Raw genomic sequence first — 112,306 nt, forward strand, 5'->3', positions numbered from 1 at the left:
GCGTGAAGTTGCAAGCCGGCAGGCCTCGACCCAGCTATACGATCAACCGCACGTCTAAGGAGCGCTCATGGCGTACATGGAGCAACTGCAATCATCGCTGAAATGGCTGGTTGCTGCTGGTGAGGCCGGGCGGCAGAGCATGGACGGCATGCTGGCCCCGCTCGCGGGGGCGGTGAGTGACATCACCGGCGCCGCGTCGGAGCTGGAAAACATACCGTTCGTGGGGCCACTGATCGGCGGCAAGCTGGGCCGGGTGACGCGTGCCATCGGCCTGGCTCAGTCAAAAGTGGGGCAGGTGGCCTCAACCTACAGCTCGGCCGTCTCGTCGGCCTGGCAGGTTCAGGAGCGCTTGGGGGCGTTCAAGGAGCAGGCCGCCCGGGTGACCTCGGAAGTCGGGCGGGTGACTGGGCAGGTCAACCCCTCTATGACCACGGTCGTTCCGACGACCAGCCTGGCGGCGCAGGCAACGCCGCAACCCGAGGCGGTTACGCCTTTCCCGCACCTGCTGATCATCCAGTCACACAACCCCAATGTGCAGCCGTATTACTTCAACCTGGATACGGCCGCGTTCGACGAGCTGCACCGGCAGACGTCATTCAAGTGGGCGGGCCAGGAGCGTTTGCGGCGCAGTGTTGCGCAACAGGCGGTCGGGCTTGGTGAAGACAAGATCAGCATCAAGGGCGTGATCTTTCCCGGCTACAAGGGCGGGATCGGCCAGCTCAACACCCTGCGCAGCATTGGTCGCAACCTGCAGCCGCTCAACCTGGTGACAGGTTACGGCGAAGTGCTGGGCGACTGGTGTTTGCTCAGTGTCGATGAGGAACAGAGCAACCTGCTGGCCGGCGGGATTCCCCGCAAACAAGGCTTTTCTCTGGAGTTTGTAAGCTATGGCAACGATCTGCAGAACATCTGATGGGGATCTGCTCGATGTCATCTGTCAGCAGCATTACGGGCACCTCAACGGCACCGTGGAAGCGGTGCTGGAGGCCAACCCGGATCTGGCCCGGCAGGCGCAGCCGTATCGCGCCGGCCTGGTGATTCACCTGCCGGATCTGTCGGCGCCGGCGGTGGAGCTGCTGCAACTGTTCGGCTGACCCGCGTTACGCGTAACGAGCCCCGCCCTGTGCGGGGCTTTCTCATTTCTGGAGTCCTATGAAACCGACGTACCGGATCATTGCCGACGGCAATGACATCACTGTGCTGATCAACGACCGACTGTTGATGCTACGCGTATCGGACAAGCCCGGCATGGAGTCGGACGAGTTCGAATTGCGCATTGATGACCGCGATCAGGCCGTGGCGCTGCCTCAGCGCGGCAGCAAGGTCGAAGTGCTGATGGGCTATGAAGGCCATCCGCTCACGCGCATGGGCTCATACACGGTCGATCAGATCAAGGTATCCGGCCCGCCCGATACGATGACGATCAGCGGCAAGGCCGCCGACATGCGTGGCAGCGGCAAGACCACGCGCAGCGGGAGCTGGGAAGGTGTGCCGCTGTCGCAGATCGTCACGGAAATTGCGACCCGCAACGGCTGGGAGCCGGTGTGCCCGGTACAGACCAAGGTCGAGCGGATCGATCAGCGCGGCGAGTCGGATTTTAACTTCATCACGCGGCTGGCCAGGCTGCACGACTGCACCGCAAAACTGGCCGATGGCAAGCTGCTGGTCATGCCTCGGCAGTCCGAGCTGAGCACCACCGGCAAGGCGCTGGGGGTCGTGGTGCTGGCAAAAACGGATGTGCTTCGCTACGACTTCAACCTGGGTGACCGGACGACTCAAAAGGCAGTCAAGACCCAGCACAAAGACCCCAAGACCGGCGATTTGAAGGTGGTCGAGCTGGGCAACAGCGAGGCCCCGGAAGGCCTGCCGCCCGTGCACACCGACCGGCACATCTACCCGAACGAAACCGCTGCTACAGCGGCCGCCAAGGCGCGTCTGGCGGCATTCAATCGCAGCACCGCCACGGTGCGGCTGGAAATGGAAGGGCGCACCGATCTGTTTGCCGAGCGCGTCATTGATGCGCAGGGGTTCAAGCCCGGGCTTGACGGTCAGTACCTGATCGACAGCGTTGAACAGACGCTCACGCAAGGCGGCTGGTCTACAACGGTCGAGTGCAACGGCGGCAAGGACGGCAAGGCCAAGGTCAAAGGCAAAAAAGAGAAGAAGGAAGACAAGCCGCTGCGCGTAGTGCAGTTGTAACCCCCAATCAGATTTAACGAATCTATCCATAACCCGCGTTTGCGGGTTTTTTGCATCTGGAGAAACCCTATGCCCATCACTGAACAGCAACTGCTGCAGATCCTGCCGAACTGTCGGCCCGTCGTCGGTATCTTCGTGCCGGCGCTCAATCGGGCCATGCCCCGTTTCAAGATCGATAACCGCCTGCGCATCGCGGCGTTCATCGCCCAGGTCGGGCACGAGTCCGGGCAGTTGCGCCGGCTGATCGAAAACCTCAATTACAGCGCGGCGGGCCTCGTGGCAACGTGGCCCACCCGCTTTGACAAGAACACAGCGGCGCAGTACGCCCGACAACCGGAACGAATCGCGGCCGTGGTCTACGGCTCGCGAATGGGCAACATCCAGCCCGGTGATGGCTGGCGGTTCCGTGGCCGTGGCCTGTTGCAGATCACTGGCCGGTCGAACTACCGCACGGCCGGTGCCGACCTGAATCTGCCGCTGGAGCAGGAACCGCAATTGCTGGAGCAACCGGAGCAAGCGGCGCTGTGTTCCGCCTGGTGGTGGAATCAACACGGCCTCAATGAGCTGGCTGACGCCGGTCGCTTTCAGGACATCGGCAGCCTGATCAACACCGGCAAAGTGGGGCGTGTGCCGCACGGAACCCCGGCACGCAAGGCGCTGTATGACACCGCCCTCAAGGTGTTGAATTGATCGCGCTGATACCTGCCGGCACCGGCCGGCTCTGGCTCATGCTGGCCGGCGTGCTGCTGGTCCTCGGGCTGATCGGCGGCAGCCTGTACCTAGCGTATGATCAGGGGCGCACCGTCAAGAACGCCGAGTGGCAATCCCGCTGGAATGCACGCGATGCTGGCGATCAGCAAGCGTGGGCACTGGCCCAGGTGGGCGAGCGTGAGAAAGAACAGGCCCGACAACACTCAATCAACAAGGCGATTCAGGATGGACAACAACTCATTGATCAGGCGCTGGCTGATGCTGCTGCCGCTCGCGCTACTGCTGGCAGCCTGCGCGACACCGCCGACGACCTTGCCCGCCGTCTCGCCAGTCAAACCGGCAGCCATTCCTGCACTGCCGCTGCAAGCTCGGCAGCAAGCCGCGCCGTCCTGGTGCTTGCCGACGTGCTCAAGCGCGCTGACGAAAGAGCGGGCGATCTGGCGGAATATGCTGATCAAGGGCGGAGCAGGGGGCTGACGTGCGAGCAGGCCTATGGCGCGCTCGACTGATGACCTGACTTTTCTTCGCGGTCGGCAGGCCATGGCTTGTTGGCCACCGCAATACTGAAAGAAATTCGTAGTAAAGGAGCGGCCGACACTGGATGCGTCAACATCCGGTATCGGTCACCGAACCCGCAGTCCCTTCCTGCAAGTCCAGCCAAGGCCCCCGCTTCGTGCACAAAGCGAACGGGAGCCTATCACCTGTCTATTCATACAGTAAAGGCTTGCAATCAATGTCCTCTCCCATCGTCCCCTGGATGGGCGGCAAACGCCGCCTGGCCGACCGCCTCATCCCGCTGTTCCCACCCCACGAATGCTACGTCGAAGTATTCGCCGGCGGTGCGGCCCTCTACTTTTTGCGTCCCCAGCAAGCCCCCGTTGAGGTCTTGAACGACATCAACGGTGACCTGGTCACCCTATACAGGGTCGTGCAGAACCACCTTGAAGAGTTCGTGCGCCAGTTCAAATGGGCGCTTAGTTCCCGCCAGATATTCGAATGGCAAAAGATGACCCGCCCTGAAACCCTGACCGATATTCAGCGCGCTGCAAGGTTCTTCTACTTGCAACAGCATGCGTTCGGTGGAAAAGTATCGGGTCAGACGTTCGGTACCGCCACAACTGGCCCGGCCATAAATCTGCTGCGTATCGAGGAAAACCTGTCTGTGGCCTGGCAGCGGCTTGCAGGCACCTACATCGAGAATCTGCCTTGGTTGGAGTGCGCCGAGCGTTACGACCGGGTGCATTCCTTCCTGTATATGGATCCGCCTTATTGGCAAACTTCTGGATATGGTGTGGGCTTTGGATTCGATCAGTATCAGGGCATGGCCGACTTCATGCGGCGGTGCAAAGGCAGGGTGATGGTCAGCATTAATGACCATCCCGACATGCGGCAGGTGTTCGAGGGGTTTCATTTTGAGACCTTGGACATCCGTTACACAACCGTCAATCAGCGCACCAGCCAGGCCGGAGTGAGCGGAGAGTTGGTGATCATGAACTGGGAGCCTGCCGCGTTGGGTGGGCTTTTTTGAGTATCCAGTCTAAGGCACGCTAAGCCAAAGCGCTGGCCAGTATTTCTGATTAAAGGTAGGAAGGGCGGGGGTAGTGGATTAGGCATACCCCCGATCCAAAACTGCCCCTTATTAAAGGCTGCTGTCGGCTAAAAGTAGACTTTTGAAGGGGAACAGAAATTGAGGATGATTCAGACAGCTATGTTAGCTGTTCTTCAAAAATAAGGTGGTCTGCTTCATCACAAAGACCGAGGCAACACCGGCAAGGTGGTTCACCGTCTGCGCCAGTTCAGGAGGATTTGATACATAATCGTCATCCTTTCCATGTGAAGTTTCATTGCGTAGGGTACCGATTCCGTGAAACACCGTGCCTACGCCCTGGAGCATTTCCGAAGCAGCTGGGCCAATGGTGGATGAGTCTCGAAGAATACCTAGCAATCGCTTCAGCAATTTCTCGATTGAGTAGCTATCATAACCTTCTTCCCCCAGTGCTTTTAAGCAACTTTTTAGCACGGTTTCAATGTGCGTGCAGCTGAGGGAAATCGATTGATCAGGATCTGGAAAAACTAATTTCCGAGCTTTCAACCACGAATCCAGTAACTTAGAACTATTACTGAACAGGCTATCAAGGTCTGCATCAATTATAGCTTTTTCGACAGTCATGAATTGAGCAAGGGACTGAGCCGCGGCGGCGGTTTTTAGAAACTCTTTATCGAGGTTCTGGAGTAAATCGGCTACCAGCGAGTTCAACACCTTGGTATCACTGACGCGTCTCTGCATATCAGTTCCAGCCTCTTCTAATGAACAAAGAGTCCAGTAGTCCAATTCGCTGGGACGAGGCACCTCTTTCCATCCGATTTTTAACTCCCGGCCAGTGAATGCTAGATAGCAAGTTGTATGCCCAATTGGATCTTCTTCTTGGTCAACAATCTCATCAAAAGTGATGGTTTTACTATTGCCGCCACACCCAAGACCTTCGACCAACTCCAAAAGTTTTTGCTCGAAAGCTTTTAATCCATATAATAACTGTAGGTTCTCATTTTTTACCATTAATGATCGAGCAGCCAGCGCTGCAAATCCATCTTCACTCATTTTCTGAACTCATCTATTCTTTCAGCTTTTCTAAAATGTAGGTCGCGACCGCACCAGAAATTGAATTGCCCTGTGGCTTTTAGAGACACGATGTAACCCTGGACGATAGCTACCCCTGACTCATTTGGAGCGTCGCAGCTCAGTTTGTTCTGAAATCTGCGATACCGCGCATCAGATTCACAATGAATAACCCCTGATTTTTTAAGCTCTGAACGGGTGCATTCGCCCGCAGCAGCCACTCATGGATGACCACATCCGAAACAGAGCTGAAATTCCCGATCTAGTCCTTCTATACTAAGGGGATTGCACGAAAAGTCATCATTGCCGTGACCTAATTCTAATGAGGCGCCAGTAGTCCTGCTGAACACCTTTACGAATATAGCGTGCAGACATCACTTGTACCATTCAGCTTTGATCGCCGCGAAGTCCATGTCCTTCCATTCCTCCTTCCACAGTTGCCAGTAAGGGATATCGTTCGAGGAGGGGGCGTCGGCGCAAGGCTCAATCTGAACGATTGAGGGAAGAATAATGGATTCACCTACCAATAAAGCTTCCCCTTGCCGGAACGATGTCATTTTGTCAATCAATGAACCAAGCGAGTCCGGAAGTAGCTTTTTAACGTAGCCTTGATCCGTTGGGTTGGTCAGACGCATCGCAATGAAGTTGCTGCATTGAGAAAAAATCGTTTCTGATATTTCTGATGGTCGTTGGCTCGCTAACAATAGCGTGACACCATACTTTCGTCCTTCCTTGGCAATCCGTTCAATAGAGGCTTTGGACGACCGGTATTTGGAAAGCTCGCTATTAGGGACATATTTATGCGCCTCCTCGTAGACAAGCAGGATTGGTACGTCGTTGTTCACCTTCTCGCTAGGGTTCTTGGCGCAGCGTATGCGTTTGTAGATGTACCCGTACTCGAAAACGAGCCTCGATATGAGTGATACTGTGATGCTCAATACTTCGAACGGAACTCCGCTAAGGTCAATGACGGTCACGTTTGATCTGCTTTGCAAGGGGTATCCGAGCAACTGCTGAAGTGTTTCTTCGAACGTGATGTTATTGGATTTTTCGCCTAGGAAGAATTCCAGCCTAGTGTCGTTCACCTTGTTCTCGAGTCGGCTGACGAAGTTTGTCAGCTTTCCGTAAAGGCTTCCCTGCGTGTATTTAGGCTGTCCAGCCTTTTCTTTGTTACTGGATGCATAGACTTCTCCGCTATCGACCAACTCTTCATTCTTAGCGATTGCGTACGCCAGCACCTCTTTGATATCGAATAGGATAGGCGTATCGAGGTGAATCTTTTGCTTTTCGGTTTCGGAACCGCTGTATTTTGCGCGTCGGTCCCTAATGATCGCTTCTTTGAAAATGTTCCTCTGATTGTGATCGTTTGCTTCAGTGTCGAGGAAAAACTCCTCCAGCTCTTCGCTGTTTAGCATCCAGTATGGTAAAACTAAGTTTGAAATGTCAATGTGGTTTGCGGAAGGGAATGCCGACTTGTACTCTGCGTGGATGTCGAAAATTATCACATGCGAATTGTTAAGGGAGAAGTCGCCGTCTTTTCCCGATACTGCCTTCTGGATGATGGTAGCCAAGGTGTGTGATTTACCGGAGCCGGTCGAGCCGACCACTGCGATGTGCTTGTTGAAGAACTTGTTTCCGTTGACAGGCACAGGGACGTTCCCATTTGAAGCCAGCGTCGAAAACAGGAATCTCTCGCCTTGGGGAACTGAGTCGTCGTAAATTTTTTTAATATCGGCGATGGTCGCGGGTTGGACTTCTTTCGGTGGGATGGCTAGCGAATCACCGCCGCGTTCGAACTTACCTTGCCTCAAAATGCCTATTGGGAATGCTTCGATGATGTAATCCCGCTTTCCATTTGTGCTGACGGCAATCTGGAAGTTCTCGATAATTGCTATGAGAACCGCATTTTCGTTATCCGCAATCTTCACGTATGAGCCGACCCTCAGCGACTCTTCCGCTGTTTTAAAGTCTTCGAGGTCATCCACAACAATGCGCACCTTGTCGGGAAAAACCGCGATTACCTGGGCATTTATTTTATCTTCTTCCTGTTTATGTACCATGCTAAATTCCTTGCGTTTAGATGATTGATTTGACGTCCGATAGCCGCTCAACCTGAATCTTGACGTGCCGGACCGCTGGCTTGTCGTATTGGAAGTAGCAGTTGCCTAAATGGAATTGGTAGATGCGCCGTGTCTTGGCAATCATGTCTACGGTTTGCTCGACGTTGGAAAGCGTGTTTAGGACCTTTATCCTTATACCGTTACCGTGCGTGGCTGTCTGCGTGATCGATTGGTGGCTAAAATCCGCCCCTTGGAAGTCGTGGCCATCTATGAGCTTAAAGCCCTCGTTGCTGAGCTCTTTCTTAAGGTCGAGAAACTCACTGTCTGTTACCCCGTGAACATAAATGTACGGACAGAAAGGTGACGGCTCACGAGCGGACAGTTTGGCCCATTTCCTTGAAAGATCGTGGAATAGGTCCTTTAGGTCGCCTCGCTTATATGAGTCAGAGTCTACTTCTACCATGAAGAAGCGTTCGTATGGCGGCACGTTTAGTTCTGTAAAATACTCCTTGCGAAGCGCTGCCAAGTGAGCCTTTTTACCCTTTCTCTCGACGAACCACTCATTGAATAGAATGCTCGAGGTATTGATCCTAGCAAGGAATTGCTTCTTCGTAATTGCCCGGTCCGTTGGCGAAGCCTTGATCGATAAATCGCGGATAACCGCTAGCGCATTGCTGTAGAAAAAGTATTCGGCACAGAATAACGATCCTCCCAGCGCAACTTGGAGCGCCGTCACCACCTCTCGGAACTGTTGCTCAAACTCTTTCGCTCTGATGTCTATAGTCAGGCGCTGTAAAAACTCCTTGAGTTCAGTGTCGGAAAGCTCTAAGTCCAAGTGGTGATAATAGATTGCTTTGTCTTTCGTATAGGTCAGAAAGTGCTTCTTTAGGAAATCGACGTCTACACCGCCATCCAGTTTTTCTTGGCCGGATGCATAGTGCCCCTTTATGGAGTACGCAACCTTCGGTTTCGTTCCGCCCAAGCTTTCCTTGAAGTGGGACACCATGTGCTTAATCGCATCTTTGATCACGGAGTGATTATATTCGGTCTTCGCGTAGTACTTGCACTGCGTGGCGGTAATTTCGCTTGCGGTGCGGATATCGATGTCCTCAATGCACTCGATCTCAATAGAATCGTCCGGCGAAGCCAGTTGCAAAATGCTAAAGATAGACAGATCGAACTGGTAAAAATAACCTCGGATAGTGTCAACGGCGCTTCTGTCAGTCATGGCACGTCCATCTGCTATGTCTCTATCAGTAATTACTTGCACTTAGCATTGTAAGTCGGTGCAAGTATTCCAACGTATCATTCCGTAGATGCTGGCGAGTACTCGTCGTACACCAAGCACGCGTTACCATCATTTGTGCGATGACAGATTTTGCTGGCATGCACTGTAGAGATATAAAGGAATATTAACCGATTGTGTATCAGCACAGCTAATCACTATAGCTCAGCTTCTGAGACGGTGTGAGCGAACGATGGCTTGATTTTCTGATAGACCGCTTTTGGCTGATGGCTGCCTGTCACGAAAGGCTGCAGTCGACTGCGGATCACGGTCATTCCGGCGTTATCATCATCTTGATGAATTCTTCATTGCGGTCGATCGCCGCTAGGGCGCCGCGAACATTGCTGGCTATTTCGGCTGAACCGTGCTGCTCGCCCCAAAGCGTAAGCCCCATTATGGCGACCTCCAGGGCGAGTTGGCTTTCATTGACTTTGTATAGCAGGGAAGGGAGAAGGTCAGAATTTGCCATCGCGAATCCTCCGTGAAACAGTCAGCTTAGCAGTCGAATTTTTCGAGAAGATGCTTCACTGCTGCCTTTATTCCAAGCAGGATGCGTGCCACTAGACAAGCCAGTCTGGCTGGTGTGATGTGGGGTAATGCGTCCAATCCATCATCTGGCGGATGACGGATTTATGGTCAGTATGTAAATATCGTCAGCATAAGCTAGTCGCGCTCATAGCAACTAAACAAATTGATTCCTTTGATGTCTCGAAAATCTTTATCATCAGTAATGATATTTAGCACTTGGTTTTCATTCATGAAGTGATAGTAGAGCGCATCGTAACCGTCTACGAGATGGTTTTCCACGGTGTGCATTAATGAGTCCGCGACCCCCGGTGCCAGATTGGCTGGGAGTTCTTTAGCCATACTTTGGATTTGGTCCCAGGCGGACTTAAGTTCTCCGACCACGGCTTTTCGTTCGGTGGCCTTTTTTCTGAAGGATTTTAAGGAAACGTCAGGTGTGTTTTTATATGCTTTAAATATTTCAAACTCTGATCTTTCAATTAGTCTTGTTAGTTCGACCAATGTTAGTGGGGAGTAGTAGAGCGTGCCTTCATTGTCCAGCGCTTTTTCAATGAATTCGGGATAGAATTCAGTCTGATATCCTTTTGGGCCGTTACCAGTAAAGCTTTTCGATGCTGCGTAGGTAATCCAGTACCAAACATTCGTATCTACGAAGAAGTTTTCACCTTTAGAAGGTGGCTGTGTTTTTATATCGAAAAACATTTCACATATCCTTCTGTGCTTGGTCTAGGCCTGTGTTCGTTTTATCGCCACCATCAGCGAAAAATTTTATTGCGTTAGCAATCACTAAGTTGAGAAGTCTCTTCCCGTGATCAGAAATTCCTTCAAACACGAGGGTGTTTTGGAGTTCCTCGATGGTTTTATCCTTGAGGAGAGCGCCTATGCTCGCATTGAGAAAGGGGGATGCGAAGACGTCAATTCCGGAGAAGTCTAGAATGACTTTGCCGCTTCTCCATTCTTTTAAAATTACTTTTCTAAGCTTTATGCCAGAGTTCATCGATATTGCGTTGGTGCCAACAATATCTTTAACGTTGATTACTTTCATTTCATGCCTCTCAAAAATAAGCCGGCGCCAGGTCTTCGCTTTCTGACTTGAGCTTGTAATGTTTGTCGTCGCAGTTAACAGTTATGCTAACTAGCGTTCCTAATAGTCTTCCCGGCACGCTCTGTGTGATATATATACCATGCGGGTTTACTATTGCCATGTAGGAATCGCTGCATACGCGGAGTACACCTCCGTTTATCATTACAAAATCTTTTAAGATGCCGAAACCTAGACCTCTCGGTAAGTCGGGGGCGCTGTCTGTTCTTGTGGAGTTACCCACCTCAAGAGCCCAGTTAAAGGCAGCTTCTTTACCTAAATTAGGAATGTGTTTTTGTACGGAGTTCACTATGCCACCACCCAAATCTAGAACTGATAAAGAAAGTCTTTTTTCTTTCGGCTCATAATATCCGCAGGAGATGACACTTTGTTGATTGTGGTTGTCTTTGAGGCCGTGACCATATGCATTGATAAATATTTCGTAAATGCTGCTTACGATTTCTGCTTTTAGCGATTCTGAAACTGAGAGTTTTTCATTGGTTAACCAGCTGTCTTTAAGATGATCTACGATTTGGGAATCATTCAGAACTGTATCGTGCTGCCTATAGCCGATATAGTCGCTAGATCCGACAATTCCATAATCAGGGTGAACGTAATTCCAGAAACCAAGTTCTTGCAAGCGTTCCAGTAGACGAGAGTTTATTTTTTCAATGCTGAATTGAATTTTTCTAGTGCGGATAAGGTTTCTTAGCCCAAAGCCATTAAACATTTGCCGGCTTTTTTCATGCTGCTTTAAGTAGTTGCATAGGCCACCTATTACAACTAACCCGTTATGGCTTATTATTGAGCATTTTGAAAAATCAAAAATATAGATATTATTTGGTGAGGAGATAATAAAATCAGCAAGCTTGCTCAGATATTTATATCCGGACTCATCATCCCTGATGGGTGGTAGAGGTATTCTGACTGTTTCTGTTTCCATTGCTATCTTTCACCTGATCCTTTGTAGATGAATCTGAATGTAAACGACAAAATATCCGTTTCGGCGTGGCCGCTTTTAGACCTTGGCCATCCGAGGGCGTTTCTACCGCTCATCTGAGCGTACTTGAAAAGTGTCCTGTTTTCTAGGATGTGCGGTTCCCTGACGTGAATTAAATGCCACGTAACCGTTCCCCCGTGATTGTCCGCCTTGAACCGCATCGACAGTGCTTGGGATTGGAGCCGAAAACGGTTACTTAAAATTTGCTGCGGGGATGAGGGATAAGGTGGCGTTTCGTTGTGTTCGACCGGCAGCAGTCGACCTATAGCGGCAATCATCTCAACCTCTACTGAAATTGATAAGCAAAGCTATGAAAGCCGCGAATGGAGCGATCAGCACCAAGCCACCAACAGCGATTGCCCAGCCCTAGGCAAAGCCGCTTTCTCCCTCGAAATGGCCGCCAAAAAACAAGCCTAGTATGTAAACGCCAATCCGATGAGCCAACAGGTTGAGTAAGGCTTCAGAGATTAAATCGATGTTCACCTTGGATGAAACGCTTCATGGGCGATCCTTTCGATGAAATCCTCAGAAATCATAGCAAGGGTTTGCGAAGGCGTTTTTACACACTCTGGGCCGATAGCGGTCATAAAACAATGGTTGCTTTGTATTAGAATCGGCTACTGGATGGCTTCGGATTGTTGGAGACTCGTACCACTTTTTGTACCAATCACTGTTCCTAGAAAGGATTCTCAAGGTGTTCAAGACGCGCGTTTAGCCCTTCTGAGACACCGTGCGCATTCGCCTGCTATTCCGCACAAATGTGGTTAGCGTGTGGTGCTGTTCCTTAAGGAATCTATGGGCGGGCGGAGCTTGGGCAATGGCTTGGGATTGGGCTTTACACAGGCATGGATTGGATTGTCGCTGGTGTCGCTGGTGTTTGGATTGTGTTGGCAGAACACCGTAGGTAACGGAAAAACCAAGGTGTTGCGAAGCAAGGCGTCTTGTTTCGCGGCAAGCGTGCAAGCAATAGGTGCAAATATGCGCTGTCATGGCTTGAGATTTTGGAGGGGAGGGGTGGCAAGATCTTGCCGCTGGGTGCCTGTTGACTACAGGTTAAAGTGCTAAACAGACACCTTAACAGACACCTTGCTAAAGGCTGCTAGGCTGCAACCCTTGAAAAATATGGAGCGGGTGAAGGGAATCGAACCCTCGTTATCAGCTTGGGAAGCTGGAGTAATGCCATTATACGACACCCGCGCAAAGCGACTGACGTTGTACCAGATAGTGGCATTCAATTGAAGCCCTGATTTCAATCGGTTGGCCTGGATCATTCGCCGAGAGGCATCGGATTGGCGTCGGCGAATGGATCCGCAGGTCGGGTACGTCGGCTTCAGAAAGCAAATGCATGGTGGCTCGAAGTCGGGTGGATGGAATAACGGGGGCTGCTGGAGGCCGAGGGTTCGGGCTTCAGGAACTCCGTCAGTGCACGTTTCGAATCGCGGCAGGCGGCCTTGTTTTCCATGTCCAGAAAGTGGCCGGCATCCTGGAGGATGCTGAAACGGCTGTGCTCGACATAGTTGGCGAACAGCGGCGCGTCGCAGGCGCTGGTGTATTCATCGAGCGCGCCGTTGAGGAACAGCACCGGTACGTTGATGTTCTGCGCGGCCGTCAGGTAGTTCTGCGGGTCGATTTCCAGTACCTGGCTGATGTGGTAGTGCATCTGGTCGTATTCATGCAGGTCCAGGCTGCTGACGTGCCGGTAGTTGAAGCGCTTGAACAGCGACGGCAGGTGCTTGCCGATGGTGCCGTTGATCAGTTGCCCGACTTCATGACGGTCGTGCGCACCCAGGTGCGTGATGCCGCGCAACAGGTAGTCGCGCATGGCGTCGTTGATGCGTGGCGAGAACGAGCTGATCACGGCTTTTTCGATGCGCCGTGGCCGGTGCGCCAGGGCCACCAGCGTGGCCGCGCCGCCCCATGAAAAGGACATCACGTGTTCAGCCTGGAAATGGTCGATCAGCTCCAGCAGGATCTGGCCTTCCATTTCGCGGGTCAGCGGTTTTTCATGCCGGTTGTGGGGTTTGGATTTGCCGGCATAGGGTTGGTCGTAGAGCACGATATTGAATTGTGGGTACAGGTTGCGAACGGTCTGGGCAAAGGATGCCGTGGTGGCCAGTGAGCCGTTGACCATCACGATGGTCTTTTCTGCGGTGTCCGAGCGGTAGAACTCGGTGTACACCCTGAACAATCCTTGTATATCAAGCACAGCGGTTTCTGGCCTCATATGTCTTCTCCTGGCGTAGACAAGTGTGCGCGCAAATGAATTTGCACGAGTTTCGTGACAGGTAGGCATACGCCTGAAAGGCCCATGTCGATCCGAACGATCTGTCCGACAGGTGTTGTTATTAGGCGGGCGTTTTGTCGTGGGGCCGGGGCCCGGTACGGCAAAAGGTTTCTTAGAATGCGGGTATGACTTGTCGGTCACATGCAGACCGACGATTGGATTCAAGCAGTCGATCCCGGAACCCGCAAGTGCCGTTCGTACGTTGTTACACGCCTGGAGGGAGGCGTCCGACTGACGGTCAGACGGCGAGGATTTCCGTGGCGCTCAGGGGGCGGTACTGGCCCGGTGACAGGTCCGCGTCCAGCAAGAGCGGCCCCATGCTTTCTCTGTGCAGAATCAATACCTTGTTGTCGAAATGGCCGAACATGCGCTTCACCTGGTGATAGCGGCCTTCGACAATGCTCAGGCGCGCCTGGCGCGGGCCGAGCAGGGTCAGGTGGGCGGGCTGGGTGGTGATGTTTTCGAAGGCGAAGTAAAAGCCGTCGGCAAAACGGGCCACATACCGTTCGTCGATCAGTTGCTCGGTTTCGACGTAATACACTTTTGGTAGCTTGGTCTGCGGCTGGGTCAGGCGCCTGGACCATTGCCCGTCGTTGGTCAGCAACATTAACCCTGTGGTGTTGAAATCCAGGCGCCCGGCAATGTGCAGTTCATGCTTGTCGGGGACGTCCAGCAGGTCGAGCACGGTGCGGTGCTGCGGGTCGGTCGTGGCGCTGACGCAGCCGGCGGGCTTGTGCAGCATGAAGTAGCGTGCCGGCTTGCCGGCCTGCAGTACCTCACCGTCAACCTGCACGCAACTGAACTCACGCACCTCATGCAGCGGATCACGCGCCACCTGTCCGTCGACCTGAACGCGGCCGGCGACCAGCGCCAGACGCACTTGCTGGCGGTTGAAACGTGGCAGGTTGCCAAGAAAGCGGTCCAGGCGCATGGCGTCAGTCGTCTTGTACGGGGGTGGCAAGTTCGATGCCGGCGCAGCGAGGGCACAGGCAGGTCTTGTCGCGCAGTTCGGGCGCCAGGGCGTCGAGGCGCTCAGGCGCGATGCTGACACTGAAGCACCAGCACGGCCGGGTGGCGGTGCGCGGGTCGGCCAGGGTGCAGCGATTGCTCTGCCCGCAGGCCGGGCACAGGGTCGGGTCGGGTGTGTTCATGCCGGCACCGCCTGCTCGATGCACACCTGGTTGCGACCGCTCAGCTTGGCCCGGTACAGCGCCCGGTCGGCACGGGCGATCAGGTCTTGCAGGTTGTCGGCGCCCTGGCGCTCGGTCAGGCCTACGCTGACGGTGACCTGCAAGGTGACACCCGAGAATGAATAGTCGTGGCCTTCGGCAAGCAGGCGGATCTGTTCGGCGACTCGCTGGGCGCCGGCCAGGTCGCTGTCGCGCAGCAGGATGATGAACTCTTCGCCGCCCCAGCGGCAGATGACATCCGACTGGCGCAGGCAACTGCGGAGGTCTTCGGCAAAGCCGGCCAGCACCGTGTCACCGGCCAGGTGGCCGTGGGTGTCGTTGAGGTGCTTGAAGTGGTCCAGGTCCAGCAGCAGCACCGTCAACGGGCTCTGACTGTCGAGGGTATTGCCGGCCAGCAGGTTGAAGCCGCGGCGGTTGGGCAGGCCGGTCAGGCTGTCGAGGGTGGCCTGGGTTTCCAGGCGCTGCTGGTAGCGCCGCAGGATCCTGTGCAGCAGCAACATCACGACCAGGGTGACCACCAGGCAGATCACCAGGTTGATGTAGAGCGACTGGCGCACATCGCTCAGGGCGCTGTTCTCCTGCTTGTCGACGAACAGGTACCAGTTCAGTTCGGGAATGAAGCGCACGTTGAGAAAGTGGCCTTCGCCTTCGGCCTTGTACTCGTAAGTGCCGCTGTGCGGCTTGGGCAGTTTGTCCTGCAGGTCGCGCAGGTTCGGCAGATCCTTGAGCGACTGGCCGATTTTCGCACCCTGTGGTCCGCCACTGGCCCCGGTCAGCACGATGCGCCCGGTGGTGTCGACGAAGTACACGCTGCGGTCATAGCGCTGCTGGTAGCGGTCGATCAGCTTGATCACCGCATCGACCGTCAGGCCTACGCCGGCGGCGCCGATAAAGCGGTTCTCGTAGTCGAAGACCTTGTAGTTGATGAAAAACGTCATGCTGTCCTGGTTGGCCATGTCCGGGTCGACGCTGATCTCGTAGGGCTCGCTCATGTCGCGCACGCGGTAATACCAGGCGTCGCGCACTTCACCCGGCCTGATCTTTTTCAGCACGCCCTTGGCCTGGTAGTAGGTCAGCGTGGCATCGGAAATGAAAAATGCCGTGTAGGCCCCGTAGTGGTCCATGACCTCGCGCAGGTAGCGGGTCATCTGCCCGGTGTTGCGCTCGCCGCCCACCACCCAGTCACGCATGAAGGTGTCACGCGACATCATCGAGGAAATCAGCACCGGCCGGACCAGGTCTTTCTGGATTTCCGAATACACCGTGTCGGATGTCAGCGGCAGTTCGGTGTTGATGATGCTGTCGCGGATCGAAGTCCGCGACGCGTAATAGCTCAGCAGCGATGTGGCCAGGAACCCGCTTGCAAGCAGCACCACCAGGGTCAGTAACAAGGGGCGCTGCGAGGTGACGGTGTTGGGAAAAGGCATGACGAGTCCGGACGGCTGGATAAACCTGAGGGCTGGCATAGTAGACGAAACACCCTGCGGCACTCTATTGGACGATCATTTTGCATTTATCGCGCCATAGGGTCAGGGCGTGATCGGTACGTCCTGGCTCAGTCCTGGGGCACTCCACACCGGCGCCCGGCGCAACAGCCCGGCAAGGGCGGCGCAGCGGCAATGCAGCAGCAGGATCCGGTCGTAATGAATGCCTTGGGCGGCCAGGGTATCGAACAGGTCTTCCAGCGTGGGCGGCAGGCGGCCGAAGCGGTTGCGCACGGTCAAGACATCCATGGGCGCAGGCGGTCGTTGATCGCCGAACGGCCGGGCATTGCTGTTGCGCACGACCTGGGTGATTTCCTGATAGCTCTCGCCGCCCTGGCCCTGGTACTTGGACAGCGTGTAGTTTTTCAGACGGCCGGTCTGCACTGTGCCAGCCATGAGTTTATCGGTCAGGGTCAGCGGCGGCAGCGACGCGCCAGGCGGCACCGCAGTGTTGCCGGCTGCACTGGAAATGCCAAACGGACTGGCGCGCTGATTGACCACACGGTGCAGCGCCGGGTCGATCAGTACATACCCGTGCGGGGCATAGGTATGGATGTGGGTGCCATTGGGGATCGCAACGGTCTTGCTCCAGGGCAGGTGATAGCCGTGGGTGCTGACCACCAGCGTCCGGGCCTGGCCTCGGTCGCAGGTCCACAGCAGAAACTTGCGCCCCACTTTCCAGGCGTGCACGGCCATGCCGCCGAAATGCGGGTGGGGTGCAATCGTCCAGCGCTTGAGCAGGCTGTCGGTGTGGAAGAACTTCTCCAGCCGTGTCTGGCGCCGGCCCGGCGAGCGCCCCAGCCAGGTGCCAAACGTGTGCAAGGAGCGCACCGGTGCCTTGGCTGCGTGCACCCCCGCCTTGCCGACAGTGCCAAGCCTGTTCAGCGCGCCGTACAGGCGAGGCGTCAGGGGAGCCAGGCCGAGCAGTCCCAGGGTCAGCGTCGACAGCAGCGCCTGGCGTTTTTCGGCCTGGCGCTGGCCGGGCAGGTTGGCCTGGGCAATGTCCACGCCCACCAGCCCGGCTTGCGTGGCCAGTGAGGCGAGCATGGCCGGAGTCAGCAGCAGCGACATCGGCGCCAGCAGCCATTGCAGATGCTGCAGGCGTGCGCGCCAGTACTGCAGCGAGGCCTGGCGCGACGTCACGATCAACTGACGGGCGTCCTCCAGTGCATTGGCCTTGAGCGTCTGGCGCATGAAGGGCATGGGCGGGCCGGCTGGCAAGGCATGTTCATGCAAGGCATCGGCGAGGGTGCGGTGCACATCGGGGTTGTAGATCAGGTCGGTCCAGGGCCGCAGTAACGAGGCTGGCGAGGCCTGTTCAAGCCCGCTCCAGTACTTGAACAGGTAGGCAAGCCGTTCGCGATGACGGGCCGGAACATAATTCAGCACCGCATGGCGCCAGCGCTCGTCAGCACTGGCCTTGCAAAGGTAGGCGCTCAGGGCGGTGGCATCGGCAAACTCGATGAACGCCTTGTGCTGCCCGGCCTGGTACAGCACGCGCCGCGCTGTATTGTCCGGACACAGGATCAGCAGGCTGGCACAGGGCTGGCGTGACAGGCCTTCGAGCGGGTTGCTCTGCACGTCAAAACCCAGGGCCTTCCAGCAGGGCGCCGGGCTGTGAAAACTGGCGACGATGGCGGCAAAGCCGCTGCGTTGCAATGCGCCGGTCTTGAGGCTGATCACCGCCTGAGTGACCAGCAGCGCGCACAAGGCGCGTTCGATGCTGTCTTGCTGGCCATCCCAGAACGCAACGATGCGCCGGGTCATGACGGCCAGGAAGTCGGTCTGCTCGATGTACGCACACACGGCAGCGGCCTCGATGGGCAGCACCCGGTCCCGGGCCCATTCGCCCTTGCCGCCGGGGTCGTGATAGACCACGGTCTGGGCGCCATGATCGATATAGCCGCTGGGCGACTCGATCTGGTAATGGCCGATCAGGGCCTTGGCCAGGTTCAGCGGCGTCTCGTCGGGCACGTGGAACCAGGTGTTGGCCTGGCTGACATGGCCCAGCAATGTACGGAATTCGCCAGGCCGGTAGGCGATGAATACCTGGCGTGGGTCAAGGTCCAGGCCATGGTGTTCATGCAGCCAGCTTTTCATCAGTTCGTTTGCGACCTGGTCGGGCCTGGGCAAGGCGTCGAGGATGGCCGGTTGTGCCTGCCAGAGATCGACAGCACAGGCGAGGCTCATGCTGCGGGCGATAAAACGGTGCAGCAGGTCGTCGTTGTGCGGGGTGGGCGAGTCCTCGGCGCACTCGCGGGCAACCTGTAGCAGCGTGCGAAAGACATCGCCTTGCAGGGGGCGCGATTCAAGGCGTGGCGGCTTGTCGTGTGCGGCCGGCTGCTGCTCCAGCCACTGGCGATGCCAGTTCGAGGCGTTCAGGGCCCCGAGCAGGCGAGCAGTCATGACTTCGGGGTCGTCGCTGATGTATTCGATGGGCGCTTGCGCGGTGCCGGGCCGGTGAATGAAACAATGTGCATTGAGCCTGGAGCGGACCTGGAACAGGCCGGGCACCGGCTCATCGTCGATATACAGCAGGCGCACCTCGGCCTTGTCGCCGATACGTCCAGCGGCCAGGGTCTGGCTGTCGGTGGGAAATGAGGCGTAGCCCAGGGCGTCCAGGGTCAGGTAGTAGCCGGCCTGGCTCAGCGTGCCACGCTTGCGCTGGTGTGCCAGCTCATCGATGAACGCCAGCCGGGCCAGGCTCAGCCAGGTATTGGTGTGGCGCTGCCAGAAGGTGTTGAGGCCTTGCAGATAATCATCGAACCAGCGCTGATCGATCACACGACGCAGCACGTCACTGGCGCTCATGTGTTCCAGCCCTGGCAGCGGGCGGTCATCGACTGGCGTGGTACGGGCCAGCGCTGCCAGCTGTTGCAGGTCGGCACTGGCGACGGCCAGTTCGGTCAGGCTGCAATCGAGCAGGTGGTGTTCATCACCATGCTCATCGACCCAGCCCTGGGCATGGCTCAAGCGCAGCCGCAGGTGGTCGGGATCAAGTGGCTGGCCAGCCATGACTTGCAAATGCCCGATCAGGCGTTCGCGTGCATAGACAGGCCAGGGCACGGGGTAGTCCAGGTCCAGTTGCACCGCTTGCAGCAGCAGCGGCGAGTCGCCGATCAAGGCAAAGCCCGGGCTTTTGCGCAAGCGGCTCAGCTGTTTGAGGGTGAGTGGGTCGGCCAGGGGGGAGGGCGTTTCCAGCCCGGGCAGGCGCTGATCGACGGTCGAATAATAGAAAGGTGACAGGGCGAAGGCATTGCCGGCCGGCAGTTGGTCGGCGCGCTCCTGGTCCTGGCCGGGCAAGAAGGCCGGTTCCGGAAATACCGGGGCATTGCTGAAGGTGTCGTGCATGGTGAGGTTCGCAAGTGGAGGGCGACTCACTATGTCGCGACCTGGCCAATGCCTGGGGCTAACTATGTAGCGCGCATCGCTGCGGCTGCTGAAGGGTCGCCCTTTGCTATGAAATTTCTTGTTGCATATTTGTAAAGGGCTGGTCTTGACCTTGAAACCCTTATTTAACGTGGCTTACAGCCTGAAAAACGACAGGTGTCGCTGAAAATGACGCACCAGCGTCGTCGCACTTGCGGCTCGTTTTCCAGTCTGATCTATCGTCCCCCAGTGTATGGATGGACGCCGGCCAGCGTCGCTGGTTGGACCACCTGCGGTCCAGGAGGCCGCCATGTATCGACAATCCTTGTTTGTCTTGCTGCTGTCTCTGTTCATCGCCGGCTGTTACGCAGGCCCTGGCTACTATGAATCGGATGTGTACTCCCGACCCGACACCGAGGTAAGGCGTTACTACGACACCGGTTACAGCCCCACTTATTATCAGGAGCGCCGTATCTACGTCGCTCCCCAGCCACGTTATTACAACCCGCCACCGAGGGTTTACTACCGCGCGCCGCCATCACCGCGTTACTACGCACCGGGCCGTCCGCCCGGTCATGGCTGGGATAACAGGTGGCGTGGAGGGGATCGCGACCGGTATGACCGTCGCCATGACCGGGGTGATCGCGGTGACTACCGGCGTGGGGACCGTGACCAGCGGTCCGGTCACTGGGACCGTCGTTGACCGGGAGTTTCAACCTTCACACACGGCGCTCATCGTAGCGCCGTTTTTCATGCAGGCGTGTGCCCGACGCAGAGCATTTGACTTTGTCGCCCGGCTTTCCTAGTGTCCGCCCATTGTTTTAGTGGGTACTGCCATGACGAATGAAGACCGGATCAAACTCGAACCAAGCTGGAAAGAGGCGTTGCGCGCCGAGTTCGAGAAACCCTACATGAGTGAACTGCGCGAGTTCCTGCGCCAGGAGCATGCCGCCGGCAAGGAGATCTACCCGCCAGGGCCCTTGATCTTCAATGCCTTGAATTCCACGCCACTGGATAACGTGAAAGTGGTGATCATCGGCCAGGACCCTTACCACGGGCCCGGTCAGGCGCATGGCCTGTGCTTTTCGGTGCAGCCCGGCGTGCCGACGCCGCCGTCGCTGATGAACATTTATAAAGAGCTGCACCGCGACCTGAATATCGATATTCCCAACCACGGCTACCTGCAATCCTGGGCCGATCAGGGCGTACTCTTGCTTAATACCACCCTTACAGTGGAGCGCGCCAACGCTGCCTCACACGCCGGGAAAGGTTGGCAGCATTTTACCGACAAGGTCATCGAGGCGGTAAGCGCCCATCAGCCGCACCTGGTGTTCCTGCTCTGGGGCGCCCATGCGCAAAGCAAACGCAAACTGATCGATGCCACCAAGCACCTGGTGCTGACCTCGGTGCACCCGTCGCCGCTGTCGGCTTACAAGGGCTTCCTGGGCAACGGGCACTTCAGCCGCGCCAACAAGTACCTGGAGCAGAACGGCCTGACACCGATCGACTGGCGCCTGCCGGAAACAGTCCAGGCTTGAGACAGGTTGATCGCCGTCGCGCAGCAAACGCCCCCCCTGTAGGAGTAATGCCGGTCAGTTAAGCTGAGTTTCGTCGAACGCAACCTGTGGGAGGGGCTCTGCTCCGGGCGGCGATCCGACGATGAGGCCAGGACAGTCGACAGACAGGCAGCGCTTGTAAACCCGTCATTTCCAGACAGTTGCTGCCTCCCACGGGAACAGGATGGGGTTCAATGGCGAAGCTCAGGCCGCCTTGCGCGCCCAGAGGCGGTATAGCGGTTCGGCCAGAAACAGCACGAACAGCAGGCGCATGACCTGCATGGCCGTGACCAGGGGCACGGACAATTGCAGCACCTCGGCAGTCAGGCTCATCTCGGCGATGCCGCCGGGCATCATGCCCAGGGTCAGCGAGCGCACATCCAGGTGCGTGAGGGCGCCCAGACCCAGGGCGGCCAGCGCCGCAACCAGCATCATCAGCGAGGTGCCCAGCAGGGTGCGTGCCAGAAACGACGGTGCACGCCGAAAGAACGCCCGGTTGAAGTGACAGCCCAGCCCGCTGCCGATCAGCAACTGGCCCAACTGGCTGGCGCCGTTGGGCAGGCCCAGGTTCAGGTCACAGCCGATGCTCAGCACCGAGGTCAACAGCAGCGGGCCGAACAGCCAGGGGTTGGGTTGCCTGAGGCGTTGCCAGAGCACAGCCACCACCGCCCCGCCCAGGCTCAGGCCGACCAGCCAGCGCCAATCGACGCTGACGGCATGCATCACGGCTGCGCCATCGCCCAGCAGGTACTTGAAGATCGCCGGAATGCACAACACCACCGCCAGCACCCGCAGGCTCTGGGCGGCGGCAACGTTGCTGAGCATGGCACCGTTGCGACTCCCCAGGTTGACCATCTCTTGCGAGCCGCCCGGCATGCTGGAGAAAAACGCCGTGGGGCGGTCTTCACCGGTGCGCAGCATCAGCCAGACGCCGATCAGGCTGGACAGCCCGGTGATCAGTGCGCCGAAGAAGATCAGGCCGAAATGCGCCATGACCTGTTCGATGATTTCGGTGTTGAAGTGCAGGCCGATGCCCACGCCGATGATCAGTTGCCCGACCTTGCGCCCGCCCGGAATCGGCTGTACCTGCCAGGGCGTAAGGCAGCGCACCAGGATGATCGCCAGCAACGAGCCGACCATCCAGGGCAATGGCCAGCCCACCAGGCTGGCCAGGAAGCCGCCCAGCAGGCCGATCAGGGGTGTTGGCCACCAGGTGCGCCAGGTACTGTCAGGCATCGGCCAGGGCATTGCGTTGCTTGGCGCGCTTGCGCCAGATGCGGTACATCGGGAACAGCAGCATGAACACGGTCAATACCCAGGCACCCAGGGTGATCGGGCTGTTCCACAGAATGCCCAGGTCACCGTTGGAGATCGACAGCGCGCGGCGCAGGTTCTGCTCCATCAGACCGCCCAGGATGAAACCGAGCAGGATCGGCGACAGCGGGAAGTCCATCTTGCGCAGGATGTAGCCGAAGATGCCGATACCGACCATCAGGAACAGGTCAAACGTGGTGGCATGCACGGCATAAACGCCAATCGCGGTGATGATCGCGATCACCGGTACCAGCGCCCAGTTTGGCACGGCCAGGATACGGGTGAAGATGCGGATCATCGGGATGTTCAGGATCACCAGCATGACGTTGGCGATGAACAACGAGGCGATCAGGCCCCAGACCAGGTCCGGCTGTTGCTGGAACAGCAGCGGGCCGGGGGTGATGTTGTACAGCGACAAGGCGCCGATCATCACGGCCGTGGTGCCCGAGCCCGGTACGCCCAGGGTCAGCATCGGCACCAGGGCGCCACAGGCTGCACCGCCAATGGCGGTTTCCGGTGCGGCCAGGCCGCGCATGTCGCCCTGGCCGAACGTGCCGGTGTTGCCGGCGATGCGTTTTTCGGTCATGTAGGCCACGGCACTCGCCAAGGTGGCGCCGGCGCCCGGCAGTACGCCAAGAATGAAGCCCATCAGTCCGCAGCGCACGTTCACAGCGAATACAGCGGCGGCTTCCTTGACGTTGAACATCATGCGCCCGGTCGCCTTGACCGCTTCCTGGCCACGGTGGGTCTTTTCCAGCAGCAGCAGGATTTCGCTGATCGAGAACAGGCCCAGCACCAGCACCACGAACTGGATGCCGTCGGTGAGGTGGATGTTGTCACCGGTAAAACGGTACACGCCGCTGTTGGCGTCGATACCGACCGCCGACAGAAACAGGCCGATCAGCGCGGCAATGAAGGTCTTCACCGGCCGGTCACCCGCCATGCCGCCCAGGCAGACAATGGCAAAAACCATCAACACGAAGTATTCGGCCGGTCCAAAGGCAATCGCCCATTTGGCCAGCAGCGGGGCGAACAGCACCATGCCGCAGGTGGCGATGAACGCACCGATGAACGAACTCCAGGCCGACAGCGACAGGGCCACGCCCGCCAGGCCCTTGCGTGCCATCGGGTAGCCGTCCAGCGTGGTCATGACTGTGGAGGCTTCGCCGGGGATGTTCAGCAGGATGGAACTGATGCGCCCGCCGTATTCGCAGCCCAGGTACACCGCGGCCAGCAGGATCAGCGCCGATTCCGGCGGCAGGCCCAGGGCAAAGGCGATCGGGATCAGCAGGGCCACGCCGTTGATCGGTCCCAGGCCCGGCAGCAGGCCGACGATGGTGCCGATCAGGGTGCCGGACAGTGCCGTGATCAGGTTGTAAGGGGTGAGGGCCACGCCAAAGCCATGACCCAGGTAGCTGAAAGTATCCACATTAATTCTCCAGAACGCTGAGCAGGCCCAAAGGCAGGGGAACGTCCATGGCTTTATCGAACAGCAGGTAAAGGCCGACGCTCATCAAGGTCACCACCACGATACTGGGCACCCAGCGACCGCCGTACAGGCGCGCCATGGGGATGCCGATCAGGATGCTGGCGAGGATGAAGCCCAGCGGTTCGAACAGGCCGGCAAACACCAGCAGCAAAACGACGCAAAGACCGATCTTGACCAGGGTCTCGCGGTCCAGGGGCGGATCTTCTTCAGTGTGCACGACCGGTGTCGGGCGAAAGGCCGTGTACAAAAGGGCCGCACCCATCAACCCCAGCATCAGCAGGGGGAAGGCGCGGGGGCCGACCGGTTCATAGGAAAACGGGGCCTGGTAAGGCCAGGCCATGACGGCCAGGGCGGCGCATACCAACAGCAGTACGACCGCGAAAATACGTTGCAGGACCATAGGGAACTCCTGAGCCACACCCGCCGGGCAGGTGTGGCCGTCAATGGCAGGTGATTACTGGATCAGGCCGAATTCCTTGGCCAGCACTTTGTAATCGGCAACCTGTTTCTTGACGTAGGTGTCCAGTTCAGCACCGGTCATGGCGAACGGGAACAGCTCGCGCTGGTCACGCAGCTTGGCGAAGTCTTCCGAGGCCAGCACTTTGTCGAACGAGGCTTTCCACCAGTTGTAGTCTTCGTCGCTGACCTTTGGCCCCAGGTAGAAGCCGCGCACCACCGGCCAGACGATGTCGTAGCCTTGTTCCTTGGCGGTCGGGATGTCTTTCATTTCCGGCTCGTCGATGCGCTTGTCAGCGAATACGGCCAGCAGGCGCATGTCGCCGCTGAGGATGTGCGGCATGGAGTCGGAAATGTCGGTACTGCCGACCTGGATGTGACCGCCGAGCAGGGCGGTGGCGATTTCGCCGCCGCCTTCGAGGGCGACATAGCGCAGGTCGCGCGGGTTGATACCGGCGGCCTTGGCGATCAGCGCGGTCTGCATCCAGTCCTGGCTGCCCACGGTGCCGCCGGAGCCGATCACCACCTTGCTCGGGTCAGCCTTCAGGGCCTTGACCAGATCGTCGAGGTTCTTGTACGGCGAGTCGCTTTTCACCGCGATGGCGCCATAGCTGGTGCCAACCGCTGCAAGCCAGCGCACGGCGTTTTCATCGAACCGACCGAACTTGCCTTGCGCCAGGTTGAGCAGCGAACCGCTGGACCAGGCCACGAGGGTGCCGGCATCGGCCGGCCGCTGGGCCACCACCGCGTTATAGGCCACCGCACCCACGCCGCCTGGCATGTAGGTCACGCGCATCGGCGAGGTCAGGATCTTCTCGTTGATCAGTGCGCTCTGCACCAGCTTGCAGGTCAGGTCGAAGCCACCGCCGGGCGAGGCCGGGGCGATGCATTCGGGGCGCTTGGGCTCGGCGGCGAACAGTTGGCTGGCAACCAGCAGGCTGCCGGCGGCGAGGGCCAGATGACGAAGGGACAGGTTCATGGTCAGTCTCCTGAAGCGTTTCTTGTTTTTAGAGGGGGGAAACGGTTGGCGGCGGCCTGGAATTCAGACAGCGAGCATCATCAACGCAGTGGGCTGCATCGAAGTATTGGAAACAGGGGGGTGTGAAGCGATGGCTGCGCGTGGGCAGCGCAAGGGTAAACAAGACGTCCGGCCGCAATAGGCTTGGTCATGGTCAACTCCGTGTACTTATTGTTGTTATTGTTTCAGGTGCACCCTGGCATCCTGACCGACCTCGGTGCCGGGCCTCTGGTGGGCGCGGTATTCGGGCGTTTTGCGGATGCTAAACGACCAACCTTTCACAAACCTTTCAGCTGCCTTTCTGGCAAGCGTTCAATGGCTTCGATTTGTTTCGATGCTTCACAGGCCCCGGCGCGCCTGTAAACTCTGTGTCCACAAGCCATCATGGCAAGCCCCCTCATTCTGGAGACATTGATGCGCGTTCTTCTTGTCGAAGACCATCTGCAACTGGCTGAAAGTGTCGCCCAGGCGCTCAAGGGCGCCGGTCTGACCGTCGATGTGCTGCATGACGGCGTCGCAGCCGACCTCGCCTTGAGCAGCGAGGAGTACGCCATGGCCATTCTCGATGTGGGCCTGCCACGCATGGACGGCTTCGAAGTGCTGGGCCGGCTGCGGGCGCGGGGCAAGAACCTGCCGGTGCTGATGCTGACCGCGCGCAGTGACGTCAAGGACCGGGTGCTGGGGCTCAACCTGGGCGCCGACGATTACCTGGCCAAGCCGTTCGAGCTGTCGGAGCTTGAAGCACGGGTCAAGGCCTTGCTGCGTCGCAGTGTGCTGGGCGGCGAGCGTCAGCAACAGTGCGGTGCGCTGACCTATGATCTCGATACCCGGCGTTTCAGCCTGGCCGGCGAGCTGCTCAACCTGACCTCGCGCGAGCAGGCCGTGCTCGAGGTGCTGATTGCCCGCCCCGGGCGGGTGATGAGCAAGGAGCAACTGGCCTCGCAGGTCTTTGGCCTGGACGAGGAGGCCAGCCCCGACGCCATCGAGATCTACATCCACCGCCTGCGCAAGAAGCTCGACGGGCAGTCGGTGGCCATCGTCACCTTCCGTGGCCTGGGCTACCTGCTGGAAAGCCGCGATGCGTAACAACAGCCTGCGCTGGCGGCTGCTGTGGAACCTGGCCTTGCTGTTGATCGTACTGATGCTGGCCAGCGTCATGAGCGCCTACTGGAACGGCCGTGAAGTGGCCGACACCGCCTATGACCGTACCCTGCTGGCCTCGGCCCGGACCATCGCGGCCGGCCTGACCCAGCGTGACGGCACTCTGAGTGCCGAAATTCCCTACGTGGCGCTCGACACCTTCGCCTACGACAGCGAGGGCCGTATCTACTATCAGGTCAACGACATCAACAAGAAGCTGATTTCCGGCTTCGAGAACTTGCCCTCGCCGCCGCCGGGCACCTTGCGCACCGATGACTACCCGGCACTGGCCAGTTTCTATAATGGCGTGTACCTGGGGCAGGACGTGCGCGTGGTCAGCCTGCTCAAGCCGGTCAGCGAGCCGGGCATGAACGGCATCGCGGAAATCCGTGTGGCCGAGACCCAGGAAGCCCGGGTTGGCATGGCCCGCAGCCTGATGGCCGATACCTTGTTGCGCCTGGGGATGCTCGGCGGTGGTGCGCTGCTGCTGGTGTGGTTCACGGTCAGTGCTGCGTTGCGCCCGCTGGAGCGTCTGCGCAGCGCCGTGGAGGAGCGCCAGCCCGACGACCTGCGGCCCTTGCCGATGGTCGAGGTGCAGCACGAATTGCGCCCGCTGGTCGGTGCGTTGAATCACTTTACCGAGCGCTTGCGCCGGCAGTTCGAACGGCAGGGGCAGTTCATTGCCGATGCCGCCCATGAACTGCGCACCCCGCTGGCCGCGCTCAAGGCCCGGGTCGAGCTGGGGCTGCGCGAACAGGACCCGGTGCAGTGGCGCAATACGCTGGAGCTGGCCGCGCAAAGCACTGATCGGCTGACGCACCTGGCCAACCAGCTGTTGTCGCTGGCGCGCATCGAAAATGGCGCCCAGGCGATTGCCGAAGGCGGTGCCCAGCGGCTCGACCTCAGCCAGCTGGCGCGGGAGTTGGGCCTGGCCATGGCGCCCCTGGCGCACGCTCGTGGCGTGGCCTTGGCTCTTGAGGCCGATGAGCCGGTCTGGCTGAATGGCGAGCCAACGTTGCTCAACGAGTTGCTCAGCAACCTGATCGACAACGCCCTGGCGCATACGCCGTCAGGCGGCAATGTAGTGCTGCGCGTGCACGCACCAGGCATCCTTGAGGTCGAGGATGATGGTTCGGGCATTCCCGAGGCAGAGCGGGAGCGGGTCTTCGAGCGCTTCTACCGGCGCAGCCAGCAGGGTTCCGGCACGGGGCTGGGCCTGGCAATCGTCGGCGAAATCTGCCGCGCCCACCTGGCCCAGATTTCCCTGCACGACGGCGCCGAGCGCGGGCTCAAGGTGCGGGTGAGTTTTGGCTAGCGCTATCCCTGTCGGCTATGCCCTGTAGGAGCGCGCTCTGCCCGCGACCGAGTGCGCAGCGCTCGCAAAATTGTATAGACGCTGAAAATTTACGACTGCTACGCAGCCGGTCGCGGGCAGAGCGCGCTCCTACAAGCCTTGTGACAGCGCTGTGCTCAGTAAAGCATCCTGCTGGCCTCGTCCATCTCGACGCTCAACTGCCCGCCGGCCGGGTCGAGCCCGAGCCGGTGAAACGCCGGCAGGTCGGGCAGGTCGACCTGGCCGAACGGGTGATTGCTGCCTTTGTACAGATGCACGCTCGCCACTTGCACCAGGTCGATGTAGTCAGCCTTGGCAGAGACGCGTGTCAGGTCCTGGAACTGGCCGGGCAGGCTGGCCAGCGGCTCGGGGAAATCCCATGAGCGCAGCAGCCGTTCGCCGATGGTGGGGTGAATGTTGTCGATCACATGATTGAGGCTGACGGGGTCGGCGAGCAGTTCGAAGTGGTCCTCGGCATAGGTCAGGATCGGCAGGACGCCGATCAGGTGCACCAGGCCTGCAAGGGTCGCCTGGTCGGGCTTGAGCCCGGTATAGCGCTGGCACAAGGTGTAGCCGATGCCGGCGACCTGCAGGCTCCGTTGCCAGATTTCGCGCATCTTGTGTTCGATTACCGGCGATTTGGCATGGAACATCTGTTCGACCACCAGGCCGATCGCCAGGTTGCTGGTGTAATTCACGCCCAGGCGCAGGATGGCAGTGTTCACGTCGCTGACTTCGACGCTGCCGCGCAGCATCGGGCTGTTGGCCACCTTGATCAGGCGCGCCGACAAGGCCGTATCGCTGCCAATCACCCGGCTTAGCGCGACGACGCTGATTTCGGTGTTTTCGGCAGCCTGGCGGATTTTCAGGGCAACTTCGGGCAAGGTCGGCAGGAACAAGGCATCGCGGTCGATGGCCTTGATCAGATCTTTCTGTACCTCATCAGCCATCTTGCTCATGCTAAGTCTCGTAGCTGTGGGTTTCTTGTATAGCCGACAGACGCGTTGCCTGCCGGTTCAGTTCAGCGTTGGGTTTCCAGCTTGCTGTCCAGGGTGTAAGGCAGGTCGTGCAGGTGCAGAACAGGGCCTTCGGCGGTGCCCAGGTGAATCTCGCCGGCCTCGGCTGCATCGTTCTGCAGCACCGCCAGCAGTTCGCTGCCGTTGGCCGTGCGGGCCGCCAGCACCACATTGCCCACGGCACTCTTGTGCGTGGGTGAAAACAGCGGTGTGTTGGGCTCGGGCGCCTCGGCGCTGTCCAGGCTCAGGCGGTACAGATGGCGCTTGAGCTTGCCCAGGTACTGCATGCGCGCCACGATCTCCTGGCCGGTGTAGCAGCCTTTCTTGAAACTCACGCCCCCTACGGCCTGCAGGTTGATCATCTGCGGGATGAATTCTTCGCGGGTCGCTGGCATGACCTGGCCGATGCCGGCGCGGATCTGGCCCAGCAGCCAGTCATTGAGCGAGCCCTCGGGCAGCAGGGCGACCAGGCGGGCCTTGATGGCTTCAGCGTCGCCAGCACGTACCCAGAGTTCGATCCTGTTCGGGCTGACGCGGGTGGCAATCAACTGTTCGTTGCGCACCAGGCTGTCGGTCTCGCCGGGCAGTTCCAGGCCCAGGCCGGCCAGTGCGGCGTCGCCGTCCTGCAGGCCGAAACGTACCCAGGCGGCGCTTTCATCGGTGAGTTTCGACTTGGAAAACACCGCGTACTTGCGCAGGTCGAGCAGTTGCGGCTCGATCAGTTCGCCGGCCATGGCCAACAGGCAGCCATCGGCCTCCAACAGGATGCGGAAGCTCGACTGCATGCGGCCTTTTTGCGTGCAGCGCGCGCCCAGGCCCGAGCGGTTTTCATTCAAGTAGTTGATATTGCAGGTCAATTGACCCTGCAGGAATTTGCCGGCGTCCACGCCGCGAACGGCCAGGACACCTTCGTGAGACAACGTGCAGAAGAAAGCTGATTCGGCCATGGTCATCGCAAAGTCTGAAAAAGAATGACGCACATCATAGTGGTGCAACCTCAATAAGGGTATACGCAAACCGCCCTGTGCCTTGTGCGATTCGCGCCCGGGCCGTGGGGCTGTATACTCAGCGGCTACTTTGAGGAGCGATCCATGGTCGAAGATGTAGAACTCAACCGTCTTTTCTGGCACAGCCGTCGCGGCATGCTGGAGCTGGACGTGCTGCTGGTGCCGTTTGTGCGGGAGGTGTATGCCCACCTCAACGAGGTCGACCGGGCGCTTTATCGTCGCCTGCTCGAATGTGAAGACCAGGATATGTTCGGCTGGTTCATGCAGCGCGGTGAGTCCGAGGACCCCGAGTTGCAGCGTATGGTTCGCATGATTCTGGACCGTGTCCAGCCCAAGTGAGTCGTTCGAATGCCGCTGGCAGGCCTCCAGGGGCCTGCTGGCAGCGTATGGGCTGACGCAGGCGCTGGCGTGGCTGGCCCTGTGGCTGCTGGCTATTCCCTCATGGGGCAGTCTGGGTGGCCTGCTGCTGTGCCTGGTCCATGCCGCCTGCGTGCTGCCGCGCGCCATCCTGCTCAGCCATCCGCGAGCGTTCAAGGCGCTGCGTCACGGGCGTGAAGGCTGGCAAGTGTGGAGCGGGCAGGGAGGGTGGCAGGCGGTCGAGGTCGCCCCTGACAGCCTGGTGCTGCCATTGATGGTGGTGTTACGTGTACATCTGTTGCACGGCGAGCGGCCCGACTGGCGGACGCGCTCGGTGTGCATCGCCCGTGATGCGCTGGCGCCGGATGTTCATCGTCGCCTGCGCGTGCGGCTCAGGTTTGCCCGGCGCGGCTGATTCAGGCCTTGAAGTTGTTCGGCACCAGCACGGTGTCCAGGGCCTCTGCCAGCATGTCAGGGTAGTCCAGCGTGTAGTGCAGGCCGCGGGATTCCTTGCGTTCCATGGCCGAGCGGATCATCAGCTCCGCCACCTGGGCCAGGTTGCGCAGCTCGATCAGGTCGCGGCTGACCTTGTAGTTGCTGTAGAACTCGTCGATCTCATCCAGCAACAGGCGCACCCGGTGCTGGGCGCGCTGCAGGCGCTTGCTGGTGCGCACGATGCCCACGTAGTCCCACATGAAGCGCCGCAGCTCGTCCCAGTTGTGCGCGATGATCACGTCTTCGTCCGAATCGGTGACCTGGCTGGCGTCCCAGCCGGGCAGGGCGCTGGGCATGCCGATCTCGGTCAGTTGCTCGACGATGTCGGCGGCTGCCGAGCGGGCATAGACAAAGCATTCGAGCAGCGAATTGCTGGCCATGCGGTTGGCGCCGTGCAGGCCGGTGCAACTGGTTTCGCCGATCGCGTACAGGCCCGGCACGTCGGTGCGCCCCTTGCTGTCGACCACGACGCCGCCGCAGGTGTAGTGCGCGGCGGGCACCACCGGGATGGGTTCGCGGGTGATGTCGATGGAAAACGCCAGGCAGCGTTCATAAACGGTCGGAAAGTGCGACTTGATGAAGGCTTCGGGCTTGTGGCTGATGTCCAGGTAGACGCAGTCGATGCCCAGGCGTTTCATTTCATGATCAATGGCCCGGGCCACGATGTCGCGTGGCGCCAGTTCGGCGCGTTCATCGAAGCGCGGCATGAAGCGCTCGCCGTTGGGCAGCTTGAGGTACGCACCTTCCCCGCGCAGGGCTTCGGTTACCAGGAAGCTCTTGGCCTGCGGGTGGTACAGGCATGTGGGGTGGAACTGGTTGAACTCCAGGTTGGCGACCCTGCAGCCCGAGCGCCAGGCCATGGCAATGCCGTCGCCCGAAGCGCTGTCCGGGTTGCTGGTATAGAGGTAGACCTTGGCCGCGCCACCGCAGGCCAGGATTGTGAAGCGCGCGCCGTGGGTGTCGACTTCGCCGGTGTTGCGATCGAGCACGTAGGCACCCAGGCAACGCTGGCCGGGCAGGCCCAGGCGAGGTTCGGTGATCAGGTCCACCGCAACGCGCTGCTCCAGCAATTCGATGTTGTCGCGCTTGCGTGCCTGCTCCAGCAGGGTCCTGAAGATCGCCGCACCCGTGGCATCGGCCGCATGAATGATGCGCCGGTGGCTGTGACCACCCTCGCGGGTCAGGTGGAATTCGAAACTGTGCGCCTGCTCGTCGCCTTCATCGTCACGGGTAAAGGGCACGCCTTGCCCGATCAGCCACTCGATGGCCTCGCGGCTGTGCTCGACGGTGAAGCGCACGGCCTCTTCGTTGCACAGGCCGCCGCCGGCATTGAGCGTGTCCTCGACATGCGACTCGACGGTGTCGGTGTCGTCCAGCACGGCGGCCACGCCGCCCTGGGCCCAGAATGTCGAGCCGTCGGCCAGGTCACCCTTGCTCAGGATGGCAATGCGCAGATGGGCGGGCAGGGTCAGGGCCAGGCTCAACCCCGCCGCACCACTGCCGATAACCAGAACGTCATGCTGAAAATGTTGGCTCATCTATCAACTCCGCGTCGAGCGGCCACTAGTATAAGTATAGGGGGACCGGCACAATAGCCTCGCTTTACATGGCAATGTGAGACCACAGGCGGGGGGCGGATTGTGCGCCAGTCGCCGACGCCATGCCTACCGTTTTCGATGCAATCGCTCGTTGAGGTCCGACAGCGGCAGTACGAGGCAGCGATCAGGGTGGGCAGGGTGGGGCTTGAGCCTGCAATTACGGGGTGCGGGAACTTTTCAGCCCGCGCCACGCTCAATAGCAGGTTGCCTGTATAAGGAACAGCGTCGGCTATGCCGAAAAGGATCATCGGCAGCGAAATCGACGACAAGACTATTCACGCAGCCGGGCCTTGCCCGCGCTGCGTTTTTCGTGCGGGCCAGTTCGGTGCCGGCAGGAAACTTGCCTGAAGGGGGAGAACTTTTGTCAAAAGCCCGAGTCTATGTTTGCAAGCCTGAACGATGGCTGATGCAACACTCCTTCAGGCTCAATGAGGAGTGTTCATGCTAACCCAGGAAGAGGATCAGCAGCTGGTCGAGCGCGTTCAGCGTGGCGATCGGCGAGCATTTGATCTGTTGGTGCTGAAATACCAGCACAAGATTCTCGGGTTGATCGTGCGATTCGTGCACGACACCCATGAAGCTCAAGACGTGGCGCAAGAAGCCTTTATCAAGGCGTACCGCGCACTCGGCAATTTCCGCGGCGACAGTGCTTTTTATACCTGGCTGTACCGCATCGCTATCAACACAGCGAAAAACTACCTGGTGTCGCGCGGTCGGCGACCACCGGACAGCGATGTCAAGTCCGAAGACGCAGAATTCTACGACGGCGATCATGGCCTCAAGGATATCGAGTCACCGGAGCGGTCATTGTTGAGGGATGAGATCGAAAGCACTGTGCATCGAACCATCCAGCTTCTCCCTGAAGATTTGCGTACAGCCCTAACTTTGCGCGAATTCGATGGTCTGAGTTATGAGGACATTGCGAGCGTCATGCAGTGTCCGGTGGGTACCGTGCGCTCTCGGATCTTCCGCGCTCGGGAAGCCATCGACAAAGCCCTGCAGCCGTTGTTGCAGGAATCCTGAGACAGCGGCGATAGCCAAGAGAGGAACCGCCATGAGTCGTGAAGCCCTGCAGGAATCGCTGTCCGCAGTGATGGATAACGAAGCGGACGAACTGGAATTACGTCGTGTGCTGAGTGCCATCGACGATGCGGATACACGTGCCACCTGGTCGCGTTATCAGGTTGCCCGTGCAGCGATGCACAAGGAACTGCTCGTACCCCACCTGGACATCTCGGCCGCTGTATCGGCTGCGATTGCCGACGAAGCTTCGCCGTTGAAGCCGGGTCGCGGTCCATGGCGGACCCTGGGTCGTCTGGCGGTAGCCGCCTCGGTGACCGTTGCGGTACTGGCAGGCGTACGCCTGTACAACCAGGACGAAATCACCGGTGCACAGCTGGCGCAACAGAACCAGCAACCTGCCAACCTGTCGGTCGCTCAGCCCCAGGGGCCTGCGGTACTGGCCGGTTATACCGAAGAAGTTGCCGGCCCTGCCAACGGCGCTGTACAGGCCCAGGCCGGTGCAGACGACCAGCGTGTGCCAGGCTACCTGCGTCAGCATGCCCAGCAGGCGGCCCTGAAGGAGACTGAAAGCGCTCTGCCTTACGCACGCGCTGCCAGCCTGGAAAACCGCTAAGGAAGAGTATGCGAGCCACTCCTCTATTGCCTTTGTTGTTCAGTGGATGGCTAGCCGCTCCTGCGTATGCCGATGATGCGCAAGACCTCTTGAAGCGTCTTGCGCAAGCCGAGCAGCAACAAAGCTTTCAAGGGACTTTTGTCTACGAGCGTAACGGTGGTTTTTCCACCCACCGCATCTGGCACAGCGTCGAGCAGGGCAAGGTGCGTGAGCGTCTTCTGCAACTCGACGGCTCGGCTCAGGAGATCCTGCGTGTCGATGGCCTGACGCAATGCGTCAGCGGCACGCTGGTGACGGGGCTGGCCAATCTGCCCGATCCTTCCGGGCGCGTCCTGGATGTCAGAAAGCTGTCCGCCTGGTATGACATGCAAGTGGCTGGCAAGTCCCGCGTGGCGGGTCGTGCCGCGACCATTCTGGTCATGTCGCCCAAGGACCAGCACCGATACGGTGTCGAGCTGCACCTGGACGATGAGACCGGCATGACCCTCAAGTCGCTGTTGCTCAGCGAAAAGGGCCAGTTGCTCGAAAGGTTCCAGTTCACCGAATACGATCCTTCGCAGTCTCTCGATGAGCGATCACTCCAAGCCAGTGCCGACTGCAAGTCGTTGCCGTCTCCCAGAAACAAGCCTGCTACCCAGGTGCCGTCCAAGCCCGTTGCCTGGCATGCAGAATGGCTGCCGCCGGGGTTCGAGCTGGGGAATGAGTCCGTACGCAAGGATACCGGGTCCAGTGGTCAGGTCATCAGCCTGCTGTATGGCGACGGTCTGACGCGCTTTTCGGTCTTCATTGAGCCGGTCGCGGCCAAGGTGGCACCCGACATCCGTACCCAGTTCGGGCCCACGGCTGTGGTGTCGCGTCACCTGAGTTCAGCCCAAGGCGAAAATATGGTGACTGTGGTCGGCGAGATACCGGTCGGCACGGCTGAGCGGATTGCCCTGTCCATGCGCCATGGCGATGCGGCGGGTGCCCGTTAGTCGGTGAACGCCGCTGACGGTGCATCGACGGCAGATGTAAAAGGTTTCACTTCGGCTGCTGCGGGCATACAGCCTATAGTCTGTCGGGTCTGGAGCGGTTCGACGGAAATATCTGGTGAGCTTTGCACGTTGCAAAAAGCCTGAATTTTTTCTATAGGTCACAGCCTCACAGCTGTGACCTTTGTCGTTATGAGGCCTGAAAACGCTGACCACCGTGCAGCCTGCTGCCAGGGTCGCAAGGCCCGGGCTGATGGATCAGTCGCTCTGTCGCTTAATTTTGCTCGTATCCACGGGAGCCGTATGTCGATACCACGTTTGAAGTCTTGTTTCTCATTGATGGCTGCAGTGCTGATGCTCGGCCAGATCGCTGCGGTCCAGGCAGAAGACCTGCCGGATTTCACGGGGTTGGTCGAACAGGCCTCGCCTGCCGTTGTAAACATCAGCACCCGCCAGAAAATGCCCGAGCGTGCCCTGGCCGGCCAGGGCGCGGACCTTGAAGGCCTGCCGCCGATGCTGCGCGAGTTTCTCGAGCGCAGCGTGCCGCCGGGCTCACGCTCGCCCGGTCGCGGGGATCGCCAGCGCGAGGCCCAGTCGCTGGGCTCGGGTTTCATCATTTCCGATGACGGCTATGTCCTGACCAACAACCATGTGGTCGATGGCGCTGACGAAATCCTCGTTCGTCTGTCCGATCGCAGCGAGCTCAAGGCCAAGCTGGTCGGCACTGACCCGCGCACTGATGTCGCAGTCCTGAAAATCGAAGGCAAGAACCTGCCAACGGCCAAACTGGGTAACTCCAATACCCTCAAGGTGGGGGAGTGGGTACTGGCCATCGGCTCGCCGTTCGGCTTCGACCATTCGGTGACCAAGGGCATTGTCAGTGCCAAGGGCCGCAGCCTGCCGAATGACACCTATGTGCCGTTCATCCAGACCGACGTGGCGATCAACCCGGGTAACTCCGGTGGCCCGCTGTTCAACATGAAAGGCGAGGTGGTGGGCATCAACTCGCAGATCTTTACCCGCTCCGGTGGCTTCATGGGCCTGTCGTTCGCCATCCCGATCGATGTGGCGATGGACGTGGCCAACCAGCTCAAGTCCAGCGGCAAGGTCAATCGTGGCTGGCTGGGCGTGGTCATCCAGGAAGTGAACAAGGACCTGGCTGAGTCCTTCGGCCTGGAGCGGCCGGCCGGTGCCCTGGTGGCGCAGGTGCTCGAAGACAGCCCGGCGGCCAAGGGTGGCCTGCGTGTCGGTGACGTGATCCTCACCGCCAACGGCCAGCCGATTGTCATGTCCGCCGATCTGCCGCACCTGATCGGCAACCTCAAGGATGGCAGCAAGGCCGAGCTGGAAGTGATCCGCGACGGCAAGCGCCAGACGGTCAACGTTACCGTCGGCGCCCTGCCGGACGAAGGCCAGGAGATGGGGGTGCCGGGCGCCGGTGTCGAGCGCAGCAGCAATCGCCTGGGCGTTTCGGTGATCGAGCTGACCGCTGAACAGAAGAAGAGCCTGGAACTCAAGGGTGGCGTGGTCATCAAGGAAGTCCAGGGCGGCCCGGCGGCGCTGATCGGCCTGCAGAGTGGTGATGTGCTCACCCATCTGAACAATCAGGAGATCGTGTCGGCCAAGCAGTTTGCCGAAGTGGCCAAGAGCCTGCCCAAGAACCGCTCGGTGTCCATGCGCGTCCTGCGCCAGGGCCGCGCCAGCTTCATCACCTTCAAGCTGGCCGAATAGCCAGCGTGACAGGCACACCAGAAGGGCGGCGCAAGCCGCCCTTCTGCATCACGGTGCAGGCTTGCCTTGCAGCAAGCGTGACGCCCCGGCGTTCCTTCAGGTACAATTCCCGGCTATTTTTCAGCGGGCGATTTGCCTGTGCCCCTTTTTGAGTGTTGATCCGTGAGTGATTTGAGCCACATTCGTAATTTCTCCATCATCGCCCACATCGACCATGGCAAGTCGACCCTGGCCGACCGCTTCATTCAAATGTGCGGTGGCCTGTCCGAGCGCGAAATGGAAGCGCAGGTCCTCGATTCCATGGACCTCGAGCGTGAGCGCGGCATCACCATCAAGGCCCACAGCGTTACCCTGTACTACAAGGCCCGCGACGGCATCACCTACCAGCTGAACTTCATTGACACCCCGGGCCACGTCGACTTCACCTATGAAGTCAGCCGGTCACTGGCGGCCTGTGAAGGTGCCTTGCTGGTGGTCGATGCCGGGCAGGGCGTTGAAGCCCAGTCGGTCGCCAACTGCTACACCGCCATCGAGCAGGGCCTGGAAGTCATGCCGGTCCTGAACAAGATGGACCTGCCGCAGGCCGACCCGGACCGGGTCAAGGACGAGATCGAGAAGATCATCGGCATCGACGCCACTGACGCGGTGGCGTGCAGCGCCAAGAGCGGCATGGGCGTCGACGAGGTCCTCGAGCGCCTGGTCGCGACCATCCCGCCACCGGTAGGTGAAATCGACGCACCCCTGCAGGCGCTGATCATCGACTCCTGGTTCGACAACTACCTGGGCGTCGTGTCCTTGGTGCGCGTGCGCCAGGGCCGGGTCAAGAAAGGCGACAAGATCCTCGTCAAGTCCACCGGCAAGGTGCACCTGGTCGACAGCGTCGGCGTGTTCAACCCCAAGCACTCCGCCACCGTCGACCTCAAGGCCGGTGAAGTGGGCTTCATCATCGCCGGCATCAAGGAGATCCTTGGCGCGCCGGTGGGTGACACCCTGACCCTCAACACGACACCTGATGTCGAGATGCTGCCAGGTTTCAAGCGTATCCAGCCTCAGGTGTATGCCGGCCTGTTCCCGGTCAGCTCCGATGACTTCGAAGACTTCCGCGATGCCTTGCAGAAGCTGACCCTCAACGACTCGTCGCTGCAGTACATGCCGGAAAGCTCCGACGCCCTGGGCTTCGGTTTCCGCTGTGGCTTCCTGGGCATGCTGCACATGGAGATCATTCAGGAGCGCCTGGAGCGCGAGTACGACCTGGACCTGATCACCACCGCCCCGAGCGTGATCTACGAGATCAAGCTCAAGACTGGCGAAACCGTGTACGTCGACAACCCGTCGCGCCTGCCGGATGCCTCGGCCGTGGAAGACTTCCGCGAGCCGATCGTGCAGGCCACCATCCTGGTGCCGCAAGAGCACCTGGGCAACGTCATCACCCTGTGCATCGAGAAGCGTGGCGTGCAGCGCGACATGCAGTTCCTCGGCACCCAGGTGCAGGTGCGCTACGACCTGCCGATGAACGAAGTGGTGCTGGACTTCTTTGACCGCCTGAAGTCGACCAGCCGCGGCTACGCGTCGCTGGACTACCATTTCGACCGCTATCAGTCGGCCAACCTGGTCAAGCTCGACGTGCTGATCAACGGCGACAAGGTCGATGCCCTGGCGCTGATCGTGCACCGCGATAACGCGAACTATAAAGGCCGCGCGCTGACTGAGAAGATGAAGGAACTGATTCCAAGACAGATGTTCGACGTTGCCATCCAGGCCGCCATTGGCGGGCAGGTGATCGCGCGGACCACTGTCAAGGCGCTCAGAAAGAACGTATTGGCCAAATGTTATGGCGGTGACGTCAGCCGTAAGCGCAAGCTGCTCGAGAAGCAAAAGGCCGGTAAGAAACGCATGAAGCAGGTCGGCAACGTGGAAATTCCACAAGAAGCCTTCCTTGCAGTGCTCAGGTTGGAATAGCAGGTCATATGTCACTAAATTTCCCGCTGTTGTTGGTCATCGCTGTATTCGTCTGCGGCCTGCTGGCCTTGATCGACCTGGTTTTCCTGGCGCCCAGGCGCCGTGCGGCCATTTCGAATTATCAGGTCAGTGTCGGGCAGCCGGACATGGCGGTCGTCGAGCGCCTGAGCAAGGAACCGATCCTGGTCGAGTACGGCAAGTCGTTCTTTCCGGTACTGTTCATCGTGCTGGTGCTGCGCTCGTTTCTGGTCGAACCGTTCCAGATTCCGTCAGGCTCGATGAAGCCGACTCTCGACGTGGGCGATTTCATTCTGGTCAACAAGTTCTCGTATGGCATCCGCCTGCCGGTGCTGGACCAGAAGGTGATCCAGATCGGTGATCCCAAGCGCGGCGATGTCATGGTGTTCCGCTACCCGAGCGACCCGAGCGTCAACTACATCAAGCGTGTAGTGGGCCTGCCGGGCGACCGGATCCGCTACACCAGCGACAAGCGGCTGTTCATCAATGACCAGCTGGTGGCCAAGACCCTGATCGGCAGCGAACCGGGTACGCTGGGCAGTGCCGAGCTGTATTCGGAGAAGCTGGGCGAGGTCGAGCACCAGATCCGCCAGGAAATGACCCGCTACCGCGCGCCGCCGGATACCCAGTGGACCGTGCCGGCCGAGCACTATTTCATGATGGGCGACAACCGCGACAACTCCAACGACAGCCGTTACTGGGATGACCCCAATATTCCCAAGGACGAGCTGGGCATGGTCCCGGATCGCAACATCGTGGGCAAGGCCTTCGCGGTCTGGATGAGCTGGCCCGAGCCCAAGCTCAGTCACTTCCCGACCTTTTCACGGGTCGGGCTGATCAAGTAATCGATGCGGCGCTGTTCGAACAGCGCCGTATGTCATTTGGAACGCTCGAAACCCTGACTTGAACACCCCAGGTCGAAAAGCAGGCAGGTCGAGCTACGCTTGGACATGAACATGACGTTTGCTGGTAAGCAAAGGGGATTGTCGCTGATCGGGCTGCTATTGCTGCTGGGGTTCATCGCATTTGCGCTGAGCACAGCCTTCAAGGTGGTGCCGCACTACATCGACTACTTTTCCCTGCGCAAGGTCATCGAAACGGCCGTAGACAACCCGTCACTGGGCATCGAGTCGGTCGACGACTTTTACAGTTACGTCGGTAAGAACATGCAGGTCAACACTATCCGGGATGTAGATTTGAAACAGGCTTTAAGACTGAAGGTGGAGAACAACAGGTTCGTGGCCCACCTCGATTATGAACAACGTGAACCCCTGATCTTCAATGTCGACCTGGTCATGAAGTTCGACAAGCAATTCAGCGTGGCCAAACCGTGAGTGCATCTCTGAGTCGTCTCGAGCGTCAGCTCGGCTATACCTTCCGTGACCAGGAACTGATGATCCTGGCACTGACCCATCGCAGCTTTGCCGGTCGCAACAACGAACGCCTTGAGTTCCTGGGCGACGCGATCCTCAACTTCGTGGCCGGCGAGGCGCTGTTCGAGCGTTTCCCGCAGGCCCGTGAAGGGCAGCTGTCGCGGCTGCGTGCCCGCCTGGTCAAGGGTGAAACCCTGGCGCTGCTGGCCCGTGGCTTTGCGCTGGGCGAGTACCTGCGCCTGGGCTCGGGTGAATTGAAAAGCGGCGGTTTCCGTCGCGAGTCGATTCTGGCCGATGCCCTGGAAGCCCTGATCGGTGCGATCTACCTGGATTCTGACATGGCCACTGCGCGCGAACGCGTGCTGGCCTGGCTGACCAATGAGTTCGACAGCCTGACCCTGGTCGACACCAACAAGGACCCGAAAACCCGCCTGCAGGAGTTTCTGCAGTCGCGCGCGTGCGATCTGCCGCGCTACGAGGTGGTGGACATCCAGGGCGAGCCGCACTGCCGGACCTTCTTTGTCGAGTGCGAAATCAGCCTGTTGAACGAAAAAAGCCGCGGCCAGGGTGTCAGCCGGCGTATTGCAGAGCAGGTCGCCGCTGCCGCGGCCCTTATCGCCCTGGGCGTGGAGAATGGCAATGACTGATACAAACGTAACCCGCTGCGGCTATGTCGCGATTGTCGGCAGGCCCAACGTGGGCAAGTCCACGCTGCTCAACCACATTCTCGGCCAGAAGCTGGCGATCACCTCGCGCAAGCCGCAGACCACCCGGCACAACATGCTGGGGATCAAGACCGAGGGCGATGTGCAGGCGATCTACGTCGACACCCCCGGCATGCACAAGAACAGCGACAAGGCCCTGAACCGCTACATGAACAAGACCGCCTCGGCGGCGTTGAAAGACGTCGACGTGGTGATCTTCGTGGTGGACCGCACCCGCTGGACCGACGAAGACCAGATGGTCCTCGAACGCATCCAGTACGTCGAGGGCCCGGTGATCCTGGCGATCAACAAGACCGACCGCCTCGAAGACAAGGGCGAGCTGATGCCGCACCTGGAGTGGCTGCAGGGTCAGTTGCCGAAGGCCTCGATCGTGCCGATCTCGGCCCAGCACGGGCACAACCTGGAAGCGCTCGAAGGGCTGATCGCCTCGCACCTGCCCGAGAACGACCACTTCTTCCCGGAAGACCAGATCACCGACCGCAGCAGCCGTTTCCTGGCTGCTGAACTGGTGCGCGAGAAGATCATGCGTCAGCTGGGCGCCGAGCTGCCGTACCAGATCACCGTCGAGATTGAAGAGTTCAAGCAGCAGGGGCGTGTGTTGCACATCCATGCGCTGATCCTGGTCGAGCGCGACGGGCAGAAGAAAATCATCATTGGCGACAAGGGTGAGCGCATCAAGCGCATCGGCAGCGATGCACGCCGCGACATGGAAGTGCTGTTCGACTCCAAGGTCATGCTCAACCTGTGGGTCAAGGTCAAGGGCGGCTGGTCCGACGATGAACGCGCCCTGCGTTCGCTGGGCTACAACGACCTGTAAGCCCCCTGGCGACCGGGCCACGCCACGTGCGTGGCCGGTCGCCGTTTTCCCTTCTGCGAGCCCTGCCCGATGAGCACGCCCATCGCTCAACCTGCCTTCGTGTTGCACAGCCGGGCGTATCGCGAAAACAGTGCGCTGGTCGATTTCCTGACGCCCCAGGGCCGGCTGCGTGCCGTGCTGCGCAATGCGCGTGGCAAGGCCGGTACGCTGGCACGGCCGTTCGTGCCCCTGGAGGCCGAGTTTCGCGGCCGCGGCGAGCTCAAGAACGTCGGGCGCATGGAAGGCGCCGGCATTGCCCGCTGGCTGGTGGGCGAAGCGCTGTTCAGTGGCATGTACCTCAATGAACTGCTGATTCGCCTGTTGCCCACCGAAGACCCGCACCCGGCGGTCTTCGATCATTACGCCGCCACCCTGGTGGCCCTGGCCGAAGGCCGGCCGCTGGAGCCGTTGCTGCGCTCGTTCGAATGGCGGCTGCTCGATGATCTGGGCTATGGCTTTGCGCTGGACACCGATGTCGAAGGCCAGCCGCTGGACGCCACGGGCCTGTATCGCCTGCGGGTCGATGCCGGGCTGGAGCGGGTGTGGCTGTTGCAACCGGGGCTGTTCCAGGGCATCGAGCTGCTGGCCATGGCCGAAGCCGACTGGAGCGTGCCTGGCGCCCTGGCGGCCGCCAAGCGCCTGATGCGCCAGGCGCTGGCGGTGCACCTGGGCGGGCGGCCACTGGTCAGTCGCGAACTGTTTCGCAAGCCGTGAACAGGCTTTATGCTCTGCGGCCTGTCTTCCATAGATAACCCCCTGACTTGCAGGAGATCCTCGTGACCCATAGCCCTCGTATCCTTCTTGGCGTGAACATCGACCACGTCGCCACCCTGCGCCAGGCTCGCGGCACCCGCTACCCGGACCCGATCAAGGCGGCGCTGGATGCCGAAGAGGCGGGGGCCGACGGCATTACCGTGCACTTGCGTGAAGATCGCCGGCACATCCAGGACCGCGACATCCTGTTGCTCAAGGACGTGCTGCAGACCCGCATGAACTTCGAAATGGGCGTGACCGAAGACATGCTCGCGTTCGCCGAACGCCTGCGTCCCGCCCACGTATGCCTGGTGCCCGAAACCCGCCAGGAGCTGACCACCGAAGGCGGGCTGGACGTGGCCGGCCAGGAAGAGCGCATCAGAGCGGCGGTCGAGCGCCTGACGAAGGTCGGCAGCGAGGTGTCATTGTTCATCGACGCCGACCCTCGACAGATCGAAGCCGCCAAACGCGTCGGCGCGCCGGCCATCGAACTGCACACCGGCCGCTACGCCGATGCCGAGACACCGGCCGAGGTCGCCGTTGAGTTGCAGCGCATCGCCGACGGTGTGGCGCTGGGCGTGGCTCAGGGACTGATCGTCAACGCCGGTCATGGCCTGCATTACCACAACGTCGAAGCCGTGGCGGCGATCAAGGGCATCAACGAACTGAACATCGGCCACGCCCTGGTGGCGCATGCACTGTTTGTCGGCTTCAAGGCGGCGGTGGCAGAGATGAAAGCGCTGATTACCGCCGCTGCCCGATGACAGGGTTATAGCAATGATTGTCTCGTAGGAGCCCGCTTGCCGGCGACCGAGTGCGCAGCGCTCGCAAAATTGTCGAAACGCTGAAAATCTGCAGCGAATGACTGAAAAATTTATGAAACGCTGCAAATTTACGACTGCTAACGCAGCCGGTCGCGGGCAAGCGCGCTCCTACCACGGCAGCGCGGCGGATTATCGGTTACCGCCCAGGCGCACCTGAACGCCGCCTTCGAAACACCTGGTGCGCTACCTGCAAATGATCTTCAACAAGGTGACCGTCAGCTGAATCGGCCTTGTAGGAGCGACCCACGGTCGCGAAAAGGCCGGCACCTCCAGCGCCTGACCGTCAGCATTCGCGACCGTTGGTCGCTCCTGCCTGCCATTCAGTGACATGTCAGGGCTTGCGGCCGATCACCACGGCGCGCATCGGGGCCGGCAGGCCTTCGACGGTGCGGCTGTGGTCATCGGGGTCGAGGAAGTCGCCCAGCGACTGATAGCGCATCCAGTCGGTGCTGCGCTGCTCCTGGACGCTGGTGATGCTGACGTCCACGCAACGCACGTCGACGAAGCCTGCCCGGCGCATCCACAGTTCCAGCGCCGCCACCGAGGGCAGGAACCAGACGTTGCGCATCTGCGCGTAGCGGTCTTCCGGCACCAGCACCTGCTGGACATCGCCCGGTACCACCAGGGTTTCCAGTACCAGTTCGCCACCCTTGAGCAGGCAGTCCTTCAGGGCCAGCAAATGGTCGATGGGCGATTTGCGGTGGTAGAGCACGCCCATGGAAAACACGGTGTCGAAGCCTTCCAGCCCCGCCGGCAGATCTTCCAGGGCAAAGGGCAAGTGCCAGGCCGGCAGATCCGGCAGGTAGCGCTGCATGGCCTGGAACTGGCAGAAGAACAGCCAGTTGGGGTCGATGCCGATCACGCTGTCAGCCCCGGCACCCAGCATGCGCCACTGGTAATAGCCATTGCCGCAGCCGACATCCAGCACGCGTTTGCCGGCCAGGTTCAGGTGGGGCGCCACGCGCGACCACTTCCAGTCCGAGCGCCATTCGGTGTCGATGTGCACACCGAACACATCGAACGGTCCCTTGCGCCATGGCGACAGCCCCATCAAGGCGCTGTGCACCTGGGCGCGGGTCTGTTCATCGCAGTCCACGTCCAGGGTAAAGCCGTCGAGCAGGTCGACATGGCTGGGCATCAGCGCCGGCAGCGCCTGCAAGGCTGCACTCCAGCGCTCAAGGTCGCCATGCCCCTTGGCCATCTTGGTGTCGAGCTGGACTTGCAGGCTGTCGGCCCATGTGGCCAGGGGAGTGTTCGCCAGGCGGCGAACCAGTGGAGCGAGATCGATCATGGCAGGGCTATCAACGAGGCAAAGTTAATGCATTGGAACCACAGCACCACGCGTGAAAAACCGGCTTCGCGCAGGCGCTGGCGGTGTTCTTCGAGGCTGTCGGGTTTCATGACGTTTTCGATGGCACTGCGCTTCTGGGCAATTTCCAGTTCGCTGTAGCCGTTGGCGCGCTTGAAGTCCAGGTGCAGCTCGGTCAACAGCGCCTGCTCATCGGGGTCGTTGAAACGCAGCTTTTCCGACAGGATCAACGCGCCACCGGGCACCAGGGCCTGGCGGATGCGGCTCAGCAGCGCCAGGCGCTGCTCGGGGGCGATGAACTGCAAGGTGAAGTTGAGCGCCACCACCGAGGCCGGCTGCCAGGGCAACTGAAGAATATCGGCTTCGATGACCTCGACCGGCAGCAGCTCCTGGAACATCGAATTCTGGGCATTCAGGTACTCGCGGCAACGCCCGACCATCGCCGAAGAGTTGTCCACGGCAATCACCCGACAGCCATCCTGGCGCACATGACGGCGCAAGGCCTGGGTCACGGCCCCCAGCGAACAGCCGAGGTCGTAGAGTACGCTGTCGGGGCGGGCGAAATGCGCGGCGATCACGCCAAGGTTTTCAACGATGGCCGGATAGCCGGGCACCGAGCGTTTGATCATGTCCGGGAAGACCCGTACCACGTCTTCGTTGAAGGCGAAGTCGGGCACCTGGGGCAGGGGCTGGGAAAAGAGGCGATCGGGTGGCTGGTTCACGGCGATTCCGGCGCAAGGTGTGCAAAGGCCGGCATTCTAGCCAAGTTGCGGGCCGGATGCATGGGCCTGTGCCATCAGGCTGACCAGTCGCCTGCCTAAGCTCTGTACGAAAAGTCGGTGAGCGAAGGTCAGGCAAGGCAAAAAGCGGCGAGTAAGCGCAGTTGACACGTGTCAATGAGCATTGCGAGTCGATTTTTAACGCCGCATGGCCGAGCGCAGCCACTTTACGTACAGAGCCTAGATCACCCTGACCAGGCATTCGAAGGTGCCCTGGGGCGCCGCTTCAGGCTCCCAGGGTTGCTTGTACTCAAGCCGCAGGCGCGCGGTGCCGGCCTCTGTCGCCTTGTAGCGCCACACCGATTGACCGCCGCTGCCGACCACCACCTCTGCACCCTTGTCGGCGTTGTACACCTCCGGTCCCAGGCTGCGCAGGATACCGGCTGCCGGTTCGCGCACCTGCCAGCGAAAGCCGGTGCTGGGGTTGCTGGGCAACGACAGGATCAGCGTCTGCCCGCGGGTCAGCGCCAGCGGGCAGTCGCCTTGATCGTCCAGCGAGACGATGGCGTCCGGGGTGTGTGCGCACGCGGTCAACAAGACAAGGCTGATGGGCGCGAGCAGTCGGGCTGAGGTCATGGCAAGGTCCGTTTTGGGCAAGACAAGGCGGCAGGATAACCGATCTTGCCCGCACGGATCAGAACAACACTTTGGCTACATCACTGAAGCGCTTGGCGAAGTGCACGGTCAGGCCCTCCTTGAGGTATTCCGGCAGTTCCTCGAAATTGCCCCGGTTCGGTTCCGGCAGGATCAGCTCATTGATTTTCTGCCGGCGCGCGGCAATGACCTTTTCCCGCACCCCGCCAATGGGCAGCACATGCCCGGTCAGGGTCAGTTCGCCGGTCATGGCCACGCCTTTTTTCGGCGCCTGGTTACGCGCCAGCGACAACAAGGCGCTGGCCATGGTGATGCCGGCGCTCGGGCCGTCCTTGGGCGTGGCGCCCTCAGGCACATGCAGGTGCACGAAGGCCTCATCGAAGAAACTGGCATCGCCGCCAAACTTCGACAGGTTGGAGCTGACATAGCTGTAGGCGATTTCGGCCGATTCCTTCATGACCTCACCCAACTGGCCGGTGAGCTTGAAGCCGCGGTTCTGGGTATGGATACGCGTGGCCTCGATCGGCAGGGTCGCACCGCCCATGCTGGTCCAGGCCAGGCCGGTGATGACACCGGTGCCAGACAGCACCTGCTCGCTGCGAAACACCGGCATGCCGAGCAAGGCTTCGAGGTCCTTGGGACCGATCTTGATGACCGCGTCCGGCGTCTCCAGCAACTTGACCACCGATTTGCGCACCACCTTGCCCAGTTGCTTTTCCAGTTGCCGCACGCCGGACTCACGGGCATACCCTTCGATCACCGCGCGCAGGGCGGCATCGCTGATCGACAGGCTGCTCTTGGCCACGCCGGCCTTCTGCAGTTGCTTGGGCCACAGATGACGCTTGGCGATGGCCAGTTTTTCTTCGGTGATGTAGCCGGCCAGGCGGATCACTTCCATCCGGTCGATCAACGGACCCGGGATCGAGTCCAGGGTGTTGGCCGTGCAGATGAACAACACCTTGGACAGGTCCAGGCGCAGGTCCAGATAGTGGTCGAGAAATTCGACGTTCTGTTCCGGATCCAGGGTTTCCAGCAGCGCCGAGGCCGGGTCGCCCTGGTAGCTCTGGCCCATCTTGTCGATCTCGTCGAGCATGATCACCGGGTTCATCACCTCGACGTCCTTGAGCGCCTGCACCAGCTTGCCTGGCTGGGCGCCGATGTAGGTGCGGCGGTGACCCTTGATCTCGGCTTCATCGCGCATGCCACCGACACTGAAGCGATAGAACGGCCGGCCCAGCGATTCGGCGATGGAACGGCCGATGCTGGTCTTGCCCACGCCCGGCGGGCCGACCAGCAGCACGATGGAACCGGCGATCTCGCCCTTGTAGGCGCCGATGGCGAGGAATTCGAGGATGCGCGACTTGATGTCGTCAAGCCCTGCGTGATGCTGGTCGAGCACCTTGCGGGCATGCTTGAGGTCAAGCTTGTCGGCGCCAGTGACGCCCCACGGGATCGAGCTGGCCCAGTCCAGGTAATTGCGGGTCACGGCGTACTCGGGTGAGCCGGTTTCCAGGATCTTGAGCTTGTTCAGTTCTTCATCGATTTTCTTTTGTGCCTGGGCGGGCAGGGTCTTGCCTTCCAGGCGCTGCTCGAACTGCTCGATGTCGGCGCTGCGATCATCCTTGCTCAGGCCCAGCTCCTGCTGAATGACCTTGAGCTGTTCCTTGAGAAAGAACTGGCGCTGGTGCTCGCCGATCTTGCGGTTGACCTCGGCCGAAATCTCTTTCTGCAAGCGCGCGACTTCAACTTCCTTGCGCAACATGGGCAGGACTTTTTCCATGCGTCGCAGGATCGGCACGCAATCGAGCACGCCTTGCAGGTCCACGCCGCTGGCCGAGGTCAGTGCGGCGGCAAAGTCGGTCAGGGGTGAGGGGTCGTTGGGGCTGAAGCGGTTGAGATAGTTTTTCAGCTCTTCGGTGTACAGCGGGTTGAGCGGCAGCAGCTCCTTGATCGCATTGATCAGGGCCATGCCGTAGGCCTTGACCTCGTCGGTCGGGTCATTGGAAGTCTGCGGATACTCGACTTCGACCATGTAAGGCGGGCGGTGATGCTTGAGCCAGGTCTTGATCCGCACCCGCGACAAGCCTTGGGCCACGAACTGCAAGCGACCGTTTTCACGGCTGGCGTGGTGGACTTTTACCAGCGTGCCATACTCCGGCAGGGCCTTGGTATTGAAGTGGCGCGGGTCTTCCTGCGGGGTGTCCATGAAAAACAGCGCCAGCGAATGATGGTCCGACTTGCTGACCAGCTCCAGGGTCTCGGCCCAGGGCTCTTCATTGACGATGACCGGCAGCACTTGCGCCGGAAAAAACGGGCGATTGTGAATCGGGATGATGTAGACCTTGTCCGGCAGGTTCTGTCCGGGCAGTGTCAGCGAGGTGCCTGAGCCGAGGTTGACTTCGTATTCGGTGGCGTCGTCGTGTGAATCGTTCGGCTGGTCGCTCATGGTGCACCTGGGAAATTGAACATGCAGCTTAGATGGGGCAAGCGCGCTCAGGTTTCAATGGCTGCAGTCGATAGCGTGTCATAGGGATGAAACAGGCCGGCTGCGCCGCACAGGCAAATGCCATTCGTCGGTCAGGATCAAATGATGGCAAAATGCCTTGCTTGACGCATTCCCTTGCCCAGGTTGCAGCGTTAACCTGCAGGCCAGACACATCGTGCCAGGGTTGGCTTAACTTTCCGGCATTGGCCGTTGTGGATACGTTCAGTATGACCAACGTTTTTTCTCGTGCGCTCCTGGCGGGGCTGTACGCTTTGTTTACGGCAAGCGCAGGCGCTGCGAGCCTGAATGCCCAGCTGTTCGATCAGCAGGGCCAGCCACTGGCCAATGCCGTGCTGACCCTCAAGGGCGGCGGGGCAGTGCCGGCCGGCACGCTCAAGGCCGACATGGACCAGCGCAACCAGGAATTCGTGCCACAGGTACTGGCCGTGCGCACCGGCACGCAGGTGTATTTCCCCAACAGCGACGACATTCGCCATCAGGTCTATTCCTTTTCGCAGCCCAAGCGTTTCGAGTTGCGGCTTTATGAAAAGACGCCGTCGGAGCCGGTGCAGTTCGACAAGCCGGGCCTGGTGGTGCTGGGATGCAACATCCATGACTGGATGGTGGGCTATATCTATGTCACCGACGATCCCTGGTTCGGCGTGACCGACGCCAACGGTCAGCTCAAGCTCGATCATTTGCCGCCCGGGCGCTACACCGCCACCCTCTGGTCCCCGCAAAGCGAAGACATGCAACCGGTCGCCGGTGGCGATCTCGAGATTGCGGCCGGCGGCCTGAGCAAGCGTTTCGACCTGGCCGTCGAGGCCCGGCCTGAAGACCCGCCCTCACGCCCGGCCCCGAGTGCCTTTGGCGATGCCTTTCACAAGGCTGCCCATTGATGAAACTTCGACTGAGCTTTCAGTCCCGGATTGCCGGCGTGCTGATCGCCTTGCTGGTGGTGGTGATCGGCGCGGTGTTCGTTGCGGTCAAGTTCGCTACCAGCGACGCGGTGCGCAGCCAGGCCCAGGCCCAGCTTGAGGTCGGCAGCCGTGTGTTCGAACGCCTGATCGACCTGCGCGGCCGGCGGCTGCGTGATGCGGTGCAATTGTTGTCAGCCGACTTCGGTTTTCGCGATGCGGTGGCCAGTGCCGAGGCCTCGACCATCCGCTCGGTGCTGCTCAACCATGGCGGGCGTATCAATGCCAGCGACATGTTTCTGCTGGGCATGGATGGCAAGGTGATCGCCAGCACCGAGCCCGAAGTGCCCGAAGGCTCGCGCTTCATCTATGACCAGGCGCTGCGCAATGCCAAGCGCAATAACCAGTCAATGCTGATCGTGCCCGGTGGCGGGATTCCGCACCTGCTGGTCGAAAGCACGGTGCTGGCACCCCTGCCGCTGGCACGGGTGGTGATGGGCTTCACCATCGACAGTGACATCGCCGAAGAGCTGCACGCGCTCAGCGGCCTGGAAGTGTCGTTCCTGACCATCGAGAACGGCCGCCCCGGCAAGCTGATCAGCACCCAGCCCGAGGCCATGCATGCCGGGTTGGTGGCCTTGATGCTAGAGTCTGCCGGCGGCCAGATGAACATGACCGAACATGCCGACCTCAAATACCTCAGCCAGACCCTGACCTTGGCCAATGCCGGCGAAGGGCAGGTACTGGCGCTGTTGCAAAGCCCGCTGGACAAGGCGCTGCAAGCCTTCGTGCCGCTCGACCAGAAGATTTTCTGGATCTCGCTGGCCGCCTTGCTGGCTTCGCTGATCGGCACCCTGGCACTGGCGCGCAGCGTGTCGCTGCCGGTACGGGCCCTGGCGCTGGCGGCCAAGCGCATTGGCGATGGTGATTACCAGACCCCGGTGAGCATGGCGCGCAAGGATGAACTGGGCATGCTGGCCGATGCGATCAACAGCATGCAGCACGGCATTGCCGTGCGTGAGGAGCAACTGGCGCACAACGCCTTGCACGACACGGTCACCGGCCTGCCCAACCGGGCACTGGTCATGGAGCGCCTGGGCAGCTCGATCGCTGCGCAGCGGCCAGTGGCGCTGATGTACCTGGGCATCGACAACTTCAGGTCCATCCACGACAGCGTGGGTGTCGAAGCGGTGGACCTGCTGCTGCGCGAGTTGGGCCAGCGCCTGCAGTCGGGCCTGAATGCCGGTGACACCGTAGCACGCCTGACCGCCAACGAATTTCTCCTGTTGCTGGACCACACCGGCAGCGACAGTGCCGTGGGTCGTGGCGATCAATTGCAGCGGCTGCTCAGCGAGCCGCAACATGTCGAGGGTCATGACATTACCCTGGAAAGCTGCATCGGCATTGCCGTCTATCCCGACCACGGTGATGCTGCGCAAGAGCTGCTCAACCGCGCGCAGATTGCACGCAAGGACGCCGCTGATCAGCCGGGACGCCTGCACATCTATCAAGACGGCCGCGACCTGGCCCACCAGCGCCAGATCAGCCTGATCCGCGACTTGCGCAAGGCGCCAGGCAACGGCGAACTGCACCTGCATTACCAGCCCAAGCTGGACCTTCGCCAAGGCCATGTGCGCCAGGCCGAAGCCTTGCTGCGCTGGAACCATCCGCAATTTGGCAACGTCTCGCCGGCTGAATTCATTGTCCTGGCCGAGCGCACCGGCAGCATCCAGTTGCTGACCACCTGGGTGATCGGTGAAGCGGTGCGCCAGTTGGCTGAGTGGCGCCAGCGCAGCCTGCTGGTGCAAGTGTCGGTCAACGTCTCGGCCGATGACCTGCTCGGCGGCGACCTGGTCGGGCACGTCACCCGGATGCTGCGCCTGCATCAGGTGCCGGCCGAGCAATTGATTTTCGAAATCACCGAAAGCGCAATCATGAGCGAGCCTGCGCGCGCGCTGGTGGTGCTCAACCGGCTGCGCGAATGCGGCATCAGCCTGTCGGTCGACGATTTCGGTACCGGGTATTCCTCACTGGCGCACCTCAAGCGCCTGCCGGTCCAGGAGTTGAAGATCGACCAGTCATTCGTGCGCAACCTGGATGAAACCAGCGAGGACGCGGTGATTGTCCGTTCGACCATCGAAATGAGCCACAACCTGGGACTCAAGGTAGTCGCCGAAGGCGTCGAGTACGAACACAGCCTGCGACTGCTCGAACGCTGGCACTGCGATACGGCTCAAGGCTACCTCATCAGCCGCCCGCTCGCCGCGGCCGCGTTCGAGGCCTGGATGACCCGCAGCCCTACCTCCACTGGCCAGATGGTTCATTGATATGCGCTACCCGATTGCCTGTTTTTCAAGTTGCCTGCTGGGGTGCCTGCTCGGGACCGTCACGCCTCAGGTCGTGGCCGATAATGGTCGTCTGGTCGCCACAGGCGGGGCCGGCAGCATCGAGGGCAGTGCCGGCGGCGGGATCATCCCGTGGGCGGTCATCAGTGGCTATGGCGAGGAGGGCGAGTGGGGCGCGACGGCCTCGGCCACCCACGTCACCTTGCCCGACTACACCCTTGATGTCGCCGGGGTGACGGTGTCGTATGGCAACCGCATCGAGTTTTCCTACGCGCATCAGCGCCTTGACCTCGGCACCTTGCAGCGCGACCTGAGCCTGCCCGAAGACAACCTGACCCAGGACGTCCTTGGCGTGAAGGTGCGATTGTTCGGTGACCTGATCTTCGACGATCTGCCGCAGGTCTCGCTGGGTGTGCAGTACAAGCACCAGAACGACTTTCTGATTCCCAGCCTCATCGGCGCCAAACGTGATGCCGATGTCGAAGGCTACCTGACGGCCAGCCGCTTGTTCATGGGCGCGGCGTTTGGCTACAACCTGCTGCTCAACGGCGGGGTGCGTTACAGCCGGGCCAACGAAACCGGCCTGCTGGGCTTTGGTGGCGACCGCCGTGACCGTCGTAGCCTGCTCAAGGAGGGCTCGGTGGCCGTGCTGCTCAATCCGAACTGGGCGGTGGGCGTGGAGTACCGTGAAAAGCCCGACAACCTGTCATTTGCCGGTGAAAGCGACTGGGCGGATGTGTTTGTCGGCTGGTTCCCCAACAAGCATTTCTCCGTGGTCGCGGCCTACGCGCGTCTGGGCGATATCGCGACGCTGAAAGACCAGAACGGCGTCTATCTGTCTCTGCAGGGAGGATTCTGATGAAGCGTCTGCTCGGGTGCCTGATGTTCCTGCTGCTGGTCGGGTGCGCCCAGCCCCACAAGCCCGCCAGTGACGACAGCCTGTACCAGGACCTGGGCCAGCGCGCCGGGATCCAGCGCATTGTCGAAGGCATGCTGCTCAATGCCGCGCAGGACGAACGCATCGTCGATCGCTTTCGGCGGGTCCATATCGAGTTGCTGCGTGACCGGTTGGTGGAATATTTCTGTGTCGAGGCCGGTGGGCCGTGCACCTATGGCGGTGACAGCCTGCCTGAGTCGCACAAGGGCCAGAACCTGACGCGCAGCGACTTCAATGCACTGGTCGAAAGCCTGATCAAGTCGATGGACACCCAGCACGTTCCGGTGCCGGTGCAGAACCGCCTGATCGCCCGCCTGGCGGTGCTGCGTGGCGAGGTAATCGGCAAGTAACTGCACCATGATCAACGTGGTCAATCACAAACCCCCGACAGGTAGGAGCGCGCTTGCCGGAATGCCGGACCACCGCGACCGGCTGCGTTAGCAGTCGTAAAATCTGCGAAACGCCATTACGGCTGTGAATACTTCAAAATCTGCGAAACGCCACAGATTTACGGCTGTGAATACTTCAAAATCTGCGAAACGCCACAGATTTACGGCTGTGAAYACTTTCAAAATCTGCGAAACGCCACAATTTTACGACTGCTAACGCAGCCGGTCGCGGGCAAGCGCGCTCCTACAAGGGCATACGGTATTAGGTTTCTGGTCATGTGACCGGATACGCAGCCGCCAACTGGCCGGCCACGGGCCGCGCGCGTATGATCAAGCCTTCATTTCAAGCTGGACCCGGCCGCCATGAGCGCAACAGAGTTTTCCAGCGACATCGGGGCTGTCAACCGCATTGATGCGGTGCCGATCATCCTGCGCATGGTGAAGCAGATGACCGGCATGCGTTTCGCGGCCGTTGCACGGGTCACGGAGAGCCACTGGGTGGCTTGCGCTGTCGACGACGCACTTGAGTTCGGTCTCAAGCCCGGCGGGCAACTGGTGGTCGATTCCACCATCTGCCACGGAATACGCCAGCACCGTCAGCCGGTGGTGTTCGGCCACGCCAGCCAGCATCCTGTCTACTCCAGGCACCCCACGCCACATGGCTACAAGCTGGAGAGCTACATCTCGATCCCCATCATCCAGGCCGACGGGCATTTCTTTGGCACACTGTGCGCCATCGACCCGGCCCCGGCCGAGATCGAGGACCCCGGTTTGCTCGACACCCTGAACCTGTTCGCTCAACTGATCGCCACCAACCTGGACCTGCAGCGCAGTCTTGATCTCAAGACCCACGCCCTGTCGGATGCCGAAGAGGCCGGGCGTTTACGCGAGCAGTTCATTGCCGTGCTTGGCCATGACCTGCGCACGCCCTTGAGTGCCATCCGCATGAGCGCCGACCTGCTGCAGACCCAGGTGGTCGGGCAGCGTCAGCAGCGGCTGGTGCATGCCATTGGCCAGAGTTCACAGCGCATGAGCGCGCTGATCGAAGATGTGCTGGATTTCGCCCGTGGGCGCCTGGGCGATGGCATCACCGTGCGACGTGTCTGGGTCGAGGACCTGCAGGGCTATCTCAGGACCGTGGTCGACGAGGTGCTGGCCTCGCATCCGGGCTGCCGCATCAATGTCGACCTGCAATTGGGGACGGGCATTTATTGCGACCCCGCTCGCATGGGGCAGTTGCTGTCCAACCTGTTGGGCAATGCGGTGACCCACGGTGCACAGCAAGCGCCTGTCGAACTGGTCGTGCGGATCGAGGAGGGGGACGTCATGCTGGCGGTCGCCAACCAGGGCGAACCGATTCCGGAGTCTCTGCTGCCCTTGCTGTTCCAGCCGTTTACCCGGTGCGAGGCCGGTGCTCGTGGTGAAGGGCTGGGGTTGGGGCTGTATATCGCAGCGCAAATCATGCAGGGCCATGAAGGGACACTGAGTGTCAGCTCCGATGCCCGGCATGGCACCTGCTTTGTCGCACGCTTTCCGGTCAGGCAGACCCCGGCAGCGATCATGTGAACCCGCACAAGGTGGCCGACCGGCCACCTTGTGCCGCAGGTCATTTGGGCAACTTGTAGGCCACCACGTAATCCCCTTGTTTTGTACCCAGCGACCCATGCCCCCCGGCCATGACCAGCACGTACTGCTGGCCGTCCTTGCCGGTGTAGGTCATGGGCGTGGTCTGTGCACCGGCCGGCAGGCGGCCTTCCCACAGCTGCTTGCCGTTACGCAGGTCGTAGGCGCGCAGGTACTGGTCCAGCGTCCCGCTCAGAAAACCCAGGCCGCTGGCCGTGGTGATGGTGCCACCCAGGCTGGGCACGCCCATGGTCAGCGGGATTGGCACCGGCGAGCTGTCGCGCACCGTGCCGTTCTTGTGCTTCCACAGGGTCTTGTGGGTGGTCAGGTCCACGGCGGCCACGTAACCCCAGGCCGGTGCCTGGCAAGGCAGGCCCATGGGCGACAGCAAGGCTTCGAGGATCACGCCGTACGGCGCGCCCTTGTTAGGCTGCACGCCCTCTGTTTCGCTCTTGCGACCAGGACCGGCCTCGACTTCGGCGGCCGGCACCAGCTTGGACCGGAACGCCATGTAGCTGGGGTTGACGAAGGCGATCTGGCGCACCGGATCGACCGAAATACCGCCCCAGTCGAACACGCCGAAGTTGCCAGGGTACACCAGCGTGCCTTGCAGCGACGGCGGGGTGAACGGACCCTCGTAGCGCAAAGACTTGAAGTCGATGCGGCACAGCAACTGATCGAACGGCGTCACACCCCACATGTCGCGCTCGCGCAGCGGCGGCGGCATGAAGTTCAGCTCCGACTTGGGCTGGGTCGGTGAGGTGCGATCACCTTCGACCGCGCCTTGCGGCACCGGCACTTCATGGATCGGCACGATGGGCTGACCGTTGCGGCGGTCCAGCACGTAGATGCTGCCCTGTTTGGTCGAGGCCAGCACCGCAGGCTTGAGACCGTCAGCGGTCTTCATGTCCATCAGCGTCGGCTGGCCACCGACGTCCATGTCCCAGAGGTCATGGTGGGTGAACTGGTAATGCCAGCGCACCTTGCCGCTGGCAATGTCCAGCGCGACCAGGCCGGCGCTGTATTTTTCGGAGTCCTCGGTGCGGTTGCCGCCCCACTGGTCGGGCATCTGGTTGCCCATCGGCAGGTACAGCAGGCCGAGGTTCTCGTCGACGCTGAACATCGACCACATGTTCGGCGAGTTGCGGGTGTAGGTCTGGCCGGGCGCAATAGGCTCGGTCTGTTCCGGGTTGCCGCTGTCCCAGTTCCACACCAGGCGTCCGGTGCGCACGTCATAGGCCCGGATGACGCCGGAAGGCTCGTCGACCGAGACGTTGTCGGTGACATGCCCGCCGATCACCACCAGGTCTTTGGTCACGGCCGGCGGCGAGGTGGAGTAGTAACCACCCGGTGCGAAGCTGCCGATGTGGGTGGTCAGGTCCACGGCGCCCTGATTGCCGAAGCCTTCGCAGACCTTGCCGGTGTCGGCGTTGAGCGCGATCAGGCGGGTGTCGGCGGTGGGCAGAAAGATCCGTCGCGGGCAGGCATTGGCACTGGCGCTTGTGGCATCTGTGGTGTCCGGTGTCGCCGGGCTGGTGCTGTAGGCGGCTTCATCATGGTAGGCCACGCCACGGCAGGTCATGTGCGCCCAGCCCTTGAAGTCCTTGGCACTCTGGGTGCTGATCTTCGGGTCGTAGCGCCAGATTTCCTTGCCGCTGTCCGGGTCCAGGGCAATCACCTGGCTGTGCGGGGTGCAGACATAAAGCATGCCGTTGACCTTCAGCGGCGTGTTTTCCGCTGTGGTCTCGCCGGGATCGCCCGGGCCCGGAATATCGCCGGTGCGGAAGGTCCAGGCCGGTTCGAGCTTGTGCACGTTTTCAGGCGTGATCTGCGTCAGGGGCGAATAACGGTCGCCATAGGCGGTGCGACCATAGGACTGCCAGTCACCGTCGGGCATGGCCGGGGCGGTGTTGGTGGTGCCGGCGGTCTCGCGGTCGAGCTGGCCTTCGATGCGCCCCGGATGGGTGAACTGGCTGGCAATCGCCGCAAGGCCCGCCAGTGCCACGGCGATGCCCAGGCCACCGGTGTGCAGGCGCGCCGGTCCGTTGACCAGCAGCGGGCGTCGTACCCAGGGCAGCAGCATGACCAGGCCCAGGGCAAACCACAGGGCCAGGCGTGGCACCAGTTGCCACCAGTCCAGGCCCACCTCCCATAACGACCAGACCGTGCTGGCAAACAGGATCAAGGCATACAGACCCAGCGCTGCGCGATGGCCCTTGAACAGCAGGATCGCGGTCACCACCAGGCCCAGGCCGGTCAGAATGTAATAGGTCGAGCCGCCCAGTTGCAGCAGCCGGACCCCGTAGGCCAGCAGGAACAGCCCCATCAGCAGGACAACCACCCCGAGCAGCCTCGGCAGCAGGCGGTGGCTGCGAACAGCACCTTCAGTGCTCATATTGCGAATCTCCGTGAAGGTTAAGTGAACGACGCCGTCTTCATCATTGTTGAACCGTCTGGCGTCATGCCCTTGAACGCTAGCTGCCCAAGCGTGTGACTGACTGCCATTGGTCAGGCAGTCCGCCCGGTGCGAGCGTCCAGAGGGCGTGCCGGCGCCACTCTTGGCCCGCAGGCCGGCGCGTGCACACTGTGCAGACGTCGCCAGTAACAAAACGTTTCGGCGGGGCGGAAAAAACAGGATGGATGGCCGATTCAGATGCCTCAGGGGCCGGCCTTGCGTTCTACACTCAGGACCGCTACGGCCGGATGTGCGTCTGGCACAGGGCAATACGGGCTTCACGCCGCGCACCGGCTCAGCTAAGGTGCGCTCCTTTTGCGGCCGTCTTTCCAAGGCTGCCCCACGCCAAGGTGAGACATGACGACACCCTCCAACGACCCGCTGCACGGCGTCACGCTGCAAGGCATCCTCGAAGCGCTGGTGGCGCACTATGAATGGTCGGGCCTGGCCGAGCGCATCGATATCCGCTGCTTCAAGAGCGACCCCAGCATCAAGTCGAGCCTGACCTTCCTGCGCAAGACCCCCTGGGCCCGTGAAAAGGTCGAAGCCTTGTACATCAAGCTGCAGCGCAGCAAGCGCCCGGTCTAGGCGGATTTCGGGTCATGAACCTTACGCTTTCTTCGCCGCCTCCTGTGGCGCGTCGCCTGATAGTGCTTGCGGCCTGCCTGGGCTGGTTTGGCCTGGCCGTGCAGCAGTACCTGATCTTTTATGGCCGCTGGGCCGATCACGCCAGCCTGCTGGGCGGACTGGTGCGGTTCTTCAGCTTCTTTACGGTCTGGACCAATACGCTGGTGGCCGTGGCCTTGACGTGCGCCCTGAGTCGGCGTGACGGGCCGGGCTGGCGCTTCTTTCGTCATCCGGTGGTGTGCAGCGGCATTGCCGTCAGCATCGCGCTGGTGGGCATCGCCTATAACCTGCTGCTGCGGCATTTGTGGCAACCGCAGGGCTGGCAGTGGATTGCCGACGAACTGTTGCACGACATCATGCCGCTGGCGTTCGTGATCTATTGGGGGCTGTGCGTGCCCAGGGCGAAGCTGGACCTGCGCCATGTGCTCTTGTGGATGCTGTACCCCATCGGCTACTTCGGCTATGTGTTGTGGCGCGGCCATGTCGTCGGCGACTACCTGTACCCCTTCATTGATGTCGGCACGATCGGTTTCATGCCGGCATTGATCAATGCCGGTGGGGTACTGGCCGGTTTTGTGCTGATCGCGCTGCTGGTGCTGGCGGCAGACCGGCTGTTGAAGCACGCCTGAACAGTCCGGCGATCACGCGATCATGCTCAATGCGCTTCGGCTTCTGACTCATCCAGGCGCCAGTAGCCGGCGGCCTTGACGAATTCGTCGTCCAGCCCCAGTTCGTCAAGCAGCACGCGCCGTGCCTTGCGCGACAGCGCAGCTTCTGTAGCCACCCAAGCGTAGAGCTTGCCGGCGGGCACCTGCACGTTGCGGATGGCATCGAGCAGGTCCTGCTCACCGCGCACCACCCAACTGACCTCTACCTGGGCCTGGCTGGCCAGCGGTTGTTGTTCCTGCAGGCTGGCGACCTCGATCAGCACCCGCGCACTGCGACCGGCCGGCAGTTCTTCCAGGCGCCGGGCAATGGCCGGGATGGCGGTTTCGTCGCCGATCAGCAGATAGCTGTCGAACATGTCCGGCACCACCAGCGAGCCCCGGGGGCCGGCAATGTACAGCCACTGTCCCGGCTCGACCTGGGCCGCCCAACTGGCCGCCGGGCCATCGCCGTGCAGCACAAAGTCGATGTCCAGTTCGTTGCTGTGCGCATCGAAGCGCCGCGGGGTGTAGTCGCGCATGGCCGGACGCGGGCCTTCGCTGTCGCGGCCCAGTCCCGGATTGTCCAGCGCGGCCTGTTCTTCAGGCGTGCGCGGGAACAGCAGCTTGACGTGATCGTCGGTGCCCAGGCTGATAAAACCGGCCAGGTCTTCGCCGTGCAGGGTGACGCGGCGCATCAGCGGGGTCAGGTCGGTCACGCGCAGCACTTCAAGCTTGCGGCGTTTGATTTCATGCATGACGCGATGGATCGATTGCGGTGAATTCATCAAGGTTTCTCCGAGAGGGAAAAGGAGCCGTCGACAATGGCTTTGGCGGTGTCATTGAGCAGGTTGCGCACCCGCAGGATTTCCTCGGGGGTCCAGCGGCCGTGATGCATGTGCATGGCATGGCGCAGGTTATGCACCGCCTCGTGGATTTCCGGGGGCCGGTCATGACCGCGCAGCGAGCGCTTGCTGACTTCGATGCGCATGCGCACTCCGTCAATGGCCACCGCCTGTTCGGCCAGCCAGGTGCGGCCGGTGTCGGTCAGGGCATAGCGCTTCTTGCCGGCGGCGGCATCGCCCTGGATCAGCTCGCTTTCTTCGAGAAAGGTCAGGGTCGGGTAGATCACGCCAGGGCTTGGGGTGTAGGCGCCGTCGAACATGCTTTCGATCTGGCGGATCAGGTCATAGCCGTGGCAGGGCTGCCCGGCGATCAGGTCCAGCAACAGCAGTTTCAGATCGCCCGGCGCAAACACCCGGGGGCCGCGCCCGCCGCGTTCACGGCCACCGCGTTTGTCGGCAAAAGGTTCGGAAGTGGGACATTCATCGCCCATCAGGAGCTTCTCTTGGTTACGTTTAGATATACCTTAAGATATATCTTTACGTATTCGCAAGCGTTTTGTTGCAAGTTGTTCTCGTTTGAGAATAACGCCTTGATTCGTTTGTAGATTTAAATGGTTGCCGGCGAGCCGCACAGGGCCTGCCCATGATTCTCCAGGTACGGCGTCAGGATCGGTGCCATGCCCTTGAGCACTTGCACGGGCAAGGCGGAGGTAAAGCGGTAGCCTTCGGCGGCACGCCCGGGGACGTAGGCGGTGAGGGTGCCGAAGTGATGGTCGCCCAGATAGAACACGAAGGTGGCCGTGCGGTTGATGGCCCTTGATTGCAGGATGCGTCCGCCGGCGCCGACGCTCTGGATGCGGTTATCGCCTGTACCGGTCTTGCCGCCCATGGCCAGGACACTGCCGTCCTCCAGCTTGAAGGTGCCTTGCACGCGTTTGGCGGTGCCGCCATCGACCACTTCCGACAAGGCCTCGCGCATGGCGCTTGCCACTTCCGAGGGCAGCACGCGCTTGCCCAGGTCGGGGTTGATGATCAGGCGGGTCTCATACGGTGTATCGGCGGCAAAGTGCAGGTTGTCGATGCGCACCGTGGGCAGGCGGATGCCGTCGTTCTGGATGATCCCGATCAGTTCGGCCAGCGCCGCCGGGCGGTCGCCGGAGCTGCCGATGGCCGTGGCCAGTGATGGCACCAGATGGTCGAACGGATACCCCAGGCGTTGCCAGCGCTGTTCGATGTCCAGGAACGCCTCGACTTCCATCATGCTGCGGATACGGCTGTCGCGGGCGCCCTTGTGCCGGCTCTTGAACAGCCAGCTGTAGACTTCCTGGCGCTCGTGGACACTGGCCGCCACCGCGTCCTTGAACTGCGCCTGTGGGTTGTTCAGCAAAAAGCCGATCAGCCACAGGTCCAGCGGGTGGACCCGGGCAATGTAGCCCTGGTCCGGCAGGTCGTAGGCACCGGGGCCGTAATTCTTGTACAGCTCGGCCAGGCGCTTGCTCGTGACCTTGGCCGCCTCGCCATCGGCCAGGTGGTTGCGCACAAAGGTATTGAACGTGGCCTGGTCGGCATTGGGCATCAGGTAGCGATGCACCGCCGCCAGGCGTGAGGCGGTGGGGCGCATGCCGTCCAGGAAGGTCTCCAGGCGCGCCTGGGAAGGCTTGTCCTTGTAGCGTTTCCAGAAGCGCAGCAGGAACACCCGGCCTTCACGGTCGGCAAACTCGCTCAGGTATTGCTGGCGGCGCGGGTCGCTGTCGTCCTTGAGCAGTTCGGCACTGTTGCCAGGCGCCTGGTAGGTGCTGTAGCGCACCACATCGCGCATCAGGCGAATGAACGGCAGGTTGATCGACTCGCGCAGCGATTCACGCAGGGTCGGCAGCCGACCGTTGTCCTGGCTGCGAAAGTTGTTGAAGCGGTGCAGGCCGCCACCGGTGAAGAAACTTTCGCCGGGGCTGGCCGAGTAACGCCGGTCCAGGGCGGCGGCGAGCATGGCCGACAGGTTGCGATCCTGATGCTGGATCAGGTAATCGACCGCCCAGCGGGTCAGCCGGTCGGGTTCTTCGACCGGCACCTTGCGCAGTTCGCTGGCACTCATGTCGCCATAGCGCTGGTGCAGTTCGGCAATCATTTCCAGGTAGGTGGTCAGCACCCGCAGCTTGGCGGTGGAGCCCAGTTCCAGTTTGCTGCCTTCGTTGATGTCGAAGGGCTGGTCGGTGCTGTCAGTCTGTACCCGCACGCGAAAGCCGTCCGGGGTGCCTTCGAACAGCGTGAAGCTGTAGCGCACCTGGGCGGTGCTGGCCGGGCTCAGCAGGCGGTCGCCAATCAGCCCGATACTGGCCGCGAAGGCCGGATCCGCCAGGTCGTGCAGGTAGCGGGTGACCTTGTCCTGCAGTTCGCCCTGCAACGTGGTGCTGGCCGACAGATCAAGACGGTCCAGGTCATAGAACGGACGATCAAGCATGTTCGACAACCGGCTGCGGGCCACACTGATGCCCTTGTTGCCTTCGATAGGCTGCCAGGTGGGTTGCTGCTCCCAGTCGCGGTAGGTCAGTTGCCGGGCCAGGGCGGCATCGGCCAGTGGCTGTTCAAGAATGCCGGCACCGGCCAGCACGCGGATATGGCTGTCGATCAGGTCGGCCAGTTCGGCACGGCCCTTGGCCAGATAGTGCGACGGGCGCCGTTGGGCGATCACCAGCGCCAGCACTTCTCGCAGGGCCAGGGCTTTTTCGTCGAGGGCCTGGGGCGTGTCGGCGCTGCCCGACAGCACCTGGTTGGTGCGGGCGAAATCGGCGCCGAACCAGACCCGCAAACCTTCGGCCAGGCCGTGCACTTCGCCGTGGCCGGGCACCGCCGACAGCGGCACGCTGTTGAGGTAATCGCGCACCACCCGCTGGCGCGCCGGCAGTGTCTGCTCGCCGTTCTGGTAGACCCGCACACTGGCGGAAAACATCTGCCGCAGTTTCTCGGCGCCAGTCTGGGTCAGGCCGTCGGGCGAATGCCGGTACTTTTCCAGTTGCGTGGCCAGGGTACTGCCGCCCGCCGACTGGCCGGGCAAGGACAAACGCTTGGCCACCTGCGACCAGGCCGCCTTGACAAAGCGTGGCCAGTCCACGGCCGGGTTGGCCAGCGGTTGTTCGGGGTCGAGCAGGTTGCGGTTCTCGATGAACAACAGGCTTTGCACCACCAACGGGGGAATGCCGGCAAAGTCGGCATAGAACTGTTGCGGGTAGCTGAACTGGTAGAGCGGCGCGGCACGGCAGTCCGTGATGGTCAGCCCGGTCTGGATCTTTTCCTGGTAGGGCACGAAAAAGCCCATGCGGCCGTAACGCATCAACCCGGGCGAAAAACGTGTCTGTTCCTTGATCAGGTAGTCGCGCTTGAGCAACCGCTGGGTAAAGGTTTCAAGGGCCGAATACCCCAGGCGTTTGTCGAACGGGCCTTCGCCTGGATAAATGAGCCGGTCGCTGGGCCCTGGTTGCAGTGTCCAGGTCAGCTCGGCCGCCAGGCGCGAAATCTCTTGCGCCTGCAGGCGCGAACTGCGGGCCTCCATGGCGATGGCCACACCCAGTCCCACGCCGCCCATGACCACCAGCACCCAGAACACCCGCCAGCCATAGTGCTTGCCTGGCGGCGGTTGTCGAGGAGGTTGCTGATGATCGGCAAGCGCCACCGCTTGCCCGGTTTCTGAATGCCGTAATACGCCCATAGTCGATTGGCCCCGGTCATCCTGTTGAACCCACTTCAGACAAGCGTAGACCCTGACCGGGGAGGGCAGTGGAAATTGTCAGGCAATCTGCCGCTACGCCAGTTGATGCAGGTTGTAGACCAGCCCTGCCACGGCAATCAGCAGCAACGCCACGCCCGAGCAGCGGCTTATCCAGCGGCTGCCCGCGCGCCTGGCCAGCAGTCCGGCGAACAGGATCCAGATGCCCAGCACCCACAGATCGATGATCACCCACATCAGCGACAACACCGCCAGGCTGGCCTGCAGGGATGAAGTGATGTGCAGAAACTGCGGGAAAAACGCCACGAAGAACACGATGTCCTTGGGGTTGCACACCCCGACCATGAAGCCGCGCCGCCAGCCGCCACGGCCTGTGCCCCGAGCGAGCGCGACGGATGCATGCTCGAGCAACAGCACCCACGCCATCCTGGCAATGTACAGGCAGCCAAGCAGGCTGAGTGCCGTCAGCAGGCGCGGATCCAGAGTGACACTGCCGACGATCAGCCAGGCCGCCACGCCGATCAGCACCAGCGAGCCGGCATTACTGCCCAGTGCGGTGGCTGCGGCCTGGCGGTTGCCGGCGTGGCTGGCGGTATTGACCACCAGCGCCACCACCGGCCCGGGCGTGGCGATCAGCAGCAATACGGTGATGGCATAGGTCAGGGTCAGGGCGGTATTCAAGGCGCAGCGTCCGTGATCAGGGTCGGTAAGGGCGCTGATTCTTGCCTTGGGCCGGTGCGTTGTAAAACGGGTTAAGTTCTGCCCTACTATGAGCTTTACTCATCATTGGCAGGCTCATGACTGAACGGATCCCTGCGCTGTATTCATTGCGCGCCTTTGAAGTGGCGGCCCGGCACGGCTCATTCAGCAAGGCGGCGCAGGAGTTGTCGGTGACGCAAAGTGCGGTCAGCCATCACATCAAGAACCTTGAATCGCTGTTTGATTGCGCGCTGTTCGAGCGTCATGGCCCGCGCCTGAGCCTGACCGTGCCGGGTCGGCACCTGGCCGCCGAACTCAAGACCGGCTTCAAGATCATCGAAAACGCCTGCGCCTTGCTCAAGACCGATCGCCACAGCCTGCGCCTGAAAGCACCCTCGACCCTGACCATGCGCTGGCTGCTCAAGGCCCTCGACCGTTTTCGCCAGATCGATCCTCATTGCCATGTGCAGCTTTCCAGTGTGTGGATGGACATCGACAGCGTCGATCTTTATACCGAGCCCTATGACTGCGCCATCCTGCTGGGCCCCGGTCATTTCGGGTCAGACCTCGACAGCTGCAAGCTCTTCGATGAATGGCTGATCCCGGTCTGCCACCCGCAGTACCTGTCCGACGCCCCGGACCTGTCTGTCCTCAATGACGTCGAGCTGCTGCACCCCAGTGCCGACCGGCGTGACTGGCGCCGCTGGCTGACAGGCGTACGCGGCCGTCATGAAGTCAACCTGGAGCGCGGCCAGTTGTTCGACACCCTTGACCAGGGCATTGGCGCCGCTCTGCAAGGTCTGGGTGTGTCGGTGGCCGACCAGCTGCTGGTGAGTGCCGAGTTGCGCAACGGCCAATTGCGCCTGCCATTCAAGCAGGCTGTGGCCACGGGCGATGGGTACTATCTGGTCTGGCTCAAGAGCAGCCTGAAGGCAAGGCAGATAGGCACGTTACGTGATTATCTGCTGGGGGCGGTGCCGGCAGTCGAGGAGGAAGAAACGATGAAATCAGGCCAGGTTCGTTAAAGCTGGCCTGTGGTTGTCCTCACTATTGCGAAGCCGGCCTCAACGTCGTGGACTCGACCACCCCCTTGCCGGCGCCCAGTCGCTTGTTGAGTTCCAGTCCGTTGGCCATCAGCATCATCAGTCCGAGACCGGCGAGGGCCGTGGAGACCTGCATCGGCCAGGTGTCGCCGGCCAGGGCGTTGGCGGCGTCGGCCAGTGGGGCCAGCAGCACGCCCAGGCAGAAGATTTCCAGCGAGTAGCGGCCCATCAGGCACGCCTGGCGGGCCGGCCAGTTGTCCAGCCAGCGGGCGTGAACGGGCAGCAGCCTGGCGGTGACGTACACCAGCGCCACAAAGTGCAGCAGGCGCACCGGTGCCAGGTCGGTCTTGCTGATCGGGTAGAGCGGTTCCAGATGCAGGCTGGCCACCAGCGCAGCGTGCAGGGACGGCCATTTTTCGCTGAAGGTCAGGATGCCGGCGATCAAGACGTAGACGGCCGCCAGGGCGAACAGTGGCTGCTGGCTCAAGGGGCGGGTATCGGCCACCCGCGGGCGCTCGTTGTACAGGGCGCAGGCGCCGCCCAAAATGAACACCAGCTGCCAGGCCACCGGATTGAAGTACCAGACGCCGCCCCCTTCGTACGCGCGCAGGTTCCAGCCGTACAGCGGCACCATCATGTACAGCGCGATCGACAGGGCCACGGCCAGTTCGACCTTGCGCAGCATCAACGGCAGGATCAGCGGCAGGGCCAGCAGCAACAGGATGTACAGCGGCAGCGGATCGGTGAGGTTGGGCTTGAAGCGCAACAGCAGCTCATCGGCCAGGGCCTGTTGCGGATTGCCGACAAAATGCTCCAGGCCCATCTGCTGGATCATGTCGCGGGTCTCGACGTAGTTGTTGGCGACAAACACGATGCCCATCAGCAGGGTCAGCAGGAAAATGTGCACCACGTACAGCACCCAGGTGCGCCTGAGGATGCGCACGCTGGCGACCAGCCAGCCGTCACGACGAGAGATGCGACCATAGGCCAGGATCGAGGCGTAGCCGGCCAGGAAGACGAAGATTTCCGCCGCGTCGCTGAAGCCGAAGTTGCGCACGGTCGATTGCGCCAGGGGGTTGTCCGGCACGTGATCCCAGAAAATGAAGATCAGCGCCAGGCCTCGAAAGAAGTCGATTCGATAATCGCGGCCGTTAGTCATAACGGTGGGCTCTTGAAGTAAGTCGGTGAAATAAAGACCGGCGCGTGATGGCCTTGGTTGCCTACCGTCAGTCAGTGTCGCTGCGGCGCGGCAGGGTGGCCGGATTCTACGGCAAATGCAAAAAATGCCCTATTACAGAATGTCTCTGCGCAGGCGTCTGGCCCGGCCTCCAGGCCCTGTGCAAGCGATCGATCCCGCTCAGTTCTCCCTGACCCAGGGTTTGATCTGGCGGATGCGCTCGACCATGCTGTAGACATCCTCGCGCCCCTGCGGGCTGGTCCAGCGCAGGTGCCGGAGCAGCTCACGCTCCTTGGGGTTCAGGGCGGCGAAACCGGGCTCGTCGGCCTTGCGCGTGAAGCCCTCTGACGGCTCGGCCGGGGTGCTGGCCGCAATGACCTCCTGCAACGCGCTTTGCAGCGTGGCCACATAGCCCACCAGCATCGACGGGTTGCACAGCACATCGGTCTTGTTCACGTAGCTGTCGAGCAGGCGCAGCGAGTCGCGCGCCTCGATCAGACGGGCATAGGCGTGCTGGGGAAGGTCATAGTGGCTAGGGGTGTCGGGCATGAACAATCCTGATGATGAAGGTGATGTTGCGCGCCGCGACCCGATACCCCCGGGTGAGCGCAGCCAGATGGCTGGCCGCTATCTGATAGCAGGCGAAACCTTAGCGGCAAGTGTCGGCTCGATCAAGCCGCGTCATGACAGGTGAAGGCAGATTGATAATGGGCTGGAATAACTGATATGTTACTGTATAACATGTCAAATCATCTTCTATCCGGAGCCATCATGAGACCCGACATTCACCCCGCCTACCGCACCGTGCTGTTTCACGACACGGCCGCCGACGTGTTCTTCCTGATCGGCTCGACGGTCGATACGACGCGTACACACGCACACAGTGACGGCCAGACTTATCCGTATGTGGCGCTCGATGTGTCCAGCGCCTCGCACCCGATCTACACCGGCCAGCAGCGCAAGACCACCACCGAAGGTCGCATTGCGGGCTTCAACAAGCGTTTTGCCGGTTTTGGTTCGGCCGTGCTCAAGGATACCCCAGTGGCGCAGTAATCACCGCGCCTCGCTCGTGTGGTCATGCTTGCACCAGGTGACCGCCCGGCGTCTTTTTTCCGGCATTTGCCGGCTGCGACAGCCCGCCCTCTGGACTCCCTTCGGTATTGCTCTTATCTTCGCGGCCTGAAAAACAGGAGTACCGCGCTTTGAAAAAATCAGTCGCCATCGTCTTCGGCGGGCAATCGAGCGAGCACGAAGTGTCGCTGCAGTCGGCACGCAACGTCATCAATGCCATCGACCGTGCCCGTTACGCGTTGACCCTGATCGGTGTCGACAAGCTGGGGCGCTGGCTGCGCTTCGATGAACGCGATTATCTGCTCAATGCCAGCGACCCTTCGCGCATCAGCCTGAGCGGCTCGGGACGTCAACTGGCGTTGTTGCCGGGCAGTACCGGCGGGCAGTTCATCGAAGTCGAGTCCGGCCAGACCCTGCCGCGCATCGAAGTGGTCTTTCCATTGATTCATGGTGCCTTCGGGGAAGACGGCGCCTTGCAGGGCCTGCTGCGCTTGCTGGCCATTCCTTTTGTGGGCCCGGATGTACTGGGTTCTGCCGCCTGCATGGACAAGGACGTGACCAAGCGCCTGTTGCGCGATGCCGGTATCGCCGTGGCGCCGTTCGTGGTGCTCGAGCGCGGCCAGACCCTGGACTTTGACCAGGCGGCGGCACAATTGGGCGTGCCGATGTTCGTCAAGCCCGCCAGCCAGGGGTCTTCGGTCGGGGTCAGCAAGGTCACCGACCTGGCCGGCTGGCAGGCCGCGCTGGCGCTGGCGTTCGAATACGATCACAAAGTGTTGATCGAGCAGGGCATGGTCGGCCGTGAGGTGGAGTGCGCGGTGCTGGGCAATCGCCAGCCGCAGGCCAGTGTGTGTGGCGAGGTGATCGCCAACGACGATTTCTATGCCTACGACACCAAGTACCTCAACGATGGCCAGGCACGCACCGTGATCCCGGCTGAACTGTCGCCCGAGCGTGCCTTGCAGGTGCGCGAGGTGGCCTTGCAGGCCTATCGGGTGCTGGGCTGTGCAGGACTGTCACGGGTGGATTTCTTTGTCAGCGAGCAGTCGATCGTCATCAACGAGATCAACACCATTCCCGGTTTCACCTCCATCAGCATGTACCCCAAGCTCTGGCAGGCCGACGGCCTGACCTACGCCGGGCTGATCGACCGCTTGATCGAACTGGCCCTGGAGCGCGGTGAAGAAGCCCTGCTGCTGAAACGGGAAGTCACGCTGTGAAGGTGATCGACATCGCCGCCGCCTTGTTGGTGGGTGCAGACGACAAGACATTGCTGGTGCGCAAGCGCGGTACGCGGGCCTTCATGCAACCGGGCGGCAAGATCGAAGCCGGTGAGCCTGCCGTGCAGGCGCTGGCGCGTGAGCTGGAAGAGGAGCTGGGTTTGCGCATTGATCCGGCCCAGGCAGTGTTTCTGGGCGAATTCAAGGCGCCAGCCGCCAACGAGCCGGGCTTTGAGGTGCGCTGCCAGCTGTTCCGCGTTGCCTGTCATGACCCGGTGCAGCCGGCCGCCGAGATTGAAGAGGTGGTCTGGGTCGACGCCCGGGCCTGCAGCGCGCTGGAGTTGGCGCCATTGACCGGCGCTGTGATCCTGCCGGCCTACTGGCAGAGCCTGCCTAGCGCACCGCGCTGACCCCGTCCAGGGTCGCAAAGGAGGTGTCCTTGGCGGTCAGCAGAAAATCACGCATGTACGGCGCATCGAGCATATCGGTGCGCACGGCCGCGTGCAGGGTCGCAAACAGGCCTTTTTCGCCCAGGCGCTTGCCTTTCACGTACCCGCGCGAGCTGTATTCGTGCAAGGCCCAGTGCGGCAGGCCACACACCCCGCGACCGCTGGCCACCAGTTGCATCATCATCACCGTCAGCTCGGAGGTGCGCACCTGCGCCGGCTCCACATCGGCCGGTTCCAGAAAGCGGGTAAACACGTCCAGGCGATCTCGTTCCACCGGGTAGGTGATCAGCGTTTCGGTCAGCAGGTCTTCCGGCACGATGTAGGGCCGGCTGGCCAGCGCATGCTGGTTGGCCACCGCCAGCATGGCCTCGTAGGTGAACAGCGGCACGTAGGTGATCCCCGGCAGGTCCAGCGGGTCTGAAGTCACCACCAGGTCGAGGTCGCCACGGGCCAGGGCCGGCAGCGGCGCGAAGGAAAACCCCGAGGACAGGTCCAGTTCGACTTCCGGCCAGGCATCGCGGAACTGGTCGATGGTCGGCATCAACCACTGAAAACAACTGTGGCACTCGATTGCCATGTGCAGGCGTCCGGCCGTGCCGCCGGCCAGGCGCGCCATGTCACGCTCGGCACTGCGCAACTGTGGCAGCAGCGAGTCGGCCAGTTGCAGCAGGCGCAGGCCGGCACTGGTGAAGCGTACCGGCTTGGTCTTGCGCACGAACAGCGTCATGCCCAGGCGTTCTTCCAGTTCCTTGAACTGATGCGACAGCGCCGACTGAGTCAGATGCAGCCGCTCGGCAGCCTCCACCAGGCTGTCGGCCTCGCGCAAGGCATGCAAAGTCTTGAGATGACGTATTTCCAGCACGGCAAAGGCCCCATGAGCAGAACTTGTGATTTATCCAATGCAGGTGAGTCTGTCTCATGTTCGACGGGCTGTCGACTTCTACGCAGAACGGAAGTGCACCTCACGCCTGCTTGCTGCTGCCTTACCGCCGATCCCGATTCATCAAAACGTCACGAAAGTGTGGCAGCGCGAACGGCAAAACATCATCAGACTGGGCGCCAACTGGGGATCTGTTTTTTGGTGTTTCTGCAATGCGTGTCTTTCTCTTTCTGGCTGCACTTTTATGCGGCCTGCCGTCTTTCGCTGCCGAAAAATGCGCTGTCGATGTGCCCGTGCAGACGGCTGCACTCGATGACGTACGGATTGCCTATCAGGCCGTGGGCGACGCCTCGGACCCTGCCTTGCTGCTGGTCATGGGCCTGGGTGGGCAATTGATCCACTGGCCCGATGAGGTGGTGGTTGCGCTGTGCAGGCAGGGCTTCCAGGTGATTCGCTATGACAATCGCGATGTCGGCCTGTCGAGCTGGGTACAGCCGGTGGCCGAGGTCAACCTGACGTTCGAAGTGCTGCGCTTCAAGCTTGGCCTGCCGGTGTCGGCGCCGTACTCGCTCAGCGACATGGCCGATGATGCGCTGGGGCTGATGGATCATCTCGGTATTCGCCGTTTTCATGTCCTGGGCGCGAGCATGGGCGGCATGATTGCCCAGCACCTGGCCGACCAGGCGCCCCAGCGGGTCGAGAGCCTGACCCTGATCATGAGCAGTTCCGGCGCCGAAGGCTTGCCGATGCCCAATGCCGCCTTGCTGCAATTGCTCGCCCGGCGCGGTGCGCCCAACCGTGAGCAGGCCCTGGAGCAGCAGGCCGACCTGTTGGCCGCGTTGGGCAGCCCGCGGGTCGAGGATGACCGGCAAGCCTTGTTGCAGCAGGCGGCGATTGCCTATGACCGGGCGTTCAACCCTGAAGGCGTCAAGCGCCAGATCACCGCGATCCTGGCCGAGTCCAGCCGCGTCGAACTGCTCAACCGCCTGCGCGTGCCGACGCTGGTGGTGCATGGCACCGCCGACCCCTTGCTGCCGGTGATGCATGGTGTGCACCTGGCCGCGCATATACGTGGCAGCCAGCTGCGGCTGATCCCGGGATTCGCCCACCGCTTTCAGGAGGCTTTCAAGGCGCCGTTGCTGGCGGCCGTACTGCCTTATCTGAAAGCCCACCACGACGATGAAAAGCGGCAGATGGCGCAGTTGTAAAAACACCCGCAGGGAGACTGCCGCCCCATCAAGGGCAGCCATCACCTGTAGGAGCGCGCTTGCCCGCGACCGAGTGCGTAGCGCTCGCAGAAATAGATGAAACGCCACAATTTTACGACTGCTAACGCAGCCGATCGCGGCTGAAGCCGCTCCTACCGGCCCATGTTTGTTGCGCGACAGCGCGGCGGGCGGGCTACGATCCTGATTGCAGCCCGTATTTCTTGACCTTGTCGAACAGCGTGGTCTTGGCCATGCCCAGTTCCTGGCTGGCCTGGCTGAGGTTGCCGCCGCTACGCTGCAAGGCTTCGTTGAGCAGGTTTCTTTCAAAGGCTTCCACGGCCTCGGCAAAGCTCAGTGCGGGGCTTTCCACGCCGCCGGTGACGCCCTTGAACGCCGGCAGGCCCAGGGCGTAGCGCTCGGCGACATTGCGCAGTTCACGCACGTTGCCCGGCCAGTCGTGGCTGTTGAGGCTGGCCAGGGTCTGGCGGTCGATGTCGCGCGGCTCGCGGTCGAAACGCAGCGCCGACAACTGCAGGAAGTGCTCGAACAGTTGCAGGATGTCTTCACGGCGTTCGCGCAGCGGCGGCAGTTCCAGGGTCACCACATTGAGCCGGTAATACAGGTCGCTGCGAAACTGCCCGGCCTTGCTCTCGGCATTCAGGTCCGACTTGGTGGCGGCGATCACCCGGCAATCGACCTCGACGTGCTGGTTGGAGCCCAGTCGTTCCAGGGTGCGCTCCTGCAACACACGCAGCAGTTTGATCTGCAAGGGGATGGGCATGCTTTCGACTTCGTCGAGAAACAGCGTGCCCTTGTGCGCATGCTCGATCTTGCCGATCCGGCGTTTGCCGGCGCCGGTAAAGGCATTGGCTTCATGGCCGAAGATTTCCGACTCGAACAGGCTTTCGGCCAGGCCGCCACAGTTCAGCGCCACAAACGGATGGCTGCTGCGCCGGCTGAAGTCATGCAGGCAACGGGCAACCAGTTCCTTGCCGGTGCCGGTTTCGCCTTCGATCAGGACGTTGGCCGAAGTGTCGGCCACGTTGGCAATCAGCTCGCGCAGATTCTGCATGGCCGGGGAGCGGCCGATGATCTTGCCTTCCAGGCTGTCACGCTCGGCCAGTTGCCGGCGCAAGGCCCAGACCTCACGCGCCAGGCCGCGTTGCTCCAGGGCCCGGCGGGTCACGTCCACCAGCTTCTCGGGCGAGAAGGGCTTTTCCATGAAGTCGTAGGCGCCGTCGCGCATGGCGTTGACCGCCATGGAAATATCACCGTGGCCGGTGATCAGCACCACCGGCAGGCTGGCATCACGGGCCTTGAGGCGGCTGAGCAGCTCCAGGCCGTCGATGCCCGGCAGGCGGATATCGCTGATGACGATGCCGGCGAACTGCTCGCCCACCCGCTTGAGCGCTTCTTCGGCACTGCCTACGCCTTCGCTGACGATGTCTTCCAGCGCCAGCGCCTGCTGGCAGCCGAGCAAAACGTGGGGGTCGTCTTCGACGATCAGGACCGTCAGGTCATGGTTGATGTTCATGGCGTTGGCCTCATGCAGGCGTGTCCGTACCGGGTGGGTGAGCGCCGACCAGCGGCAGGCTGAGCACAAAGACTGTGCCGGTCCCTTCGGGTTGCTCGGCGCTCAGGCTGCCACCGGCGGCGGCTGCGAGGCTGGCCGACAGGGTCAGCCCCAGCCCCAGGCCCTGTTCGCCCGGCTTGGTGGTGAAGAAAGGTTCGAACAGGTGCTTGCGCGCCTGGTCGTCGAGACCGTGGCCATTGTCGCGCACCCGCAGTTGGTAGCGGTCTTCGCTGTAGCCGCCCACCAGCCACAGCTCCGGCAGCGGTTGCGCCTGCATGGCGTCCAGGGCGTTGCCGATCAGGTTGACCAGGATCTGCTCCAGGCGCGTCTGGTCGATGCCCAGCAAGGTGTCGGTGTACTCATGGTGCAGGGTCAGCGCGCTGCTTTCGACGCGCCCGGCCAGCAATTGCAGCGCGGCCTCGACGGCCTTGCCCAGTTGTGCCTGGCCACGATCATCGCCGCGCCTGGCGAACGCGCGCAGGCTGGCGGTGATACGGCCCATGCGATCGACCAGGTCATTGATGGTGCGCAGGTTGGTGGTGGCAATGTCCAGCGAGCCACGTTCGATAAACCGAACGGTATTGCCCGACAGCGTGCGCAGCGCTGCCAGCGGCTGGTTCAGCTCATGCGCGATGCTGGTCGACATCTGGCCGATGGCTGCCAGCTTGCCGGCCTGCACCAGTTCGTCCTGGGCCTTGCGCAGGGTTTCTTCGGCCTGGCGCCGCTCGCGAATCTGTGCCTTGAGCCGTTCGTTGCTGGCGCGCAGGTGTTCGGTGCGCTCGGCGATCTTGCGTTCCAGTTCGTCGTTGGCCGCCTGCAAGGCCTCGCGGGCGGCCAGCCGGGTCGAGATCACCTTGCGCCGCTCGTTCCAGGCAATCAGCAGGAAAGTCACCAGCGCACAGACCACGGCCACCAGCATGCCCTGATTGGCCGCTTCACGGCGCAGGTCTTCCAGCGGGGTCAGCAGGGTCAGGTGCCAGGGCGTGTCGTTCAGGGGCCGGGTCTGCGCCAGGTAACTGACCTGGGTGTGCTCCTGATCGACGCTGGCATTGGCCGGGAAGGTCAGTTCCTCGGCGCCCTCGGTCAGGCTCTGGCGCTCGAGCGGTACCAGCTCATTGAGCGGCCACCAGTAGTATTGCAGGCTGCGCGCCAGACGTTCCTTGATGGTCGGGGTCAGCGGACGTACCGATTTCAGCCGCCGGGCCGGGTCGCTGGACAAAATGATGATGCCATTCTCGTCGCTGACAAAGGCTTCCAGGCGCGCGCGTTGCCAGCGCGCCTCCAGGGTGTCCAGGCGCACCTTGACCACGGCTACGCCGATGATCCGGCCTTTTTCTTCCAGGCCATGGGCCAGGTAATAGCCCGACTCGCCCGTGGTGGTGCCGATGCCGTAGAAGCGGCCGGGGGTGCCGCGCACGGCGTCCTGGAAATAGGCGCGGAATGAAAGGTCCTCGCCCTGGTAACTGTCGGCATCGCGCCAGTTGCTGGTGGCCATGACCCGGCCGGTGGTGTCCAGCACATAGATGACCCGGCTCAGGCTGCGCCGGTTGAGGCCTTCCAGATAGCGATTGACCTGCTGCTGGAGTTCGGGATTCGGGCTGTTGAGCAGTTGCCCGACGCTGTCTTCCAGCTCCAGGATGCTCGGCAGGTAGGTGTATTTGCTGATTTCGCTTTCGACGGTGCGGGCGTGCAGCTCAAGCTGGCGTGCGCCGCTCTCGCTCAAGTCGCGAATGCCGTAGTGTTCGCTGATGCGATAGGCACCAAAGCCCAGCGCGATCACCAGGATCAGGAGCAGGGGAGGCAGGAACAGGTGGCGGATCAGGCGAGGTTTCACGGCAAGTGATGGCGGTGCGGCGCGAGACAGGGTGGGGTCGCATTTCATCACAGTCTTTCCGGAGCGAACAGCTGCCCGTGCGCTGGCACGGGCAGCCGGTCGACTTAGTGCTGCAGGATCTTGGCGAGGAACTGCTGGGCGCGTTCGGAGCGCGCCGTGACGTCGTCGAAGAACTCTTCCTTGGCGCAGTCTTCGATGATCTGCCCCTTGTCCATGAAGATGACGCGGTTGGCCACTTTGCGGGCAAAGCCCATTTCGTGGGTCACGCACATCATGGTCATGCCTTCATGGGCCAGTTGCACCATGACGTCGAGCACTTCGTTGACCATCTCCGGGTCCAGTGCCGAGGTCGGTTCGTCGAACAGCATGACGATCGGGTCCATGGCCAGGGCGCGGGCGATGGCCACGCGTTGCTGCTGACCGCCGGAAAGCTGGCCGGGATGCTTGTTGGCATGTGCCGACAGGCCGACACGTTCCAGCAGTTGCAGGCCCTTTTCGGTGGCTTCGGCCTTGCTGCGGCCCAGCACCTTGATCTGGGCGATGGTCAGGTTCTCGACGATCGACAGGTGCGGGAACAGCTCGAAGTGCTGGAACACCATGCCCACGCGCGAACGCAGCTTGGGCAGGTTGGTCTTGGGGTCGGAGATCGAGGTGCCGTCGACGACGATGTCGCCCTTCTGGAACGGTTCCAGGGCGTTGACGCACTTGATCAGCGTCGACTTGCCCGAGCCGGACGGACCGCAGACCACGACCACTTCGCCCTTGCTGACCTCGGTGGTGCAATCGGTCAGTACCTGGAAGTCCCCATACCACTTGTTGACGTTTTTAATGGAAATCATACGGCGAACCTTTTTTGCAGGTGCTTCACCAGGCGCGAGGCGGCGAAGCTGATCGTGAAGTACACAAGACCGGCGAAGATCAGGAATTCATTGGAACGGCCAATGATGTCGCCGCTGGCACGCGAGGCATTGAGGAAGTCGACCAGGCCCACGGTGTAGACCAGCGAAGTGTCCTGGAACAGGATGATGCTTTGCTGCAACAGCAGGGGCGTCATCTTGCGAAAGGCCTGGGGCAGGATGATCAGGCGCATCATCTGACCGTAGGTCATGCCCAGGGCCTTGGCAGCGCCCATCTGGCCCTTGGAAATCGACTGCACACCGGCACGGACGATTTCACAGAAGTACGCCGCCTCGAACATCATGAACGCCACGACACAGGAGGTGAACGCCCCGATCGGCGTGTCTTCGCCGGTGATCCAGCGCAGCACGAACGGCACCGCCAGGTAGAACCAGGTGATCACCAGCAGCAGCGGGATGGAGCGGAAGTAGTTGACGTAGGCACCGGCGATGTTGGCCAGCAGCTTGCTCGGCGACAGGCGCATCAGCGCCAGTATCGTGCCCAGCACGATACCGCCGACCACGCCCATGACCATCAGCTTCAGGGTCATGACCATGCCGTTCCACAGGCCCGGCAGGGCAGGGATGATTCCAGTGAAGTCGAAGTCCATCATTTACCCCCTACGGAGATCAGGCCGGGCACCGCCACCTTCTTCTCGATGACACGCATGAGCAGCATCAGGCCCATGTTCAGGGTGAAGTAGATCAGTGTTGCCAAGGTAAAGGCCTCGAACAGGTTCGCCGAGAACTCGGCTGTCTGCTTGGTCTGCGCCAGCAGCTCCATCAGGCCGATCAGGGACGCCACCGAGGAGTTCTTGAACACGTTCAGAAATTCCGAGGTCAGCGGCGGAATGATGATCCGGTAGGCTTGCGGCAGCAGCACGTTCCAGTAGATCTGCGACAGGCTGAAACCCATGGCGCGGGCCGCCGATTCCTGGCCGCGTGGCAAGGCTTCGATACCGGTACGCACCTGCTCGCAGACTCGCGCCGCGGTGAACAGGCCCAGGCATACCACCACGCTGAGAAACGCCGAGGTGGTCGGGTTCAGGTCCTGCTTGTACCACTCCTGCAGGCCTTCGGGCAGCAGGTCGGGCACCAGGAAGTACCAGAGGAACAATTGCACCAGCAGCGGCACGTTACGGAAGATTTCCACGTAGGCGGTGGCGATGCCCGACACCACACGGTTGGGCACCGTGCGCATGATGCCCAGCAGCGAGCCCAGCACCAGTGCCACCAGCCAGGCCACCAGGGCGATGGCGATGGTCCAGCCCAGCCCGGAAATGTACCAGTCCAGGTAGGTCTCGTCGCCGACACCGGTGGACTTGAAGAACACAGTCCAGTCCCAGTTGTAATTCATCAGGGTCTACCCCTCTTGTTCGGTATCGATCGAAATGCACGCCTGCGCATGGCTCGAATCCTTTCAGGCTTGCGTCTACGTCAAACCCGCCAGGGGCTCCGCCCGGGCGTTGGATCGTTTGCCAGACGCTTTACGAAAAGTGACATCGCCACTTTTCGTAAAGCATCTGTTGCGTGTGGGTCAAATGCGCCCGGGACACCGTGCAGGCACCCCGGGCAGACCGTTGCGGATCAGCCCTGCTTGGCTTCAGCCGGCTTGTCGGTCGGTTCTGCGATCAGCTTTTTCAGCTCGTCGCTCATCGGGAAGTTCAGGTTCAGGTCTTTAGGCGGGATCGGCGACTGGAACCACTTGTTGTAGATCTTGTTGATCTCGCCGGACTTGTACACCGCGACGATGGCGTCATCGACGGCTTTCTTGAAGGACTCATCGCCCTTGCGCACCATGCAGCCGTAGATTTCATAGGACTGTGGTGTGCCGGTCACGACCCAGTCGGCAGGCTTCTTGGCCTTGGCCATTTCACCGGCCAGCAGGGCGTCGTCCATCATGAACGCAACGGCACGACCCGATTCGAGCATCTGGAAGGACTCGCCGTGGTCCTTGGCCGAGATGATGTTCATGCCCATCTGCTTGTCGGCGTTCATGGCCTTCAGGATGCGCTCGGAGGTGGTGCCGGCGGTGGTCACCACGTTCTTGCCCTTGAGGTCTTCAAAGTCCTTGTAGGCTGGCTGGCCATCCTTGACCTTGGTCAGCAGGCGCGTACCGATCTCGAAGATACCCACCGAGAAATCGACCTGTTGGCCGCGTTCGGCGTTGTTGGTGGTCGAGCCGCACTCCAGGTCCACGGTGCCGTTCTGCACCAGCGGGATACGGGTCTGGGAGGTGACCAGGTTGTAGCGAGCGGTCAGGCCCGGCGCGTCCAGTTGCTTCTTGAGCGCCTCGACGACGGCCACCTGGATGTCATGGGAATAGCCGACCGGCTTGCCGGAAGCGTCAGCAATGTACGAGAACGGAATCGACGCGTCACGGTGGCCGAGGGTAATGGTGCCGGAGTCCTTGATTTTCTTCAGTGTGCCGGTCAGTTCGGCAGCGAAGGCCGGAGTGCTGATCAGAGCGGCAGCGATGGCTGCGCCTAACAACTTGGGAACGATACGCATCGGTGAATCCTCGACTTCATTTTTATTCGGGTGGCCAATCTGTTGTCAGCCCACAAGTGACGAATGCTTCAACGGCGCCTTTGCCAGACACACGCCTTGGGTGTTGAAGCGGTCGGTCATGAGTGTAGAGCATGACTCGTGCCACATCGGTCGTTATGGTTATGTCGTTGATTTAAAAGGGATTAAATTATTATTTCAGCGTCGGGACGCGGACCTGGCGTCCGGTAAGCCGAATCTGGAGCGCACAGGCGTTCGGAAATCCGAATGCTTCAGCCTGCGCGTGAAGGGGCCAGGGGCGTGAGGAGGTCCACAGGGGGGTCAGGCTTTTGCAAGCGCCGGGCGCAGGCGCATGACGTTTTCGATTACATCCTGTGCGCGTGCACTGCGATCCCGCAGCCAGGCCTGCAACGCCTCCTGTTGCTCAGTGCTGGTAAACAGCCCCAGCTTGGTCCGCCGCCAGAGAATGTCCTGGGCTTGTACGGCCCATTCGTGCTCGCACAGGTACTCCACTTCTCGCGCATACAGGCCGGCACCGAAATGCATGCCAAGATCTGCCAGGCTCTGGGCGCCATCGAGCAATTGCCAGCTGCGTGTGCCGTAGGTGCGCACCCAGCGGCCGGCCACCTGGGCAGGCAGCCAGTTGTAGCGGGCGATCAGTTCGTGGGCCTCTACAGTGCCTTCGCCACCAGGTAACGGCGCAAGGGCCGTCCAGGCCGGTTTCATGGCTGGAAACTGCACGGCCAGCAAGTCCATCGCGGACTCGGCCAGTTTGCGATAGGTCGTCAGCTTGCCGCCGAACACCGAGAGAATCGGCGCCTCATCACGTTCGCCATTGAGTGACAACGTGTAGTCGCGGGTGATGGCCGAAGGGTTGTCAGACTCGTCATTGCACAGCGGACGCACGCCCGAATAGGTGTGCAGGATGTCGTCAGGCGTCAGTTGCCGGTTGAAGTGGTCATTGGCCACCTTGAGGATGTAGTCCCGCTCGCGTTCCGTGATCTTCACGTCAGCGCGGTCGCCCTGGTACTCCTGATCGGTGGTGCCGACCAGGGTGAACTGTTCCAGGTAGGGAATGGTAAAGACGATGCGTTTGTCTTCGTTCTGCAGGATAAAGGCGTTATCGCCTTCGTAGAGTTTCGGCACGATCAAATGGCTGCCCTGGATCAGGCGAATGCCGTAGGGCGAAGTCTGCTTGAAGTCATCGCGCAGCAAGGTGGCCACCCATGGCCCTGCGGCATTGACCAGTGCTCTGGTGCGAACCGAGAACACCTGGCCGTTGGGACCTTGCAGGTCGACTTGCCACAGACCTTCGATCCGCCTGGCATTCAGGCACCGCGTACGGGTATGGATATGCGCGCCGTTGTCCCGGGCCGCCATGGCGTTGAGCACGACCAGCCGGGCGTCATCGACCCAGCAGTCCGAGTATTCGAAACCTTCGGTGATGGCTGGCTTGAGCGGGCTGCCTGCACCGAAGCGGACCCGGCGCGAGGCCGGCAGTTTTTCGCGTTTGCCCAGATGATCGTAAAGAAACATCCCGGCGCGGATCATCCACGCCGGTCGCAGGTGAGGGCGATGAGGCAGCACGAAGCGCATCGGTTTGACGATATGCGGCGCCTTGGCCAGCAACACTTCACGCTCGGCCAGCGCTTCGCGCACCAGGCGGAACTCGTAATGCTCCAGATAGCGCAAGCCGCCGTGGATCAGCTTGCTGCTGGCCGATGAGGTATGGCTGGCCAGGTCGTCCTGCTCGCACAGCAACACCGACAAGCCACGGCCACTGGCGTCGGCGGCAATCCCGGTGCCGTTGATGCCACCACCGATGACCACCAGATCGTAGATGCCGGATGAAACCGGTGCATGCGTCGTCGACATCGAAGAATCCCCTGCCCAAGCCCATGGCGCCTCATGAATGTTCATATGAACATTAAATGTTCACTTTCGAAAATAATAGACCACAGTCTGATGGAAAACCAATGACGGTTGTATGAACCGCCAGACGGGGCTGATCAATGGCGGCTGTCATGTGTTGTATGCGTGAAGTGTGAACGGCGGGCAGGCCTCTGTTCAGGCGATTTCGAGGCGGATTTTCTTCTGGGCCAGCAAGTGTTGCAGCGCAGGCAAAGGCGTCTGGTCGGTGACCAGGCAGTCGATCAGGCTGATCGGTCCCAGGCGAACCATGGCATTGCGTCCGAACTTGCTGGAGTCAGCCGCGAGGATGACCTGGCGTGCGTTGCTGATGATGGCCTGCGAGGCACGCACTTCCTGGTAGTCGAAATCGAGCAGGCTGCCGTCTTCGTCGATGCCGCTGATGCCGACCAAGGCAAAGTCGACCTTGAACTGGCTGATGAAGTCCACACAGGCCTGGCCCACCACGCCCCCGTCGCGGCGTACGTTGCCGCCGGCCAGCAGCACGTCGAAGTCCTCCCTGGTGCTGAGCGTTGACGCCACATGCAGGTTGTTGGTGATGATCTTCAGGTTGCTGTGCCCCAGCAGGGCATGCGCGATGGCCTCCGTGGTGGTGCCGATATTGATGAACAGCGAGGCGTTGTCCGGTACCTGTGCGGCGACCACGGCGGCGATACGCTGCTTTTCTTCGCGCATCTGGTCGGCGCGCATCGTGTAGGCGGTATTCTCGACACTTGAATCATGGGCGGCGCCACCGTGATAGCGGCGCAGCAGGTTCATCTGTGCCAGCTGATTGATGTCGCGGCGGATCGTCTGGGGCGTTACGTCAAACCAGATGGCCATTTCCTCGATGCTGACATAGCCGCGTTCACGGACCCGCTCCAGGAGCTGTTTCTGACGAGGTGGCAGGTTCATGGGGTTCCTTGGGACGCCTGTGATAAATGGCGTCCATCATGACCCAGCCCTGCCTCGCCTGTCATGCCACGGTTCAGGGCACCTCGTCGTGGGGTGCCCAGTCGCGGGTACGTTCTACGGCTTTCTGCCAGCCGGCGTAGTGATGTTCCCTTTGTGCCGTGTCCAGGTGTGGCTCGAACACCCGCTCGATACCGCTCTTGTCGCGCAACTCGTCCAGGCTGCTCCAGAAACCGGTGGCCAGGCCGGCCAGGAATGCAGCCCCCAGCGCGGTGGTTTCACGCATGTGTGGGCGTTCGACGCGTGTGCCGAGAATGTCAGCCTGGAACTGCATGAGAAAATTGTTGGCCACAGCACCGCCGTCGACCCGCAGTGAGGTCAGGCGATGGCCGGCATCCTTTTGCATGGCGTCGAGCACGTCGCGGGTCTGGAAGGCGATCGATTCCAGGGTCGCGCGGATGATGTGGTCGATCTTCACGCCGCGGGTCAGGCCGAACAGCGCGCCCCTGGCATACGGGTCCCAATAGGGGGCGCCCAGGCCGGTGAAGGCGGGGACCAGATACACCCCGTTGCTGTCCTTCACCTTGCTGGCGAAGTACTCGGTGTCCAGTGCGTCATTGACCACTTTCAGTTCGTCGCGCAGCCACTGCACCGTGGCGCCACCATTGAACACCGCGCCCTCCAGGGCATAGGCCACCTCGCCCCGGGGGCCGCAGGCGAGGGTGGTCAGCAGGCCGTGGACTGACTGGACAGGCTGGCTGCCGGTGTTCATCAGCAAAAAACAGCCGGTGCCGTAGGTGTTCTTGGCCTGGCCCGGTTCGACGCACATCTGGCCGAACAGCGCCGCCTGCTGGTCGCCGGCGATACCGGCAATCGGGATACCGCTTTCGCTGTGGCCATACACTTCGCTGGAGCTTCTGACCTCGGGCAGCATCTGGCGCGGAATGTCCAGCACCTCAAGCATGCGCGCGTCCCACTGCAGGTCATGAATATTGAACAGCAGGGTGCGCGAGGCATTGGTGTAGTCGGTGACATGCACACGGCCTGCGGTGAGTTTCCAGATCAGCCAGGTGTCGACGGTGCCGAACAGCAGTTCGCCCTTTTGTGCGCGCTCGCGGCTGCCTGGCACATTGTCCAGGATCCACTTGAGCTTGGTACCGGAAAAGTAAGGGTCGATGACCAGCCCGGTGGTCTGCCGGATGTAATCTTCCAGGCCTTGCTGCTTGAGTTGCTGGCAGATGGGCGTACTGCGCCGGCATTGCCAGACGATGGCGTTGTGAATGGGGCGGCCGCTGCTCTTTTCCCAGACCAGCGTCGTTTCGCGCTGGTTGGTGATCCCGATCGCGGCAATCTGGTCGTGGTGCAGGTTGGCCTGGGCCAGGGCCTGGGTCATGCAGGCACTCTGGGTGGCAAAGATTTCCATGGGGTCATGTTCGACCCAGCCGGCTTGCGGGTAATGCTGGGTGAATTCGCTCTGGGCGGTACTGATCACATTGGCATCACGGTCGAAAACGATGGCGCGTGAGCTGGTCGTGCCCTGGTCCAGGGCAAGGATGTAGTGCTTGTCGTGTACGTCGGTCATGTCGAGGGGCCTGGAGGTCGGATGTCAGGAACAGGACTGGGTGTTGCTGCCCGGTTTTTCACGGCCTGCCGGTGCGTGGCCGCCGGGCAGGTGACGGGCAATGAGCAGACGATACCCGGCAGCGCCCAGGCAGGCACCGAGAATCGGTGCGAGCAGCGGTACCAGGAAGTACGGCAGGTCACGTCCGCCGCTGAAGACGCCATTGCCCCAGCCAGCCAGAAACGTCATCAGGCGCGGCCCGAAATCGCGTGCCGGGTTCATGGCAAAGCCGGTCAGCGGTCCCATGGCGCTGCCGATCACTGCAATCAGTACGCCGATCAGCAGGGGGGCCAGGGCTCCGCGTGGCAGGCCATTGCGGTCGTCGATCAGGGCCATGATCACGCCCATCAATACGGCGGTGATGATCACCTCGACCATGAACGCCTGTTCCACCGAGATCGAGGCATGCGGGTAGGTGGCAAATATCGCCGCCAGCTCCAGGCTCTCAGGGCTGCCGCGCAGTATCAGGCGAGCCTGTTCGAAGTCGACGATCAGACCGTGATACAGCAGATAGACCAGGCTGGCGCCGCACAGTGCGCCGCCCGTTTGGGCCACGATATAAAAAGGCAGTTTCCGGCGCTCGAAGCCGGCAAACAGGCAAAGGGCAATGCTGACGGCGGGGTTCAGGTGCGCGCCCGAAATGCCGGCGCTCAGGTAGATGGCCAGGCTTACGGCCATGCCCCAGATCAGGCTGATTTCCCACAGCCCGAGGCTGGCGCCTCCCACCTTGAGTGCGGCCACGCAACCGGTGCCGAAGAAGATCATCAGGGCCGTGCCGAGAAATTCGGCCGTGCATTGGCCGGTGAGGGTGGGCGTGTCGAGCGGGAGTTTCATGCAAACCTCGTTTTATTGTTATGGCCTCTTTGCTGAAGAGGCAAAAGTCTGGATACCGCCTATGTCCGGGCGTGTTCGAAAACGAGCACTTGCTGCTCGAACCTGAACCATAGTCCGTGTCAGGCCGGGCCGCGCTTCATGGCGGTCTACTTTTGATGTGGGAAATTTCTGGTTACAGAGTGGCAGCAGCGGCCCGGTTTTTCGCTTAAAGTGGCGACCGCCCTGTCCGCCATGGAGTGCCCGCATGACACCTGCCCTGGATCTGTTGAAGAAAAACCGTATCGAGCATCGCGTCCACAGCTACGAACATGACCCCAAGGCGGCCTCCTATGGTCTTGAAGCCGTCGAGAAGCTGGGGCTGGAAGCGGCGCGGGTGTTCAAGACCTTGCTGGCCAGCAGCGAGAAGGGCGAGTTGCTGGTCGCGGTGGTGCCGGTGACCGGCACGCTGGACCTCAAGGCCCTGGCTCAGGCAGCCGGGGTGAAAAAGGCCGAGATGGCCGATCCTGCCGCGGCGCAACGCAGCACCGGGTATCTGTTGGGTGGCATCAGTCCGCTGGGTCAGAAGAAGCGTTTGCGTACTTTTATCGACCAGAGCGCCGAGCCGTTCGAAACGATTTTCGTCAGTGCCGGACGGCGCGGGCTGGAAGTGGAGTTGCCTGCCGCTGCGCTGGCGAAACAGACCGCCGCCCGCTTTGCCGCGATTGGCCGCGGCTAGCCGGGCAGGCTCTTACAGCTTGGCACTGTGGGTCGCCACGCTGCCGGCCGTGGCGAAGGCCACCAGGTGTTCGGCCTCCACGCGAATGCCGACTTCATCGCCGGGCATACGATCGATGTGGCTGGGGAACAGGGCTTCAAGCGGGCTGCCGGTGGCCAGTTGCAGGCTGTAAAGGGTGGAGGCGCCCTGGAAGGTGCGGCCGGTCACTCGCGCCTTGAGCGGACTGCCTGGGGCATGGACGATGTCATCCGGGCGTAGCAGGACATCCACCGCACTGCCTGGCGCGCCGGGGTAGGCACGATTGCCGCGCAGTACCCCCAGTTCGGTGCTGATTGATTCATGGTCGAGCAACTGGCCGCGAATGAAATAACCCTGTCCTATGAAGCTGGCGACATAAGGCGTCAGGGGTTCGTGATAGAGGTTGTAGGGCGTATCCCACTGCTCCAGCCGTCCTTCCTTGAACACACCGATGTGGTCACTGACAGCAAAGGCTTCTTCCTGGTCATGGGTGACCAGGATCGCGCTGGTGCCACGGGCCTTGAGAATGCTGCGCACCTCATGGCTCAGGCGTTTGCGCAGCTCCACATCCAGGTTGGAAAACGGCTCGTCGAGCAGCAGCAGTTGGGGTTCAGGTGCCAGGGCACGGGCCAGGGCCACGCGTTGCTGCTGGCCACCAGACAGTTCATGCGGGTAGCGTTTGCCCAGGCCGGACAGGTTGACCAGCTCCAGCAGTTCATCGACCACCGTGGCCTGGCGCGGGTGACGGCGAATACCAAAGCCGATGTTCTGCGCCACGGTCAGGTGCGGGAACAGTGCATAGTCCTGAAAAACCATGCCGATTCGGCGCTTTTCCGGTGCCAGGGTAAAGCCCGGGCGCGAGATCACTTCGCCGCCCAGGCGGATCTCGCCGGCGTGCACCGGTTCGAAGCCTGCAATGGCGCGCAAGGTGGTGGTCTTGCCGCACCCCGAGGAGCCCAGCAGGCAACCGATGTCGCCCACGTTCAGGTGCAGGTGCAGATCCTGCACCACGCGCTGGTTCTGATAGCCACACGCGAGGTTGTGCAGCTTCAGCAATAACGGCTGGCTCATGCTGGCACGGACGGCGCGACCAGAAATTCCAGCAGGGCCTTCTGCGCGTGCAAGCGGTTTTCCGCCTGGTCCCAGGCCACGGCGCGCGGGTCGTCGAGCACGTCTTCACTGATTTCTTCGCCGCGGTGAGCCGGCAGGCAATGCATGAACAGGACGTCATCGGCCGCCAGGTCGAGCAGTTCGCGGTTGACCTGGTAAGGCGCGAACAGGGCCATGCGCCGTGCGGTTTCGTCTTCCTGGCCCATGGACGTCCAGACGTCGGTGCTGACCAGATGGGCGCCGGCCACGGCTGCCTTGGGGTCGCGCGTGACGATGACCCGGTCGCCGGCCAGTGCCAGGAACTCAGGGTTGGGCTCGTAGCCGGAAGGGCAGGCAACGCGCAACTGGAAATCGAACTGGATGGCGGCTTCTATATAGCTGTTGCACATGTTGTTGCCGTCACCGACCCAGGCCACGGTCTTGCCCTTGATCGAGCCACGGTGCTCAAGAAAGGTCTGCATGTCGGCCAGCAACTGGCAGGGATGCAGGTCGTCCGACAGGCCGTTGATGACGGGCACCCTGGAATTGGCAGCAAACTCGACCAGATTGCTGTGGGCGTAGGTGCGGATCATGACCGCATCGAGCATGCGTGACATGACCTTGGCACTGTCGGCAATGGGTTCGCCGCGACCCAGTTGCGTATCGCGATGGGACAGGAAAATGGCCTGGCCACCCAGCTGGATCATGCCGGCCTCGAAAGAAAGACGGGTACGTGTCGAGGACTTCTCGAAAATCATGCCCAGCACACGGTTTTTCAAGGGTTCGAAAAGCACGCCGCGATTTCGCAGGTCTTTGAGCTCTACGCCACGACGGATCAGGCCCAGCAGTTCGTCCGGGGTGTAATCCATCATCGAGAGAAAGTGCCTGGCGCTCATCATTGATTACCTTTTTTGCAACAGACCGCAGGTGCCGGGACCGGTTTTATATCGAGAAAACAGTCATGACCTGCAGTGAAAGCCGATTGAACGACGAATTAGGGAAGGCGCGATGGTATAAAAAAATGTCGCAGCAACACAACGGCGCCGTTGATTTATAAGGGGTTTGGCTTGTTTCAAATGATGCCTGGGCCGGGCCTGGACCAAAAGCCCGACAGGCCTGTGTCTCCGGCCCGGCCCGATCGGACAAGGCGTTGAACAACGTCACCTGGGTCGAAGGCAGCATTTGTACACTGCGCCCCGATTGTTTTGCAATATTTGCAACAACGCTGCAGTGCCCGCCGGCCGCGGCCGACAGCGTTGGGCATGGCGGATGCGATGTGTATCACGCGGCGACGAAGTCGTTTGTATCTTTAGTATCAACCCTGAGTTATAAAGCATACAGATCTACAGGAGGTTTTTCGGCATGAACTCAAAAGAGCGCCAATTGACGGAGCTTCTAGGACTTACTGCCCGCACCCTCACGCATTTGACGGCCTCGATGACCTCCATGTCTTTTGAGTTGCTGCGCAGTGAGGATGAGGTCACCCGGGCTTCGGGGCGCAGGATGATCGATCGCATGGCAACCATCAGTGCGGGCCTGGACGAGCACTGGCGTCTGATCGGCGAGTTGACCGGTGTGCCGGTGGCTCAGGAGCAGATCGAAACCGTGACCGAGATCCAGATGAAGCGCAAGGTCACGCCTATCGGTACGATTTCCGACATCAGTTGACCCGATGTGCATCACGGTTGCTCGCCGTGGGCATCGGAGCGTGCGACAGTTCGCCTGGATGAAAGAGCGACAGGCGCAGGCCTTTGGCACGGTACAAGACCGAGCGTCATGCTCGGCTTTCCGTTACAATGCGCCACCGTGCCGACAACAGCGTCGGAAAGTTCAGCCGAGGTGCTTCATGGATATCATCGAAACGATCAAAGAGCAGATTGCCAACAACACGATCCTGCTTTACATGAAAGGTGCTCCCAACGCGCCACAGTGCGGTTTTTCTGCCAAGGCTTCCCAGGCATTGATGGCATGCGGTGAAAAATTCGCCTATGTCGACATTCTGCAGAACCCGGAAATCCGCGCCAACCTGCCCAAGTACGCCAACTGGCCGACCTTCCCGCAACTGTGGGTCGGTGGCGAGCTGGTCGGCGGCAGCGATATCATTGCCGAGATGCATGCGAACGGCGAGCTGCAACCTCTGGTCAAGCAGGCTGTAGAAAAAGCGCAGGAAGCCAGCGCTTCCTGATGCAGGCGGCCTGCAGGATCTGAATCCCGCAGGCGTAGCAGCCAAAAGAAAGCCCCGTCTCTGGTAACAGAGCGGGGCTTTCTGCAGTGTGCTGCGGGTGTGACGGCGTTATCAGCTGTCCATCTGCGACTGCAGGTAGTTCTCCAGGCTGACCTTGCCGATCAGGCCCAGCTGGGTTTCCAGCCAGTCGATGGTTTCTTCCTGGGATTCCAGGATGTCCTCGAGCAGTTCACGGCTGCCGAAATCGCCCACGGTTTCGAAATGGGCAATGGCCGCTTTCAGGTCGGCCAGGCCCTTGTTCTCGATCTTCAGGTCGCACTCCAGCATTTCCTTGGTGTGCTCGCCGATCAGGATCTTGCCCAGGTCCTGCAGGTTGGGCAGGCCTTCAAGGAACAGGATGCGCTTGATGATCTTGTCGGCATCTTTCATGGCCTGGATCGACTCGCGGTACTCGTGCGCGCCGATTTTGGTCAGGCCCCAGTCGTCGTACATACGCGCATGCAGGAAGTACTGGTTGATGGCGACCAGCTCGTTGCCGAGGATCTTGTTGAGGTGCTGGATGACTGTAATGTCGCCTTTCATGTCGTGTTCCTGCCGCAGGCTAATGTCTATAAGCCGCGAGTTTGAGCCGGCACTAAACTGCTGTCAAACCTAAGTTATTGAATAATAAGTGAATTTAAATCTGAATAAGAATGTTTGAGTTCTGCATCTTGACGCTAAGTGGTTGAATTAAAGGCATAAAAAAACCGGACGTTGGGTCCGGTCTCATTAAACAGGGGCTTTTAGGGTATCTCTAAAAACTACCTGCGTTGTCATCGCTGCGTTGAAAACAGGCTCAATGCTCATTTACAACCCGTAAAGTCGGCCGCGACTCCGACCGTTTTTCGCCTGTTTTTGTGGGGCCGCCGTAGGTATTGCGCTGACTGCCTCGCCTACGTTTTTAGAGGCCCCCCTTTACGCTGCTGAAAATTCTGCAGGGTAAGCCAGCGACGCCTGTGTCGTTTGCAGTTCGGTCAGGGTTTCACGTACGACCTGCTTGGCAAGGCAGGCGCATTTGCCGCATTGCGTCGCAACACCGAGGGTCTGGCGAACATCCCGATAGCTGCAGCAGCCTTCGAGAATCGACTCGCGGATTTGACCGTCAGTAACACCTAGGCAGAGACAAACGTACATAAGCTTGAACCGTCGCTGTGTATTGCAAGTTGCGAACGAGACTAATGCTAATGAGAATGCTTGTCAAAATTGTTTTGAGCCGGATTCAGCTAGCCCGATGAGTGGTGCGTCGATCAGGAATCGGCGCACTTGCGCAGGGCAAGTGCGCCGGCCGGATCAGTCGTAGTCGCGCCAGCCGCCCATGTCTTTCCAGCGGTTGACGATGCCGCAGAACAGCTCGGCGGTCTTTTCCGTGTCGTAGCGGGCCGAGTGGGCTTCACGGCCGTCAAAGTCCATGCCGGCGGCCTGGCAGGCCTTGGCCAGCACCGTCTGGCCGTAGGCCAGGCCGGCCAGGGTCGCGGTGTCGAAGCTGGAGAAAGGATGAAACGGGTTGCGTTTCATGTCCAGGCGCGCCACGGCGGCGTTGAGAAAGCCCAGGTCGAAGCTGGCGTTGTGGCCGACCAGCACGGCGCGCTTGCAGCCATTGGCCTTGATGGCCTTGCGTACGCCACGAAAGATATCGGTCAGCGCGGTTTCTTCGCTGACCGCCATGCGCAGCGGATGGTCGAGCTTGATTCCGGTGAACTCCAGGGCAGCCGCCTCGATGTTGGCGCCTTCAAAGGGTTCTACCCGAAAGAAATAGGTGTGCTCGGGGTACACAAAACCTTTTTCGTCCATGCCGATGGTCACGGCTGCGATTTCCAGCAGGGCATCGGTGGCCGAGTTGAAGCCGCCTGTTTCGACATCGATCACAACCGGCAGATAGCCGCGAAAGCGCGCGGCCATCGGATGGCGCGAGCCACCGCCATGGTGAATGTCCAGATCGTCGTCGAGATGATCGTCGCTCACGCCTTTTCCTCCAGCACACGCCAGCGCAGTTTTTCACCAGCGCGCAGCGGGATAACGTTCAGTTCGCCAAACGGCAGGCTGGCAGGCGCCGTCCATTCGTCGCGAATCAGAGTGATGGTGTCCTGGTTGGCAGGCAAACCGTAGAAAGCCGGACCGTGCAGGCTGGCAAAACCTTCGAGCCTGTCCAGGGCGTTACGCTGTTCGAACGCCTCGGCATACAGCTCGATGGCAGCATAGGCGGTGTAGCAGCCGGCGCAGCCGCAGGCCGCTTCCTTGGCATGCTGGGCATGGGGTGCCGAGTCGGTGCCCAGGAAGAACTTGCTGCTGGCGCCGGTGGCGGCGTCAAGCAGCGCCACCTGGTGCGTGTTGCGCTTGAGGATCGGCAGGCAATAGAAATGAGGGCGAATGCCACCGACCAGCATGTGGTTGCGGTTGTACAGCAAGTGATGCGCGGTGATGGTCGCCGCCACATTGCCTGAGGCCTCGTTGACGAACTGCACGGCGTCAGCGGTGGTGATGTGCTCGAAGACCACCTTGAGGGTCGGGAAGCGCTCCACGACGCGGCGCAGGTGCTCGTCGATGAACAGCTTCTCGCGGTCGAACACGTCGACTTCGCCACGGGTGACTTCGCCATGCACCAGCAGCAGCAGGCCGACGTCGGCCATGGCTTCAAGGGCCGGGTAGATCTTGTCCAGGCTGGTGACGCCGGAGTCGGAGTTGGTGGTCGCGCCGGCCGGGTACAGCTTGGCCGCATGCACAAAGCCACTGGCCTTGGCGTCGCGGATGTCTTCGGCCGTGGTCTGGTCGGTGAGGTAGAGCACCATCAAGGGTTCGAAGCGGCTGCCGGCAGGTCGTGCCGCCAGGATACGCTGGCGGTAGGCATCGGCTTGTTGCGCGTTGCGCACCGGAGGCACCAGGTTGGGCATGATGATTGCGCGGCCAAAGGTGCGCGCAGCGTCGGCAACGGTATGAGGCAACACAGCTCCGTCACGGAGATGGATGTGCCAGTCGTCGGGACGCAATAGGGTCAGGCGGTCGGACATTGGGGATTCCAGGCGGTTCGAACTCGCGGAATGCTACCGGAAAAGACAGTCTCAGGCACTCGCTATCAAGTTTTGTGGGAAGTTACCGATAGCAAGCCATCAGGTCGGCATTTTTCTGTTTTGCCGCCAATTTTTCAGGTGGAGCCTCCCGTGCGCCAGCGATATCTAGCCCTGCTCAGCCTCGTCGTCAGCCTGCCGGCAGCGGCGATCAATTTCCAGACACGCCTGGAAAGCATCGAGTGGAAGGTCGAGGGCGATCAGTTCGAATGTCGCCTGAGCCAGCCCATTACCGATCTGGGCGCGGGTGAGTTCGTGCGCCGTGCGGGCGAGCAGGCGATCTTTCGCCTGAAGGCTTCCTACAATACGCTGGGCAACGGCTCGGCCACTCTGCTGGCGGCCGCATCGCCCTGGCAGCCTGGGCGCGGCGATATCAACCTGGGGTCGGTGCGGGTCAGTAACGGCGAAATCCCCTTCAATACCACGCAGGCGCAAGCCGGTCGTCTGATCACAGGCTTGCTCGAAGGCCGCAGTCCGGTGATACGTCACTATGCTCGTGACGGCGGCGGCAATATGGAAGTGCGTCTGTTGCCGGCCAGGTTTCGTGAGGCCTTTGGCGAGTACCAGGCCTGCACGGCCAGGCTGCTGCCAATGAATTTCGACCAGATCAAGCAGGCCGAGGTCGGTTTTCCAGGGGGCGGCATCGAGCTCGATGCCAAGGCCAGGGCGCGCCTGGACAATATGCTGGCTTATCTGAAGGCCGATCCGACGGTCAACCATATCGAGCTGGACGGTCACTCCGACAACAGCGGCAACCGCCTGACCAATCGCGACCTGTCACGACGTCGGGCCTTGGCGGTCATGGACTACCTCAAGGCCAATGGTGTGCCTGAAGAGCAGATCACCCTGCGCTTTCACGGTGAGCGCTATCCGCTGGCGGCCAATACCAACAATGCCAACCGCGCCCGCAACCGGCGGGTGAATGTGCATCTGGAGCGTGTGGCGCCCCAGGAACTTCCCGCCCCTGTCGCGCCTGCCGTAGCACCACCGGTCGCTCCGGCGGCTGGTATGTCGGCACCGGCACCGTCCACCACAGGGGCGCCTGCCAAGGCCTCCTGACCGCCTGCGAAGGGTACGAGCGCTGTCGCCTGCGGGTCACAAGCTGTCGCGCCACTGTAAATCTGCGGGTTTGAACGGTAGACTCGACGGTTTTCCGTACAACCCGGTGGAGTGATGGCATGGCGGACGTAAACAAGGTCGTTCTGGCGTATTCTGGTGGCCTGGATACTTCAGTGATCCTGAAGTGGCTGCAAGATACCTATAACTGCGAAGTGGTGACGTTCACCGCTGACCTGGGGCAGGGCGAGGAGGTCGAGCCTGCACGCGCCAAGGCACAGGCCATGGGCGTGAAAGAGATCTACATCGACGATCTGCGCGAAGAGTTCGTGCGCGATTTCGTCTACCCGATGTTCCGTGCCAACACTGTCTATGAAGGCGAGTACCTGCTGGGTACGTCCATCGCACGCCCTCTGATCGCCAAGCGCCTGATCGAAATCGCCAACGAGACCGGTGCTGACGCCATCTCCCACGGTGCGACCGGCAAGGGTAATGACCAGGTGCGCTTCGAACTGGGCGCCTATGCGCTCAAGCCTGGCGTCAAGGTCATCGCCCCATGGCGCGAGTGGGACCTGCTGTCGCGCGAGAAACTGATGGACTACGCTGAAAAGCATGCCATCCCGATCGAGCGTCATGGCAAGAAAAAGTCGCCGTACTCCATGGACGCCAACCTGCTGCACATCTCGTATGAAGGCGGTGTGCTGGAAGACACCTGGACCGAACACGAAGAAGACATGTGGCGCTGGACCCGGTCGCCTGAAGATGCCCCCAATACCCCGACCTACCTTGAGCTGACCTACCGCGCCGGCGACATCGTGGCGATCGATGGCAAGGACCTGAGTCCGGCCCAGGTGCTGGCCGAACTGAACCGCATTGGCGGCGAGAACGGTATCGGTCGCCTCGACATCGTCGAGAACCGCTACGTGGGCATGAAGTCGCGCGGCTGCTACGAGACCCCGGGCGGCACCATCATGTTGCGTGCCCACCGTGCCATCGAGTCGATCACCCTGGACCGCGAAGTGGCTCACCTCAAGGATGAGCTCATGCCGCGCTACGCCAGCCTGATCTACACCGGCTACTGGTGGAGTCCTGAGCGCCTGATGCTGCAACAGATGATCGATGCTTCCCAGGCACACGTGAATGGCGTGGTGCGCCTGAAGCTGTACAAGGGCAACGTGATTGTCGTAGGGCGCAAGTCCGATGACTCGTTGTTCGATGCCAATATCGCAACCTTCGAAGAAGACGGCGGTGCCTACAACCAGGCCGACGCAGCGGGCTTCATCAAGCTCAACGCCCTGCGCATGCGCATTGCCGCGAACAAGAACCGCAAGCTGTTCTGAGCGGCTTCCTGACCGTGTCATGCAGCCCCGGCCGGGGCTGCATGACACGATTCGATGATCCGCCTCACGGTTGGGTGCGTGGTTTGCGGGACTTGCCAGCCTTATAGACGGCTGATGGCTCGCACAGGTTGGGCGGTGGCTGTTGCAATGAGCGGGGAATGAAACCCAGCAGTTGTTCGAGGCCCATATTGTGGCGTTTCAACAGCGTCAGCAGTTTTTGCTCAAAAGCCAGTTCCCTGGAAAGTTGTTCATTGTGCTTAAGTGATTCAAGCCTGTCCTGTTGCGTTTGCAAGGCCTGCTCCAATGCTCGGAATTCGTTCAGTATTGACATGATAGTTCCATGGGTATGATCGTATTGGGTGGATTCGGTACATCCAGAATCGATGCGGTGCGCAAGTATTCATGTGTCCTCTCGCGGGTGTGTTTGCAATAGTTTAGTCCTGCCCGTGCGTGAAAGCCTCGGGCTGCCAGATGCTGGCAACACGCACGGCGTTGTGTGTAACTCATTATCCAATAATGACTTTCTTAAAGAGCTTACTTCTCAAACAGGTCAATTCAATGTGTTATGTAGATGATTCCTACATTAACTAAGGTCATTGTCCTGCTCGTGAGGGGCTGCTGAGCATGCCGGGGTCAGAGTGTCAGGCTCGGGTCCACAAAGGCTATCGTCCGGCTTGTATTGCTTGAACTCGAACCGATAGGCCTTGCCGATGTTCCATACCTGACGAATGCTCAGGCCCAGGACCTGCGCAATTTCGGGTACGGTGTACCCCAGTGTCGAGTAATGCATGGCATGGCCGGCCAGCACGTCGTCGACGTCGAGCGCCTCGTGCCGGGCGGTGTAGCGTCCCTCCGTGACGGGACGGCTGAAGCTGATCTTGATGCCATGCGCCAGGGCCAGCTGACGAATCTCCTTCTTGTTCATGCGCAGTGAGTATTGCAGCGACGATACCCCGGCGCCTTTGTCGACCAGCCCCTTGAGCAATTCAAGTTTAGCCTGCTGGTCAAGTTCCGGTTCGCGGTTTTTTTGTTGGGGTTCGGGTGTCGGGGCCGGGCGGGATGAGGAAGTGCCATCGGCAATGACGGCAATGACGCCGCCCTGGGCAACAAAGTCTTCGACGGCCGCCTTCAGGTCCAGCGCAGTGGCGGGGTCGAGCGTCGAGAGTGAGGGTTTGTTATTCATGATCTATTCCTTTTTGAACAGGGTTATACACACGGCCATTCAAAAAGAACCGTCAGGCCGTCGAGGCCGTGACCAAGAGGGATATAGTTGATTGGCCATGTTTATGTTGATCGGGTCCGTTCGACTCCGAAGAGTCCATTAAGAAACACAGTTGTCAGGGCGCCATTATCAATGGCGGGCCGCGCCCGGTTGTGCGGCGTGCGCAAACAGGTTTTATCGGTGTTTGGTAAAGGGACGTTGTTAAAAAAGTAACGACTGGTAATAGGTTTTGCAAGTAAAAATTAAAGGGCTACATAAAAGCACTTATTCGTGTGGTAAGTGTCTTACATGTTTCATTGCAACGTCTGTTACTCATGTAGTCCCTTTCCTCTTTCGCCTATTGGGGCTGGATTCGGCGTCGGAGATGGTATTAGCTTCTCGTCGGATGAGCCTGTCATGTCTGTCAGACATATCCGCAGGTTGCCGGTTGCTGGACGATATGTCGACTCGTCCGACCTGAAGCCTGTAAGGTATTTCTGAACATTTTGTGGTCTGACTCCTGAAGTAGATATATGTACGAAAAGAGTGTCAGCTTGCGTGTAGTTTTAAACGGCGCGCTGGCACTTGGCCTTGCGTGGGCTGGCATGAGGGTATTTGCCTGCCGGGAAATACTCGGGCGCGAATGTGCCATCTGTCAGTGTCGAGCCGGGCAGCCAGAGTGTGAGCGACGTGCATGGGTCATAGCGGCAGGGCGCATTCCCGGGGTTTACAGGAGTGGCACTTTGCTAAAGGAGAACTCACTCGTTGCCGCCTGTCCGGTCAGTAACAACAGGAATGTCATGAAATATTCATGTTCATGACGGCCTCGTCTGAAGTCGGGCTTTAGCGCATGTTCGCGCAGCAAGGCGTGCCCCGGATGAAGCAGGCGGCTCTACCACGGCGTTCCGGAAAACAATCACTCCACCGGATTTTGAAGGGATAACTTGTGACGATCATCGATGGCTCGTCAGTTATGGCGAGATTTGTAGGAAAGTTCTCCTCTAAGTGTGGGAATGGTCTTTGGCTGTCGGTCTTAAGGGGGGCGCGCCATGCAAAGCACTAAACGACTAGGCTATTGTGCTGACTCTGAAAATTCGAATAGCAAAAATTGGACTGCCCATGAATAAAGTGCTGATCGTGGATGATCATCCTGTCATTCGCCTTGCCGTACGCATGCTGATGGAGCGCCATGGTTACGAAGTCATCGCGGAGACAGACAATGGCGTGGACGCACTGCAACTGGCGCGTGAGCACTTGCCCGATATCGTGATCCTTGATATCGGCATTCCCAAGCTTGATGGCCTGGAAGTGATTGCCCGGCTTTCGGCCATGTCCCTGCCGTTCAAGGTGCTGATCCTTACCTCCCAGGCGCCCGGGCATTTCTCCATGCGGTGCATGCAGGCAGGCGCGTCAGGGTATGTGTGCAAGCAGCAGGATCTCACGGAGTTACTGAGCGCGATCAAGGCAGTCCTGTCGGGATACAGCTACTTCCCCAACCAGGCTTTGCACACAGTGCGCTCGAGCATGGGCAATGCCAGTGAGGCCGACATGGTCGATCGTCTGTCGGGGCGGGAAATGATGGTGTTGCAGCAGCTTGCCCGGGGCAAGACCAACAAGGAAATAGCCGACAGCATGTTCCTGAGCAACAAGACCGTCAGCACCTACAAGACACGCCTGCTGCTCAAGCTCAACGCCCATTCGCTGGTCGACCTTATCGAGCTGGCGCAGCGCAACGGCCTGGTCTGAAAAAGGCGGGAGGGTTTTCAGATATCGAAGTCGTAGTCAGCCAGCTCCCTTTGCAGGCGCCGTTCTTCAAGCATGTTGTCAATGGTGCGGCGTTTGCTCAGATTGGTCTTGGCGGGCTCGACAGGAGGAGGGTCGCTGTCGTCCGCATCCATCACAAAGTCATCTTCAACGTCCAGTTGCTCTTTGCCGGTACTCATGCAATTTGACTCCAGGCTTGGGCTGTCATTGGCGCCCCTTATAGCGCCAATCCCCTGGCGGGTAAAAAAGATTTTTTCAATCGCCCGGGCCTGGATGACTCTATTACTCAATCGTCGCTCGTCTTTTCCTTGTAGTCGCACAGGTCTTCGATACGGCAGCTGCCGCAACGCGGCTTGCGCGCCTGGCAGACGTAGCGCCCGTGCAGGATCAACCAGTGGTGGGCATCGAGCAGGTAGTTTCTGGGCACGAACTTCATCAGTTGCTTTTCCACCTCGACCACATTCTTGCCCGGCGCCAGACCGGTGCGGTTGCTGACGCGAAAAATATGCGTATCCACGGCCATGGCAACCTGTCGAAACGCCGTATTGAGCACCACGTTGGCGGTCTTGCGTCCTACGCCGGGCAGCGCTTCGAGGGCTTCGCGGGTCTGGGGCACTTCGCTGTTGTGCCGCTCGATAAGCAGTCGGCAGGTCTCGATGACATTGCGGGCCTTACTGTTGTACAAACCGATGGTCTTGATGTAGCCGGACAACCCTTCCACGCCCAGGGCATAGATGGCTTCAGGTGTATTGGCCACCGGAAACAGGCGGGCGGTGGCCTTGTTGACGCTGACATCGGTGGCCTGGGCGGACAGGGTGACGGCGACCAGCAATTCGAACGGCGTGGTGTAGGCCAGTTCGGTTTTCGGGTCCGGATTGTCTTCGTGGAGCCTGCGAAAGATCTCCTGGCGTTTGGCGGCGTTCATGGTCGGTCTTGATCCTCATCGGGCCTTCGGATGGGCCCTCATGGCGAGCTGGGGTGTTCGGCGGCGTGCAAGGCCTGTTCGGCTTCCTGTACCTGAGCGTGCAGCGTGCTCAACTGATCCGCCGGGGCACCTGCGACCTGTGCCTTGTTAAGGCTGGCACGGGCCATGGCCAGCTGGATCTTGGCACGCTTGAGCGCCGCTATCGAGGCCTTCGGTTGGGGTTGTGCCGGCGTGTCGGACAGGGCCTGCTGCGTCGGCGCCAGGCCTTGCAGCACCTGTTCGGCGGCATCGACCTGCTGCTGCAGCTGCAGCAGGCGCATGGCCTGTTCCCGGACAGGAGGATGACCGAAGGCCCTAAGCGATTTGTTCAACTGCGCCTGGCACATGTTCAGGGCGATCCTGGCCTGTTTGAGCGCCTGATCTTCAGGTTCCGGGCGCGGTTTCCCTGGCGTGGCGAGCCCGGGCATGGGCGATGCCTGCACCGGCTGTGCAGTTGCTGCAACAGGCGGGCGTGGCGTGCGTGCCAGGCGCTGCTCGCGCTCGCGCTGCAAGCGCTCGTTGCGGCGCTGATAGCGCTGCCTGGCAAGGTCGCGCTTGCCGGTGCGTGCCAGGTGCCGAGCGGTATCCGGCCGTGCGTCGCCCACCATGGCGACACGGGTCGCAGGCAGGGGCAGCATGTCGATGCAATCGACCGGGCAGGGCGCTACGCACAGGTCGCAACCGGTGCATTCATCCACCAGCACGGTGTGCATCAATTTGGCGGCGCCGACGATGGCATCGACCGGACAGGCCTGGATGCACTTGGTGCAGCCGATGCATTCGGCTTCACGAATAAAGGCCACTTGGGCAGGCGCTGCACCTCGCGCAGTGTCCAGGGGAGGCGCCTGGACCTGCAGCAGCCGGGCAAGGGCGTCCAGGGTTTCCTCGCCGCCTGGCGGGCATTTATTGATGGCCTCGCCCCTGGCGATGCCTTCGGCATAAGGCATGCAGCCGGGATGGCCGCATTTGCCGCACTGGGTCTGTGGCAACAAGGCGTCGATGCGTTGAATCAGGTTCATGGCGGGTATCCACAGGCCGCAGCGGCCTGGCGGGGCACAGAAAAGGCCCGATAATCGCCAAGGGCAGTTATCGGACCTTTTATGCGTTGTTACTTGATGCGTTGACCTGGCTTGGCGCCACTGTCGGGGCTGAGCAGGTAGATTTCTTCACCGCCGGGGCCGGCGGCCATGACCATTCCTTCGGATACACCAAAGCGCATTTTGCGCGCCTTCAGGTTGGCGATCATCATGGTCAGCCGGCCTTCGAGCTGGCTCGGGTCCGGGTACGCGCTCTTGATGCCCGAGAACACATTACGCTGTTGGTCGCCGATATCCAGCGTCAGGCGCAGCAGCTTGTCGGCGCCCTCGACGTGCTCGGCCTTGACGATCAGCGCTACGCGCAGGTCGACGGCGGCAAAGGCGTCGAACTCGATTTCCGGCGACAGCGGGTCCTTTTCCAGTTCGCCATTGCCCTTGGGGGCGTCCTGGGTGGCGCTGGCAGCCAGGTCTTCCCTGGACGCCGCTACCATAGCCTCGATCCGGGCCGGGTCGATGCGGGTCATCAGGGCCGAGAACGGATTGAGCTGATGGTTACCCAGCAGGGTCTGGTGATCGTTCCAGGTCAACGGCGCGACATTGAGGAACTGTTCGGCGTCGGCCGCCAGGTTCGGCAGCACCGGCTTGAGGAAAATCACCAGTTGGCGGAACAGGTTGATGCCCAGCGCGCAGACGGCCTGGACTTCATCCTGTTTGCCTTCCTGCTTGGCCAGTGCCCACGGCGCTTTTTCAGCGATAAAGGCGTTGGCGCGGTCGGCCAGGCCCATGATTTCACGCATGGCACGGGAGAAGTCGCGGGCCTCATAGGCTTCGGCGATGCTCGGTGCTGCGTTCTGGAAGGCGTCGGTCAGTTCCGGTGCGGCATTGGCCTGCACCAGTACCCCGGCATTGCCCTTGTGAATGAAGCCGGCGCAGCGGCTGGCGATGTTCACCAGCTTGCCGATCAGGTCGGAGTTGACCTTCTGCACGAAGTCTTCGAGGTTCAGGTCGAGGTCGTCGACGCCGCGGCCCAGCTTGGACGCATAGTAGTAGCGCAGGTATTCCGGCGACAGATGGTCCAGGTAGGTGCGCGCCTTGATGAAGGTGCCGCGCGACTTGGACATCTTCTGGCCGTTGACGGTCAGGTAGCCGTGCACGTTGATCGCGGTCGGCTTGCGCAGGCCCGCGCCTTCGAGCATGGCTGGCCAGAACAGGGCGTGGAAGTTGACGATATCCTTGCCGATGAAGTGGTACAGCTCGGTGCTGGAATCCTTGTTCCAGTAGGCATCGAAGTCCAGCTCCGGGCGACGGGCGCAGAGGTTCTTGAAGCTGGCCATGTAGCCAATCGGTGCGTCCAGCCATACGTAGAAGTATTTGCCGGGCTCGTCCGGGATCTCGAAGCCGAAATACGGCGCATCGCGCGAGATATCCCACTGCTGCAGGCCGCTGTCGAGCCATTCGGCCAGCTTGTTGGCCACCGCTTCCTGCAGGGTGCCGCTGCGGGTCCACTGCTGAAGCATGTCCTGGAAGGCTGGCAGGTCGAAAAAGAAATGCTTGGAGTCCTTGAGCACGGGCGTGGCCCCGGAAATCGCCGATTTCGGGTCCTTGAGTTCGGTGGGCGCGTAGGTGGCGCCGCACTTTTCGCAGTTGTCGCCGTACTGGTCCTCGGCGCTGCATTTCGGGCAGGTGCCCTTGATGAAGCGGTCGGCCAGGAACATTTTCTTGTCCGGGTCGAAATACTGGGTCACCGAACGGGTGGCGATATGACCGGCATCGCGCAGGCGCTTATAGATCAGGCTCGACAGCTCGCGGTTTTCATCGCAGTGCGTCGAGTGGAAATTATCGAAGTCCACCAGGAAGTCGGCAAAGTCGGCGCTGTGCTCGGCCTTGACGTTGTCGATCAGTTGTTCCGGGGTGATGCCTTCCTTTTCGGCGCGCAGCATGATGGCCGAGCCGTGGGCGTCGTCCGCACAGACATAGGTGCACTGGTTGCCGCGGTGCTTCTGGTAACGCACCCACATGTCGGTCTGGATGTACTCGAGCATGTGACCCAGGTGAATGGATCCATTGGCATAGGGCAGGGCGCTGGTAACGAGAATCTTGCGTGGCTCGGACATGGGGCTCGGCTACTTGAAGTCAAACGAAGACCGGCCACTATAAAGGTGTGGGGATTTTTTTTCACCCCGCGCGCACCCGACAAGGTGCCGGGATTTGCAGTGAAAGCATGGCGCGGCCTGCCATAAGGGGTAGGATAGCCGCCTGTTTTACTCAGTTTCTATTTGGAGCCCGTTCATGAGCGCAGTGAGCCGCGCAGCGGTGGAGACCATTCTTCGCCAGTACACCGACCCTTATCTCAACCAGGACCCGGTCAGCGCCGGTTGCGTGCAGGCCATCGATATCGAGGCCGGCAGCGTCAGCGTGCAGATCGAACTGGGGTATGCCGCCGACCTGTTCAGCCGGGGCTGGGCCCAGGTGCTGCAGACCGCCATCGAAGGCCTGGAGGGCGTGACGGCCGCCCGGGTGCAGGTCACCAGCCGGATCCAGCCGCACAAGGCGCAAAGTCAGATTCCGGGGCTGGCCAATGTCAAGAACATCATCGCTGTGGCCTCCGGCAAGGGCGGTGTCGGCAAATCGACCACCGCCGCCAACCTGGCCCTGGCCCTGGCCCGCGAAGGTGCCCGGGTCGGTATTCTCGATGCCGACATCTATGGTCCGAGCCAGGGCATCATGTTCGGCATTGCCGAGGGCACCCGGCCGAGGATCAAGGACCAGAAGTGGTTCGTGCCGATCGAGGCGCATGGCGTCGAAGTGATGTCGATGGCCTTTCTGACCGATGACAACACACCAATGGTCTGGCGCGGCCCGATGGTGTCCGGTGCCTTGCTGCAACTGGTGACCCAGACCGCCTGGAACGACCTGGATTACCTGGTCATCGACATGCCGCCGGGCACGGGTGACATCCAGTTGACCCTGGCGCAGAAAGTACCGGTAGCCGGTTCGGTCATCGTCACCACCCCGCAGGACCTGGCCTTGCTGGATGCCAGAAAGGGCGTTGAGATGTTCCGCAAGGTGAACATTCCGGTGCTGGGCGTGGTGGAAAACATGGCCGTGCACATCTGCTCCAACTGCGGGCATGCCGAGCATCTGTTCGGTGAGGGGGGGGGCGAGAAACTGGCCAGCCAGTACGACGTCGAGCTGCTGGCTTCGTTGCCGCTGTCGATGCTGATTCGCGAGCAGGCCGACGGCGGCAAGCCCACGGTCATCGCCGAGCCGCAAAGCCAGATTGCCATGGTGTATCAGGAGCTGGCCCGCCAGGTGGGCGCGCGAATCGTGTTGCAGGCCGCGGCCAGCCCGGCCATGCCGACCATTTCGGTCAGCGACGACTGATCCAGCCTTTGCAGGCGCTCTTCTTGTGGCGCCTGCAAATAAAGGCACTTTTCTACAGGCAATAAAAAACCCCGCTCAAGAGCGGGGTTTTTCGAAGCGAATTAGCGCAAAATCAAGCGATTTGCACTTCTTCAGCCTGCATGCCTTTCTGGCCGCGGGTAGCGACGAAAGAAACTTGCTGGCCTTCTTTCAGGGTTTTGAAGCCGTCGATCTGGATGGCTTTGAAGTGCACGAACAGATCTTCGCCAGATTGTGGGGTGATGAAGCCGAAGCCTTTTTCATCGTTGAACCACTTGACGGTACCGGTTTGGCGATTGGACATGATGCATCTCCTTGGACAAAGTTAACTGCGGATCAGGAAACACCCCGACCGAGACTGAGTGCAAAGAGCTGGAAATTCATGGTGATGGTGATCGGATTCAACATCTTGTAGAGATTCTCAGTGACACAAGCAACACAGTGACGCCACCTTAACCGTTTTTCCCGGAAGTGCCAATGGGCAGGTGAGGATTATTTGCATTCCCTTGTCTGACAGCGGCTCACGAAGGCGTGGCCTTTGTAGGAGACGCCCCGGCCCGGTAAGATGTGCGCATCTTTTTTACCTCGCTATTTCAGGACACCGCCATGAGCATCAAATCGGACAAGTGGATTCGCCGCATGGCGCAAGAGCACGGCATGATCGAACCTTTCGTCGAGCGCCAGATGCGCGGCGAAGGTGCCGAGCGCCTGATTTCCTACGGTGTGTCGAGCTATGGCTACGATGTGCGCTGCGCCGATGAATTCAAGATCTTCACCAACATCAACTCGGCCACCGTCGACCCGAAGAATTTCGATGCCAACAGCTTTGTCGACGTCAAGAGCGACGTCTGCATCATTCCTCCCAACTCCTTTGCCCTGGCCCGCACCGTCGAGTATTTCCGCATTCCGCGCAACGTGCTGACCATCTGCCTGGGCAAGAGCACCTACGCGCGCTGCGGCATCATCGTCAATGTCACGCCGCTGGAACCGGAGTGGGAAGGCCATGTGACCCTGGAGTTTTCCAACACCACCACATTGCCGGCCAAGATCTACGCCAACGAAGGCGTGGCGCAGATGCTGTTTCTCGAATCCGACGAGGAATGTGAAGTGTCGTACAAGGACCGTGGCGGCAAGTACCAGGGCCAGCGTGGCGTCACCTTGCCACGTGCCTGAAGGGCAACCTGAAATCTATTTCATGCAGGGGCGATTGAATTTATCGCCCGTTTGGCACTCTATTGGTTGACTGTTCTTCCTCACAAGCGACGTGGGTGACCAACGTTCAGGAGTGCCCCATGAAGATCGATTCCAAACACGCCGGACAGCAAGCCGCACCGCTCAACGAGATCGGCCTGCTGGCCTGGTCGCTGATGGCAGACCAGCAATTGAACATGGTCGGCGGTGGCATTCCCGGCCAGCCTGACCCGGATACGCCCCAGCCCAGCGAACCCGGCGTGCCTACAGTACCCGACGAGCCGCCGCCAGCGCCCGTAGCCTGACATAAGCTGCGCATTACCCATTCAAGGCCCAGACCGCACCGTCGCCTGCCACATACAGGCGGCGGTGCGGCTGGGCCTGAATCTTGTAGCCCCCGGTAAACTCGCCGAACGCCGGCAGCAGGCTCACCGCTTCGTCCAGCACGAAGCAGGGCAGGCGCAGGCTTTGGCGTCCGCGTCCATGCAGGGTGAACACCGGATGCACATGGCCGGCCAGTACATGGTGGGTCGGGTGCGGGTCCGGTTCGTGCTGCAAGGCAAAAGGCCCCAGCAGCAACGGTGCATCCACTACCTCGATATTCAGGTCACCCGGCGGGTCACCGGCGCGGGTGTCGTGATTGCCGCGAATCAGTACGACTTCAAGCGATGCATGCCGTGTGCGCCACCCGGCCAATGCCGCCAGGGTGGCAGGCGCATGCGATTGCGGCGCATGCAGAAAGTCGCCCAGGAAGATCAGCCGTTGCGTAGGGTAGCGCGCCAGCAGCCGGTCGATGCGCTCAAGGTTCACCTGCGTGGTGCCATGCGGCACCGGTTGGCCCAGCCGACGATAAGCGGCCGCCTTGCCAAAATGCGCATCGGCAATCAACAGGGCCTGTTCGGCGGGGTGGTAGACCGCCTTGTCGGCCAGCAGCCACAGCGTATCGCCGGCCAGTTGCACCGCCAGTTCAGGATTCATGCGTCAGCTTCCGGTCCGGCGGCCTTTTCGAGGTCACGCACCATGCGTGCTATCCGGTCAGCCAGTTTTTCACTGCTCATGCTCTCGCGCAGGCGTTCGACCAGCAGCGGAAACGCCAGCGGCGTGGCACGCTTGAGCGCGTGCAGGTCCAACGGCAGGCCGGCCAGGCGTTGCAAGGTCGTCTGCAGGCGTTGGTAATCCAGCTCCAGGCTCAGCACTTCATCATGGGCCTGGCAGAGCAGCCGGTTCTCGGGATCGTACTGCTTGAACACTTCGAAGAACAGGCCGCTTGAGGCTTGCAGTTGGCGCAGGCTTTTCCCGGCACCGGGGTAGCCGGCAAACACCAGCCCGCCGATCCGGGCGATTTCGCGAAAGCGCCGCTGCGCCAGTTCGCCGGCATTGAGGCTGGCCAGGATGTCTTCGGCCAGGTGCTCGTCACTGAACAGGTCGCCACAGTGGAGCAGGTCGTGCCAGTCCAGCTCGGTGCTGCTGAGCAGCTCCAGGCCGTAATCGTTGACGGCCATGGAGAACGTCAGTGGCTGTTGCCGGCTCAGGCGCCAGGCCAGAAGGCTGGCCAGCCCCAGGTGCACATGGCGTCCGGCAAACGGATAGAGAAACAGGTGCCAGCCTTCGCGTGACTTGAGAGTTTCCGCCAGCAGCCGGTCGCGTTGTGGCAGCGCCGACCACTGCTGCTGCACCTCCAGCAAGGGCCTGACCGCCTGCATGGCGGGGCTTGCGAACACGCCGTGCGCAGCGGCATCGAATTGCGCCACCACCGCCTCCGCCAACTCGTCAGAGAGCGGCAAACGTCCGCCATTCCAGCGTGGCACGGCGGCTTTCTTGCCAGTGGCGCGCTTGACGTAGGCGGTCATGTCCTCGACCCGCACCAGTTCCAGCAGGCGCCCGCCAAACAGAAAGTTGTCGCCAGGGCGCAGGCGCGCGATAAAACCTTCTTCGACGCTGCCCAGCGAGCCGCCGCCCTTTTTCCAGTACTTCACGGTAATACTGGCGTCGCTGACGATGGTGCCGATGCTCATGCGATGCCGCCGCGCCACACGTGCATCCGGCACCCGCCAGACGCCCTGCTCGTCGGGCTCGACGCGGCGATAGTCGGGGTAGGCGGTCAGCGAGTGACCGCCGCTGCGCACAAAGGCCAGCGCCCATTGCCACTGCGACTCGTTCAGGTCGCGGTAGGCCCAGGCACCGCGTACTTCGGCCAACAGCTCATCGGGGATGAAGCCGCCGCCCAGTGCCATGCTCACCAGATGCTGCACCAGTACATCCAGCGGCTGGTACGGCGAGTGACGCGGTTCGATCATGCGCGCCGCCACGGCCACCTGCGCAGCGGCGGCCTCGACCAGCTCCAGGCTGTGGGTCGGCACCAGCGTTACCCGCGAAGTGCGTCCCGGCGCATGGCCGGAGCGTCCCGCACGTTGCATCAGCCGGGCAATGCCCTTGGGCGAGCCAATCTGCAACACCCGTTCGACCGGCAGAAAATCCACGCCCAGGTCCAGGCTGGAGGTGCACACCACTGCCTTGAGCTGGCCGTCCTTCAAGGCGCGCTCCACCCAGTCACGCACCTCGCGTGACAGCGAGCCGTGGTGCAGGGCAATCAACCCGGCCCAGTCCGGCCGGGCGCCGAGCAGAGCCTGGTACCACAGCTCCGATTGCGCCCGGGTATTGGTGAACAGCAAACAGCTGCGGCTGCCGTCGACTTCGGCCACCACCTGCTTGAGCATGCTCAGGCCCATGTGTCCGGACCATGGAAAGCGCTCCAGCGTCGCTGGCAGCAGGGTGTCGACCTGCAAGTCCTTGATGATCTTGCCTTGCACCGTGAGGCCGGCATCGCCCAGCAGCACCTGGCGGGCGTGTTCCTGGTTGCCCAGGGTGGCCGAGATGCCCCACACGATCAGGTGCGGATGCCAGCGCCGCAATCGGGCCAGTGCCAGTTGCAGTTGCACGCCGCGCTTGTTGCCGATCAGTTCATGCCACTCATCGACCACCACCATCTGCAGGTTGCCCATGGCGGCCTGGGCATCGGCGCGAGCCAGCAACAGGGTCAGGCTTTCAGGGGTGGTGACCAGGGTCGTGGGCAGGCGCCGGCCCTGGCGCGCACGCTCGCTGCTGGAGGTGTCGCCGGTGCGCAGACCCACTGACCAGGCAATCGCTTGATCGGCCAGCGGCGCCAGTAACGAGCGCTGGGTGTCGGCTGCCAGGGCGCGCATGGGTGTGATCCAGATCAGCGTCAGCGGTGCGCTCTTGTCCTTGCCTTTGGGCGGCGTTTTCGGGGTGCGGACAAACGCATTGAGGGCCGCCAGCCACACGGCATAGGTCTTGCCCGAGCCGGTGCTGGCATGCAGCAGCCCCGACTCGCCACGCTTGACCGCTGACCACACCTGCTTCTGGAACGGGAACGGTGTCCAGCCCAGAGAGGCGAACCATGACGTTGCAATGTCGGGCTGTTTGCTCATGCGCGGTGGCAGGTTCCTGAAGGGGTCAGGATACGGACCACAGGCCCGGGCCATTGGTGCGATCCTGCCCGGAGACGCTCTGCCAAATAGGTTCACCCTGGCGCAGGAGCGACCAACGGTCGCGAAAGGGCTGGTACAGACACAGCATTTTTCAGGGGCTGCCCCTCGGTTTTCGCGACCGTTGGTCGCTCCTACTTCAGATTGCCGCTCAGAAACTGCTTCAGGCGCTCGCTCTGCGGGTTGTTCAGCACCTCGTCCGGGTGCCCCGATTCCTCGATTCGGCCCTGATGCAAAAACACCACCTGGGTCGCGACCTTGCGCGCAAAGCCCATCTCGTGGGTGACCAGGATCATGGTCCGGCCTTCCTCGGCCAGGCCCTGGATCACCTTGAGCACTTCGCCCACCAGCTCAGGGTCCAGTGCCGAGGTCGGTTCGTCGAACAGCATGATGTCCGGCTCCATCGCCAAGGCCCGGGCGATGGCCACGCGTTGTTGCTGACCGCCGGACAGGAACGCCGGGTACTGATCGGCCACTCGCTCGGGCAGGCCGACCTTTTCCAGGTACTTGCGCGCCCGCGCCTCGGCTTCGGCCTTGGGCACGCCCAATACCCGGCGCGGGGCCATGGTCACGTTTTCCAGCACCGTCATGTGCGCCCACAGGTTGAAATGCTGGAACACCATGGCCAGGCGCGTGCGCAGGCGTTGCAGTTCGTCGGCGTCGGCCACGCGCATGCCACCGCTGTCCTGGACCATGCGCACCGGCTTGTCGTCCAGGCTCATGGCGCCGTCGTTGGGCTGTTCGAGAAAGTTGATGCAGCGCAGGAAGGTGCTCTTGCCCGAGCCGCTGGCGCCGATCAGGCAGATCACGTCGCCACTCTTGGCCTTGAGCGACACGCCCTTGAGCACTTCGTTGTCGCCGTAGCGCTTGTGCAGGCCTTCGATGGTCAGTTTGTACATAAAGTCCTCAAGGAGAAAGCAGGTAGCCGCTGCGGTGGGCCTGGGTGCCGGCGACGTGGGCGATGACCATCCCGGCGGTGGCCATGCGGCGCAGCGAGCGGGCATACAGCAGGCCGGCCTGCGGGGCGCGGACCTGGGTCACGGTGTCGTTGAGCGGGTCGATGATATCGGCCAGCAGTTGTCCGGCCTCGACGTATTCACCGGGCATGGCGCAGAACACCAGCAGCCCGCCGAACGGCGTGGTCACCGGGTCCACGGCCGCCAGGGGCGTGGCCGGGTAGAGCAGTTCGGGCGGCTCGATCCGCTCGCCGTCGATGGCACCGAAATCGGTCAGGTAAAGAATGATGGCCTGGCAGTCGCGGCTGGCCACGGCATGGCTGACATCGGTCTGGCCACGCAGCTCCACCGTCACCGAAAAGCTGCCCATCGGCACTTGCGTGCCAAAGCGTTGCTGCAACTGCCACCAGACCAGGGTGAAGCACTCATCGAACGACTGGCCGCCCGAGTCGGTGGCCAGCAGATTGGCCTGCGAGCCCAGATAGCGCGCCAGGGGTTCGACCTGTGGCCAGGCTTCGGGCGTGGTGTACAGGTGCTCGACCGCCTCGAAGTCGCAGTGCAGGTCCAGCACCATGTCGGCATCGCAGGCCAGGCGCTGCAACACCAAGCGCTGCGATTGCAACTGTGTGCTGGCGCCGTGCTCAAGCAGGGCCTGGCGCAAGTGCGTGCGGATCAGCCGGGCATTGGCCTGCACATCGGCTGTCAGCAGGTCCTGCACGGCATCGCCGACCTGTTGCGCCAGGTCGACGAAATGGCGATTGAAGTTCTGCCCGCTTTCCAGCTCGTAGCGGCCCAGCGGCGTGTCCATCAGCACCTGTTCCAGGCCGGCCGGGTTGGCCACCGGCACCACGACGATCTCGCCCTTGAGCTTGCCGGCGCGCTCCAGTTCGTCCAGGCGCTGCCTGAGGTACCAAGCCACCAGCATGCCTGGCAGCTCGTCGGCGTGCAGCGCCGCCTGGATATACACCTTGCAGGTGCCGTTGTCCGGGCCGTAGTGAAAACTGTGAATCTGCCGCGCGGTGCCCGGCACCGGTGACAGCAGGTCATGAGTAAGTTGGCGCATGAGAGGCGGTCCTAGTGAGCGGGGCCGAGAAAGGCCAGCCAGCGCCGTTCGGCCAGGCGAAACAGCCCGACCAGGATGAACGTGACACTCAGGTACAGCAGGGCGGCGATGCCGAACGACTGAAAGGTCATGAAGGTCGCCGAGTTGGCATCCCGCGCCACCTTGAGAATGTCCGGCACGGTGGCGGTGAAAGCCACCGTGGTGGAGTGCAGCATCAGGATCACTTCATTGCTGTAGTACGGCAGCGAGCGGCGCAGCACCGACGGCATGATCACATGCGCATACAGCTTCCAGCCGCTCAGGCCGTAGGCCTTGGCCGCCTCGATTTCGCCGTGCGCCATGCTGCGAATGGCCCCGGCAAAGATCTCGGTGGTGTAGGCGCAGGTATTGAGCGTGAAGGCCAGCAACGTGCAGTTCATGGCGTCGCGGAAAAAGCTGTCGAGCAGCGGCTGTTCGCGCACCGCGGCAATGCTGTAGATGCCCGTGTAGCAGATCAGCAACTGGATATACAGCGGCGTGCCGCGAAATACATAGGTGTAGAACTGCACCGGCCAGCGCAGCCAGAAGCTGTCCGAGACGCGGGCGATGGACAGCGGGATCGACAGGCAGAAGCCGATGGCAATCGAGGCGCTGAGCAGCCACAGGGTCATGGCCAGGCCGGTGATGTGCACCCCGTCGCTGTACAGGAAGGGGCGCCAGTACTCCTGGAGCAATTCGATCATCGTCTGGCCTCCCGGCTGCCGGCGGCGTAACGCCGTTCGGCCCAACGCAGGGCCAGGTTGGAGGCGCTGGTGATCATCAGGTAGATGAAGCCGGCCACCACCAGGAAATAGAACAGTTGATAGGTGCTCTTGCCGGCATCCTGGGACGCCTTGACCAGATCGGCCAGGCCGATGATCGACACCAGTGCGGTGGCCTTGAGCAGCACTTGCCAGTTATTGCCGATGCCCGGCAGGGCGAAGCGCATCATCTGCGGGAACACCACATGGCGAAAGCGCTGGCCGCGCTTGAGGCCATAGGCGACGGCGGCCTCGACCTGCCCGCGCGGCACCGACAGGATCGCGCCCCTGAAGGTTTCGGTGAAATACGCCCCGTAGATGAACCCCAGGGTAATCACCCCGGCGCTGAACGGGTCGATCTCGATGTATTCCCAGCCCATGGCGTCGGTGAACAGGCTCAGCCAGGTCTGCAGGCTGTAGAAGATCAACAGCATCAGCACCAGGTCCGGCACGCCGCGGATCAGGGTGGTGTAGATCTGTGCCGGCACGCGCAACACTGCACTGCCTGACAGTTTGGCGCTGGCGCCCAGCAGCCCGAGCACAATGCTCAGCAGCAGCGACAGCACCGAAAGTTTGAGGGTCATCCAGGTGCCTTCGAGCAACAGCGGGCCGAAGCCCCTGAGGCTGAACGCCGAGAGTCCCAGGTGATTGAGCAAGGTGTCGAGCATGGATAAAGACTTCCAGCGGTCAGCAACGAGAACGCCCGGCGAGCGCAGTGGCTCACCGGGCGTCGGGCTTTTTTATTTGCCGCTGTACAGGTTCAGGTCACCGAAGTGTTTTTTCTGGATTTCGGCGTAGGTGCCGTCAGCGTGTAACGCTTTGATACCTTTGTTCAGGAGTTCCTTGAGCTCAGTGTTACCTTTGGCGATACCGATGGCGGTCTTGGACGGCAGCAGCGGGTTGTCGACCGGTTCGCTGACTTCATAGTCGGCGCCCTTGGGCGACTTCAGAAAGCCCAGTTCGGCTTGCAACATGTCCTGGATCGAGGCGTCCAGACGGCCCGAGGTCAGGTCGGCGTAGACCTGGTCCTGGTTGGCGTAGGCCTTGGTGGTCACCCCGGCCTTGTCCAGTACGGCCTTGGCGTAGGCTTCCTGGATGGTGCCTTGCTCGTAGCCGACGGTCTTGCCCTTGAGGGTGGCCAGATCGGTGCTCAGGCCTGCCCCCTTTTTGAACACCAGCGAGGTCGGGCCGGAGAACAGCTCATCGGAGAAATCGATGGCCTTTTCGCGTGCCGGGGTCACGGTCATCGACGAGATCACACCGTCGAACTTGCGGGCCTTAAGGCCCGGAATCATGCCGTCGAAATCGCTCTCGACCCATTTGCAGGTGACTTTCAGTTCCTTGCAGATGGCATTGCCCAGGTCAATGTCAAAGCCTTGCAGGCTGCCGTCGGCGGCCTTGGACTCGAACGGTGCATAGGATGGATCGACACCAAAACGCAGTTCCTTGTATTCCTTGGCCATCGCGCTACCGGCGGCGACGCACAGAGCCAGTGCGGACAGGGTCAACCATGCTTTTTTCATGCTCAGTTCCTAAAACCAGAAGAGGGCGCAACAGCCTTCAAGACTGCTACCGGCGGATGCCAGACAGTCATCAGGTAGCAATTTCTGAACCAACGGACAAAACATGTGTTTGAAATATAAGGAGGTGTCGCAATTGTGTCTTTTTGCTACATCTGGTGATCAACGCTTGTGTAGGCGCGGCTTCGGCCGCGAAAGACCGCGCACGTTCGCGGCTGAAGCCGCTCCTACGGATCCGTGAGGCCCCAAAAAAGAGCATTATTGCTTGCTTGCACTTGTTTGGCGCATCAGCCCAGCAGGTCCTGCAACGTCGCCAGGCTGTCGGCTTCCTCCACCGGCTTGTCATGGCGCCAGCGCAACATCCGCGGGAAGCGTACGGCGATGCCGCTCTTGTGCCGCTTCGACAGGGCGATGCCTTCAAAGCCCAGCTCGAATACCAGGGTCGGGGTCACGCTGCGCACCGGGCCGAATTTCTCTACCGTGGTCTTGCGGATGATGGCGTCCACCTTGCGCATTTCTTCATCAGTCAGTCCTGAATACGCCTTGGCAAACGGCACCAGCGTGCGTTCGCGGGCGTCGGGTGGGCCGTCCCACACGGCGAAGGTGTAGTCGCTGTAGAGGCTGGCACGCCGGCCATGGCCGCGCTGGGCATAGATCAGCACCGCATCGACACTGAACGGGTCGAGCTTCCATTTCCACCACACGCCCATGTCCTTGGTGCGCCCCACGCCGTAGAGCGATTCCCGCGCCTTGAGCATCATGCCTTCGACCCCCAGGCTGCGCGCGGCTTCGCGTTGGCGCGCCAGGTCATGCCAGTCATGCCCGGTGATGACAGGCGAGGGCAGCAGCACCGGGCTCTGGCTGGCCTGAATCACCTGCTCCAGCTGTGTGCGCCGTTCATGCTGCGGGCGGCTGCGCCAGTCGTGGCCTTGCCACTCCAGCAGGTCGTAGCCGAGCACCACCACCGGTGCATCGCCGAGAATCTTCTTGCCCAGGGTCTTGCGGCCTATGCGTTGCTGCAACAAGGCAAACGGCTGTACCCAGGGCTCAGGCGCCTCGGCGTCACTGTCCAGCGCAAACTCGCCCTCGACCGCAGGCGCAGTGTCCGGCGCCTTCCAGACCACGATCTCGCCATCGATCACGGTGCCATCGGGCAGGCACTGCGCCAGGCTGTGCAGCTCTGGAAAGCGCTCGGTGACCAGCTCTTCGCCCCGCGACCAGACCCACAAGCGGCCCTCGCGCTTGACCACCTGCGCCCGAATGCCGTCCCACTTCCATTCCACCTGCCAGTCCTCGGCAGGCCCCAGCAGCGCCTCGAACTGCTCCACCGGTTGCTGCAGCGCGTGGGCCAGGAAAAACGGGTAGGGCTGGCCGCCGCGCTGGGCATGCTCATCGTCCGACTCCGGGGCGATCAGCTTCAGGTAAGACGGCGCCGTGGGGCGGTGCGACAGGTCGGTATAGCCCACCAGGCGCTGGGCCACGCGCTTGCTGTCCAGGCCGGCCATGGTCGCCAGGGCGCGGGTCACCAACAGTTTGGAAACGCCAACGCGAAAGCTGCCGGTGATCAGCTTGATGCACACCATCAGGCTGCTGCGATCCAGTTGCGCCCACAACGCCGGCAACCGTTCGGCCAGCACCTCGGGCGCCAAGCCGCGCAGGGGCAGCAGCTTTTCTTCCAGCCACACCGCCAGGCCTTCGTCATTGTCATGGTCGGCGTGCGGCAACAGCAGCGACAGGGTTTCAGCCAGGTCGCCCACGGCCTGGTAGCTTTCCTCGAACAACCACGGCGCCAGCCCGCTCAGTTCGGTGGCCTGCTCGCGCAGCACACGGCTGGGCACCAGTTGGCGCGGACGCCCGCCGGCCAGGAAGAACACCGCCCAGGCCGCGTCGTCCGGGGCGGCCTGGGTAAAGTAATCGTGCAGGGCGGCCAGCTTGGCATTGCTGGACGTGGTGGCGTCCAGGCGCGTGTACAGCTCGGCAAAGGCTTTCATGTCGATTGCCCGGTGGCTGGTGTGGTGGCCGCTGCGGCGTCGTCTTCCTCGTCACCGTATTCGGTGTCGAAGCCCTGGGCGTCCAGGCCCAGCTCGCGCAGGTAGCGCACCAGGATCGGCACCGATCCGTGGGTGACCATCACCCGTTCGGCGCCGGTCTGCTCGATGGCCCACAGCAGGCCAGGCCAGTCGGCGTGGTCGGACAAGACAAAGCCGCGGTCCACGCCGCGCCGCCGGCGCGTGCCGCGCAGCATCATCCAGCCGCTGGCAAAGGCATCGCTGTACTCGCCGAAGCGCTTCATCCAGGTGCTGCCGCCGGCCGACGGCGGGGCGATGATCAGCGCCTGGCGCAGAATGGGATCGGTTTTCTTGAAGTCGCCGGCGTACCGGGTCTCGGGAATGCGGATGCCGCCGGCGCGATACACCCGGTTCAGCGGCTCCACCGAGCCGTGCGCCAGGATCGGGCCGATGTCGGAGTCGATGCCATGCAGGATG

Annotated in this window: 109 protein-coding genes and 1 tRNA gene (2 of these 110 running past the window's edge); 46 read left to right on the forward strand and 64 right to left on the reverse strand. The window is 61.1% G+C overall.

The window, feature by feature from the left end; translation table 11 throughout:
* From ASF84_RS01540 to ASF84_RS01570, 7 genes are all read left to right on the forward strand, one after another.
* On the forward strand, positions 1 to 58 hold the 3' portion of the coding sequence (locus tag ASF84_RS01540; protein ID WP_082481248.1) for a phage tail tape measure protein. 3,581 nt of this gene lie to the left of the window's left edge; only the last 58 of its 3,639 coding nucleotides appear in the window; its start codon lies off the left edge, out of view; the stop codon is at positions 56 to 58.
* A 9-nt stretch (positions 59 to 67) separates the two neighbouring features.
* The gene (locus tag ASF84_RS01545) at positions 68 to 913 is read left to right on the forward strand and encodes a phage tail protein (protein WP_056834524.1); all 846 of its coding nucleotides are present in this window, start codon (positions 68 to 70) and stop codon (positions 911 to 913) included.
* On the forward strand, positions 888 to 1,094 hold the full coding sequence (locus ASF84_RS01550) for a tail protein X (protein WP_056834527.1): 207 nt from the start codon (positions 888 to 890) through the stop codon (positions 1,092 to 1,094). The genes ASF84_RS01545 and ASF84_RS01550 overlap by 26 nt, the downstream gene beginning before the upstream one ends.
* 58 nt (positions 1,095 to 1,152) lie before the next feature.
* Positions 1,153 to 2,199, forward strand: coding sequence for a phage late control D family protein (locus ASF84_RS01555; RefSeq protein WP_056834529.1), 1,047 nt, complete (start codon positions 1,153 to 1,155; stop codon positions 2,197 to 2,199).
* Between the two features lie 69 nt (positions 2,200 to 2,268).
* Positions 2,269 to 2,889 carry a glycoside hydrolase family 19 protein gene (locus ASF84_RS01560; RefSeq protein WP_056834531.1) on the forward strand — a complete coding sequence of 207 codons (621 nt, stop codon included), beginning with the start codon at positions 2,269 to 2,271 and terminating at the stop codon, positions 2,887 to 2,889.
* Entirely contained in the window at positions 2,886 to 3,419 is a 534-nt protein-coding gene (locus ASF84_RS01565) for a DUF2514 family protein (protein ID WP_330219662.1), read from the forward strand. Before ASF84_RS01560 ends, ASF84_RS01565 begins: the two co-directional genes overlap by 4 nt.
* 224 nt (positions 3,420 to 3,643) lie before the next feature.
* Positions 3,644 to 4,438, forward strand: coding sequence for a DNA adenine methylase (locus tag ASF84_RS01570; RefSeq protein WP_056834533.1), 795 nt, complete (start codon positions 3,644 to 3,646; stop codon positions 4,436 to 4,438).
* 183 nt (positions 4,439 to 4,621) lie between these two features.
* On the opposite strand, the gene ASF84_RS28915 is transcribed toward ASF84_RS01570, so the two are convergent.
* The 13 genes from ASF84_RS28915 to ASF84_RS01630 all read right to left on the reverse strand — a co-directional run bounded on the left by ASF84_RS28915 (position 4,622) and on the right by ASF84_RS01630 (position 19,787).
* Positions 4,622 to 5,509: an abortive infection family protein gene (locus tag ASF84_RS28915; protein ID WP_156684126.1), complete on the reverse strand. Its 888-nt coding sequence runs from the start codon at positions 5,507 to 5,509 to the stop codon at positions 4,622 to 4,624.
* 392 nt (positions 5,510 to 5,901) lie between these two features.
* Positions 5,902 to 7,587, reverse strand: coding sequence for an ATP-binding protein (locus ASF84_RS01580; protein ID WP_056834537.1), 1,686 nt, complete (start codon positions 7,585 to 7,587; stop codon positions 5,902 to 5,904).
* 16 nt (positions 7,588 to 7,603) lie between these two features.
* A complete protein-coding gene (locus tag ASF84_RS01585; RefSeq protein WP_056834539.1) occupies positions 7,604 to 8,815 on the reverse strand; it encodes a DUF4297 family anti-phage-associated protein in 1,212 nt (403 codons plus the stop codon).
* Positions 8,816 to 9,143: 328 nt separating this feature from the next.
* Complete coding sequence (locus tag ASF84_RS01590) at positions 9,144 to 9,341, reverse strand: hypothetical protein (RefSeq protein WP_056834540.1); 198 nt, start codon at positions 9,339 to 9,341, stop codon at positions 9,144 to 9,146.
* Positions 9,342 to 9,535: 194 nt separating this feature from the next.
* Positions 9,536 to 10,099, reverse strand: coding sequence for a type II toxin-antitoxin system VapC family toxin (locus tag ASF84_RS01595; RefSeq protein ID WP_056834542.1), 564 nt, complete (start codon positions 10,097 to 10,099; stop codon positions 9,536 to 9,538).
* A gap of 1 nt (position 10,100) precedes the next feature.
* A complete protein-coding gene (locus tag ASF84_RS01600; protein WP_056834544.1) occupies positions 10,101 to 10,442 on the reverse strand; it encodes an STAS-like domain-containing protein in 342 nt (113 codons plus the stop codon).
* Positions 10,443 to 10,452: 10 nt separating this feature from the next.
* A complete protein-coding gene (locus ASF84_RS28250; RefSeq protein ID WP_082481251.1) occupies positions 10,453 to 11,421 on the reverse strand; it encodes a hypothetical protein in 969 nt (322 codons plus the stop codon).
* A 1,180-nt stretch (positions 11,422 to 12,601) separates the two neighbouring features.
* Positions 12,602 to 12,675: transfer RNA gene (locus ASF84_RS01605), tRNA-Gly, on the reverse strand.
* Positions 12,676 to 12,808: 133 nt separating this feature from the next.
* A complete protein-coding gene (locus ASF84_RS01610; RefSeq protein ID WP_056834546.1) occupies positions 12,809 to 13,702 on the reverse strand; it encodes an alpha/beta fold hydrolase in 894 nt (297 codons plus the stop codon).
* 298 nt (positions 13,703 to 14,000) lie between these two features.
* Entirely contained in the window at positions 14,001 to 14,693 is a 693-nt protein-coding gene (locus ASF84_RS01615; protein WP_056834547.1) for a pseudouridine synthase, read from the reverse strand.
* Positions 14,694 to 14,697: 4 nt separating this feature from the next.
* Positions 14,698 to 14,913 (reverse strand): cysteine-rich CWC family protein, encoded by a 216-nt coding sequence (locus ASF84_RS01620; RefSeq protein ID WP_056834549.1) that lies wholly within the window; start codon positions 14,911 to 14,913, stop codon positions 14,698 to 14,700.
* Positions 14,910 to 16,379 carry a sensor domain-containing diguanylate cyclase gene (locus ASF84_RS01625; protein ID WP_056834551.1) on the reverse strand — a complete coding sequence of 490 codons (1,470 nt, stop codon included), beginning with the start codon at positions 16,377 to 16,379 and terminating at the stop codon, positions 14,910 to 14,912. Before ASF84_RS01625 ends, ASF84_RS01620 begins: the two co-directional genes overlap by 4 nt.
* A 102-nt stretch (positions 16,380 to 16,481) precedes the next feature.
* Entirely contained in the window at positions 16,482 to 19,787 is a 3,306-nt protein-coding gene (locus ASF84_RS01630; RefSeq protein WP_056834553.1) for a dermonecrotic toxin domain-containing protein, read from the reverse strand.
* Between the two features lie 328 nt (positions 19,788 to 20,115).
* Between ASF84_RS01630 and ASF84_RS28260 the strand changes: the two genes are divergently transcribed.
* Together ASF84_RS28260 and ung are read left to right on the forward strand one after the other, a co-directional pair.
* Positions 20,116 to 20,508: a hypothetical protein gene (locus ASF84_RS28260; protein WP_236709345.1), complete on the forward strand. Its 393-nt coding sequence runs from the start codon at positions 20,116 to 20,118 to the stop codon at positions 20,506 to 20,508.
* Between the two features lie 133 nt (positions 20,509 to 20,641).
* Complete coding sequence (gene ung, locus ASF84_RS01640) at positions 20,642 to 21,343, forward strand: uracil-DNA glycosylase (protein WP_056834558.1); 702 nt, start codon at positions 20,642 to 20,644, stop codon at positions 21,341 to 21,343.
* Between the two features lie 222 nt (positions 21,344 to 21,565).
* On the opposite strand, the gene ASF84_RS01645 is transcribed toward ung, so the two are convergent.
* From ASF84_RS01645 to ASF84_RS01660, 4 genes are read right to left on the reverse strand one after another with little or no spacing between them, the layout of a single operon-like run.
* Complete coding sequence (locus ASF84_RS01645) at positions 21,566 to 22,597, reverse strand: AbrB family transcriptional regulator (protein ID WP_056835329.1); 1,032 nt, start codon at positions 22,595 to 22,597, stop codon at positions 21,566 to 21,568.
* Positions 22,590 to 24,104: a tripartite tricarboxylate transporter permease gene (locus ASF84_RS01650; RefSeq protein WP_056834561.1), complete on the reverse strand. Its 1,515-nt coding sequence runs from the start codon at positions 24,102 to 24,104 to the stop codon at positions 22,590 to 22,592. The genes ASF84_RS01645 and ASF84_RS01650 overlap by 8 nt, the downstream gene beginning before the upstream one ends.
* Before the next feature lies 1 nt (position 24,105).
* Entirely contained in the window at positions 24,106 to 24,564 is a 459-nt protein-coding gene (locus tag ASF84_RS01655; protein ID WP_056834564.1) for a tripartite tricarboxylate transporter TctB family protein, read from the reverse strand.
* A gap of 54 nt (positions 24,565 to 24,618) precedes the next feature.
* Positions 24,619 to 25,605: a Bug family tripartite tricarboxylate transporter substrate binding protein gene (locus ASF84_RS01660; RefSeq protein ID WP_177339442.1), complete on the reverse strand. Its 987-nt coding sequence runs from the start codon at positions 25,603 to 25,605 to the stop codon at positions 24,619 to 24,621.
* Between the two features lie 447 nt (positions 25,606 to 26,052).
* On the opposite strand from ASF84_RS01660, the gene ASF84_RS01665 reads away from it, so the two are divergent.
* Positions 26,053 to 26,724: a response regulator gene (locus ASF84_RS01665; RefSeq protein ID WP_056834569.1), complete on the forward strand. Its 672-nt coding sequence runs from the start codon at positions 26,053 to 26,055 to the stop codon at positions 26,722 to 26,724.
* Positions 26,717 to 28,093, forward strand: a complete 1,377-nt coding sequence (locus ASF84_RS01670; protein ID WP_056834571.1) for a sensor histidine kinase — start codon at positions 26,717 to 26,719, stop codon at positions 28,091 to 28,093. Before ASF84_RS01665 ends, ASF84_RS01670 begins: the two co-directional genes overlap by 8 nt.
* A 155-nt stretch (positions 28,094 to 28,248) precedes the next feature.
* On the opposite strand, the gene ASF84_RS01675 is transcribed toward ASF84_RS01670, so the two are convergent.
* Positions 28,249 to 29,070, reverse strand: a complete 822-nt coding sequence (locus tag ASF84_RS01675) for an HDOD domain-containing protein (protein WP_056834573.1) — start codon at positions 29,068 to 29,070, stop codon at positions 28,249 to 28,251.
* A gap of 62 nt (positions 29,071 to 29,132) precedes the next feature.
* Positions 29,133 to 30,074 carry a CAF17-like 4Fe-4S cluster assembly/insertion protein YgfZ gene (gene ygfZ, locus ASF84_RS01680; RefSeq protein WP_056835331.1) on the reverse strand — a complete coding sequence of 314 codons (942 nt, stop codon included), beginning with the start codon at positions 30,072 to 30,074 and terminating at the stop codon, positions 29,133 to 29,135.
* Positions 30,075 to 30,218: 144 nt separating this feature from the next.
* Here ygfZ and ASF84_RS01685 point away from each other — a divergent pair, with 144 nt between their 5' ends.
* Both ASF84_RS01685 and ASF84_RS01690 read left to right on the forward strand, forming a co-directional pair.
* Positions 30,219 to 30,473 (forward strand): FAD assembly factor SdhE, encoded by a 255-nt coding sequence (locus ASF84_RS01685; RefSeq protein WP_056834575.1) that lies wholly within the window; start codon positions 30,219 to 30,221, stop codon positions 30,471 to 30,473.
* Entirely contained in the window at positions 30,457 to 30,906 is a 450-nt protein-coding gene (locus ASF84_RS01690) for a protein YgfX (RefSeq protein WP_056834577.1), read from the forward strand. The genes ASF84_RS01685 and ASF84_RS01690 overlap by 17 nt, the downstream gene beginning before the upstream one ends.
* A 1-nt stretch (position 30,907) precedes the next feature.
* Here the strand turns inward: ASF84_RS01690 and nadB are convergent, their stop codons facing one another.
* Positions 30,908 to 32,524 carry an L-aspartate oxidase gene (nadB, locus tag ASF84_RS01695; RefSeq protein ID WP_056834579.1) on the reverse strand — a complete coding sequence of 539 codons (1,617 nt, stop codon included), beginning with the start codon at positions 32,522 to 32,524 and terminating at the stop codon, positions 30,908 to 30,910.
* A gap of 501 nt (positions 32,525 to 33,025) precedes the next feature.
* On the opposite strand from nadB, the gene rpoE reads away from it, so the two are divergent.
* The 11 genes from rpoE (at position 33,026) to pdxJ (ending at position 43,370) form a co-directional block, all read left to right on the forward strand.
* Complete coding sequence (rpoE, locus tag ASF84_RS01700) at positions 33,026 to 33,607, forward strand: RNA polymerase sigma factor RpoE (RefSeq protein WP_056834582.1); 582 nt, start codon at positions 33,026 to 33,028, stop codon at positions 33,605 to 33,607.
* Positions 33,608 to 33,638: 31 nt separating this feature from the next.
* Complete coding sequence (locus ASF84_RS01705; RefSeq protein ID WP_056834584.1) at positions 33,639 to 34,220, forward strand: RseA family anti-sigma factor; 582 nt, start codon at positions 33,639 to 33,641, stop codon at positions 34,218 to 34,220.
* An 8-nt stretch (positions 34,221 to 34,228) separates the two neighbouring features.
* Entirely contained in the window at positions 34,229 to 35,194 is a 966-nt protein-coding gene (locus ASF84_RS01710) for a MucB/RseB C-terminal domain-containing protein (protein ID WP_056834585.1), read from the forward strand.
* 306 nt (positions 35,195 to 35,500) lie between these two features.
* Positions 35,501 to 36,922: a DegQ family serine endoprotease gene (locus ASF84_RS01715; protein WP_177339443.1), complete on the forward strand. Its 1,422-nt coding sequence runs from the start codon at positions 35,501 to 35,503 to the stop codon at positions 36,920 to 36,922.
* A gap of 162 nt (positions 36,923 to 37,084) precedes the next feature.
* Positions 37,085 to 38,881, forward strand: a complete 1,797-nt coding sequence (gene lepA / locus ASF84_RS01720; protein WP_056834589.1) for a translation elongation factor 4 — start codon at positions 37,085 to 37,087, stop codon at positions 38,879 to 38,881.
* 8 nt (positions 38,882 to 38,889) lie between these two features.
* Positions 38,890 to 39,744: a signal peptidase I gene (lepB, locus tag ASF84_RS01725; protein WP_056834591.1), complete on the forward strand. Its 855-nt coding sequence runs from the start codon at positions 38,890 to 38,892 to the stop codon at positions 39,742 to 39,744.
* Positions 39,745 to 39,855: 111 nt separating this feature from the next.
* Entirely contained in the window at positions 39,856 to 40,233 is a 378-nt protein-coding gene (locus tag ASF84_RS01730) for a DUF4845 domain-containing protein (protein WP_056835333.1), read from the forward strand.
* Positions 40,230 to 40,919: a ribonuclease III gene (gene rnc / locus ASF84_RS01735; RefSeq protein WP_056834593.1), complete on the forward strand. Its 690-nt coding sequence runs from the start codon at positions 40,230 to 40,232 to the stop codon at positions 40,917 to 40,919. Before ASF84_RS01730 ends, rnc begins: the two co-directional genes overlap by 4 nt.
* Positions 40,912 to 41,814: a GTPase Era gene (gene era / locus ASF84_RS01740; RefSeq protein ID WP_056834595.1), complete on the forward strand. Its 903-nt coding sequence runs from the start codon at positions 40,912 to 40,914 to the stop codon at positions 41,812 to 41,814. The genes rnc and era overlap by 8 nt, the downstream gene beginning before the upstream one ends.
* Before the next feature lie 69 nt (positions 41,815 to 41,883).
* The gene (gene recO / locus ASF84_RS01745; protein ID WP_056834597.1) at positions 41,884 to 42,567 is read left to right on the forward strand and encodes a DNA repair protein RecO; all 684 of its coding nucleotides are present in this window, start codon (positions 41,884 to 41,886) and stop codon (positions 42,565 to 42,567) included.
* 62 nt (positions 42,568 to 42,629) lie between these two features.
* Positions 42,630 to 43,370, forward strand: a complete 741-nt coding sequence (gene pdxJ, locus ASF84_RS01750) for a pyridoxine 5'-phosphate synthase (RefSeq protein ID WP_056834599.1) — start codon at positions 42,630 to 42,632, stop codon at positions 43,368 to 43,370.
* A gap of 391 nt (positions 43,371 to 43,761) precedes the next feature.
* On the opposite strand, the gene cmoB is transcribed toward pdxJ, so the two are convergent.
* The 4 genes from cmoB to lon form a co-directional block, all read right to left on the reverse strand.
* A complete protein-coding gene (gene cmoB / locus ASF84_RS01755) occupies positions 43,762 to 44,721 on the reverse strand; it encodes a tRNA 5-methoxyuridine(34)/uridine 5-oxyacetic acid(34) synthase CmoB (protein WP_056834600.1) in 960 nt (319 codons plus the stop codon).
* Complete coding sequence (gene cmoA, locus ASF84_RS01760; RefSeq protein ID WP_056834601.1) at positions 44,718 to 45,461, reverse strand: carboxy-S-adenosyl-L-methionine synthase CmoA; 744 nt, start codon at positions 45,459 to 45,461, stop codon at positions 44,718 to 44,720. The genes cmoB and cmoA overlap by 4 nt, the downstream gene beginning before the upstream one ends.
* 237 nt (positions 45,462 to 45,698) lie before the next feature.
* Positions 45,699 to 46,094: a protease inhibitor I42 family protein gene (locus tag ASF84_RS01765; RefSeq protein ID WP_056834602.1), complete on the reverse strand. Its 396-nt coding sequence runs from the start codon at positions 46,092 to 46,094 to the stop codon at positions 45,699 to 45,701.
* A gap of 58 nt (positions 46,095 to 46,152) precedes the next feature.
* Entirely contained in the window at positions 46,153 to 48,558 is a 2,406-nt protein-coding gene (gene lon / locus ASF84_RS01770; RefSeq protein WP_056834603.1) for an endopeptidase La, read from the reverse strand.
* A gap of 266 nt (positions 48,559 to 48,824) precedes the next feature.
* Here lon and ASF84_RS01775 point away from each other — a divergent pair, with 266 nt between their 5' ends.
* From ASF84_RS01775 to ASF84_RS01795, 5 genes are all read left to right on the forward strand, one after another.
* Positions 48,825 to 49,496: a methylamine utilization protein gene (locus ASF84_RS01775; protein ID WP_056834604.1), complete on the forward strand. Its 672-nt coding sequence runs from the start codon at positions 48,825 to 48,827 to the stop codon at positions 49,494 to 49,496.
* Complete coding sequence (locus ASF84_RS01780; RefSeq protein WP_056834605.1) at positions 49,496 to 51,841, forward strand: bifunctional diguanylate cyclase/phosphodiesterase; 2,346 nt, start codon at positions 49,496 to 49,498, stop codon at positions 51,839 to 51,841. Before ASF84_RS01775 ends, ASF84_RS01780 begins: the two co-directional genes overlap by 1 nt.
* 1 nt (position 51,842) lies before the next feature.
* Positions 51,843 to 52,718 (forward strand): DUF3034 family protein, encoded by an 876-nt coding sequence (locus tag ASF84_RS01785; protein ID WP_056834607.1) that lies wholly within the window; start codon positions 51,843 to 51,845, stop codon positions 52,716 to 52,718.
* Positions 52,718 to 53,146 (forward strand): group I truncated hemoglobin, encoded by a 429-nt coding sequence (locus tag ASF84_RS01790; protein ID WP_056834609.1) that lies wholly within the window; start codon positions 52,718 to 52,720, stop codon positions 53,144 to 53,146. The genes ASF84_RS01785 and ASF84_RS01790 overlap by 1 nt, the downstream gene beginning before the upstream one ends.
* A 402-nt stretch (positions 53,147 to 53,548) precedes the next feature.
* Positions 53,549 to 54,751, forward strand: a complete 1,203-nt coding sequence (locus ASF84_RS01795; RefSeq protein WP_056834611.1) for a GAF domain-containing sensor histidine kinase — start codon at positions 53,549 to 53,551, stop codon at positions 54,749 to 54,751.
* A 40-nt stretch (positions 54,752 to 54,791) separates the two neighbouring features.
* On the opposite strand, the gene ASF84_RS01800 is transcribed toward ASF84_RS01795, so the two are convergent.
* Positions 54,792 to 57,203 (reverse strand): glucose/quinate/shikimate family membrane-bound PQQ-dependent dehydrogenase, encoded by a 2,412-nt coding sequence (locus tag ASF84_RS01800; RefSeq protein ID WP_056834614.1) that lies wholly within the window; start codon positions 57,201 to 57,203, stop codon positions 54,792 to 54,794.
* A 417-nt stretch (positions 57,204 to 57,620) separates the two neighbouring features.
* Between ASF84_RS01800 and ASF84_RS01805 the strand changes: the two genes are divergently transcribed.
* Together ASF84_RS01805 and ASF84_RS01810 are read left to right on the forward strand one after the other, a co-directional pair.
* Positions 57,621 to 57,851, forward strand: coding sequence for a VF530 family DNA-binding protein (locus tag ASF84_RS01805; RefSeq protein ID WP_056834616.1), 231 nt, complete (start codon positions 57,621 to 57,623; stop codon positions 57,849 to 57,851).
* A gap of 14 nt (positions 57,852 to 57,865) precedes the next feature.
* Positions 57,866 to 58,519, forward strand: coding sequence for a Pr6Pr family membrane protein (locus tag ASF84_RS01810; RefSeq protein ID WP_056834618.1), 654 nt, complete (start codon positions 57,866 to 57,868; stop codon positions 58,517 to 58,519).
* Positions 58,520 to 58,545: 26 nt separating this feature from the next.
* Here the strand turns inward: ASF84_RS01810 and ASF84_RS01815 are convergent, their stop codons facing one another.
* The 4 genes from ASF84_RS01815 to ASF84_RS01830 all read right to left on the reverse strand — a co-directional run bounded on the left by ASF84_RS01815 (position 58,546) and on the right by ASF84_RS01830 (position 63,781).
* Positions 58,546 to 59,322, reverse strand: coding sequence for a siderophore-interacting protein (locus ASF84_RS01815; RefSeq protein ID WP_056834620.1), 777 nt, complete (start codon positions 59,320 to 59,322; stop codon positions 58,546 to 58,548).
* The gene (locus ASF84_RS01820; protein WP_056834622.1) at positions 59,322 to 59,870 is read right to left on the reverse strand and encodes a PadR family transcriptional regulator; all 549 of its coding nucleotides are present in this window, start codon (positions 59,868 to 59,870) and stop codon (positions 59,322 to 59,324) included. Before ASF84_RS01820 ends, ASF84_RS01815 begins: the two co-directional genes overlap by 1 nt.
* A 116-nt stretch (positions 59,871 to 59,986) precedes the next feature.
* On the reverse strand, positions 59,987 to 63,082 hold the full coding sequence (locus ASF84_RS01825; protein ID WP_056834624.1) for a transglycosylase domain-containing protein: 3,096 nt from the start codon (positions 63,080 to 63,082) through the stop codon (positions 59,987 to 59,989).
* A 93-nt stretch (positions 63,083 to 63,175) separates the two neighbouring features.
* Positions 63,176 to 63,781, reverse strand: coding sequence for a LysE family translocator (locus ASF84_RS01830; RefSeq protein ID WP_056834626.1), 606 nt, complete (start codon positions 63,779 to 63,781; stop codon positions 63,176 to 63,178).
* A gap of 116 nt (positions 63,782 to 63,897) precedes the next feature.
* Between ASF84_RS01830 and ASF84_RS01835 the strand changes: the two genes are divergently transcribed.
* On the forward strand, positions 63,898 to 64,824 hold the full coding sequence (locus tag ASF84_RS01835) for a LysR substrate-binding domain-containing protein (RefSeq protein WP_056834628.1): 927 nt from the start codon (positions 63,898 to 63,900) through the stop codon (positions 64,822 to 64,824).
* 22 nt (positions 64,825 to 64,846) lie between these two features.
* On the opposite strand, the gene ASF84_RS01840 is transcribed toward ASF84_RS01835, so the two are convergent.
* Entirely contained in the window at positions 64,847 to 66,001 is a 1,155-nt protein-coding gene (locus ASF84_RS01840) for an OpgC domain-containing protein (protein WP_056834630.1), read from the reverse strand.
* 198 nt (positions 66,002 to 66,199) lie between these two features.
* Positions 66,200 to 66,568: a hypothetical protein gene (locus tag ASF84_RS01845; RefSeq protein WP_056834632.1), complete on the reverse strand. Its 369-nt coding sequence runs from the start codon at positions 66,566 to 66,568 to the stop codon at positions 66,200 to 66,202.
* Between ASF84_RS01845 and ASF84_RS28920 the strand changes: the two genes are divergently transcribed.
* The 4 genes from ASF84_RS28920 to ASF84_RS01860 all read left to right on the forward strand — a co-directional run bounded on the left by ASF84_RS28920 (position 66,567) and on the right by ASF84_RS01860 (position 68,720).
* Complete coding sequence (locus ASF84_RS28920) at positions 66,567 to 66,713, forward strand: hypothetical protein (RefSeq protein ID WP_153811664.1); 147 nt, start codon at positions 66,567 to 66,569, stop codon at positions 66,711 to 66,713. The genes ASF84_RS01845 and ASF84_RS28920 overlap by 2 nt on opposite strands.
* 77 nt (positions 66,714 to 66,790) lie before the next feature.
* A complete protein-coding gene (locus ASF84_RS01850) occupies positions 66,791 to 67,072 on the forward strand; it encodes a type B 50S ribosomal protein L31 (RefSeq protein WP_056834634.1) in 282 nt (93 codons plus the stop codon).
* A 149-nt stretch (positions 67,073 to 67,221) separates the two neighbouring features.
* Positions 67,222 to 68,310, forward strand: coding sequence for a D-alanine--D-alanine ligase (ddlA, locus tag ASF84_RS01855; RefSeq protein WP_056834636.1), 1,089 nt, complete (start codon positions 67,222 to 67,224; stop codon positions 68,308 to 68,310).
* Positions 68,307 to 68,720, forward strand: coding sequence for an NUDIX hydrolase (locus ASF84_RS01860; RefSeq protein WP_056834638.1), 414 nt, complete (start codon positions 68,307 to 68,309; stop codon positions 68,718 to 68,720). The genes ddlA and ASF84_RS01860 overlap by 4 nt, the downstream gene beginning before the upstream one ends.
* On the opposite strand, the gene metR is transcribed toward ASF84_RS01860, so the two are convergent.
* Entirely contained in the window at positions 68,704 to 69,621 is a 918-nt protein-coding gene (gene metR, locus ASF84_RS01865) for a transcriptional regulator MetR (RefSeq protein ID WP_056834640.1), read from the reverse strand. The genes ASF84_RS01860 and metR overlap by 17 nt on opposite strands.
* A gap of 230 nt (positions 69,622 to 69,851) precedes the next feature.
* Here metR and ASF84_RS01870 point away from each other — a divergent pair, with 230 nt between their 5' ends.
* Entirely contained in the window at positions 69,852 to 70,847 is a 996-nt protein-coding gene (locus ASF84_RS01870; RefSeq protein ID WP_056834642.1) for an alpha/beta fold hydrolase, read from the forward strand.
* 193 nt (positions 70,848 to 71,040) lie between these two features.
* Here ASF84_RS01870 and ASF84_RS01875 read toward each other — a convergent pair whose 3' ends face one another.
* The 10 genes from ASF84_RS01875 to ASF84_RS01920 form a co-directional block, all read right to left on the reverse strand.
* Positions 71,041 to 72,381: a sigma-54-dependent transcriptional regulator gene (locus ASF84_RS01875; protein ID WP_056834644.1), complete on the reverse strand. Its 1,341-nt coding sequence runs from the start codon at positions 72,379 to 72,381 to the stop codon at positions 71,041 to 71,043.
* A 10-nt stretch (positions 72,382 to 72,391) separates the two neighbouring features.
* Positions 72,392 to 74,302: a sensor histidine kinase gene (locus ASF84_RS01880; protein WP_056834646.1), complete on the reverse strand. Its 1,911-nt coding sequence runs from the start codon at positions 74,300 to 74,302 to the stop codon at positions 72,392 to 72,394.
* 56 nt (positions 74,303 to 74,358) lie between these two features.
* Positions 74,359 to 75,093 (reverse strand): amino acid ABC transporter ATP-binding protein, encoded by a 735-nt coding sequence (locus ASF84_RS01885; protein WP_056834648.1) that lies wholly within the window; start codon positions 75,091 to 75,093, stop codon positions 74,359 to 74,361.
* The gene (locus ASF84_RS01890) at positions 75,090 to 75,761 is read right to left on the reverse strand and encodes an amino acid ABC transporter permease (protein ID WP_056835334.1); all 672 of its coding nucleotides are present in this window, start codon (positions 75,759 to 75,761) and stop codon (positions 75,090 to 75,092) included. The genes ASF84_RS01885 and ASF84_RS01890 overlap by 4 nt, the downstream gene beginning before the upstream one ends.
* Positions 75,761 to 76,507 carry an amino acid ABC transporter permease gene (locus ASF84_RS01895; RefSeq protein ID WP_056834650.1) on the reverse strand — a complete coding sequence of 249 codons (747 nt, stop codon included), beginning with the start codon at positions 76,505 to 76,507 and terminating at the stop codon, positions 75,761 to 75,763. The genes ASF84_RS01890 and ASF84_RS01895 overlap by 1 nt, the downstream gene beginning before the upstream one ends.
* Positions 76,508 to 76,737: 230 nt before the next feature.
* Positions 76,738 to 77,661, reverse strand: coding sequence for a glutamate/aspartate ABC transporter substrate-binding protein (locus tag ASF84_RS01900; protein ID WP_056834652.1), 924 nt, complete (start codon positions 77,659 to 77,661; stop codon positions 76,738 to 76,740).
* A 318-nt stretch (positions 77,662 to 77,979) separates the two neighbouring features.
* Positions 77,980 to 79,533 (reverse strand): glycerol-3-phosphate dehydrogenase, encoded by a 1,554-nt coding sequence (glpD, locus tag ASF84_RS01905; protein ID WP_056834653.1) that lies wholly within the window; start codon positions 79,531 to 79,533, stop codon positions 77,980 to 77,982.
* A 192-nt stretch (positions 79,534 to 79,725) separates the two neighbouring features.
* The gene (locus tag ASF84_RS01910) at positions 79,726 to 80,481 is read right to left on the reverse strand and encodes a DeoR/GlpR family transcriptional regulator (RefSeq protein ID WP_056834655.1); all 756 of its coding nucleotides are present in this window, start codon (positions 80,479 to 80,481) and stop codon (positions 79,726 to 79,728) included.
* A 73-nt stretch (positions 80,482 to 80,554) separates the two neighbouring features.
* On the reverse strand, positions 80,555 to 82,060 hold the full coding sequence (glpK, locus tag ASF84_RS01915) for a glycerol kinase GlpK (RefSeq protein WP_056834656.1): 1,506 nt from the start codon (positions 82,058 to 82,060) through the stop codon (positions 80,555 to 80,557).
* Positions 82,061 to 82,084: 24 nt separating this feature from the next.
* A complete protein-coding gene (locus tag ASF84_RS01920; protein WP_056834658.1) occupies positions 82,085 to 82,933 on the reverse strand; it encodes an MIP/aquaporin family protein in 849 nt (282 codons plus the stop codon).
* A 244-nt stretch (positions 82,934 to 83,177) separates the two neighbouring features.
* On the opposite strand from ASF84_RS01920, the gene ybaK reads away from it, so the two are divergent.
* Positions 83,178 to 83,648, forward strand: a complete 471-nt coding sequence (ybaK, locus tag ASF84_RS01925; RefSeq protein WP_056834662.1) for a Cys-tRNA(Pro) deacylase — start codon at positions 83,178 to 83,180, stop codon at positions 83,646 to 83,648.
* 12 nt (positions 83,649 to 83,660) lie between these two features.
* Here the strand turns inward: ybaK and ASF84_RS01930 are convergent, their stop codons facing one another.
* Together ASF84_RS01930 and argF are read right to left on the reverse strand one after the other, a co-directional pair.
* Positions 83,661 to 84,737, reverse strand: coding sequence for an ABC transporter ATP-binding protein (locus ASF84_RS01930; RefSeq protein ID WP_056834664.1), 1,077 nt, complete (start codon positions 84,735 to 84,737; stop codon positions 83,661 to 83,663).
* The gene (gene argF, locus ASF84_RS01935; RefSeq protein WP_082481254.1) at positions 84,734 to 85,651 is read right to left on the reverse strand and encodes an ornithine carbamoyltransferase; all 918 of its coding nucleotides are present in this window, start codon (positions 85,649 to 85,651) and stop codon (positions 84,734 to 84,736) included. Before argF ends, ASF84_RS01930 begins: the two co-directional genes overlap by 4 nt.
* A 466-nt stretch (positions 85,652 to 86,117) precedes the next feature.
* Between argF and ASF84_RS01940 the strand changes: the two genes are divergently transcribed.
* Positions 86,118 to 86,423 carry a hypothetical protein gene (locus tag ASF84_RS01940; protein ID WP_056834668.1) on the forward strand — a complete coding sequence of 102 codons (306 nt, stop codon included), beginning with the start codon at positions 86,118 to 86,120 and terminating at the stop codon, positions 86,421 to 86,423.
* 178 nt (positions 86,424 to 86,601) lie between these two features.
* Positions 86,602 to 86,940, forward strand: a complete 339-nt coding sequence (gene grxD, locus ASF84_RS01945; protein WP_056834670.1) for a Grx4 family monothiol glutaredoxin — start codon at positions 86,602 to 86,604, stop codon at positions 86,938 to 86,940.
* A gap of 111 nt (positions 86,941 to 87,051) precedes the next feature.
* Here grxD and bfr read toward each other — a convergent pair whose 3' ends face one another.
* From bfr to pyrC, 4 genes are all read right to left on the reverse strand, one after another.
* On the reverse strand, positions 87,052 to 87,522 hold the full coding sequence (gene bfr, locus ASF84_RS01950) for a bacterioferritin (protein WP_056834672.1): 471 nt from the start codon (positions 87,520 to 87,522) through the stop codon (positions 87,052 to 87,054).
* 372 nt (positions 87,523 to 87,894) lie between these two features.
* Entirely contained in the window at positions 87,895 to 88,113 is a 219-nt protein-coding gene (locus ASF84_RS28265; RefSeq protein ID WP_082481256.1) for a bacterioferritin-associated ferredoxin, read from the reverse strand.
* 156 nt (positions 88,114 to 88,269) lie between these two features.
* Positions 88,270 to 88,941: a ribonuclease T gene (rnt, locus tag ASF84_RS01955; protein WP_056834675.1), complete on the reverse strand. Its 672-nt coding sequence runs from the start codon at positions 88,939 to 88,941 to the stop codon at positions 88,270 to 88,272.
* Positions 88,938 to 89,984, reverse strand: a complete 1,047-nt coding sequence (gene pyrC / locus ASF84_RS01960; RefSeq protein WP_056834677.1) for a dihydroorotase — start codon at positions 89,982 to 89,984, stop codon at positions 88,938 to 88,940. The genes rnt and pyrC overlap by 4 nt, the downstream gene beginning before the upstream one ends.
* Positions 89,985 to 90,134: 150 nt before the next feature.
* Between pyrC and ASF84_RS01965 the strand changes: the two genes are divergently transcribed.
* Both ASF84_RS01965 and ASF84_RS01970 read left to right on the forward strand, forming a co-directional pair.
* Complete coding sequence (locus ASF84_RS01965; RefSeq protein WP_056834678.1) at positions 90,135 to 91,100, forward strand: flagellar protein MotY; 966 nt, start codon at positions 90,135 to 90,137, stop codon at positions 91,098 to 91,100.
* A gap of 119 nt (positions 91,101 to 91,219) precedes the next feature.
* Entirely contained in the window at positions 91,220 to 92,437 is a 1,218-nt protein-coding gene (locus tag ASF84_RS01970; RefSeq protein ID WP_056834681.1) for an argininosuccinate synthase, read from the forward strand.
* A 64-nt stretch (positions 92,438 to 92,501) separates the two neighbouring features.
* Here ASF84_RS01970 and ASF84_RS01975 read toward each other — a convergent pair whose 3' ends face one another.
* Positions 92,502 to 92,768, reverse strand: coding sequence for a hypothetical protein (locus tag ASF84_RS01975; protein ID WP_156684128.1), 267 nt, complete (start codon positions 92,766 to 92,768; stop codon positions 92,502 to 92,504).
* Between the two features lie 252 nt (positions 92,769 to 93,020).
* Positions 93,021 to 93,620 carry a helix-turn-helix domain-containing protein gene (locus ASF84_RS01980; RefSeq protein ID WP_082481259.1) on the reverse strand — a complete coding sequence of 200 codons (600 nt, stop codon included), beginning with the start codon at positions 93,618 to 93,620 and terminating at the stop codon, positions 93,021 to 93,023.
* A gap of 1,137 nt (positions 93,621 to 94,757) precedes the next feature.
* Between ASF84_RS01980 and ASF84_RS01985 the strand changes: the two genes are divergently transcribed.
* Complete coding sequence (locus ASF84_RS01985; RefSeq protein WP_056834685.1) at positions 94,758 to 95,384, forward strand: response regulator transcription factor; 627 nt, start codon at positions 94,758 to 94,760, stop codon at positions 95,382 to 95,384.
* Between the two features lie 17 nt (positions 95,385 to 95,401).
* Here the strand turns inward: ASF84_RS01985 and ASF84_RS01990 are convergent, their stop codons facing one another.
* From ASF84_RS01990 to metG, 4 genes are all read right to left on the reverse strand, one after another.
* Entirely contained in the window at positions 95,402 to 95,581 is a 180-nt protein-coding gene (locus ASF84_RS01990) for a PA3496 family putative envelope integrity protein (RefSeq protein ID WP_056834687.1), read from the reverse strand.
* A 107-nt stretch (positions 95,582 to 95,688) separates the two neighbouring features.
* The gene (gene nth / locus ASF84_RS01995; RefSeq protein ID WP_056834688.1) at positions 95,689 to 96,327 is read right to left on the reverse strand and encodes an endonuclease III; all 639 of its coding nucleotides are present in this window, start codon (positions 96,325 to 96,327) and stop codon (positions 95,689 to 95,691) included.
* Between the two features lie 38 nt (positions 96,328 to 96,365).
* Positions 96,366 to 97,385 (reverse strand): electron transport complex subunit RsxB, encoded by a 1,020-nt coding sequence (rsxB, locus tag ASF84_RS02000; protein WP_056834690.1) that lies wholly within the window; start codon positions 97,383 to 97,385, stop codon positions 96,366 to 96,368.
* 89 nt (positions 97,386 to 97,474) lie between these two features.
* Positions 97,475 to 99,517: a methionine--tRNA ligase gene (gene metG / locus ASF84_RS02005; protein ID WP_056834691.1), complete on the reverse strand. Its 2,043-nt coding sequence runs from the start codon at positions 99,515 to 99,517 to the stop codon at positions 97,475 to 97,477.
* A 175-nt stretch (positions 99,518 to 99,692) separates the two neighbouring features.
* Here metG and apbC point away from each other — a divergent pair, with 175 nt between their 5' ends.
* Entirely contained in the window at positions 99,693 to 100,787 is a 1,095-nt protein-coding gene (apbC, locus tag ASF84_RS02010; protein ID WP_056834693.1) for an iron-sulfur cluster carrier protein ApbC, read from the forward strand.
* A gap of 112 nt (positions 100,788 to 100,899) precedes the next feature.
* Here apbC and ASF84_RS02015 read toward each other — a convergent pair whose 3' ends face one another.
* Positions 100,900 to 101,109, reverse strand: a complete 210-nt coding sequence (locus ASF84_RS02015; protein ID WP_056834696.1) for a cold-shock protein — start codon at positions 101,107 to 101,109, stop codon at positions 100,900 to 100,902.
* A 302-nt stretch (positions 101,110 to 101,411) separates the two neighbouring features.
* On the opposite strand from ASF84_RS02015, the gene dcd reads away from it, so the two are divergent.
* Together dcd and ASF84_RS02025 are read left to right on the forward strand one after the other, a co-directional pair.
* Complete coding sequence (dcd, locus tag ASF84_RS02020) at positions 101,412 to 101,978, forward strand: dCTP deaminase (protein ID WP_056834698.1); 567 nt, start codon at positions 101,412 to 101,414, stop codon at positions 101,976 to 101,978.
* A gap of 119 nt (positions 101,979 to 102,097) precedes the next feature.
* On the forward strand, positions 102,098 to 102,301 hold the full coding sequence (locus ASF84_RS02025) for a hypothetical protein (RefSeq protein ID WP_056834700.1): 204 nt from the start codon (positions 102,098 to 102,100) through the stop codon (positions 102,299 to 102,301).
* A gap of 13 nt (positions 102,302 to 102,314) precedes the next feature.
* Here the strand turns inward: ASF84_RS02025 and pdeM are convergent, their stop codons facing one another.
* From pdeM to ASF84_RS02070, 9 genes are all read right to left on the reverse strand, one after another.
* Positions 102,315 to 102,974: a ligase-associated DNA damage response endonuclease PdeM gene (gene pdeM, locus ASF84_RS02030; RefSeq protein WP_056834702.1), complete on the reverse strand. Its 660-nt coding sequence runs from the start codon at positions 102,972 to 102,974 to the stop codon at positions 102,315 to 102,317.
* Positions 102,971 to 105,445: a ligase-associated DNA damage response DEXH box helicase gene (locus ASF84_RS02035; RefSeq protein ID WP_056834704.1), complete on the reverse strand. Its 2,475-nt coding sequence runs from the start codon at positions 105,443 to 105,445 to the stop codon at positions 102,971 to 102,973. Before ASF84_RS02035 ends, pdeM begins: the two co-directional genes overlap by 4 nt.
* A gap of 191 nt (positions 105,446 to 105,636) precedes the next feature.
* Positions 105,637 to 106,401 (reverse strand): ABC transporter ATP-binding protein, encoded by a 765-nt coding sequence (locus ASF84_RS02040; protein WP_056834705.1) that lies wholly within the window; start codon positions 106,399 to 106,401, stop codon positions 105,637 to 105,639.
* Between the two features lie 7 nt (positions 106,402 to 106,408).
* Positions 106,409 to 107,521 carry a succinylglutamate desuccinylase/aspartoacylase family protein gene (locus tag ASF84_RS02045; RefSeq protein ID WP_056834707.1) on the reverse strand — a complete coding sequence of 371 codons (1,113 nt, stop codon included), beginning with the start codon at positions 107,519 to 107,521 and terminating at the stop codon, positions 106,409 to 106,411.
* Positions 107,522 to 107,532: 11 nt separating this feature from the next.
* A complete protein-coding gene (locus tag ASF84_RS02050) occupies positions 107,533 to 108,243 on the reverse strand; it encodes an ABC transporter permease (RefSeq protein WP_056834709.1) in 711 nt (236 codons plus the stop codon).
* Complete coding sequence (locus ASF84_RS02055; protein WP_056834711.1) at positions 108,240 to 108,968, reverse strand: ABC transporter permease; 729 nt, start codon at positions 108,966 to 108,968, stop codon at positions 108,240 to 108,242. Before ASF84_RS02055 ends, ASF84_RS02050 begins: the two co-directional genes overlap by 4 nt.
* Positions 108,969 to 109,040: 72 nt before the next feature.
* A complete protein-coding gene (locus ASF84_RS02060; RefSeq protein WP_056834713.1) occupies positions 109,041 to 109,823 on the reverse strand; it encodes a transporter substrate-binding domain-containing protein in 783 nt (260 codons plus the stop codon).
* A gap of 284 nt (positions 109,824 to 110,107) precedes the next feature.
* The gene (locus tag ASF84_RS02065) at positions 110,108 to 111,811 is read right to left on the reverse strand and encodes an ATP-dependent DNA ligase (protein ID WP_056834715.1); all 1,704 of its coding nucleotides are present in this window, start codon (positions 111,809 to 111,811) and stop codon (positions 110,108 to 110,110) included.
* Positions 111,808 to 112,306: the end of a ligase-associated DNA damage response exonuclease gene (locus ASF84_RS02070; protein ID WP_056834717.1), read on the reverse strand. Its footprint extends 536 nt past the window's final position; 499 of the gene's 1,035 nt are visible here — the last part of the coding sequence; its start codon lies off the right edge, out of view; the stop codon is at positions 111,808 to 111,810. Before ASF84_RS02070 ends, ASF84_RS02065 begins: the two co-directional genes overlap by 4 nt.

The sequence above is a fragment of the Pseudomonas sp. Leaf127 genome (assembly GCF_001423155.1).
Taxonomy (GTDB): domain Bacteria; phylum Pseudomonadota; class Gammaproteobacteria; order Pseudomonadales; family Pseudomonadaceae; genus Aquipseudomonas; species Aquipseudomonas ovata.

Bases quoted from the DNA above. Each gene is read 5' to 3' on its own strand.
- ASF84_RS01545 (WP_056834524.1), top strand. From the start codon at position 68: ATGGCGTACATGGAGCAACTGCAATCATCGCTGAAATGGCTGGTTGCT.
- ASF84_RS01550 (WP_056834527.1), top strand. From the start codon at position 888: ATGGCAACGATCTGCAGAACATCTGATGGGGATCTGCTCGATGTCATC.
- ASF84_RS01555 (WP_056834529.1), top strand. From the start codon at position 1,153: ATGAAACCGACGTACCGGATCATTGCCGACGGCAATGACATCACTGTG.
- ASF84_RS01560 (WP_056834531.1), top strand. From the start codon at position 2,269: ATGCCCATCACTGAACAGCAACTGCTGCAGATCCTGCCGAACTGTCGG.
- ASF84_RS01570 (WP_056834533.1), top strand. From the start codon at position 3,644: ATGTCCTCTCCCATCGTCCCCTGGATGGGCGGCAAACGCCGCCTGGCC.
- ASF84_RS28915 (WP_156684126.1), bottom strand. From the start codon at position 5,509: ATGAGTGAAGATGGATTTGCAGCGCTGGCTGCTCGATCATTAATGGTA.
- ASF84_RS01580 (WP_056834537.1), bottom strand. From the start codon at position 7,587: ATGGTACATAAACAGGAAGAAGATAAAATAAATGCCCAGGTAATCGCG.
- ASF84_RS01585 (WP_056834539.1), bottom strand. From the start codon at position 8,815: ATGACTGACAGAAGCGCCGTTGACACTATCCGAGGTTATTTTTACCAG.
- ASF84_RS01590 (WP_056834540.1), bottom strand. From the start codon at position 9,341: ATGGCAAATTCTGACCTTCTCCCTTCCCTGCTATACAAAGTCAATGAA.
- ASF84_RS01595 (WP_056834542.1), bottom strand. From the start codon at position 10,099: ATGTTTTTCGATATAAAAACACAGCCACCTTCTAAAGGTGAAAACTTC.
- ASF84_RS01600 (WP_056834544.1), bottom strand. From the start codon at position 10,442: ATGAAAGTAATCAACGTTAAAGATATTGTTGGCACCAACGCAATATCG.
- ASF84_RS28250 (WP_082481251.1), bottom strand. From the start codon at position 11,421: ATGGAAACAGAAACAGTCAGAATACCTCTACCACCCATCAGGGATGAT.
- ASF84_RS01610 (WP_056834546.1), bottom strand. From the start codon at position 13,702: ATGAGGCCAGAAACCGCTGTGCTTGATATACAAGGATTGTTCAGGGTG.
- ASF84_RS01615 (WP_056834547.1), bottom strand. From the start codon at position 14,693: ATGCGCCTGGACCGCTTTCTTGGCAACCTGCCACGTTTCAACCGCCAG.
- ASF84_RS01620 (WP_056834549.1), bottom strand. From the start codon at position 14,913: ATGAACACACCCGACCCGACCCTGTGCCCGGCCTGCGGGCAGAGCAAT.
- ASF84_RS01625 (WP_056834551.1), bottom strand. From the start codon at position 16,379: ATGCCTTTTCCCAACACCGTCACCTCGCAGCGCCCCTTGTTACTGACC.
- ASF84_RS01630 (WP_056834553.1), bottom strand. From the start codon at position 19,787: ATGCACGACACCTTCAGCAATGCCCCGGTATTTCCGGAACCGGCCTTC.
- ASF84_RS28260 (WP_236709345.1), top strand. From the start codon at position 20,116: ATGTATCGACAATCCTTGTTTGTCTTGCTGCTGTCTCTGTTCATCGCC.
- ung (WP_056834558.1), top strand. From the start codon at position 20,642: ATGACGAATGAAGACCGGATCAAACTCGAACCAAGCTGGAAAGAGGCG.
- ASF84_RS01645 (WP_056835329.1), bottom strand. From the start codon at position 22,597: ATGCCTGACAGTACCTGGCGCACCTGGTGGCCAACACCCCTGATCGGC.
- ASF84_RS01655 (WP_056834564.1), bottom strand. From the start codon at position 24,564: ATGGTCCTGCAACGTATTTTCGCGGTCGTACTGCTGTTGGTATGCGCC.
- ASF84_RS01665 (WP_056834569.1), top strand. From the start codon at position 26,053: ATGCGCGTTCTTCTTGTCGAAGACCATCTGCAACTGGCTGAAAGTGTC.
- ASF84_RS01670 (WP_056834571.1), top strand. From the start codon at position 26,717: ATGCGTAACAACAGCCTGCGCTGGCGGCTGCTGTGGAACCTGGCCTTG.
- ASF84_RS01675 (WP_056834573.1), bottom strand. From the start codon at position 29,070: ATGAGCAAGATGGCTGATGAGGTACAGAAAGATCTGATCAAGGCCATC.
- ygfZ (WP_056835331.1), bottom strand. From the start codon at position 30,074: ATGGCCGAATCAGCTTTCTTCTGCACGTTGTCTCACGAAGGTGTCCTG.
- ASF84_RS01685 (WP_056834575.1), top strand. From the start codon at position 30,219: ATGGTCGAAGATGTAGAACTCAACCGTCTTTTCTGGCACAGCCGTCGC.
- nadB (WP_056834579.1), bottom strand. From the start codon at position 32,524: ATGAGCCAACATTTTCAGCATGACGTTCTGGTTATCGGCAGTGGTGCG.
- rpoE (WP_056834582.1), top strand. From the start codon at position 33,026: ATGCTAACCCAGGAAGAGGATCAGCAGCTGGTCGAGCGCGTTCAGCGT.
- ASF84_RS01705 (WP_056834584.1), top strand. From the start codon at position 33,639: ATGAGTCGTGAAGCCCTGCAGGAATCGCTGTCCGCAGTGATGGATAAC.
- ASF84_RS01710 (WP_056834585.1), top strand. From the start codon at position 34,229: ATGCGAGCCACTCCTCTATTGCCTTTGTTGTTCAGTGGATGGCTAGCC.
- lepB (WP_056834591.1), top strand. From the start codon at position 38,890: ATGTCACTAAATTTCCCGCTGTTGTTGGTCATCGCTGTATTCGTCTGC.
- ASF84_RS01730 (WP_056835333.1), top strand. From the start codon at position 39,856: ATGACGTTTGCTGGTAAGCAAAGGGGATTGTCGCTGATCGGGCTGCTA.
- era (WP_056834595.1), top strand. From the start codon at position 40,912: ATGACTGATACAAACGTAACCCGCTGCGGCTATGTCGCGATTGTCGGC.
- recO (WP_056834597.1), top strand. From the start codon at position 41,884: ATGAGCACGCCCATCGCTCAACCTGCCTTCGTGTTGCACAGCCGGGCG.
- cmoB (WP_056834600.1), bottom strand. From the start codon at position 44,721: ATGATCGATCTCGCTCCACTGGTTCGCCGCCTGGCGAACACTCCCCTG.
- ASF84_RS01765 (WP_056834602.1), bottom strand. From the start codon at position 46,094: ATGACCTCAGCCCGACTGCTCGCGCCCATCAGCCTTGTCTTGTTGACC.
- lon (WP_056834603.1), bottom strand. From the start codon at position 48,558: ATGAGCGACCAGCCGAACGATTCACACGACGACGCCACCGAATACGAA.
- ASF84_RS01775 (WP_056834604.1), top strand. From the start codon at position 48,825: ATGACCAACGTTTTTTCTCGTGCGCTCCTGGCGGGGCTGTACGCTTTG.
- ASF84_RS01780 (WP_056834605.1), top strand. From the start codon at position 49,496: ATGAAACTTCGACTGAGCTTTCAGTCCCGGATTGCCGGCGTGCTGATC.
- ASF84_RS01785 (WP_056834607.1), top strand. From the start codon at position 51,843: ATGCGCTACCCGATTGCCTGTTTTTCAAGTTGCCTGCTGGGGTGCCTG.
- ASF84_RS01790 (WP_056834609.1), top strand. From the start codon at position 52,718: ATGAAGCGTCTGCTCGGGTGCCTGATGTTCCTGCTGCTGGTCGGGTGC.
- ASF84_RS01795 (WP_056834611.1), top strand. From the start codon at position 53,549: ATGAGCGCAACAGAGTTTTCCAGCGACATCGGGGCTGTCAACCGCATT.
- ASF84_RS01800 (WP_056834614.1), bottom strand. From the start codon at position 57,203: ATGAGCACTGAAGGTGCTGTTCGCAGCCACCGCCTGCTGCCGAGGCTG.
- ASF84_RS01805 (WP_056834616.1), top strand. From the start codon at position 57,621: ATGACGACACCCTCCAACGACCCGCTGCACGGCGTCACGCTGCAAGGC.
- ASF84_RS01810 (WP_056834618.1), top strand. From the start codon at position 57,866: ATGAACCTTACGCTTTCTTCGCCGCCTCCTGTGGCGCGTCGCCTGATA.
- ASF84_RS01815 (WP_056834620.1), bottom strand. From the start codon at position 59,322: ATGAATTCACCGCAATCGATCCATCGCGTCATGCATGAAATCAAACGC.
- ASF84_RS01820 (WP_056834622.1), bottom strand. From the start codon at position 59,870: ATGGGCGATGAATGTCCCACTTCCGAACCTTTTGCCGACAAACGCGGT.
- ASF84_RS01825 (WP_056834624.1), bottom strand. From the start codon at position 63,082: ATGGGCGTATTACGGCATTCAGAAACCGGGCAAGCGGTGGCGCTTGCC.
- ASF84_RS01835 (WP_056834628.1), top strand. From the start codon at position 63,898: ATGACTGAACGGATCCCTGCGCTGTATTCATTGCGCGCCTTTGAAGTG.
- ASF84_RS01840 (WP_056834630.1), bottom strand. From the start codon at position 66,001: ATGACTAACGGCCGCGATTATCGAATCGACTTCTTTCGAGGCCTGGCG.
- ASF84_RS28920 (WP_153811664.1), top strand. From the start codon at position 66,567: ATGAACAATCCTGATGATGAAGGTGATGTTGCGCGCCGCGACCCGATA.
- ASF84_RS01845 (WP_056834632.1), bottom strand. From the start codon at position 66,568: ATGCCCGACACCCCTAGCCACTATGACCTTCCCCAGCACGCCTATGCC.
- ASF84_RS01850 (WP_056834634.1), top strand. From the start codon at position 66,791: ATGAGACCCGACATTCACCCCGCCTACCGCACCGTGCTGTTTCACGAC.
- ASF84_RS01870 (WP_056834642.1), top strand. From the start codon at position 69,852: ATGCGTGTCTTTCTCTTTCTGGCTGCACTTTTATGCGGCCTGCCGTCT.
- ASF84_RS01875 (WP_056834644.1), bottom strand. From the start codon at position 72,381: ATGAACATCAACCATGACCTGACGGTCCTGATCGTCGAAGACGACCCC.
- ASF84_RS01880 (WP_056834646.1), bottom strand. From the start codon at position 74,302: ATGAAATGCGACCCCACCCTGTCTCGCGCCGCACCGCCATCACTTGCC.
- ASF84_RS01885 (WP_056834648.1), bottom strand. From the start codon at position 75,093: ATGATTTCCATTAAAAACGTCAACAAGTGGTATGGGGACTTCCAGGTA.
- ASF84_RS01890 (WP_056835334.1), bottom strand. From the start codon at position 75,761: ATGGACTTCGACTTCACTGGAATCATCCCTGCCCTGCCGGGCCTGTGG.
- ASF84_RS01895 (WP_056834650.1), bottom strand. From the start codon at position 76,507: ATGAATTACAACTGGGACTGGACTGTGTTCTTCAAGTCCACCGGTGTC.
- ASF84_RS01900 (WP_056834652.1), bottom strand. From the start codon at position 77,661: ATGCGTATCGTTCCCAAGTTGTTAGGCGCAGCCATCGCTGCCGCTCTG.
- glpD (WP_056834653.1), bottom strand. From the start codon at position 79,533: ATGTCGACGACGCATGCACCGGTTTCATCCGGCATCTACGATCTGGTG.
- ASF84_RS01910 (WP_056834655.1), bottom strand. From the start codon at position 80,481: ATGAACCTGCCACCTCGTCAGAAACAGCTCCTGGAGCGGGTCCGTGAA.
- glpK (WP_056834656.1), bottom strand. From the start codon at position 82,060: ATGACCGACGTACACGACAAGCACTACATCCTTGCCCTGGACCAGGGC.
- ASF84_RS01920 (WP_056834658.1), bottom strand. From the start codon at position 82,933: ATGAAACTCCCGCTCGACACGCCCACCCTCACCGGCCAATGCACGGCC.
- ybaK (WP_056834662.1), top strand. From the start codon at position 83,178: ATGACACCTGCCCTGGATCTGTTGAAGAAAAACCGTATCGAGCATCGC.
- ASF84_RS01930 (WP_056834664.1), bottom strand. From the start codon at position 84,737: ATGAGCCAGCCGTTATTGCTGAAGCTGCACAACCTCGCGTGTGGCTAT.
- argF (WP_082481254.1), bottom strand. From the start codon at position 85,651: ATGAGCGCCAGGCACTTTCTCTCGATGATGGATTACACCCCGGACGAA.
- ASF84_RS01940 (WP_056834668.1), top strand. From the start codon at position 86,118: ATGAACTCAAAAGAGCGCCAATTGACGGAGCTTCTAGGACTTACTGCC.
- grxD (WP_056834670.1), top strand. From the start codon at position 86,602: ATGGATATCATCGAAACGATCAAAGAGCAGATTGCCAACAACACGATC.
- bfr (WP_056834672.1), bottom strand. From the start codon at position 87,522: ATGAAAGGCGACATTACAGTCATCCAGCACCTCAACAAGATCCTCGGC.
- ASF84_RS28265 (WP_082481256.1), bottom strand. From the start codon at position 88,113: ATGTACGTTTGTCTCTGCCTAGGTGTTACTGACGGTCAAATCCGCGAG.
- pyrC (WP_056834677.1), bottom strand. From the start codon at position 89,984: ATGTCCGACCGCCTGACCCTATTGCGTCCCGACGACTGGCACATCCAT.
- ASF84_RS01970 (WP_056834681.1), top strand. From the start codon at position 91,220: ATGGCGGACGTAAACAAGGTCGTTCTGGCGTATTCTGGTGGCCTGGAT.
- ASF84_RS01975 (WP_156684128.1), bottom strand. From the start codon at position 92,768: ATGTCAATACTGAACGAATTCCGAGCATTGGAGCAGGCCTTGCAAACG.
- ASF84_RS01980 (WP_082481259.1), bottom strand. From the start codon at position 93,620: ATGAATAACAAACCCTCACTCTCGACGCTCGACCCCGCCACTGCGCTG.
- ASF84_RS01985 (WP_056834685.1), top strand. From the start codon at position 94,758: ATGAATAAAGTGCTGATCGTGGATGATCATCCTGTCATTCGCCTTGCC.
- ASF84_RS01990 (WP_056834687.1), bottom strand. From the start codon at position 95,581: ATGAGTACCGGCAAAGAGCAACTGGACGTTGAAGATGACTTTGTGATG.
- nth (WP_056834688.1), bottom strand. From the start codon at position 96,327: ATGAACGCCGCCAAACGCCAGGAGATCTTTCGCAGGCTCCACGAAGAC.
- rsxB (WP_056834690.1), bottom strand. From the start codon at position 97,385: ATGAACCTGATTCAACGCATCGACGCCTTGTTGCCACAGACCCAGTGC.
- metG (WP_056834691.1), bottom strand. From the start codon at position 99,517: ATGTCCGAGCCACGCAAGATTCTCGTTACCAGCGCCCTGCCCTATGCC.
- apbC (WP_056834693.1), top strand. From the start codon at position 99,693: ATGAGCGCAGTGAGCCGCGCAGCGGTGGAGACCATTCTTCGCCAGTAC.
- ASF84_RS02015 (WP_056834696.1), bottom strand. From the start codon at position 101,109: ATGTCCAATCGCCAAACCGGTACCGTCAAGTGGTTCAACGATGAAAAA.
- dcd (WP_056834698.1), top strand. From the start codon at position 101,412: ATGAGCATCAAATCGGACAAGTGGATTCGCCGCATGGCGCAAGAGCAC.
- ASF84_RS02025 (WP_056834700.1), top strand. From the start codon at position 102,098: ATGAAGATCGATTCCAAACACGCCGGACAGCAAGCCGCACCGCTCAAC.
- pdeM (WP_056834702.1), bottom strand. From the start codon at position 102,974: ATGAATCCTGAACTGGCGGTGCAACTGGCCGGCGATACGCTGTGGCTG.
- ASF84_RS02035 (WP_056834704.1), bottom strand. From the start codon at position 105,445: ATGAGCAAACAGCCCGACATTGCAACGTCATGGTTCGCCTCTCTGGGC.
- ASF84_RS02040 (WP_056834705.1), bottom strand. From the start codon at position 106,401: ATGTACAAACTGACCATCGAAGGCCTGCACAAGCGCTACGGCGACAAC.
- ASF84_RS02045 (WP_056834707.1), bottom strand. From the start codon at position 107,521: ATGCGCCAACTTACTCATGACCTGCTGTCACCGGTGCCGGGCACCGCG.
- ASF84_RS02050 (WP_056834709.1), bottom strand. From the start codon at position 108,243: ATGATCGAATTGCTCCAGGAGTACTGGCGCCCCTTCCTGTACAGCGAC.
- ASF84_RS02055 (WP_056834711.1), bottom strand. From the start codon at position 108,968: ATGCTCGACACCTTGCTCAATCACCTGGGACTCTCGGCGTTCAGCCTC.
- ASF84_RS02060 (WP_056834713.1), bottom strand. From the start codon at position 109,823: ATGAAAAAAGCATGGTTGACCCTGTCCGCACTGGCTCTGTGCGTCGCC.
- ASF84_RS02065 (WP_056834715.1), bottom strand. From the start codon at position 111,811: ATGAAAGCCTTTGCCGAGCTGTACACGCGCCTGGACGCCACCACGTCC.